The organism is Facklamia sp. P12937 (assembly GCF_050409505.1).
In the GTDB taxonomy this organism is placed as follows: domain Bacteria; phylum Bacillota; class Bacilli; order Lactobacillales; family Aerococcaceae; genus Facklamia.
Genome location: NZ_JBNUPI010000003.1, coordinates 1 through 115,343, shown reverse-complemented (window position 1 = coordinate 115,343; position 115,343 = coordinate 1). Strand labels below are relative to the sequence as shown.

Sequence of the window (115,343 nt, the reverse complement as noted above, 5' to 3'; positions counted from 1 at the left end):
AGATCTTAACCTTTTAAATCGACCTTTAGTTGCGATTGTTGGATCTAGAAAACTATCGGCTTATGGAAAAAAAAGCGCACAAAAAATTAGCAAGGCACTAACTAAAGCGAGCTTTGTGATTGTTTCAGGTTTGGCTAAAGGAGCGGATTTTATTTCGCATAAGGCTTGTATGAGTGAAAAAGAAGGGAAAACCATCGCTATTGTTGCCAATGGCTTTGAGCATTATTATCCCAAAGAACATCATCAGCTCCAAGAACAAATAGCAAGCAGTCATTTGTTATTAAGTGAGTACCTACCCCATCAAGCTATTCGAAAGTATCAATTTATTGCAAGAAATCGTTTGGTGGCTGGACTATGCCCCGTAGTGATTGTCATTCAAGCAGCCAAGAAATCGGGCTCATTAATTACTGCTAATTATGCCTTGGAATATAATAGTCAAATTTATGCTTTACCTGGACCCATCGATGACCCGCAATCTTATGGATGCAATCACTTAATACAAGCAGGGGCAAGACCGATTGTCGATTTGGACCAATTAATAGAAGAGATAGCTCTAGATTATCAACGGCAAAAGATAAAATAAAGAGTATTCATTGACATAATTGAAAGTTTAGCATAAGATTGTTACGATTTTGCATGTGAGCAAAGGAATAAGAAAGGGAGTGATTGTTACTTGGCCTATAAATATCTCGTCATAGTCGAATCACCAACCAAAGCCAAAACCATTGATAAATATTTAGGCAAAAATTATAAAGTCGTTGCTTCAAAAGGTCATCTCAGAGATCTACCGAAATCACGAATGGGCATTGACTTAGAAAATAATTTTGAACCGCATTATATTTCAATTAGGGGCAGAGGCGATACCATTAAGGAGCTTAGAAAATTAGCCAATAAGGCTGAAAAAGTCTATTTAGCAAGTGACCCGGACCGTGAAGGAGAAGCAATTGCTTGGCATCTTTCCTATCTATTAAAATTAGATCCGCAAGCGGCTAACCGTGTAGTATTTAATGAGATTACTAAAGAATCGGTTAAAGAAGCATTTAAGCAACCACGACAAATCGATCAAGACTTAGTGGATTCTCAACAAGCAAGAAGAATTTTAGACCGAATAGTGGGTTATTCTATCTCACCTTTATTATGGAAGAAGATTAAAGGTGGTTTATCAGCAGGGCGTGTTCAATCGACCACTTTAAAACTAATTATTGACCGTGAAAAGGAAATCCGCCAATTTAAACCAGAAGAATATTGGAAAATTCCAGCGAACTTTAAAAAAGGACGGTCGAAATTTGAAGCAGAATTCTATGGACTAGACGGTAAAAAAACTGAGCTCAAGAATAAAGAGCAAGTTGATCAAGTTATGAAACGTCTTAACCTTAAAGGTGAATTTAATATTCAATCAATTACTGAAAAAGAACGTTTTCGTAAGCCCAATGCACCGTTTACTACCTCTACCTTGCAGCAAGATGCTGCCAATCGTTTGAATTTCCGTACCGGCAAAACCATGATGATTGCTCAGCAGCTTTATGAAGGCATATCTATTCGTCGTAACACCATCGGCTTGATTACTTATATGCGTACCGATTCGACTCGAATTTCACCAACAGCCAAAAAGATGGCAGGAGATTTTATTAAAGATACCTATGGTGAGCAGTATTTGGGAGCAGGACATAAGGTCAATAATAAAGCAGGGGCTCAGGATGCTCATGAAGCTATACGTCCCTCAAATGTCAGTTTAACACCCGAATCGATTAAAGATTCATTAACTAAGGACCAATTCCGTCTCTATGCTTTAATATGGGCACGCTTTGTGGCTTCACAAATGTCAAATGCCGTCTATGATACAATTAAAGCGGATATCATTCAAAATGATGTTCTCTTTCGTGCGAATGGTTCACGCATTAAATTTGAAGGCTTCTTGAAAGTTTATCCAAGTAAATCAGATAAAGATAACTATCTGCCAGCTTTGAAAGAAGGAGATGCAGTTACAGCTGAAAAGATTGATCCAAGTCAGCATTTTACTCAACCACCAGCACGCTATAATGAAGCCAGCCTAGTTAAAATGCTTGAAGAGTTGGGGATTGGGCGACCTTCCACTTACGCACCAACCTTAGAAACCTTGCGTAAACGCTACTATGTTAAAATGGAAGCTAAACGTTTTACGCCGACAGAACTAGGAGAAATTGTCAATGACATGATGGAAATTTACTTTCCAGATATTGTTGATTCTGAATTTACAGCTGGGATGGAAAATAAACTTGACCAAATCGAGGAAAATAAAGTAGAATGGCAGAAAGTTCTGAATGACTTTTATCAGATTTTCGCTAAAGATTTAGACAAGGCAGAAGAAGAGATGGAAAAAATTGAGATAAAAAATGAACCAGCTGGTTTTGACTGCCCAGAGTGTGGCAATCCAATGGTCATCAAAATTGGTCGCTATGGTAAGTTTTATGCCTGCTCCAATTTTCCAGAATGCCGTCATACTGAAGCCATCGTCAAAGAAATTGGTGTAAAATGTCCTACATGCAAAGAGGGCGAAATTATCGAAAGAAAATCGAAGAAGAACCGAATATTTTATGGGTGTTCAAGATATCCAGAATGTGAATTCGTTTCTTGGGACAAACCAATCGGTCGTAATTGTCCAAAATGTAATGAGTATCTTATCGAAAAGAAATCTCGTAAAGGCAAGCAAGTTCAATGTTCTTCTTGTGATTATACTGAAGCCATAGAAAGCTAAGCGAATTTTAAAAAAACTTCTTTAAATCAATCAATTTAGCTAAAACCGAATGCTTCACAGTTTTGTGAGTGTTCGGTTTTTTATCTATTTAGCAATATTAACTGAACTATAAAATTTACTTTTAGCCTGCATTTTGAATATGGCGCTTAATTGGCTATGAATTCAAAGAAAAGGTATAATAAAAAAAGAGGAAATTGAGGTGATAAATGATGCAGGATAAGATTATTAATTTTTTGAATTATTTATTGAACGAACGTCGTTATTCTCAACATACAGTCATCGCCTACCAAAGAGATCTGAACCAATTCTGGCTTTTTATTAAAAGTTCAGGAGAAGTTAGCTTAGAGCAAATTTCCTATCAAGATTTAAGGCTTTATTTAGCCTATCTAAACGAACGCTCGCTTAATCCCAAAACGATTGCCAGAAAATTATCCTCTTTACGTTCTTTTTTTAATTATTGTTTGCGTCGGCATTGGATTGACCAAGATCCAATGGAGTTAATTACTTATAAAGCAAAAGAGACTCATTTACCCTCTTTTTTCTATGAAAATGAAATTGAAAGTCTCATTAAAGTAGCTAAAACTAGTCTTTTAGATTATCCCAAGCGAAACCTCGCCATCCTTGAATTGATGTATGCAACGGGTATCCGCGTTTCAGAATGCTGTCAGATAAGACTAGACCAACTTGATTTTTCCTTGCAAATTCTACGTGTGTTCGGCAAGGGGAATAAGGAACGAATTGTCCCTTTTGGAGATCCAGCTATGCGAGCTTTAAAAGATTATATTGAAACGGAGCGTAAAGAGTTATTAAGTAAATGGTCCATGCAGAATCAAAGAAATAATGATATATTATTCTTATCGGAAAAAGGGAAAGCAATTAACCCTGATCAAGTGCGCCATATTTTACAAAAAATAGTAGAAGAAAGTCAGCTTAATTTAAAGATTAATCCCCATAAATTGAGACATTCTTATGCGACCCATCTATTAAATCGTGGGGCAGATTTACGTTCCGTCCAAGAACTCCTAGGCCATGAGAATTTATCTTCTACACAAATATATACCCATATAACCGGCGATAAAATGCGATCAGAATACTTAAAAGCTCATCCGAGAGCTCGTAGAAAGAAGCAGGAGGAAGAATAAATGACAACAATATGTGCAGTTAAAAAAGATAATAAATTAGCAATGGCGGGAGATGGTCAAGTCACAATGGGAGAAACGGTCATTATGAAAGGTGGTGCCCGCAAGCTTCGTAGAATTTTTAACGATCAAGTGGTTATTGGATTTGCCGGAGGAGTTGCTGATGCTATTACCTTGTCAGAAATGTTTGAAACGAAGTTACAAGCCCATCAAGGCCAATTAACTCGAGCAGCTGTAGAAGTAGCCAAACAATGGCGGACAGATCGCTCTTTACAAAAGTTAGAAGCCCTTTTAATCGTTATGAATAAAGAAAGTCTCTTATTAGTATCCGGCACGGGAGAAGTTATCGAACCGGATGACGGTATTTTAACCATCGGTTCGGGGGGCAATTATGCCTTGGCAGCAGCTAGAGCCATGCTTAGAACAAGTGAGCAATTAAGTGCAAAAGAGATCGTTTCTCAAGCCCTAGAAATTGCTGCAGAAATTGATGTTTATACTAATAAACAAATCATGGTCGAAAGTTTTGAATCCTAGATTTAAAGGAGAATGTAAGAATGGAATTAAGTCCCAGACAATTAGTTGCAGAATTAGATAAATATATCATTGGTCAAGCAGAAGCCAAACGTTCAATAGCCGTTGCTATTCGAAATAGACAAAGACGGTTACGCCTTGAAGCCGAAATGCAAGATGAAGTAAAACCTAAAAATTTATTAATGATTGGTCCAACCGGAGTTGGAAAAACAGAAATTGCTAGACGTCTAGCCAAGATTATTAAGGCCCCTTTTTTAAAGGTGGAGGCCACTAAGTATACCGAAGTTGGTTATGTTGGTCGTGATGTAGAATCAATGGTCAGAGACTTGGTAGAGCAAGCAATTCGTATCGTTCGTGATGAAATGCGCCAAGAGGTTGAAGATGAAGCACGTGAAAAAGCAATTGATCGAATTGCTAAAGCACTAGTCCCTGGTAAGAAGAAAAAGAAGGAAGTAAAAAAAGATCCTAACAATGCCGGTGGCTTCGTCTTGCCAGATATGGAAGCTTTTATGCGCCAAATGCGTGGTGAAGTAGAAGCAGAAAAAGAAGAAGTGACGGAAGAAGTGGCTTCCAACCGTCGTCATATTCGCCAGCAAATTCGTGAGGGTGTGTTGGATAAACAAGAAGTGACTATTGAAATGGAAGAAAAGAAACTACAGTTAAACTCACTTAATCCTGCTATGGAGCAAATGATGGATATGCAAGAATCCCTCAACGCTTTAAGACCGAAGAAAATGATTCAGCGTACAGTGACTGTCAAAGAAGCGCTTAAGTTATTAACAGTAGACGAAGCAGACAAATTGGTAAACGAAGAGGATATTCATCAAAAAGGCTTAAAACTAGCTGAGAAAAACGGTATTATTTTTATTGATGAGTTAGATAAAATTGCCTCTTCAAGTAATCAATCGGGAGAAGTTTCAAGACAGGGTGTTCAGCGTGATATTTTACCAATCGTTGAAGGTAGTCAAATTCAAACCAAATACGGTATTATAAAGTCTGATCATATTCTCTTTGTGGGATCAGGTGCTTTCCATGTTGCTAAACCTTCTGATTTAATTCCAGAGTTACAAGGACGCTTTCCCATTCGAGTCAATCTTCAGGACTTAACCGCTGACGATTTTGTTAAAATTCTAACCGAACCTAAAAATGCCTTACTTATCCAATATCAGGCCCTTTTAGCTACTGAAGAGGTGACTGTTAACTTTAGCGATGAAGCAGTTCAGAAAATGGCCTACTATGCGGAAACCTTAAACCGCAATACAGATAATATTGGAGCAAGACGCCTACATACGATTATTGAGACAGTTTTAGAAGATTTATTATTTGAAGCAGCAGACACACCAATGGTAATTGAAATTACTGAAAAATACGTCGATGATAAATTAGCAGATAAGGTTGAGAATCAAGATCTTAGCCACTATATCTTATAAAGAAATGGGTGAAGCCTATGGTAACCATTCAAAATAGTTTTTTAAAAGTGGAGATAACTGAGAATGGGGCAGAAGTCCAGTCAATTACTGATCTAAAGACAGACTATGAATTTCTCTGGCAAGCAGACCCTTTCTATTGGTCTCGCAGTGCCCCCATCCTTTTTCCCATCGTTGGGCGCCTACAGGATGATCAGTATCTTTATGGTGGAAAATTCTACCAAATGAGTCGCCATGGGTTTGCTAGAGATTATACCTTTACTGTTCAAAGTCAAACCGAATCTTCTGCAAGTTTTTACTTAAAAAACAATAAAAACACGCTAGAATCCTATCCCTTTGAATTTTCACTTCAGGTTAATTATGTTTTATATGATCATAAGTTAACAATTACTTTTGAAGTTTATAATCCTTCACTTGAAAAACCTTTATATTATTCAGTGGGTTATCATCCGGCCTTTAATCTCCCACATACAGTAGGAAGAAATTATCCGGAATTCAATCAAGTAAGTTACCAATTAAATCCAGAAGGGTATTATTATCTCTTACAAACTAATAATGATGGCCTAGTCAACTTAGAAAGAGCTAAGTATACAGAAGTGATTAATCAAAAGTTGCGTCACAAACAATTTAGAAATGATGCCTTAATCTATCAAGTGAGTGAAAAAGCTGAACTTATCTTAATGGATGCTATTAATGATGTTGAAATTAAATTTCGTTCTATTGGCTTTGACTATGTTGCTTTATGGTCTCCTTATCCTAAGCGAGCTCCTTTCTTAGCCGTAGAAGCATGGTCTGGCTTACCGGATATTGCCAATGAGCCTGAGCTATTTAAGCATAAACGGGGAATTCATAGTTTAGCCCCCCAATCCATCAGTACTCATGATTTGACGATGGAATTTTTCAAGGGTGAATAAAATTAAAAAGATAAAAATAGCTAAGGAAAATGCCTTAGCTATTTTAATTTATTTTTTTCTAGGATTTAAACCGAAGGTCACTCGACTTTCTTCTCCTTTAAGCAGTCTTTGAATATTCTCTCGATGACGATAGACCATCAAAACAGCCATAAAGGCAAAGCCCCAAGAATATACTAAAGGTTCTCGTAGAATAATCCAAATAGCGACCAGCAAAAAAGAGGTCATGGCAGCAATACTCACAATTGATGTCAATAAGAGAATGGTTATAAAGAGAGCGACCATGGCTAAAGCAATATAAAAGTTAAATGCCAATAGTACACCTACCGATGTTGCAACGATTTTTCCGCCACGGAATTGACTGAAAAGTGGATAGGCATGTCCCAGAACAGCAGCAATAGCCGTTAGCATAATAGCTAAATCACTATCCGAGCCTAAGAGCTGTTGGGCCATTAAAACTGGAAGATAGCCCTTTAAAATATCCACAATAATAACCACAATGGCTGCAATCGGTCCAAAATTTCTGCCGATATTCGTACCACCAGAATTGCCTGAACCGAGGGTCCGAACATCGATATTGTGGATATATTTTGAATACCAGACACCTGAGGGAATCGATCCCGCCAAGTATCCGACAATAATCATTAAGATAGCTAACATTTATTAACCTCCTAGTTTACTATCTTCATTCTAACATGATTGAATAATTTTCACCAAGCGAATTTCTTAATTATAAAAATGCAATATTTTTGACTTTTAGGCATCAAAACAACTTTAAGTAAATCAAAAGTGTCAAAGCAGGATTTATTCTGCTATGATAATAGAGTTGGGAAATAGAGCCTTTATACTGAATAGATACTATCGTTAAAAGATTATTCAAAAAACGCATGACTATTTCTTATTAAATAACATTAAAAGGGTGAGAAAATGGCAAACAAAAATTCTAAAGTGAATTTAAGCAATTATAATGATGATGCCATTCAGATATTAGAAGGTCTAGAAGCCGTAAGAAAAAGACCGGGTATGTATATCGGATCGACTGATCAAAAGGGCCTTCACCATCTTATTTATGAAATTGTTGATAATTCTGTAGATGAAGCTCTATCAGGTTTTGCAAATCGAATTGTTGTGTCTTTAGAAGCAGATGGCTCGATTCGCATTACTGATAATGGCCGGGGCATGCCGATTGGTAGGCATGCTTCAGGGGTTCCTACGGTTCAAGTTATTTTCACTGTATTACATGCTGGTGGGAAGTTTGGCCAAGGTGGATATAAATCCGCTGGAGGGCTTCATGGAGTAGGAGCCTCGGTCGTAAATGCTTTATCTTCATGGTTGGAAGTGACGGTTATTCGAGAGGGATACCAATACCATATGCGGTTTGAAGAGGGCGGACGTCCTGCCAGCTCTTTAAAAAAGACTAAGCACAATAATCAATCAGACACTGGTACAAGTGTTCATTTTATGCCGGATGAAAAAATATTTGGATCTTCTGCCATTAACTATGAAACCATTTCCGAAAGGCTGAGAGAGTCAGCCTTCCTTTTAAAAGGAATTACCATTGAAATTCATGATCAAAGAAAAGACATTTCAGAGACTTTTCATTATGAAGATGGTTTACAAGATTTTATTCAATATCTTAATGAAGATAAAGAAGTCATGGGAAATGTGGTGGCTTTTTCAAGCCAATCAGAAGATTTTGAGATTGATTTTGCCATGCAGTATAATGATGGTTATTCAGAAACCATTCTTTCTTTTGCTAATAATGTTCGTACCAATGGTGGTGGCACGCATGAAACGGCCATGAAGACAGCTATTACCAAGGTATTTAATGACTACGGTCGTAAAATGAGTTTGATTAAAGAAAAGGATAAAAATTTAGAAGGGTCCGATATCCGGGAAGGACTGGCAGCCATTGTATCGGTTCGTATTCCTGAGCAATATCTACAATTTGAAGGACAGACGAAGGACAAATTAGGAAGTCCAAAGGCACGTACCATTGTTGAATCTTTTGTAACAGAGCACTTAGGTTATTATTTAGCAGAAAACGGTAATTGGGCGCAAACTATTTTAAGAAAAGCTTTAAAGGCTAGACAAACACGAGAAGCTGCTCGCAAAGCGCGTGAGGCTTCACGTTCTTCTAACTCTAATAAACAACAAGAACGCTTAATTTCAGGTAAGCTTACTAAGGCCCAGTCAAAAGATGCTTCAAAGAATGAACTTTATATCGTGGAGGGAGATTCGGCCGGTGGCTCAGCTAAATTAGGGCGTGATCGTAAATTTCAAGCCATATTGCCTTTAAGAGGTAAGGTCATCAACACTGAAAAAGCATCTTTAAGCGATATTATGAAAAATGAAGAAATTAATACCCTCATCTACACAATTGGTGCAGGGGTAGGGGCTGATTTTGATATTAAAGCTGCTAACTATGATAAAGTGGTCATTATGACGGATGCGGATACGGATGGTGCTCACATTCAAGTACTGCTTTTAACTTTCTTCTACCGCTATATGAAGCCATTGATTGAAGCAGGCAAGGTCTATTTGGCCATGCCGCCTCTATATAAGGTATCAAAGGGAAAAGGTAAGAATGAAAGAATCGAATACGCTTGGACAGATGAAGAACTACAAGCAAAAATTAAAGCAGTGGGACCAGGCTACATCTTACAACGTTATAAGGGGCTCGGAGAGATGAATGCGGATCAATTATGGCATACGACTATGAATCCTTCCTCACGCTTATTGATAAGAGTAACTCTTGATGATGATTCGTTATCCGAAAAGCGTTTATCGACTTTAATGGGTAGTAAAGTAGATCCTCGCCGTAAATGGATTGAAAAAAATGTTCAATTTACCATGGATGAAGAAGATTCTCTATTAAAAGAAAACACCCAAACCAACCACTCTCTAGCACAAGAAGACAAGGAAGCCTTGTTAGTGGCTAAAAACCCAGCTTCAAAAGCATCTGCGAAAACACAAAATACGCTATCAAAAAAAGAGCCGTCTACTGACCTTAATGAAAATCCAAGTAAGGATTTAGTGGATGAAAATGGACAAATTGATTTATTTGGAGGTGATTTATAATGACTGAACTAGAAAATAAAGGAGTCCAAGAATTAAATTTTTCATCGGTTATCGGTGATCGATTTGGTCGCTATTCCAAGTATATCATTCAAGATAGAGCGTTACCCGATATTCGCGATGGTTTAAAACCCGTTCAAAGACGTATTTTATATGCTATGTTTGCCGAAGGAAATACTGCTGAAAAAGCTTATCGCAAATCAGCCAAAACAGTGGGGAATGTGATCGGTAATTATCATCCACATGGAGATTCATCGGTTTATGAGGCCATGGTTCGTATGTCTCAAAGTTGGAAAAACCGCCAACCTTTGATCGACATGCACGGTAATAATGGTTCCATGGATGGCGACCCAGCTGCGGCAATGCGTTATACAGAAGCTAGGCTTTCAAGTATCGCCATGGAACTCTTAAGAGATATCCATTCTCAAACAGTCGATTGGATTCTGAACTTTGATGATACCATTGAAGAACCTCGTGTTTTACCCGCTCGCTTTCCTAATCTACTAGTGAATGGCGCAACCGGTATTTCAGCAGGTTATGCAACCGATATTCCTCCACACAACTTAGGGGAAGTCATTGACGCTTTAATTTATATGATTAAGCATCCCGATAAAATCAGTGTTGACCAGTTAATGAAGTATTTACCAGGACCAGATTTTCCAACGGGTGGTATTATCCAAGGTAAGGCGGGCATTAAAGAAGCCTATCAAACGGGTCAAGGTAAAGTTGTTATTCGATCTAAATTAGAAGTTGAAAAATTAAAGGGTGGTAAGTCTCAAATTGTTGTGAGTGAAGTACCCTATGACGTTAATAAAGGCAAACTTATTCAAAAATTAGATGAAATACGTCTTTCTAAAAAGCTAGAAGGGATTGCTGATGTTCGCGATGATTCAGATATTAATGGTGTTTCATTAGTCATTGAACTAAAAAGAGATGTAGAGGTCGAACCAATTCTTGCTTACCTCTATAAAAACACCGATTTACAAGTAAATTATCACTTCAATATGATAGCCATTCACGATCGTCGACCAGTCCTTTGTTCCTTAGAAAAAATGTTACAAGCTTACCTTGACCATCAAAAAGACATTATTCGTCGAAGAACTCAATTTCTTCTTAAGAAAGATCAAGACCGTCTTCATATTGTTGATGGCTTAATCCGAGTTATTTCTATTTTAGATGAAGTAATTACCACTATTCGCCAATCTGAAAACAAGGCCAATGCTAAAGATAATTTACACCAACAATATAATTTTTCAATGGCACAGGCTGAAGCAATTGTTTCCTTACAGTTATACCGTTTAACTAATACGGATATTGTTGGCCTACAAAAAGAAAAATTTGAACTTAACGAAAGAATCCATATGTACGAGAATATCCTTTCTAATGCCAGTACTTTAGACAAGGTTTTGGTTAAGGAATTAAAGGAAATTAAGAAAAAGTTTAATAGTTTGAGAATGAGTCAATTAGAAGAGGAAGTGGAAGAAATTACCTTGGAAAAGACTCTTTTAATCCCACAAGAGCAAGTCTATGTGTCTGTGACTAAGGAAGGATACTTGAAACGTACTTCGGTTAGGTCATTTACGGCTTCCGATTCCACTGATTTAGGATCTAGAGATTTAGACTATCCATTATTTGTTCAAGAACTCTCGACTCATGATGCGATTGTGATTATCACATCTAAAGGTAATTATATTCATTTACCTGTTCACGAATTACCAGACATTCGTTGGAAAGATCTGGGTTTACATTGGTCTCAGCAATATCAATTAGATAAAGAGGAGTCCATCATTGCGGTGTTTGCGCAAAAAGCTTCGGATAATCCGAGTGAAGACCGAATTGTCATGATGACACAAGCAGGTCGCATTAAACAAACCCTCTTATCAGAATTCTCAACTTATCGATCCTATAAAACTCGGACAATGACTGCAATTAAATTGCAAGATGACCACGATCAATTAGTAGCAGCTCGATTAGCTAAAGCAGACAAGAACTATCAAATCGCCAGTATGACCCACCGCTCCTACGGTTTACGGTTTGATTTAGAACAAGTTTCAATTCAAGGACTAAAAGCACAAGGGGTCGTAGGTATGAAACTGAAAAAGGATGATTATCTTGTATCGATGCTCTTAATCGATCAAGCAGCTTCAAGACCACAAGTCTTCTTATTAACCAATCGAGGAAATCTTAAACGAATGGATAGTGAAGAACTGGCTAGTGCTAATCGCGCCAGTGTTGGAACGCTCATTCTAAAAGAAATAAAATCAAATCCCCATCGGATTTTAAAAGCTTTAGCCTTACAAAAAGGGAATATACCGATTATTATTCAAGGGGATACCGGTAAATCATTAGAGATGATGGCTTTTGATATCAATATTAGTAAACGCCAGAATAATGGCAGTCAGATTGTTGAGCTTGATCAACTAGGTAAGGTGATAGACATCCATCCTGCACGCTTGAAAATGTTAGATGAAGAATAAGATAAAAAACAAGTATCTGAACCAGATGCTTGTTTTTTATTTACAAAATCAACAACTAAAACTCTGTGTACTAAAAGAAAAAAACAGAAAGCAAACAACTGTTATAATCTTATTGCTACAATGAGCACAGAATACACTCTATTATTTTGTTTTTTCTAACAAAACACTGATATTTAAAGCTTAACGCTAATTATATAATTCACAATAACTGTTTACATTGAACTTTTCTTGTGTTATATTATGGGTGTAGAAATTGTCGGATCATTTTAAAAAAGGAGAATTAAAATGGAAATTGCAAATAAAACCGAATTAAATAAAGCATGGGATGGCTTTCAAGGAAGCAAATGGCAAAAAGAAATCGATGTTCGTGATTTTATTCAAGAAAACTATGCCTTATATGAAGGGGATGAAAGTTTCCTAGCAGATGCTACACAAAATACAAAAGATCTTTGGGACCAAGTGATGGATCTTAATAAAAAAGAACGGGAAGCAGGTGGCGTTCTTGATATGGATACTAAAGTAGTTTCTTCTATCACTTCTCATCAAGCAGGTTATTTAGATAAAGACAAAGAAGCAGTCGTTGGTTTCCAAACAGATGCTCCTTTTAAACGTAGCTTACAACCTTACGGTGGAATTCGTATGTCTAAGAATTCCTTAGAAGCTTATGGCTATGAGTTAGATCCAGAAACAGAACATATCTTTACACAATACCGTAAAACTCATAATCAAGGTGTTTTTGATGTCTATACCCCAGAAATGCGCGCTGCTCGCCGCTCTGGTGTTATTACCGGTCTTCCTGATGCATATGGCCGTGGTCGTATTATTGGTGACTACCGTCGTGTAGCCTTATACGGGGTAGAGCGTTTGATGGAAGAAAAGCAAAAAGATTTTGCTAACATCGGAAATGGTACAATGGATAACGATGTGATTCAATTACGTGAAGAAGTTACTGAACAATACCGTGCTTTACAAGAATTAAAAGAATTAGGCGAAATTTATGGCTTTGATATTTCACGTCCAGCTGAGAATGCAAAAGAAGCTTTCCAATGGTTATACTTAGGCTATTTAGCTGCTGTTAAGCAACAAAATGGAGCGGCTATGTCATTAGGACGTACTTCTACTTTCTTAGATATTTATATCGAACGTGACCTAGCTAAGGGCACATTGACTGAAGTCGAAGCACAAGAGTTAGTTGATCATTTCGTGATGAAATTACGTTTGGTTAAATTTGCACGTACACCAGAATACAATGAATTATTCTCTGGTGACCCAACTTGGGTAACAGAATCAATCGCTGGTATAGGTTTAGATGGACGCCCACTTGTTACTAAGAACTCTTTCCGTTTCTTACATACCTTAACAAACTTAGGTCCGGCTCCGGAACCAAACCTAACAATTCTTTGGTCACCATCATTACCTCAAGCCTTTAAAGAATATGCAGCTAAAATGTCGATTATATCTTCTGCTATTCAGTATGAAAACGATGAGATCATGCGTCCAGAATATGGTGATGATTATGCGATCGCGTGTTGTGTGTCTGCTATGCGTGTAGGTAAACAAATGCAATTCTTTGGAGCGCGTGCTAACCTTGCTAAGACATTACTTTATGCCATTAATGGTGGGGTAGATGAAAAATCTAAAGCGCAAGTTGGCCCTCAATATGCGCCAATTACATCTGAATATTTAGATTACGATGAAGTTTTGGCTAAATATGATGATATGATGGAATGGATTGTTGAGTTATATGTAAATACTTTAAATATCATCCACTATATGCATGATAAGTATTCTTACGAATCATTAGAAATGGCTTTACACGATACAAAAGTTCTTCGTACAATGGCAACTGGTATTGCAGGCTTCTCAGTTGCAGTAGATTCTCTATCTGCAATTAAGTATGCTAAAGTTAAAACAATTCGTGATGAAAATGGTTTAGTGATTGACTACGAAATTGATGGAGATTTTCCTAAATATGGAAATAATGATGATCGTGCGGATCAAATTGCTGTAGAATTATTGAAGAACTTTATGACAAAAGTTCGTAAACATAAAACTTACCGTGATTCATTACAAACAACTTCAATTTTAACTATTACTTCAAACGTTGTTTATGGAAAGAAAACTGGTAATACACCGGACGGACGTCGTGCAGGAGAACCATTTGCACCAGGGGCTAACCCAATGCATGGTCGCGATACCCATGGTGCTTTAGCTTCTTTACTTTCTGTGGCTAAAGTACCTTATGAGTACGCTTTAGATGGTATTTCCAATACCTTCTCAATTATTCCTAAAGCGCTTGGTAAAGAAGAAGCCACTCAAAAAGCTAACCTAGCTAATATGTTAGATGGTTACTCGACAAGTGGTGGACATCACTTAAATGTCAACGTCTTTAACCGTGACACCTTATTAGATGCGATGGAACATCCTGAAGAGTATCCACAATTAACAATCCGTGTATCAGGTTATGCTGTAAACTTTATCAAGCTAACACGCGAACAACAATTAGACGTTATTAACCGTACAATGCACGCTTCAATGTAAACTTTAAACAATTAATTAAAAACTTCAGAAAAAGGGACTGAATTTTATTTCAGTTCCTTTTTCTAAAAGTTAGATGGAGGAATTGAAATGTCAGAAGTAGCACAAGTAATTAAAGGCTATGTTCACTCCACAGAAAGTTTTGGTTCAGTTGATGGACCGGGTATTCGCTTTATATCTTTTATGCAAGGTTGTCGAATGCGATGTGAATTTTGCCATAACCCAGATACTTGGAAGATGACGGGTGGCAAGGAATACAGCCCACAAGACTTATTTAATGAAGCCATTCAGTATCGTGCTTTCTGGGGAAATGAAGGGGGAGTCACTGTATCAGGTGGGGAACCCTTATTACAGATGGATTTTTTAATCGAATATTTCAAAATATGTAAGGCCAATGGAGTACATACAACCATAGATACTTGTGGCCAGCCTTTCACTTATGAAGAGCCTTTTTTTAGTAAATTTCAAGAACTGATGATGTATACGGATCTGCTTTTGTTTGATATAAAACATATCGATCGTCAAGGCCATATTAAACTAACCGGCCATCCAAATGATAATATTCTTGAAATGTCACGCTATTTATCAGATATTAATAAAGCCGTCTGGATCCGTCATGTATTGGTTCCAACAAGAACGGATTTTGATGAATATTTATACCGTTTATCCGATTATGTAGCCAGTTTAAATAACGTCTTAAAGTTTGAAGTTTTACCTTACCATATGATGGGTGTTTATAAATACACTGCATTAGGCTATCGATACAAATTAGAAGGTGTAGAACCTCCAACTAAAGAAAGAGTCGAAAATGCCAACCGTATACTGCGCTGTGCAGAATATACCGGCTACCTAAAATCATAATAAAAAAATCTGTAACCATTCAAATTTAATGGGTGGCTACAGAATTTTTTTAGCAATTTTTTCTAATTAGTAATAAGATCAATTAACCGCCAACTAAGAATTTTGTAAAATAAGCGACAGCAATACCTACATAGTTACCTACAGCTCCTGCTAAAACTCCTAAAATTAAACCACTATCAATAAGAGACTTCCAATTAGCTGCTGCTGCTGTTAGAGAAGCTGTTGGACCACCGACGATACAACCAACAATTGAAAGAATCATGTATCCATATTCTATCTTAAATAGACGACAGATCAACAAGTGTAAAGTCAAACCTCCAACTAACATTCGAAAAACATAAAGTGTCATGGTTAAGGTAGAACCTACAAATTGCTGCCAGTCAACTGCAAAACTAATAGTTGAAAAAACATTAAGGATAAGAAGAGTCCTAAATCTAAATTAGCACATAGTTTATTATTGAGCTAGACCGATAAAACGGTCGTTAACAAGATTAAACGAACAGCCTTCCAAATAGTCTCCGGCATGTAAGCTTTTGAAAATGCTGTAGTCAAAATATTTATACCAAAACCAATGGTTAATAGCTAAGTAATTTCTCTAATGGACCACTCTTTATCTGACATCAATGCTTTCGTGTCACTAGTTGAAGGTTCTTCTTCACTTAAATGATAAGGCCAAAACTTTTCCCAAGCTTTTGAAGCTTTAAGCATAGCTGGCGCGGCGAGCATAAAGTTTGTTAAAGGGGTAGCAATAACGTAATCTGACGCGTTAGCAGCCGCAATGGTTTGATGACTAGCATCTAAAACTGTTGCAATAGTCGTTAAGTTAGGAGTACCACCAGTGTAGGTCGCAACAAACATCCCAGCGATCTTTTATCCTTCATCCATATAAGGGGAAAAATGAAGGCTAAGATAGTTGCAATCACCATAAGTGATAAAATACCTGAACTTAAAGCAATCACCGGATTTTTACTTTTTCAACTCAACTAAATCCATACTTAGCATGCAAATAATAATACTGACGGGAACTAGAAGTGAACTTATAGCACTATACACTTTATGACTGATAGGCACGACTCCTGTATTAGAAAAAATAATTCCAATTACAACAACAGTCAGGACCGGTCCTAACGATTTAAAAACTTTGTATCTTTGCAAGAATAACGCAACTGCGATCATGGATAAAACAATGAAAATAAGACCATTAGTTCTAGTTAAAACGCATCCACACAATCATGCCTTTATTATTTCTTTTATAATTCTACCATAAGTAGAAAAACATAATATTAAATTGTATTATCAATATAGCTAATCTATATTAAAGCAAAAGCCTATAATATAACTAAATAATCCTGTAAAAATTTTTGAAAATATTTATTATTTTTATCTTTTTAAAAACTTACTTTAATTATCCTATGTCAATAAGGATTCAAAAATTTATTAAAAAGTGATAAACTTAGACTGTAATTTAATTTAGGAGGATAAATATGACAAAATACTTAGTTTTTGGGCATAAAAAGCCAGATACAGATACTATTGCTTCAGCCATCGCTTTTGCCTATTTCTTAAAGCAAGAAGGGCACCAAGCAGAAGCAGTCGCACTGGGCGAAATATCAAGTGAGCCAGCTTTTGCTTTAGAAAAATTTGGTATCCAACCACCAAGAATTATTAATACAGCTGCTAATGAAGTGAGCCAAGTTGCTCTAGTGGACCACAATGAGCCACAACAATCAATAGACGATATTGATCAAGTTCAAATTGATTATGTCATTGACCACCACCGCATTTCAGGCTTTAATACAGCTCAGCCTCTTTATTACCGTGCGGAGCCCTTAGGGTCAACAGCCAGTATTCTTTATAAGATGTTTCAAGAATATGGCTATGAAATTCCAGCAGATATTGCCGGCATGATGTTATCTGCTATTATTTCAGATACCTTGTTATTCAAATCTCCAACAACAACCGAAAAAGACAAGGAAATCGCTGAAAAATTGGCTGAAATAGCCCAAGTTGATATTCAATCATATGGTTTAGAATTTTTAAAGGCTGGAGCTGATCTTAGTAAGCAATCGGATGAGGAAATTGTTGATGGGGATGCTAAAAACTTTGTCATGAACGATCAAAATATTCGTATTGGTCAGACAAACATTATCGGCTTTGACGAGATTTTAAGTCGTAAAGAAAATCTTTTAAAAGTAATGGAAGATAAGCGAAAAGAAATGAATCTTAAACTCTATGTGCTAGTGATTACGGATGTCTTAGAATCCGATTCTATTGGTTTGGTGGTAGGGGCGGATATTAGTGTTGTAGAGGCAGCTTTCAATACTAAAGTTGAAGATCATCAATTTGATTTACCAGGAGTAGTTTCACGTAAGAAACAAGTGGTTCCTCCATTAACAGCAGCATTTAACAAATAAAATGAATTCCAGCCCTCAACTTTATATTAAAGTTGGGGGCTGGAATTCATTATTCTTTTAATGAAAGACGTTTAATAACAGATGCCTGAGGTGTCACATAAAGTGTTTTTTGGCCTTCATAAATAACGAAGCCAGGTTTAGAACCGTTAGGTTTCTTTAAATGTTTAACTTGGACGTAATCAACAGGCACATTAGCAGATTGTGAAAATTTAGAATAATAGGCCGCTAATTGAGCAGCTTCTACAAAGGTTTCTTCACTAGGTTTATCACTTTCGATAATAACGTGGGCACCAGGGATATCCTTTGCATGAAGCCACCAATGGTTTTTAGATGCTTTTTTGAGGGATAAGTCGTCATTTTGTTGATTGTTTCTACCGACATAAATCATGACACCATCACTAGATTTAAAGCGACGGGGTTTAGATTGGTTTTTTGCTCGCTTTTTACTTGAAGAAGGCTTCTGTCCCACATAGCCTTCATTAATTAATTCTTGCTTAATCGATTCAACATCTTCAAGATCAGCTTGCTTAAGTTGGACTAAAATACCTTCTAAATAATCAATCTCAGCGCGGGTTAAGCTTTCTTCACGATTAATATATTTGAGAGCATCCCGATATTTTTGATACTTTTTAAAGTAAACTTGAGCATTTTCAACAGCATTTAATCGAGGATTTAATTGGATATCCATTGGCTCGTCATTATTATAAAAATTAGCCAAGGTCACCTGGTATTCCTTATCATTAATTTGATAGGCAAAGGCATTTAAAAGTTCACCTTTAATGCGATAGTCATCAGCACTTGCTGCAACATGTCGGTCAATTGAAAGTTTTTTCAATTTTTTTTGATTTTTATCAATCACTTGCTTTAATTTATGAATAATATTACCCGATAATTGCTTGACCCTATCTAAATGAACCTTTTGGTGAGAATATGCATAAATTAATTCGGAAAGAGAATCGAAGGCCACTTCTGTTCCTGGTAAATTTGCCAATTTAAAAGCATAGAAATAAACATTTTTTTCCGTTTGATAAAGAGTAGGAGAGGGGAATTCAATGGCTGATTTAACTCTTTCTAAACTGGCCAAACTAGATAGATTCCCACCTTCATCAGACATCCAAAAAGCAATCTCTTGTGCAAGAAGTTTTCCCATTCCTTGTACGCATTGGAAGGCTCTCCCTTCTCTTAGAATCGCTTCATTCTGATGACTAAATTCAAACAATTGAGAATCATTCAATTCAAATAAGTTTACTTGTTGTCTGTTGCGGGGAGGTCGCTTGAATTCTGCTCCTGGAGTGAGTGAACGATAAGCGTTTTGACTATCTGGAACATGCTTAATACAATCAATAATGGTTTGTGTATTCTGGTCGACTAGAAGGATATTTGAGTGTCGCCCCATCAATTCAAAGGTTAGCAGGTATTCTTGGTCAACACCTATTTCATCACGACCGGTAAAATAGAAATCAATAATCCGATCGTTCTCATATTGCTTGATATCAATAATGAAGGCAGATTCCAAGTATTTTCTTAATAACATGCAAAACATAGGGGCCTGTTGTGGATTGGCTGATTTCTCTTGAGTTAAGTATAAAGAAAAATAATTCGGGTGAACCGAGGCGGCTAGGCGATGATTGGTTCGGTTAGCACGTATAACTATTTGTAATTCTTGTTCAAAGGGTTGGTAAATTTTATGTACACGTCCTGCTTTTAATTGTGATCGTAACTCTTCTACTAAAGCTCGTGTAAAAAATCCGTCAAATGTCATCGTCTCACTCCTCAAAAATGTCTGTTATTTATTATAAAACAAATAGGCCCTTTAAGCTAGTAAGGGCCTATTGAAGTGATTTCTTTACATAGAAATGAATTATTTCACTATTGATTTGGCATAGTTAGAAGGACTAATACCAAATTCTTTCGAAAAAGCTCTTGAAAAATATTGGATGGAACCATATCCTAATTCATTAGCGATTTCAGAAAGAGTCATTTTAGATTCATGAATTAATAGCTTACTTTGTTTTAAACGTAAGCTGTTAATGTATTGTTTAGGGGTTTGTCCTGTATATTTATTAAATAAGCTTTGGAGGCTGGAGCGAGAAATATTGAAGACTTCTACCAGATCATTTACTTGATGAAGCTGACCGACATTCTCTTGGAGAAAATCAATGATTGATTGGAACAAGTCATTTTCATAATTTTCTCGCATGGAGGTAGACCTTTCAGTTTCTGTTTTATTCTCACCGTTGTGAATTTGCGTAAGTATTAATTGGAGACTTGTGACCATTTCATCATAATAGAAAGGACATTTATCCTCAGAAATAGCCGCTAAATTGACCAAGCGACTTACAAGTTGAATTTGACGATGACCAAGATGAATTGGCCTTTGAGCGATCGATTCGGCTAAGCCTTGACCAGAAAATAAAATGGAAATCAGTGTAGTCATCCCTTCTTCTTTAAAGGCAATTTGATTTTTTTGTCCTGGAAAAATTAACCAGGCGGAATTTTTTGATAAAAGAATCTGCTTATTATAGCTTACTTCTATCGAAGCTTGTCCTTGATCGACGATAATTAACTCATAGTAATTTTGTGGATGGTTGAGTATCCGTTCACCGCTTGAGTAGACTTGGTAATCAAGACCGAAGACATTTTCAATTTTAAGGCGTTTTATTTCTTTTTCTACCTTTATAGCTTCTTTTAAAGTAATAATTTGTGGTTCTTCATTTTGGCTGGGTTCCAAATAAAGTTTACATTCTGCAGTTAGAGAGAGGGTATTAAAGTATACACCCGCATTAAGCTGAACCGCATTTTGTAAGATAAAAAATTGAAAGGATTCTTTTTTATCTGGAGTATCCGTCATCACTAATAGAGCTAATCCTTTATGTTCAGTTAGGATAACTGGCTTATTAAAACGTAGTAGAGCTTGTGATCGATCCCTTTTAATGGTTACTAAACGATTAAAGGGTTTAATTTGTTGGTGGTTAGTCTTGACGGAGGTAAAATATTTCGAAGTGGCGTTCTTGGTCGATTGCTTATACATGGTAAACTCCTTTCTGCTTCTTATGTCTATTATATCTTAATTAGGATAAAAGCACTATTAATCTTTAGAAGTTAAAATTGTTCTAAAAATTATCTAAATTAACTTATATTTAAATAAGTTCTTTTAATTCAATGAAGCTAGAGTAAGAAGGTTTTGTTTGTTATAATATATTTAAAATTTCAGATAAAGTAGGTAATGTGATGAAAAGAATAAATCGAATTTTGAAGTATGTGTTCGCTATTAACTTCTTTGGGATGATTCTCTTTATTTCTAAGCCATTTTTTACGAGAGTTTATGCAGAAGAAGAGGTTAGGGCTGAAGAAACTCAAGCAGTCAAAGAAGATACTAAAGTAAAATATGTAACCATTCGATCAATTGGCGATATTTTATTACATGATAGTGTTTATTGGAGTGCCCAAACTGGTTCAACGAGTTATCAATTTGATCCAATGTTTAAAGAAGTGGCAAAATATGTCGCTAATGCTGATATCACGACAGCCAATATGGAGACCTTGGTGGCCGGAAATCAAATGGGAGTATCTTCTTATCCTTTCTTCAATGTTCCAGATCAAATTGTCGATAGTCTATTAGCGATGGATGTAAATATTGTTTCAACCGCCACTAACCATACCATGGATTTCGGAGCTAAGGGGGCGCATCTTTCATTAGAAATTCTTAAAAATAAGAAAATGGAATATGTCGGATCCTATTCATCTTGGGACGATTACAACCGTCTACGGATCATTGAAAAAAATGGCATTCGAGTAGGATTTTTAAATTATACTTATGGTACGAATGGTAACCCAATTCCTCAAGATGAAAGATACTTAGTGACTCTGATTGATGAAGAACTTATCCCATTAGAAATTCAACATTTAAAAAGACAATGTGATGTAGCTATCGTTATTTATCAATTTGGCGAAGATGCTTTTTTACCAGTTGATTCTCAAATTAGATTAACTCAATTGGCTATTGATGCAGGAGCAAACTTTGTTCTAGGAGGACATTCTCACATTATGCAACCCATGAAACGTTTTAACGATCATCAAGGTGCTTGGTATTCTCATGGTAATTTTTTGTCCGGCCAAGTAAGAGCATATGAAAAAGTCGGTGGAATTGGAGAGTATACCTTTAAGATGGATGTTGATGGAAAAGTTACTTTAGATTCTATGCGATTGATGCCAACTTATAATGTTGGCTATCCAGAATGGTCTTTTTATCAAGTAATTCCATTAGCAAAGGCTCAAGACTTTGGTCTGTGGAACGGTGATCGTTTATATGAAGAAGTAGAGCAACGATTCACTGACTATGAAAAAGACCTTGATTTTGTACCTTATTTAGATTAACTCTATAAAGGATAGCATCTTTTTACTCTCTATTCTGTATTTACAACTAGTTACTTACAAAATAGAGGATTGGGTGAATTATGAAAAGGATAATAGTTGTTTTAATGCTCTTTACTCAAAGTTTTAGTTTACCGAATGTTCATGCTCAAAAAGGTGAAATGACTTATCTCAAAAGCCAAACCGATAAAAATATGGTATCTTTAGAAGCTTGTCAAATACTTTTAAGAGAGACACCACTGACTTCTTCAAATAGTCAAGAAATAATCTCAGATAAAGAGTTACAAAATCAATTTGAAGCCAATCAAGTGCGCATGACAGCCATTAATGAACGCTATCAAATTTTGAACCAAGAAATTATTTCTATTCAAGAAGGGCCTAGCAATTCCTTGAACGAGGCAAATCTTGCATTGGAAGAGGTCATTGAAACTCTTTACCAAAATTTATCAATTGAGCAGCAAGATTTTGTTTCCCTATCTGCTCAAGAGCAATTAGCCTTAATCAGTCAAGATGAAACAGTTATAGAATGGCAAGCTTACATTGAAGAGTTGAATCAAATTTTGGATCAATATATTAGTGAACAAGCCGAATTAGAAGCAGAATACCAACAATTACTCTATGATAACGAAACTTTAGGGGATCAAATTCAAAGTAGTAAGGAAACAATGGCCCAACTTAGTCAATGCCAGCTTTATCCTTATTCAACAACTGCTTACCTTATCAATCAAGAAAATATGCAATTAGACGCTTCTGATCTAGCGACTTTAATCGTCTCAATCGATAATTATTTACAAAAGATTGTCCCCAAAGCCTATGCTAAAGTTACTTTTCAACAAATTTATGATCTTTTTAATAAAAAGATGACTGTTGAAGAACTAAATAATAAGCTTACTGACAAGGAAGTGATTGTATTAGATGATTTTACTTTTACCTCTTACCAATATGCAAAAGAATTGAGCTTATTTGATATCGAAGTGATGGCTTACCAAGCCTTGAATAATTATTATATAAATAATAAGGCTGAAGTTTATCACACTGTTTATAGTAATTTATTAAATCTAAAAGAAAGCCAATTACATTACTTTTATCTAATTAATAGTGAATTATTTGAAAATCTTAAGCATTATCTTGCAAATTATCTTAACCAGCATCAATTAATTAGTGATGAAAACATCCAACAAATTAAAACACTTCATGACCGTTATCAAATGAAATTAGTTTTATATAATGAGAATAATCAGACTTGGTCAGCTAATTTAGGGGCTGATTCGGGCTATTTATTAGAATATCAGGCAAAAGACTTACTTCAAACTCAAACGCCTAATAATGAATCAGCAGATATGGCTAAAGAAGATGTAAAGCATGATCAGCCAGTAGATCAGGTCAAAAAGAACCTAAATGATAGAGGGTTACTCAAACTAGAAGATAAGCAAATAGCAAATGAAACGGATAAACAGGATAATTTAGCCTTCTTAAAAGACAAACTAGCCAATAAGACTAAAGGCAAAAAAGCCAGTAATTTAGCTAAACCCTCTGATAAAGATAAAAATATCAAAGACAAGACGCAATCAAATGATAAAAAATCACAACTTTTACCAACTACTGGTGAGCAAAAGTTCTATCTCAATATCGCATGGTCTCTATTGATAATTGGCTTAATCGCCTTATTAATTAACCGCTACTTTAAACAGCTTCAGCATAAAAAGCGAATACAAGATCATCTTTTCAATGAGGAGGATCTATTTTAGTTTCACTATTTAAAAACTTTCGATATAATAAACCTAATCGAAAGGGGCGTTTTATATGGATATAAATGATTTTAATGAAGCAGTTAAGCACTTTAAGCAAATAGATAGTCATGAAGCTTTTGAATTAATAGAAGCAAAAGAAGGGAATCTTATTTTTGTAGGTCGTGAGACTTGCCCATATTGCCGTTTGTTTGTTAGTAAGTTAGCGGAAGCTGCGATTACAAGTGATTTAAATGTTTATTTCTTACATTCACAAACTCAAAATGACCTAGAAGGAACACAAATGTTCCGTGAAAAATATAACGTTGTCACAGTTCCTGGATTAGTTTATGCTGATTCGAATCGTACAGAAACAGTTTGCGATTCTTCTATGAAAGTAGAAGAGATTATTGATTTTGCTAGAGCATACTAGCTTAGTTAACAGAGGAGAGTAACATTGCAAGACAAACAAAAACAAGTAAAAACTCCTAAAAGTCCAATTGTCTGGTTTTTCATTATGATTATTCTATTCTCAGCTACCATGTTGTTACGGCTAAAAAGTGACTCTATTCAAGAAGCAGGTCAAAGTTTTGGAATACAATCTCAAGTTGCTAAGGAATCATCTGATTCCTTAGCACTTTCAACAACAGAAATAACTGAGTCAAGCACTAAGACCAAGCCTGACCAAACTAGTCAAACAACGGTTGAAGAAAGTTCTACTTCATCTCAAGAATCTGATCAAATCAGAATCTCAACAACTATCGAAACGATAGAAAAAATTGAATCCAGTGAAAGTTTTGAACAAGCCTATACTCAATTACCACCAGCTAAAACTTATTCTATTTTTCAATTTAAAAACAATGAAATTCAAGATCGATTTGTAAAACGTGCTTTTGAAGTGATGATTCAACGTCTCATTGATGAAGATAAATTTTTCTCTGCTGTAGATTATCAATTAACTATCGATCCAACATTGGACGATAATATCTATATTTTGCATCTAGAGGAAAAATACGCTGATCAATTAATAGAACGAGGGTATTACCGCTTTGATTATCGTGGAAAGAAAGTTACTAAATATTAAGTCAAAAAGCTCGGTACGGATTTAAGTGTCCTTATCGAGCTTTTTAAATCATAATTCTTTACTTAGCCAAACCCATTCCCCAATTTGATCGAATTTGCGTTCAAATTTAGGAAAATTTCCTCTGATTATGAAACTTTAGGTTTTTAAAAATCGATCTGGTTTTGTTGATGAATCGGTAGACATGTAAGCAAGTTGATGATTTCTTTGGCTTTTAATCGACTTTCTAGTTTTTGATAGAGTAAATTTTTAAGTGTCCATTCATCATGCTCTGCTAATAAATACATAGCAATATTTGCTGAATATTGATATGCTCTGCGAGGCGGCATAGGCGAAGCCAATTATCTCTTGATCCATAAGAATTAGAAGAACGGCATGACTTTCTTGATAGCGAGTGACTTTTTCTTCAAATTTTTGGTTAGAAGGAACAGGACTTTCCAAAGTTAGCTGACTGTTTTGAATAAAGTCTTATAAATTGTTTGAATATCGTCAATATCACAAGGTCAAGCATCCTTGATGCTTATAAGTGGCATAAGACACCTCCTTTTGATATTCTATAATAAATATTTGAGCTTAAAATCAAAAATCATTGAAAGCGTTTACCTTTATAGTTATAATGAAAGTGTCAATTAAGTTAGAAAGGATGATCAGATGAGTCATAAAGTTTATACCAATTATTGGATGAATCGTCGTGATAATGTTGTGAAAGAACATGGATCTTACGCTACAGAGTCAGAAGCTCTCAGAGGGATAAAAGCTTGGTGGGAATTACAAAAAGATAATTACAAAGATGTTGTGGAAAGACGAACCAATTCAGGAGCTTTAGAAATCACTTACGGGGATAATAATTATTATTATCGTATTGTTGAAAGGGAGATGGATGAGGAACTTCCTTCATTGAAAGTAAAATTAAGGAGTCAAGGAGAAATTGAATCCTTAAGGAAGAAATATTTATTAGAAGATGAGCAAGTTTTATTTGATGAATTAGCCGAGCCTTATCGCGACCGTTTAGTCGAGGCTATGGGAGACGGTAAAAAAGTTCAAGATTACATATACGACCTGCAAGGTCGCATGATACGTCCTCTAAAAGTTGATAAATAATAAAATAAAAGAAGCTGAATATCCAGCTTCTTTTTTGTATGGTTTAGTAATAGTATTCATTACCTGAAGACTCAGGAGCGTAATCTACGCCTTCGTTAAAGATACCAGATGGATTCCAAAGAAGAAATTCAGTAATTCCATTTTCTTCCAAAGCAACAATTTGTTGTTGAACTTGAAGAGGTCCATATTCTTGATAGGTACCAGGTGCCAGATTCCAGTCAGTAAAGTCTTGTAACCATGGACGACTATTTGCCGCATTGGTAATATTTTTTAGGATGAGGTTTTCAGAATACATATATTGATCAACTAAGTTATAAGGTTCTAAGTCAGGAGCCGGTATACCAAAAAATCCTAAACCCCAGTGAGAAGGGTAGATCATAGAAGAAATCGTATCGACTCTTTCAGCAATTTGTTCAAAATTTTGACCGATTCCACGTACATCAGGAGCGTCCCCAGCAATTGCAGTATATCCAAAGATATCAGCTGAAACATCTGCGCCATATGGGGCTAATTTATCATTGGCTTCTTCTAAGAAATCATTAATGGCATAAACCCTTTCTTGTCCAAATTTTTCAGGGTCATCGGTTACATAGGTTTGATAGTTACCAATATTATAATCTAGTTGATCTGAGAAAGTTTGGAAACCTTCAGGGAAACGAACATAGTCAAATTGAATATCTTTAAAACCTAATTTAGCAGCTTCGATAGCAATAGTAATGTTGTAGTCCCAAATTTCTGGAAGGAATGGATTAATAAATTTAGCACCATTACCATCCTGCCAAATTTCTCCTGTTTCACTATCTTTAAAGGAATATTCAGGTTTGGCTTCAGCCACTAGTCGATCTTTGAAAGTTACAATGCGAGCGATTGGATAAATTTGACGTTTTTCTAATTCTTTCAAAAGTTCTTTAATATCTACATTGTTATAAGAATTTTGATTAACTAAAGGATTGTCTGTTTCTAATTTTGTTTGAATAACCCCCTCATCATCCTTAAAATCAATAACCACTGCATTTAAGGCGGTGGTTTCAACATAATCTAATAGGTAGTTTAGTCGTTCAGGATCAGAAAAAACAGAAGGAGCAAGATAAATGCCTTTAACACCTTCTTCAGGATAGGTAATATCGATGCCTGAATCATAAAAGAGGACAGAAGGTAGTTTCTCAGGTGCGGTAAGAATAGGATTATTGTGAGGCGATAAGCCCTCATAAGTATTATTTTCTCCTTGATTAATGCGGTTGTTGAATGCCACTACTTCTTCATCTGAATAGGCTAAGACTACTTCTGGAAGTTGGACTTTTTTGGCTTCTTTTTTATCTTCTACTTTTGGTTTACATGCTACTAGCAAAAGCATTAAAAAGGAAAGTAAAGTCAATTGTAAAATGCGTTTTTTATTCATTTAAATCACCGCTTTCTAATTATTTGCCTGTAAGATTAACAAGGTAGACTTTTAAATTAACTAAGAGTGTATTTAAAGGTTCAAAGTATTCGAGAATTTGATCTAAGTTCATATTATTTTCCGTATATAAAAGATTAACATTATCAAAAACAGCGAAGAAACTCTCATGATCAATTTCTTCACTAGTGATAGATTGATAAGACTGATCTTCTATTTCAATGTTTTCAAGATAATTAGAAATATAGATATCTGTTTTATCACATAGATTGGTCGTATATTCAATAACTTTTGTTATTTGATCTTTGGGAAGTTGATCGTTTTCTGGTATGTCTTTAAGCTCTTGGCATAATTCAAGTAATTGCTGACGGCTTTCTTCCATTTCAGCTAATAAATCTTTGCGCTTTGCGATGTTTTTGTTAAGAGGATTATCACTCTGTCCAAAGCCGGATAAATCTTCACTTAAATTAATGGTCGCTTCAAAATCTTGTTGAAGATCCAATTCACGGTTTTGAATTTCACTAATATTTCCAATAATTAGAGTAACATTGTCTTGGATGAGACCAACAGTTCGTTTAGCTCTTTCTAATGAGTTTCCACAAGCAATAATGAGAATAGATAGGCTTAGGAGGATTAATATTTTTTTTGTTTTCATCGTTTCTCCTTGTCATTCATTTATAGTTTATCTAAATTGAACTTTTTAATACATCTAGTATATAATAATAGGTATTGTAAACACAAATATTATAACAAATTAGAATTAATTTGGACAAGGAGGATTAAATGACGACCACTTTTATCATAACGGCTATAATCGTAATACTGGATCAAGCTTTAAAAATATGGACCCAAAATCATTTAACGCTAAATCAAACGCTAGAAATTATTCCTGATTTTTTTCAGTTAAACTATATTCATAATACAGGAGCGGGTTGGGGCTTATTTGCCGGCCAACGTTTTTTCTTAATAGGGGTAACTTTTTTAGTGATTTTCTATTTAGTTTATTTAATTTGGAAAAATCGCTACCATAGCCCTTGGACTAAACTTGCTTATGCACTTTTATTAGGAGGGGCAGTTGGCAACTTAATTGATCGTTTAGTGAGAGGCTATGTAGTAGATATGTTACAGATTCGTCTGTTTGATTTTCCAATTTTTAATTTGGCAGATGTGGCGCTTACTCTAGGCGTTATTTTATTGATTATAATGGTTATATGGACCGAAGAAGGAAGTGATTTAATTTGACAGAAGCATTAAAGCTCTCTAATAATGAAGCAGATCAAGACCGTTTAGATAAAGTTTTGACTAATTATTATCCAAATTTTAGTAGATCGCAATTACAAAAATTAATTAAAGAAAAAAGAGTAAAAGTTAACAATCAATTTTTAAAAGCTAACGCCATTTTAAAAGGGGATGAGATGATTACGATTGATTTTCCTGAAAAAGAAGCCAGCCCTGAAGAATTCGAGTTGATTGCTGAAGTGATGGAGTTAGAGATTATCTTTGAAGATGACAGTTTTTTGCTTGTTAATAAACCAGCTGGGATGGTTGTCCATCCTGCTAAAGGACACACTAACGGAACTCTAGTGAATGGCCTCTATCATTATTTAGGAAAAGCGCTATCCCAAGGCTTTCAATCTTACCGACCAGGAATTGTTCATCGAATTGATAAAGATACCTCTGGTTTATTAGTAGTAGCAAAAAATGATCAAGCCCATCGTCACTTAAGTCAACAATTGGTGGATCACACCATGGGGAGGACTTATGTCGCTTTAGTTAATGGGCAAGTTGAAAGCGACTCCGGACATATTGAAATGCCTGTTAAACGTGACCCATCCAATCGCTTAAGATGGCATGTGGATCCCTCGGGTAAAGAAGCTATTACTGATTTTCAAGTGCTGGAACGTTTTCAATACGCCACATTAATGCAATTAAAGTTACAGACTGGTCGGACTCACCAAATTCGCATCCATATGGAAGCTATAGGTCATCCAATTATAGCCGATCCACTTTATCGCAGAAATCTTCAAAATTTACCGGGGGAATTAGCTAATCAAAAAGACGGGCAACTATTACATGCAAAGGCCATTGATTTATTACATCCTGTTACAGATGAGCCCTTACATTTTGAATGTCCATTGCCCTTAAAGATGCAAAAAATTATAAATAGTCTAAAATAGTTAGAAAAGGAGGGAAGTAGAGATGTCTGAGACTAATCAAAAGATTTTAGCTAAGATCCGAAATTTATTGACTTTAGCTGAAGATGGCGGAAATGATGAAGAGAGCCAAACTGCTTTGCTGATGGCTCAAAAACTGATGTTAAAACATAAAATCTCTCAGCAAGAAGTTTCTGATAAAAAAAGTCCAGAAATCATTTTACGCTCCTTATCAGTCTATAAACGCTTGTATTGGTGGGAAAAAGTTTTAGTTAGGATTATCGCCGATAATTTTCGTTGCATGTTTTATATCCAAAGTAACCGATTACCTCATCAGCATTCGGTTCAACGCAAAATTGTTTTAATGGGTTTTCCAGAAGATGTGGATCTTGCTTTTCAAATGTTTAATTTAGCAGCGGATACAATGAAGTATTATTCTAAAATTCATCTAGCTGAATTAAGTGAAGAAGATTTAAGCAGCAATCCTCTATCTCAGTTGAGAAAATCCTATTATCAAGGATTTATGGACGGACTTAAGGAAAAGTTTGATATCCAACGTCAAGCCATGATGAATGAAAATGAAAAGTATGCCCTGATTATTCAAACGCCAGAAGCTGTCAAAGAAAAATTTAACCGAGAAATAACGGGTTCACTCACATTTAATCAACCTTCCTTTTCGCGATCTAACCATGCCTATCAAGACGGCTTTCAAAAAGGAAAAAATGTCAATCTCACCCAAGCTCAGATAAATCACCAAGCAGAGTCCAATCATTAAAACAATTTTATAATTGGAGATTTACTATGATTGAAGCCAATCGGCGTCTCTTAGCCAAATGATTAATTGTAGAATGGATCTTTTTATATGAGCAAGTCAAATTCCGACGATTTATTCTGCTTTAAAAATTGGAGATTCGGTTTTAATTGATGATGGGGTAATTACTACAAAAGTGAGTAAAGCAAATGATAAGTATGCTGTATTAGGGATAAAAAAGTAAAGAGAAGATCCAAGCGCCAAAAAGCTGAAAAAGGGACTTCACTTTCCTCAAACAATTTTTGAAACAGATATTTTAAATTAAAAAGACAAGCAAGGTATCGCTTTTGCTTGTCAATGTGCCGATGTAATTGCTTGCTCATGCATTAGAACTGCTCAGGATATTAAAGAAATTCAAAAACAACTTCAAATTGAATTAGGTAAGGCTGCGAGTTATATGCCAATTATGGTTAAAATAGAAACCGTCCAAGCCATTACGAAGCTAGCTGAAATTATCTTACAACTGCGAGCTAGCAGCCTTTCGCTTTAATGATCGCGCGTGGCGATTTAGCTGTTGAAAGAGTTTATATTCGCTTAGCCGAACTTCCACAGCCAATCATGTGGATGGCTGAAGCAGCTGATGCCCCCGTCGTTTGGGGCACAGAAGTCTTCGATAAATTAATTAAAACCGGTGTGCCGAGTCGCTCTGAAGTAACAGATGTCACTGAGGGAGCTCGCTCAGATTGTGTCATGATAAACAAAAGCGATTATGCAGTGGCAACGATTAAAATGCTTGATCCTATCTTTAAAAGAATGCAAGGTCGCCTCGACCAAAAAACACCACAACTTAGCGTTCTAAATCGTGCAAATCTAGGGTCTACTCCTCCTCTTGACAAGTAAAGAGTTGAGGATAGTTATGGCACTCTGGATTGCGCGGATGACAAATTCTCCTACCGAATAGGATTAAAGATTGATGGGCTTGAGTCCATTGGTCTTTATCCAAGACCTCCATTACACGATTTTCAACTTGACGAACACTCGCACCAGGATCAACAATCTGATGATGGAGGCAGATACGATGGATATGCGTATCCACTGCAAAGGCAGGAATTCCAAAGCCGACACTCAAGACCACGTTGGTTGTTTTACGACCAACTCCGGCCAGGGCTTCAAGATCTTTACGATTACCAGGAATTTCACCTTGATGGCGTTCCATTAATTGATTGGCACATTTGTGGAGATATTTTGCCTTGTTGCGATACAAGCCGATTGTTTTTAAATAAGGCATTATCTCTTGCGGGCTCGCTTTTGCAAGTTCTTTAGGACTAGGGTAGGCGGCAAATAAGGCAGGCGTCACTTTATTAACCGCTACATCGGTTGTTTGAGCACTCAATAATACAGCTACTAATAATTGATAGCGGTTTGAGAAATTTAATTCTGCTTTAGCATCTGGAAATAGAGCAATGATTTCTTCTAATACATGACGTGCACAGTGGTTAGTTAGCATAATAAAACCCTTTCTAAAAATTAATCAATTATCAGTCTTTAATGACTATCATAAGTAATCTCTGTCAATTTCTCAAATATTTTTTTACAGATAAAAAGATAGTCATCCACAAGATTTTGTGTTAGTATTAAAAAAACGACACTACATCTTGTGTTATTTTTTAATTTAGGAGGAAACCATGGCTATGATAGTTATTGGAGGAATGATTGGAGCTGGCAAAACAAGCTTAGCGACTTTTTTAGGTAAGGCCTTAAAGAGCCAGGTGTATTACGAAAATGTAGATGATAATCATATTTTACCCTTATACTACACCGCAAGTGAAGAAGAACAAGAAAGAAAAAGGTATCCATTTTTATTACAATTAGACTTTTTGTCCAGTCGTTATCGTGATATCAAGAAAGCTTTTTATCACCCACATAATATAATAGATCGTTCCATTTATGAAGATTGGTATTTTGCCAAGGTCAACCATCAAGCGGGTAAAATTTCGGACGAAGAATTTATTATTTATGAGAAATTATTAGACAATATGATGGAAGAATTAGAAGATTTACCCAAAAAAGCACCCGATCTGATGGTTTATTTACATGGATCTTTTGAAAGCATTTTAAAAAGAATCAATCAAAGAGGTCGCGATTTTGAACAAGACCCTGAATTAATCGAATATTATTATCGTCTATGGCAAGGTTATGATGATTGGGTAGATAACCATTATCATGCTTCCCAAGTTTTAAAGATATCGATTGATGAATTGGATGTCTTAAATAATCCTGCTGATGCAAAAAAAGTGATACAAATGGTTATTGTTAAACTAGAAGAGCTAGGAGTTCCTGCCGATGGATATGGACAAGATTAAAGACTTTAGCAAAACTTATTTAAGACAAGAAAAAAGTGGGCATGATTGGTTACATATCCAACGGGTGGTTGCCAATTGTGAGCAAATAATCAAACATATACAAGAGCCTATTAATGTTGATGTTGTTTTGGCAGCTGCTTATACCCATGATTTATTAGATGAAAAAATAAAAGTTGATTACCTCCTTACGGAAAAAGATGTAAGACATATACTTAAAGAAGCCCAAATGTCTCTGGAAGAAATAGAGCAAGTCTTAAGTATTATAAAAAACCTCTCTTTTGCTGCCAATTTAATAGAAAAACAACACTTAACATTGGAAGGCCAAATTGTTCAAGATGCCGATCGCCTAGATGCAATCGGTGCGATTGGTATTGCTAGAACTTTCTACTACGGAGGTAGCAAGGGGCATAGTCTTTATGATCCGAAAGCTGTTCATACTTCGGCACAAGCTGTATGCTCCAAAGAAACTTATCGTCAAGTAAGAAACGTACGCCAACATTTTGATGATAAGTTATTAAAGCTCAAAAATTTAATGAATACTAAAGCTGGGCAGGAAATGGCTAAAAATCGTCATCAGTTAATGATTGACTTTCTACAAGCTTTTGATCAAGAAACCCTCTCAAATACCAATCAATTGAGTTAAATGGCCTGGGCAGTTGACTATAAAGTTTTCAAGATTGAAATAATTCTTTAAGCTTGTTATACTCAAAGAAGTAAACGAATACAATTAGGAGGCCCTATATGAAATTCTTTTTAGATACTGCAAATGTTGAAGAAATTAAGCGCATCAACGACCTAGGTTTGGTGGATGGCATTACTACCAATCCTACATTAATTTCTAGAGAGGGAAAAGATTTTGAAACAGTTATCAAAGAGATTTGTTCAATTGTTGATGGACCTGTTTCGGCTGAAGTCATTGCCTTAGATTATGAAGGCATGGTTAAAGAAGCTAGACAAGTTGCCCAATGGGCAGATAATATCGTGGTTAAAATTCCGATGACTGAAGCAGGCTTAAAAGCTGTTAATACATTGTCTAAAGAAGGAATTAAGACTAACGTCACACTTATTTTCTCAGTGGCTCAAGGCCTTTTAGCGGCTAAGGCAGGTGCCACATATATATCTCCATTTATTGGACGAATCGATGATATGGGAGAAGATGGTATGGAATTGATTGCTGACTTACGCTTAGTTTTAGATAACTATGCATTAGACGCTGAAATTATTGCTGCTTCCATTCGTCATATTGGACATTTTGAAGCCACAGCTGTTGCAGGAGCAGATATTGCAACGGTACCCGGCAGTCTATTCCCTAAATTATGGTCTCATCCATTAACTGACAAAGGAATTGCTGGCTTCTTAAAAGACTGGGAAGCTTTTCAGCATAAACAATCTAAATAAAAAGAAAAAGGATCTAGCTTTTAGATCCTTTTTAATTAATTATTTTTAAAAATTTAGACCAGTCAGATAACCCACAAAGGCCACAATCATTAAGCAGGATAATCGGGCAGTTGCTAAAAATATCCCTTTACGGCTCTTATGACGGCAAAGATAGATAGCTAGTAGACCACCTAAGCCCCCTAAACAAAAGGTGGCTATTAATAAGCTTTTTTCTGAAATACGCCAAAGCTGATGTTTGGCTTTATATTTATCAACAGCATAGAGTGAAAAAACAACAATATTCCAAAGACCAAGCAGTCCTATGACAAAGTAAATATAAGTCGGCATAAGTCACCTTTCTATTAATAAGTTAATATTATTATAACGCTAAACGGGCTAAATAGAGCGATGGTTCTTGCAAAATAAACTTTAAGCAAAACATTTTTCTAAAGACAAGTAAATGAGTTATAATGGTTATAACAAAATGACAGAGGAGAATGTATATGATAGATACAAGTACTTTATTATTGATACTCGGATTGGTTATTATTTTAGGAGCCATTTACTTCTTATCACGTAAAAGTAAAGATTCAAATAATAAACCTCAGGTTACTGACAAGACTATGAACGATCCTTTAGGTCCGGTTCATATTAATTCTGATATTGATTCTTCAACCAATGCTTTAGGGGAAGATCCGTTCAAAGATAACGTTCCTTTACGTGAAGGTCAAGCAGCTCAAAAAGCTCAGCATTATAATGATGAAATAGGAGTAAATCCTGATGAAGCAAGTGAAGCAGAGGACGGAAAAACTCCCCCCCTAAATAATAGTCAAAACGCATTTACCTCAAGTGAATCATTCGACCATTCTTCTTATCGTTTTGTTCACTATCAAGAACTAATTGATAATAATGGCTTAAAAGATGAATGGGTGCAACTTGAAGGAAAAATCGCATCGTTCTTTACTGAAGATTTAGGAGTAGAAGGCGCTATCGCCTTAGGTTCTTTATCTACTAGCCAAGAAGAACCCGTTAATCTTGTAGCTTTAAAATTCATTAACGAGACGGACCAAACGCTAAATACAGACGATCATGTCAAAGTTTATGGTAAGATGCAAGGTTTAAAAGTTTCTAATAAACAGCTTGTTCCAGCCATGTTAGTCGATCATTTCGAAAAGATTTAAAAACACCTTGACAAAAAATAAATAGACGGTATAATATGTTTATAAACTTTAACAATTAAATATTTCTGATCAAGCGGTGATATAATCATGCAGCCCGGTCCTCATTGCGAGGACAGCAGAGATACCTTAGCGTACCTGTGAGACAGTTTTCATTAACTGTCTTTGGTGCGCTTTTTTTGTTAGAGAATTACGAAAGAAAGAAGGAGATTTTGTGGTGGTTAGTATCTTTAGGAATCGTGAAGGGCAGTTTTTTGCCATAGGAACTATCTTAATGATCGCGGGTTTCTTATTTTCATTTAATCCTCTTTTGAGTCGGTTTGCTTTTTATTTAGCTATTTTCTTTTTAGGCTTTTTTGCCACTAAAGAAGCTGTCAGTGAGACTTTTATTGAAAAAAAATTGAATGTAGACCTCCTCATGGTTTTAGCAGCTTTAGGAGCTGTTATTATTAATTATGAGTCTGAGGGAGCTATGCTTTTATTCATCTTTGCAGGGGCCGAAGTTTTAGAAGAATATGCAACCAATAAATCTACTAAGGCCATCGAAGAACTAATGGGGCATGTGCCTAATGTAGCCTTAAAAATTTTACCAAATGGTGAAACGAAAGAAGTGCCTACAGATAGTTTAGAAATAGGTGATCAAGTATTGGTAGCTAAGGGTGATGCCTTACCAATCGATGGTTTCTCAGATCGATCGGTAATCATAAATGAAGCTGCTTTAACCGGAGAATCTTTACCAGTAGAAAAAAATCAAGGCGAAGAAGTTTTTGCTGGTACAATCAATGAAGGAAATTCTTTTAGACTAGAGGTAAGTAAGCTAAGTAAAGATACAGTCTTTTCTTCCATTATTCGGATGGTTCAAGAGGCCCAGTCCAATCCATCTAAAATAGCGAGTTTTATCGATCGCTTTGAATCGCATTATGCTATGGGTGTTTTAATCGCTGTGCCTTTATTCATTGTTGTCTTATATTTTTTAGTGGATTATTCCTTCCAAGAGGCTTTCTACCGCGGCATGGTCTTGCTAACGGTGGCTAGTCCCTGTGCGTTAGTTGCTACGGCTACTCCAGCCACTTTATCAGCCATTTCTAATGGAGCTAAAAATGGTATTTTGGTCAAGGGTGGAGCAGCCATGGAATCATTAAATACCATGGATATTCTATTTTCAGATAAAACTGGTACTCTAACTCAAGGTGTCTTTGATGTGGTAGATTATGAGCTAGAAGAAGACTACTTAAAAGAAGTAGTTTATATGGAACAAGGTTCCAACCATCCCATTGCTCTAGCAGTTGTTAAGCATTTTAAGGATCTAGACTTGTCGGAAGTAGATACCCATGAAAAGGTGGAAGAATTACCAGGACAAGGGATGAAAAAGGGAGAAATTCAAGTTGGAAAGCCTTCTACTTTTGAACACTTAGCAAATTATGCACAATATATTGATCGAATAGAAGAAGGGCATACAACTATCTTTATCGCTAATCAAGAAAAAGTATTAGGTTATCTCTCATTAGCTGATAAGATTCGTTCCGAATCAATTGAAGCGGTTAAGAAATTCCAGCAAGCCGGAGTAGAAGTTGTCCTGATTACTGGGGATAACCATCAAGTTGCTAAAAAAGTAGGTCAGCAGGTAGGGATTGAAGACGTAGTGGCTGAATGCTTACCCAAAGATAAAATAAAATATGTTAAAGAAAGTCAAGCAAAGGATAAGGTAGTGGGCATGATTGGCGATGGAATTAATGATGCTCCTGCTTTAGCCCATGCTAATATTGGTATTGCCATGGGATCTGGCTCTTCTATCGCGATGGAGTCATCTGAAATTATCGTTGTTAAAAATAATTTATTGAAATTATTTTATTCTTACCAGTTGAGTCATAAATTAAATCGAATCATTAAGCAAAACATTATCTTTGCTATTAGTGTCATCTTTATATTAATTGTCCTTAACTTTCTAGGTACTTTAGACTTACCTTTAGGTGTAGTTTTTCATGAAGGCTCTACTATTTTAGTTATTTTAAACGGTCTTCGTCTTTTAAGACAAAACGAGTCTTTAAATGAATAATTTTTACTTTTAATCTCGGTTCTCTCCCATTTTTGGTATTTTGGGAGAGTTTTATGCATTTAATATGAAATCGAGATTAAAATATACTACAATAAGAGTTACTTGAAAAAAATATAGAGAGGAAGAAAAATAATGTTTGCAATTTTTCGCAAATTAGCATGGTTTTTTAAATTAAGATGGAAGACCTATACCTTGGCAATAGGGGGGTTGATTTCTTGTGCGGTTTTATCTGCAATAATTCCTTTATTAATTGGTCAAGTAGTTGACCAAATGGCAAAAGGTAGTCTAACTTCATCCTCTCTTTTACAGTATATGTTATTGCTTTTATTGGTCGGTCTAATGATGTATGGCTTACGTTATATGTGGCGATCGAATCTATTTACTAATTCCACTATTTTAGAGTCGATTATGCGTAATAAATTATATGACCACTTTACAAAAATGGATCAAACCTTTTACGGAAAATACCGTACCGGTGACTTGATGGCTCACGCTACTAATGACCTACGAGCGTTACGCTTTGTAGCTGGGGGAGGTATTTTAACCTTAACTGATGCCTTATCTATCACAATCGTCACACTTTTTTCCATGGTAATTATTATTGATTGGAAGTTAACACTCTATACAATTGTTCCTTTCCCTTTGCTTATTTTTGTTTCAAGATACTTAGGTAAGTGGATTAATAAATACTTTAGAGAGTCCCTAAGAGCTTTTTCTAAAATGAATGATCATGTGCAAGAAAGTGTAGCTGGAATGACAGTCATTAAAGCCTTTGGCGAAGAAAAAGAAGACCACTTAGACTTTGTAAAAGCAACTGATAATGTAATTGCTCAAAATCGTAAGGTCCACTTAGTCAATTCAGCCTATTCTCCTATCATTAACTTAATTACAGGATTAACTTATGTTTTAACAATTATCTTTGGCTCATACTTTGTCAGTGAGGGGAGAATCTCGATTGGTCAATTGATTGCTTATTTTTCTTATTTAGGTAATATGACATGGCCACTTTTAGCAGTGGGTCGTTTAGTCAATACCATGGAAAGAGGGAATGCATCCTATGACCGGGTAACAGAACTCCTAGCTCAAAAGGCGAGTGTTACTAATCCAAAAGATGGCATTAAGAAACTTCCATTTAAAAACCTAAAGGTTGATATCAAACAATTTACCTATCCTACTAGTGAAGAAATTAATTTACAAGATGTTACTTTTGAACTAAGCGAAGGACAAACATTAGGAATTGTCGGTAAAACTGGTTCAGGCAAAACGACCCTTTTAAACTGTTTAGTTCGTCTCTATGATTTAGATCAAGGTCAGATTTTATTTGACGATCAAGATTTAACTAAGATTGATTTAACTTACTTAAGAGACCATGTAGGCTATATTCCGCAAACAAACCTGCTGTTTTCAACTTCTGTTAGAGAGAATGTTCGTTTTGGCCGGCCAGATATGTCACAAGATCAAGTGGAACATTACACTCAAATAGCTGATATTCACCAAGATATTCTTGATTTTACTGATGGCTATGAGACGGAAGTAGGTGAGAGAGGGGTATCACTTTCTGGCGGTCAAAAACAAAGGATTTCAATTGCAAGAACGCTGGCTATGCAGCCTCGAATTTTATTAATGGATGATGCCCTATCAGCAGTGGATGCTAGAACTGAACAAGCTATTTTAAGTAAGTTAAAAGATGAAAGAGATAATGGCATTTCGATTATTGCGACTCATCGCCTATCTTCTGTTATGCATGCCGATGAGATTATTGTGCTAGACCAAGGGAAAATAACTGAAAGAGGAAACCATCAAGAGCTAGTTGCCTTGAATGGTTGGTATGCCAATATGTTTACCCAACAACAATTAGAAGAGAAATTAGGAGGTGAAGTCGGTGAAGAAGAATAAGAAAACTAGACAAACTAAATTTTCAATTCTTGAACAAATCGATATCTTACGTTATCTCTTCTCTTTCGCTTCCAATCAGTGGTGGCGGTTTCTTATTTCTGTCATTGCAATGATTGCTTCCTCATCTATTGCTGCCTATTTGCCGATTATTATTAAACGTTATTTAGACAGTATTTCAGCTGGTCAAGTGACAAGTTTTAATATCACCATCAAAGTGGCTTTAACTTATTTGGGCCTCTTGATTATAAGAATGATCTTGATTTATGCCAAAGATTTTTACTTCTTTATGGCGAGCGAATACACTGTGGCAAGTATGCGTAACCGTCTGTATTCAAAACTAGGCCGGTTAAGTATGAACTATTTCAACCAAACTCCTAACGGCGAAGTTGTTTCGCGCATTACAAATGACACTGAAACAATTAAAGAGTTCTGGAATGTTTTCTTAACTTTTTTTGATGGCTTCATTAATGCTGTAACCGTTGGAACAGCTATGTTTAGTTTACACGCTGGTATTTCTTGGATGTTTATTGCCTTTCTACCTTTAGTGTTTATTCTAATTTATATTTATCAAAAAATATCGACAGTCGTATACCGCAAGATGCGGTCTGCTCTGGCACGAGTGAATGCTAAATTGGCCGAATCGACTATGGGAATGTGGTTAATTCAGCAGTTTAATCAGACAGAGCGTATGAAAGATGAGTTTGACCAAGTTAACCAAGAATATGTTAAAGCAAGAACGAATATGTTCAAAATGAATGCGATCTTTTTAATGCCAGCGGTTAATTTGATTGAACAAATTGTTCTAGTATTAGTAATTTGGATTTTTGGTAATCAACTATTAAAAGGAAACAACTTAGATATCGGTATAATTTATGCTTTCACCTCTTACTCCAAGTCATTCTTTAATCCAATTGGTAATATGTTGGATAGTCTTTCTGTTTATCAAGATGGCCTGGTATCTGCTTCCAGAGGGCGTAAGCTGTTATCAAACTCAGATATTAACCCCAGCCAAACTAATAAGAAAATTCAAAGACAATTGGATGGCGAAGTTTCAACTAAAGATTTAAGCTTTTCATATGACCAAGAGCAACTGGTGCTTAAAGATATAAATATTCAAGCCCATCAAGGTCAGATGATTGCTTTGGTCGGCCACACTGGATCTGGTAAATCGACCATCATCAATCTCTTAATGCGGTTTTATAACTTTGATCAAGGAGAAATTAATTTTGACGGAGTCTCTATCAAAGACTATGACATAGAGACCCTAAAAGACCAAGTCTCCTTAGTACAACAAGACGCTTTTATGTTCTATGGTAGTATCAAGGATAATATTCGTTTGCATGGAGGCTATTCGGATGAAGAAGTAATTGCAGCTGCAAAATTCACCGGAGCTGATCACTTTATTGAAGCTTTCCCTGATGGTTACGACCATTTAGTAACCGAGGGAGGAGCTTCCCTATCAGCTGGTCAAAAACAATTAATCAATATTTCGCGCTCGGTGATTCGCCAACCTAAAATCTTAATTCTTGACGAGGCAACGGCCTCCATGGATACTGAAAGTGAGCAATATATTCAGACAAGTTTAGATAAAATTAGACAACAAGCTACTTTAATAGTGATTGCCCACCGTTTATCAACCATTAAAAAAGCTGATCAAATCTATGTTTTGAATAAAGGAAATATTATTGAAGTTGGCAAACATGATGAACTAATTGCTCATCAAGGAATCTATTACGATATGTACCGTTTACAGTCCTTAAAAGAAAAATAGTTAAGTTGCTAAAGCCTCAGTCAGCGTTTTAGTAGTTCTTTCTTAATTTTTACATTATCCTTAAATAATAAAACTTTAAAGAGTTGATGATGGGCTTACTTGATGTATTGAATCTATTAGATAGATTATTACAAGGTTCAAAGGCACAAATAAGAAAAATCTTGCTAATAAAGCAGGCTTAAATTTAGGAGTCTTGGGTAAAATTGCTACTATTGGTTTACCAATTATCTTGACAGCAATTAATAAAAAGACTCAAACACTTGAAGGCTTAGAATCCATTAATAATGCTTTAAGCAAGCATGAAGACATTAATGACTATCCATCCGTCGACCAATTAAGCGAAAATGTTGATCCTCAAGATAGAGATAAAATTCTAGCTCATGTCTTTGAAGATAAGCCAACTATTTTTGATTGTATCGCCAACACTTTAGAATTGTCTGTGAATGCTGTTAAGCGAACTTTGATTGTAGTAGCACCCTTGCTATTAAAATAGATGGTCGATCGTAAAATGGCTAAAAAACTAGATAAAGAGGGCCCTCAAAAAGAAGTCAGTCAGACTTATGAAAGAGTTAATTCTTCTTTAAAAGAGCGTGGAGAGGTTCCAACTAGCGCAGGTAATACCCTATAGGTGATCAAGCTGCATCCTGATTATAAAGAACAAACTAATGGCGAGGAAGGTATCCTGGGTGGGATTTTGGATCTATTTAAATAACGATTAAAAAGTTCGCTATTCTTAGCGGACTTTTTTAGCTTCATCCCTTTTTAGGGAAAATATGCGATATAATGATTATCTAGAGAAGCCGTGCTATAATAATTCTATCTATTTAAAGAGGGTGTTAAATTGGATTTTTCAAAATCGCCGGTCGGTATGCGTACTTTTAAAACAGCAGTCGCTGTCTTTCTTTGCATTCTTTTTTCCTTTTACGTCCTTAAAATCAGTCCAACCCTTTCTTGTCTGGCGGCTATTTTTTCACTCAGACAGGACTTGGAAAGTAGTTATACCTTTGGCAAGGCAAGAATTATGGGTGTTCTTTTATCAGGTGTGGTGGCTTTATTATTTATTTTCCTCTTTCCGATTACATCTAGCCAAGATGAAATATTGATTATACTCGCTCCAATAGCCATTATCTTATACATTTCTGTCGCTAATCGTATTCACTTACAAAAAGGAATTATAACCGGCTGTGCCACTATGCTAGTAATTTTTTTTAATATACCTGTAAATAATCAATTAAGCTATACGCTGATTCGTTTGTTTTCAACGGTCATGGGAGTCCTTGTGGCCCTTGCCATTAATTATCTCTTACCCAGTCCGTCAGATAAAAACCATTAACTCAATACTTAAGAAGGAGATTAAAATGAAATTAGGAATTCATGATTTATTACCTTTAAATGAAGGAGAGTCCACTCAAACCAGATATGAAAAGACCATTGAAATGGTTAAAGAATTGGAAGCTATGGGGTATGATCGCTACTGGGCTTCAGAGCATCATGGTAGGTCTAACCTGGCTAGTTCTGCTCCAGAAATTTTATTGGCCTATTTAGCAGCAGTTACCAAACAAATTCGCCTTGGGACAGGTGGAACAATGATTGTAAACTATTCCCCCTTAAAAGTTGCTGAAACTTTTAAGACTCTAACTTTATTAGCACCCGATCGGATTGATTTTGGTATTGGAAGGGCGCCAGGAACGGATTACAATGGTATGATGGCTCTTTCTCAAGGAAATTCGATTGATTTTGACCATTTATATGACAAAGCTCAAGTCATATTAGATTATATGACAGATACTATTCCCAAAGGATTTTACGGCCTGACTCAAGCCATTCCAGTTAAAACCCGGACTATTGCTCAACCTTGGATGTTAGGGTCATCTGGACAATCCGCTATCAAAGCCGGTCAAATGGGATTGGGATATTCTTTTGCAAAATTCTTTGGAGTAGAAACGGAAACTTCTGTATTTAAAGCTTATCGCGATCATTTTCAACCCAGTGAATTTTTCCAAGAACCCAAAGTGATGGTTTCTTATAAAATTATTTTAGCTGATTCAAAAGAAGAAGCAGATTATTGGGCAAGACCTTCCGAAATTACTCATATTCGTAAAAATAATTTAGCGTTAATGTCTTCTGAACGTGCTCAAGCCATCGATTTAAGTTTAGAAGAACAAGCTATGCTAGACGAAAAATATCAAAGAAGATTTATCCTAAAAGGTACACCAGAACAAGTTGGAGAGATTCTACATGAAGAAATTGATCGCTTAGGCATCGATGAATTAATGGCTTATATGCCCATACCTGATCAAAGAGCACGTCTACATTCTTATAAACTACTGGCTGAACTTTTTAAATAAAGTCAGACTCTAGTTGGATTAAAGTATAACAACAATCATTTAGAATGTAATTGTAGAGTCGTAGTCAACCGAAAGAAGTGATTAAATGAAAAAGAAACCGATTAAATTAACTTTAGTCGAAAAGTTTCCACTCTTTATAACATCCTTATTCAAGAGAGAAACACCCATCTTAGCTAGAGTTCTAATTTTTGCAACTTTTTTATATGTCTTACTACCAACCGATTTGCTGCCCGATTTTTTAGGTCCTTTAGGCTTTATGGATGACGCTTTATTACTTCCTTTAATGGTTAACAGTGTGGTCAAACGTTTGCCTGAACATATGCTTCAGCAAGCAATTAAAGCCAATTAATACTATGAATTCGCCAAGTTCACTTCAAATTAAGTGAACTTGGCTTTTTGCTTATAATTTATTTTATATAATATTTGGGGTATACTAAATCAGGTAATGATAACAAATTATGTAAGTAAGGAGAAACTATGTTTAAATTATTTCTATCCGATTTAGATGATACACTTTTGGATCATAATAAGAAGTGGAGTCCCAATTTTGAACAATTTAGAGCCACTTTGGCTGAAAAAGATGTCGCTTTCACATTAGCAACTGGTCGCTCAGCTAAGGCTGTGCAACCCATTATTGATGAATTAGATTTAAAGCTTCCTTATGCGACCTCTAATGGCGCTAATATTATGCTAGAAGGACAAGTAATTCAGTCCTTTAGCTTTCCTATTGGACCTTTACGTCCTTTAATCGAAGTGGCTTTAAGCATGGGACTAACGGTTGTTTATGTTGTGAATGGGGAAGAGTTTGCTTTAGAGGATACTGAGTTTATTCGACATGAATTGAAAAACAACTTTACTGAACAAATCATTCGCCCAATTAAGCCAGAAGATTGGGCTAGCATGGAAGTGGATAAATTCTTAATCGTCGATGACCATCCACAAACAGCTTTGTCTCGACTCCATGCTTTAGTTAATAATCTTAAACCAGAGTATCGCTATCTTACTTATTCAGATTGGGCGATGGATATTGTAGCAGCGAATGTTAGTAAAGGGAGAGCCTTGCATTGGATCGCTGATTATCTAGGAATTACTAGCGATCAGGTTATAGCTGCTGGTGATAACCACAATGATATTGACTTATTAAAAGAAGCAGGGCGTAGTATTGCTGCTTTCAATGCTTTAGACGAAGTTAAACGAACAGCCATGATTACAGCTAAGAAAAAATATGGTGATGGGATTATTGAAGAAGTACTCAAAATATTAGAATAGGAGAGAATAAAGTGAACTATCAACACCTAATTCGTGATTTAGTAAACGCTAAAGGGGCGCCTGGCTTTGAAGATGAAGTCTTAGAGGTCCTTAATAAGTATAAGGGAGCTTATAGTCTACAAATCGACAACCTTAAGAATGCTTATTATAACCTTGATCAACTAGACCCTTTAAAACCCACCTTGATGTTAGACTCCCACACTGATGAAGTAGCCTTTATGGTTAAAGCAATTGATAAGAGCGGTTTAATCCACTTACAGCCTCTAGGTGGTTGGCTAGCAGAACACGTTTCGGCCCAACATTATTTAGTCCGTGATAGTCAAGGCCATTACCACCCAGGTATTTCAACTTCTAAACCAATTCATTTTATGACTGCAGAAGAAAGAGCCAAAAAGATAACCTTATTTGATTTAAAAATTGATGTTGGGGCAAGTAGTCGTCAAGAAGTGATTGAAGATTTTAAAATTACAATCGGGCAACCGATTGTGCCTGCTACAAAATTTGCTTTTAATGAGCGCAATCAAGTAATGTTTGGCAAGGGATTTGATAATCGAATCGGTGTGGCCGTTTCGGTGGCTATAATGAATGAGATGAAAGATCATCTTAAAGATCTACCTTTTAATCTTGTCGCTGCCTTTGCTGCCCAAGAAGAAGTGGGAATGCGTGGAGCAGTCATTACTAGTAAACGTGTGAATCCCCAAATGGCCTTAGTTTTTGAAGGGACCCCTTCGGATGACTTTACTGCCGATGAATACTTGGAACAAGCTCGCTTAGGAATGGGACCTCAATTACGTTACCGGGATAACTCTTATATTGCCAACGAATGGTTACTCAATCGCATTCAGCAACTAGCTACTGAAAAAAATATTCCCTTACAACATGCGGTAAGAGAAGGTGGTTCAACCAATGCTGGGTCTATTCACCTTTCTAACAAAGGAGTTCCTGTAGCTACTTTAGGTACTCCGACGCGTTATGCGCATACTAATTATTGCTTCTGCTCTTATAAAGACTTCGAAAATACTGTGGACCTGAGCCTAGCATTCGTTAAGAACTTAACAGCAGAAGACTTTAACCACTTTGAATTAAAGTAAAAGAATACAATGGATTCAGTAATTAGCAGACTTTTTCATGCAAAACTGAACGTTAAAAAGAAAAAAAGTCTTTATTAACTCATTTAATAAAGAAAATCTTTAGTCCCACCAAAAATTTTGATAAAATAATTCGTATGTGATGAAAGGGGTTGGGAGGATGCAAAAATTAGGTTTCGATAACGATAAATATCTCAAAGAACAATCGAAATATATCTTTGAGCGACTTGAGAATATTGATAAACTCTATTTAGAATTTGGCGGTAAATTAATCGGTGATAAGCATGCTAAGCGGGTACTACCAGGTTATGACGAGGACGTCAAATTAACGCTCTTAACCAAGCTTAAAGATCGTGCTGAGATTATTATCTGTATCTATGCCGAAGATATTGAACATCATAAAATGCGGGGCGATTATGGTATTACTTATGACCAAGAAGTGTTGCGGCTAATTGATGAATACCAAGCGTTAGACATTCAAGTAAACAGTGTTCTATTAACTAGATATAAAGGACAAAAAAATGCCACTGTCTTCAAGAAAAACATTGAAAACAGAGGAGTTAAAGTTTACCTACATGAGAGTATTAATGGCTATCCAACTGATCTGGAAGTTGTCTTTTCGGAAAATGGTTTTGCTAAAAATCCATACATTGAAACTAGTCAACCTTTGATTATTGTAACTGGTCCAGGGGCTGGATCGGGCAAGCTAGCAACTTGCTTGAACCAACTTTATCATGAACATCAAAAGGGAATTAAGGCTTCATATGCTAAGTTTGAAACTTTCCCAGTTTGGAACTTACCACTAAAACATCCAATTAATGTGGCTTATGAGGCCGCAACAGTTGATTTAAATGATATTAATGTTCTTGATTCTTATCATTTAGATGCATATAACGAAATGGCGGTCAATTATAATCGCGACATGCAGATGTTCCCAGTTATTCGTCGGATTTTAGCTAATACGAGTTCACCCAATTTAATCTACCAATCCCCAACGGATATGGGAGTTAATCGGATTAAATCGGGAATTACCGATGAAGAAGTTGTTAAAGAAGCGGCCCAGCAAGAAATTATTCGCCGCTATTTCCAAGTAGAACAAGATTATAAAGTCGGCATTGTGGATGAAGAGGTTCGTTCGAAAATGCACTTGTTAATGGAAGAAAGTGGGTTAACAGCTGAAGATCGTCTTCCAGTGGTTAAGGCTCAAGCTTATGCTCAATCGGTTAAGGAACGTTTTTCGCAGGAAGAGATTCCGGCAGTCATTGCTATTCAATTAAGCGATGGACAAATGATTACTGGCAGACGAACCGAATTAATGGATGCACCGGGGGCAGCGATTATGAATGCTCTAAAGACCTTGGCAGGTATCTCAGACCAAATCGACCTCTTAGCTCCCATGATTTTACAAACCATTCAAAATCTTAAAGCTAACAAGTTGCAAAGTAAGCATCCCATTTTAACTTTAAATGAATTACTAATTGCTCTAGCAATTTCAGCAGTGACAAACCCAACGGCTCAAGCAGCCTATCAAGCCTTATCTAAATTAAGTGGTGCTCAAGCGCATTCTAGCATCATCCTATCACAAGATACTAAAAACCAATTACAAAACTTGGGGATTGATATTACTTGTGATGCCGTTTTTGTTTCGGGTTCATTAAAAGGTAATTAAGCCCAGATGACACTCAATCCAAACTTCTACTTATTGAAGTCTCAGTAGGTAGAAGTTTTTAATTAATAGTTTAAACTAGTTTTAATACTTTATATTTACGATAAATATTTAGAAGGAAAAAGATGAAGAAATTCACAGATTCTATTCGCTTAAGACACGGTGCACAATTAGCTAACCGGATTGTTCAACCCCTATGATGTCTTTTTGGGGGGGTTAAAAAGGGGGGCCAGCCAAGAAACCTTGGAGGATTACCAAAGAAGGGTGCAATTAGCCGCTTTGCTGATGCCTATTTAGCTGGTTTAAAAGAACTAGCTAAAAAGTAAAGTCTAAAGGCAACAAAGTGATTATACAAATCCACCATTCCGGTTACCAAGCTCATCAAAGAGCCAGCGAAGGTTTAACAGTATATGGTCCGTCAGCTGTGGATTTAGATTTCCTAGATCATGAAACTGTGCCCTTAACTATCCAACAAATTGTTTTATTAGGAGGCGTATTGGATGCTAACGCTGCTCAAAGAGCCTTGAATTATACGGATTTAGTGGCTATTGGACGTGCTACGTTCATCGAACCGGACTTCGCCTTAAAAATAAGTCAAGGATTCGTATATTACAAAAGATATTTTGACCGATCTGGCTTGATCGACTGGTCGATACGAGGTTTTTGCTTCACTTCATTCAACACTAACTCCTAGAGCTGGAATGCAAGAAATATTAGAAGAACTCCATTAATTATAAAAGACTGCCGTTTATGAGCGGCAGTCTTTATTTTATGAGATTTGATGAATCCATTTTTTAGATTTTACTCTAAATAGGCCAATCACTAATTTGGTAATTTCTTCCGTGGCCGCTAACATTACAACCCATTGAATAGAAAAGTTAAGCACAGCCGCTCCTAGAAAAGCTAAGGGAACGCCTACTAACCATACAGATCCCATTTCTAAGAAAAGGGAATACTTCGTATCGCCTCCACCTCTTAGAACACCTACAATCAGAATGGAGTTAATAGCTTTTAAAATGAAGATAAAGCCCATATAATTTAGTAAAGTCTTACAAAGTTCATAGACTTCTGGTGTTAAATTGGGAAACAACTGTAAACTAATTGAAGGGGTAACGGATAAGAAAAGGCCTACAAATAAGGCAATGACTCCGCCCATTTTAAGAAAACGGATGGCATGAGGATAAACAACATCCATAACGCCGCGCCCAATCGTATTTCCTAACATAATCGTACAAGCATTGGATAGACCACGTATTAAAACAAAGGCTAAGTTCTGGATGGCAAAAACAACTTGAATGGCAGCTGTTTCTTTAGTACCAACCATGGCGTAAGCCACACTATATAATACTTGACCGAGTCCCCAAAAGGTTTCATTAACAATGACAGGAAAGGTGATGCGCAAAAAGTTTTGAATAAAATCTCCCTTAAAATTAAACATCTCTTTAATCGAACCATTAAGCGGACAATCATAGCGACTGACTGTGTAAAAGATAACCAATAATTCCATTAATCGAGCAATGATTGTTCCCACTGCTGCTCCCACTACCCCTAATTCTGGGAAGCCAAACTTACCAAAAATAAAGGCATAATTGAAAAAAGCATTGAAAACAAAACCAACTATAGCGGCTGTTAATGGCGAACGAGGGTTTCCAGTTGAGCGAAGAGCCACACTGTTCACGAAGCTGACGCCAGTTAAGGCATACGACCAAGCAACAACCCTTAAATATTTAGACCCTTCTGCAATGACAGCAGGATCATCAATCATTAAGCCTAATATTCTTTCTGGTATTAGCCATGCCAACAAAGTGAAAAGACAAGCTACTACAAAGGTAATTAAGCACGAAAAAGCATTAACCTTTTGTAATTTAGCAAGATCACCTCGACCATGGTATTGAGCAATCATTACTGAAGCTCCCGTGGCTGTACCAAAACAAATCATAGTGAAAAAAAAGAAGACTTGATTGGCCAAGCCGACTCCTGCGATTGATTCCGGTCCCAGTGATGAGATCATCATGGTATCTAAAGTATTTAGAAACGAAACGATTAAACTTTGCAAAGAAATCGGAATCGCAATGGCTAACATTTTACGATAAAAATCTTGATTATTCATAGGACACCTCACTTTAAACTGTCCTTTCATTATACCTAATTCTAAGAAAAAAGCTGTAAGAATTTGATGAGAATTTTTTTGTCTTAATTATATATCACCCTATGTGTATGTCTTTACTTTTTAATTAAAGTAGATATGATGGAGTAGAGGAGGCGTTTGCTATGACACTATTAGAGCAATTAATTTCTAAAATCGAAAATAAAGAAGAACGCATAATTGAAATCCGCCGTTATTTACATCAACATCCAGAGTTATCCTTTCAAGAAAAAGAAACTTCTAAATATATTAAAAACTTCTATAAAGACCTTGATATAGATCATATCGAAACGGACTTAGGAGGACAATATGGCCATGTTATTACAATTAAAGGGGGGCAAGAGGGACCTACAATCGCTTTAAGGGCAGATTTTGATGCATTACCTATTACGGAAGAGGTAGATTTGCCATTTAAATCAAAAAATAATGGGGTAATGCACGCTTGTGGTCATGACGGCCATACCGCTTATATGCTGATTTTAGCCGAGTCTCTAATTGAATTAAAAGACCAAATTAAAGGTACAATTAAAATCCTTCATCAACCAGCTGAAGAAGTTCCACCAGGAGGAGCTAAAGCAATGATTAAAGCTGGAGCCTTAGAAAATGTAGACTACATTTTTGGTGCTCATGTGATGAGTCAGTTTAAACTCGGAACCGTTTATACGCATGAAGGAAATACCCAAACTGCCCGAGCTTATTTTAAATTAACCATTAAGGGTAAAAGTGGACATGGTTCGGCTCCACATGATGCAAACGATGCAATTGTAGCTGCTTCGTCTTTCGTCATGAATGCTCAAACGGTAGTTAGTCGTCGAGTAAATCCATTTGATATGGGCGTTTTATCAATTGGTTCATTCGATGGTAAAGGTCAATTTAATATTATTCGAGATAAGGTAGTTCTAGAAGGTGATGTTCGCTCAATGTCGGAAGAAACCGCTAAGACTATTCAAGATATGGTAACACAATTAGCCAAAGGTTTAGAAGAAAGTTTCCAAGTAGAAACAGAATTAGAGTATAAGCCAGACTATCCTGTATTATATAATGATCCTGCAGTTACTAAGAGGGTTACATCAGCACTTGAAAGTCTAAATATCTCTGATATTAAGGCTGTTGAAGATAGTGGACCTATTTCTCCTTCGGAAGATTTCTCTTATTATCTTAAAGAAGTTCCTGGTTGTTTCTTCTATATTGGTGCCAATGAAGATCCAGAAAATAGTTACCCTCATCATCATCCAAAGTTTGAAATCGATGAAAAATCATTAAAAATTTCGGCAATATCAATGGCTGCAGTCGTTGATGAGTTTGTAGGTTAAAAAGGAGTCCCATCTATTACAGTGGATAAAAAATACCTGCTGGAACTTTCCTCCTTCCCTTACTAATTTCTTCTGTATTTTCACACTTTCTGGCCTGATTTGTCCTATATTGTTAGAATGACTGAGGCTATACTAAGTAAAAACTCAATTGCTTTTATTTTGGCTGCCATCACTTTTTGTTTGGGAACGATGATTAATACAAAAAGTTTGATGAAAGTTATTCAACGAGAAGGGGGCCTTTCTCTTGTTAAAGCTAATTATCAATCATTATTGGGGGGGTTGATATTAAAGGTATTTGGAGATGAAGGTTTCTTAGGTATTAGTCTTTTAGCGCTTATTCTTGCAGTATGTTCAGCCAATCTAGCCATCTTCTTATCCTTAGTTACTGATTATGCCCAAGAAGAAAATAAGATTGGCTTTAACTTTATAGTCTTTTTTAGAATACCAACTTTACCATTAATCGTCTATTCGCTTGGAAAAGCTGATAGCTCTGGCTTTAATTAGATGCCTTTGCTATCAACTCTTATTCCCCTAGTAGTAGGAATTATTATTGGAAATATCGATAAAAAGGCAGTAAAACTTTTTTCGCCAGCTATCGGATTATTCCTGCCTTTATTAGGATGAGGAATCGGTCAGGCTATGAACATTGTCGATAGTTTGCATTCTGGATTAATCGGTGTGATGAGTTGTATTCTTCTATTTAGTAAGCTCACCACTATTTTTAGTAGACAAGTATTTACTTAAAAATGATGGTGTAATGGGCATGTCCTTCAATGCTAAGCTAGAAAGTTCTGCTTCATTTCCCACTTTAATCGCTCAAAGCTATCCTAGTGTAGAACCTTACGTAACACAAGCATCTGCACAAATTCTAACAGGGCTTATTCCCACATTTTTAACATCATTCTTAGTAGCAAAATTCACCAAAAAGCTTCTTAATGCTTTCTGTGGTTGAAACCGATACAAGTTCAATCATATAATTAAGCTAACCATAATTTGGGGTTAGCTTTTTATATATAAACTATTCAAATAGGAGCGATTAAGACTATGAACCAACTTTATTTAAAAATGGTCAATTTCATAACCAATCAGCTAAAAGACCAAAAAATATCTATTCATCACCCAGCTATTAAAAATGATCAAAAGGCATTCGATTCAAATAAACCGTTGAATGTACAAGAATCTATTATAAATAAGAAAGAATTAAAAAGTAAAAAAGGTGAAGAAACAAAAGAGATAGTGATTATTAATCAAAATATATTAGATGTAGATATAGAGAGTTTAATTAATATAATCCCTGCAATTAAAAAAGATCTTTCTAATGCAAAAACTTTAAAAGGTATTACTAGCTCACAAAGTATTTTAGATTCTTCAGAAGAAGATTTATTGAAGTTAAGACTTCACGGTTTAGACCAACTTTATCTTTTAATTGAAACAGGATCAGATCAAACATTAAACTTTTACAATAAACATCTAACTATTCATCAAGAAAAAATCGCTTTAAAAAAATTGAAAAAAGTAGGCATTAACTATTCTATAGTGACTGTTATAGGAGCTGGTGGAAATGGTTTATCTGATAGACATGCCATTGAAACTGCCAAACTTATTAACCATGTCGATGCAGAAGAACTTATTTTATTGACAATCGATGCAGAAGACTTATCTAGTTTAAAAGAGGAAGAGAGAGAAGGCTTTGTAATTTTGACGCCTCGTGAAAGTTTAGAGGAAGAATTAATGCTACTGAATCATATTAATACAAATATCAAAATAAATGGAAATCACTCCTCAAATACAATTTCATTAAGTGGGAAGTTCCCTCAAGATAAAGAAGAAATTATCAGTCAACTGGAAGACAAGCTTTACAATTGGGAAGAAGAAAATAAAAAGAGCTTTAGGGACTTTTTGAAAATATTTTAAGCATCTAAAAGTTATAGAGATTAATTAATGTAACTTTTTTGCTAAAAAAGACAAGCGAATTTATATTTAGTAATGTAGGAGAGAGTATATTTATAAAATCATATCGCATCAAGTAGACTTCACCTTGTGCAGTCATTTTCTAAGTAGTAAATATTTTGACTCTTTAGATAAGTATGACCGTATAACAATCTCGCAAGTAGCCCAAATAGATAATACTTTTTATGAAAGTTTAGCTAAGATTGGCTTTAAACAACTTGCCTATTTATTAAATATGGCAGGTGGTGGCATCATTCATTCCAATGACTGGATCAAAGTTTTAGATGAAAACCATTGAGCCGGAGCTGGTCTGGATAGCTCTGAGGGTGAAGGCCCTTATGCAGGCAATGGCTTTAAAAATCCAAAAATTTCAGATGAAACCTTCCTTCAAATATTAAATCACCCTAAAATCATCTCCTCACCACACAGTGCTTTTTATACCGACCAAGCCGCAAAAAACTTAGTAGAAGGTGAGCTTAATACCATTTTAGATGTTTTGAAAACAAGAACAACAGCCTACCTCGTGAATTAATCTAAAAAAACTCTGTTAAACACTCAGGTGCTTAACAGAGTTTTTATTTAAAGGGTAAAATTATTGATCAGAAAACTTATCGAAGTAACCTTTGATATAGATGAAAGGTGTTCCTTTATCACCTGAGCCAGAAGTTAAATCAGATAAAGAACCTAATAGGTCTGTTAGTTGACGCGGGGTAGTTCCGATTCTTTCTGCTTGGTCTTGGCTCGCCTCCGCATGGCCTGCAATATAATCTGAAATAGCCGTTTGTAAATCTTGACCTTCAAGATCTTTAAATTTGCCATCTGCTAAATACTTTAGCTTTACTTCATTAGGTGTTCCTTCTAACCCACTGGTGTATGCAGGGGATACTATCGGATCGGCTAATTCCCAAATTTGACTTTGAGGATCTTTAAAAGCGCCGTCACCGTAAATCATAACTTCGATTGTTTTACCAGTTAAATCTTTAATTAAAGACTGGACCTCACTGACAAAGGCTTCACCATTAATAGGGAAGAGTTTTACGATTTCATCAGAAGATAGGTTTGCACCTAACAATCCAAATTCTGGATTCGAACCACTACCGTCGACTGGCTGATTCATAATCTCATCCAGTCGGAGTACTTTTGAAGCACCAGCTTGTAATAGGCGTTTTTGAGTACGATTGCGTGTATGAAGATCTGCTGTAATTATGGTGTCTGTGTAATCTAGGACAGCTTTTGGTTGGTTAGCTAAAATAATCGTGCAAGCAGCTCCTTCAGCTTCGATGGTTTCTCGGTAAAGACTTAAATAATCAACACCTGTGAAGGGGTGCTTCATATCGGCAAATATTTTTTTTATTTCTGCTTCTGTGAAGACATCTGTCCATGGATTAATACCAGCATCATCCAAATCTTCAATTAACATAAGCGGATTTCCCACTTCATCGGACGGATAACTCAATTGAACGATCACTTCATCGGCTGCACGAGCAATCGCTTTAAGGGTTGATTGAAAACGGTTACGACTTGTAATAGGGAAGACAACTCCTATTTTTTTGGCTTGCAATTTATCCTGAATGTCCTTTGCAATTTGATCAAGGGTCACGTAATTGCCTTGGGCACGCGCTAAAATGGATTCCGTAATCGCAAGAACATCTCGATCCTCTATCTTGTACTGAGCTTCCTTAGAAGATTCTAATAAAGTCTCCACAACAATCTTGACTAAGTCGTCTCCTTCATGGACAACTGGTGCTCTTAACCCTCTTACTACGGTACCTACTGTTCTTTTCATAATCAAATTCCTTTCTCTCATTGAGATAAATTAATCGACCAACAATGTATAAATGAAAAAAACGACGGAAGACCGCCATCACCCATTTACTAAAATAGTCTATCATAGAGTCTTCTTTGGAGAAAGATTTATATGATTTTTTACAAGAAATTTAAGCCGAATGTTCGGATTCATAGTTATTTTTGCTCTTAATGTTTAATTTTTTTATAAATGCTATAGATTTATTTGCAATGGAACTGTTTTTTTAGATATAATATTTGAAGAAAGCTATGCAATTGATTATGATCTTAAAATGCTATTAAGTTATAGAATACACAACGATTAAGAGGTGATAAAATTGAAAAAATATTCACAAACCCTTTGGAATACTATGTTAGTGCTCCTATTGCTTCTATCAACCATTCCCTTTAAAACTTTCACTACGGCCTATGCCCAAGAAGCAATAGACCCGAATATTCTTCAATTAAAAAATAATCCTTCTACTTGGCAAATATTTTTGAATAGCAACAATAATATGGAACCAAGTGATCAGCTTATAATGTTTGAAACAGATGCTGAATTTGAACAAGTCCATTCATTTAAACTTATTACCAATCAAGAAGAAACTATTTCCATGCGATTAGTTAATCAGCAATCAGATTTTAATAGGGCTATTAAGAATTTTATGCAATACCGCGAAGAGATGGAGGCCTATCAGCAGGATAAGGTTCATTACGAAGAAAAATACCAAACTTATCTGGAAGCCAAAAAGCAAAATGATCTTGAGTGGCAAGCCTACCAAGAAGCCCTAGAGACTTATCAGCTAGAATATGCAAATTATGAGCAAGAACTAGAAGCATACTGGACACAATATAACCAACTAATTGAGAGTGGTCTTGAAATTCCTTCCGACCTAGTTGAACCACAAGCCCCAAGTCAAGCTGATTTAGTAGAACCTGAAGTTTTTACAATGGAAGAACCATTAGCACCAGAAAATCCTTATAATGAAGAAAAAGAGAAACTTTGGCAAGTCGGATTCAAAGCGAATGCTAATGAAGAAGTTTATCAATTTTGGATACCAAAAGCTTACTTTAAACATACACTGCAAGCAGAGGTAGATCGTTCAGATTCGATGAGTAAAAGTTTTACCGTTAAAGCCGTTACGCTTTTTTCGAATAGGAAGATTACTGCCCAGCAAACTGTTCCTAAAAACGATGACAATAATAAAGAATTAGCGACAAACGAAGAATCAACAACAGTCACGATAGTTGATGATAATGCAACTACTATAAATCAAGAAAATAAAGAATCAAGTCAAGAAGATCACACAAAAGATAAAAGTACTCAGCTAAATCCTGAGCCGATCTTAAAAGATGAAATTCTTGTTCAAGTCGATCAACCTTTGTTAGCGGAAAATGTAGTCGAAAATTACAGTGATTTATCGAAAGAAGTGCTGTACGAATGGGAGGAAACCATAGATACTTCGCAAACAGGGGTCTTCCAAACCATTTTATCCATCACTTTTCCTGACGGTGAAACCATTAAATTACCTGTAGAATATGAAGTAATAGCAAGATTTTCTAATATCCAAGCGCGATCAGCAACGGATTCTACCACACCTGTCTCAAATAAATTCAATATCTTAGCTTTAGACCAATTTGATAATGAAGTTCCAGGTGTGACCGTTCAACTTTATCAATATCGATACATACCCTGGTCCGTACCGGTTATGTTTGACCTTACACTGGTAGAAGATGGAAATAATCTTGAATCCGTTACAGGGAGTAATGGTTATACATCTTATTACAACGTTCCACGAGAAGTAAGTTTCCCTTACTTTTATGTCAAGCTTTTAAGAACTCCGGATGGGTATGCTCCGCCTATATTTGGGGTATTAGAAGAGAATCCGAGTGGCATTGCAAATAATTTTAATCCAAAAGAAGGCAGTTATTATGGAGCATACAACCTTGCAGCCAATGGAACTTTGTCTTCTGATTATAATAATCTCTACCGTCCATTTGCCAAAAATGGTCGCGAAGTGTTAAATAACTCCGCACTTATCCGACTAGAGTTATTGCTGACGGATTTGACTTTTAAAAAAATTGACCAAGAAACGCAACAACCCTTAGCCAATGCAGTCTATCGCTTAAGTAAAGAGGGGGATCCTTCTTTTAGTCAGACCGTAATTTCTAATCAAGAGGGAAAGTTAAACTTTAGTAATTTAAGCTATGGTAGTTATGAACTTAGAGAAATTAATGCGCCTGATGGGTACCTTGAAAGTGAGAAGACAATTTTATTTGATATTGATCAAAATGAGGACAAATCAGCCGTTTTCGCTAGAAATTTCCGCGAATCCTATAACGGAACCATTACTTCGCTAGGAGATACCCCTCCCATTTTAGAAAACAAACCCAATCGTTTAAGAATCCGCAAAGTTAATAAACAAGGCGATTTACTTGAAGATGCTCAATTTACATTAAAAACACTTAATGGAACAGTAATTCCAAAAGAAACTAGCAATTCGTCAGCAATTTTTGAATACAGTCGCTTATCAGAGGGAAGTTATCTCTTAACTGAAGACAAGGCCCCAATTGGCTACTATTTGCCTCACAATAACAAGTGGACCCTGGTGGTGGATGCAGATGGCAAGATCCGTCTACAAGGCAATACAAGCAATATTAGTGAGATAAATTCTACAGATGATAGCCAAAGCTTTAATCTTATCAATCAAGAACATACACTTGATTTTAAGTTCACAAAAATTGGCTTAAATGAAAGCCGTTTAGCTGGGGCTCAATTTGATTTGAAACAAACACAGCCCTTTGAAGCTGAGATTGCTTCAGTCACAACGGATTCCAGTGGAGAGGTTCAATTTGAGGACTTAGGAGTCGGCTCCTATGAATTAATAGAAACAAAAACACCGCCTGGCTATGTAAAACAACATTTAAAAACCCTTTTTGATTTGGAATTATTAGCAGATAATAGCGGGTTAATAATTAAAAATATTCAAACAATTAACTTAGACACACAAAAAGAAGTGGAACCCCTTTTAAAACGCAATCCAGTTTCTAATCTTTATGAATATAGCAATACTAGAGAATCCTATTCCTTCTTTAAGGTAGATGAAAAAGGCAAGCCTTTATCAGGGGCTCAATTCCGTGTGGTTAATGACGCTAAAACTGAAGAGGTTTTAATAAAGACAAGTGATACAAAAGGGCGAGTAACTCTCAATCGAACAGCCACTCAACCTAATTCAACCTTTACTATTCAAGAGATTCGAGCACCTTTAGGGTATCAAAAGAGTCAAGCAACATGGAAAATTACAACAGATGAATTTGGACAAGTCACTATGGAACCCCCTACTGGATCAGACGAATTTACTGGTTCAAGTGTCGTAGATGGGGCAGAGGATCAGATCAAAATGACTAACAAACTCTTAACCTATACCATTCAATTCACCAAGGTGGGACTTAACGACTTGCCGTTAGAAGGGGCAAAGTTTACTTTAACGCCTGTTATCAAGAATGATCAAGGTGAATATATTGAGGACTCGAATCAGACTGCTCTGATCGCTCAATCAGCTGCAGATGGCACAGTCATTTTTAAAGATCTCCCCCTAGGTTTCTATCGTTTACAAGAAATACAAGCTCCACCAGGTTACGTTGCCCAAAGCGATGCCTATGATATTATTGAGATAAAATTGGATACGCTAGACAATAAATATATTGCGGATATACTGCCAGAATACAATCAATTGCTCACTGGAGATGACAATCAAGGCTATACCGTTTCAAACCTAGTGGACTCGAACTTTAAAATTGTGAAATACGGCTATAGTGAAAAAGGGGAAGAGTTGGATCCTTTTACGCAACCGGTTATTCCTTTAGCTGGTGTGCAATTTGAACTAAAGGGAATAGAAGGAAAAGACTATCTACAAACAGCCACGACCAATGCGACGGGAACAGCAGGTTTTACCGATGTAGAAACAGGTAAATATGAATTAAGGGAATTGAGTAGTCCCAACACTCATTTAAGGTCAAATAATGTCTATCAAATAGAGATTGTTTCGGATGCAGGAGGAATACGCCCTCACATCACCCGTATAGAAGGTACTGATGAGGAGGACTTCTTAACAAAAGACGACTCTGGCAACTATCGCTTAGATTTTGCCATTAATCGTCAAAACCCCATCAATATCCAACTAAAGAAAGTAGCAGATGATAATGAAGGTCTGTCTATCGAGTCAATGCCCCCTTTAGAAGGTGCAAGCTTTCAAATTTATGAGTACGATAGACAAAAACAAGAACGAGTCGGACAAGCTTTGGCTACTAAAGTAACCGGAGCAGATGGCTTGCTTGCATTCAAGAATTTGCCAGTTGGCAAAACTTATGAAGTTGTAGAAACCCAATCACCTGTTAATTATGAGACAATAAATGGAGGAGGTATCAGTGCAAAAGTAGAAGTTTCTGACAAGGGAGAATTAACTTGGCTTTCCCAATCTGATGCCCATTGGAATTTCGAAAGCAGTGATGGCATTCCGAGAGTGATCAACCGTTTCCATCCGATCGAAATTGAATTTTGGAAACGGGATGATATTAATAATCAAAATGGAGACTATGGCAATGCTATAGCTGGTGCCGGCTTTACATTGACCCGTATGGAAGGGGACCCAGCAAGTGGATTAAGTTCGAGTCATGAAAGCTGGACAGTTACCAGTGATACCAATGGAAGAGTTAGTTTTAACCAAGAATTATCTAATTATCGTCCCATCAGAACAGAGGAGAATTATGTTTATTTCCATCTGGATGAAAGCTTTGTACCAGATGGCTATCGAAAAATTGTTAAGCCAGTTATCATTCAAGTAGATAGAAGTAACAACGTCTCTATAATGCCGGATGATTTAATTAAGAACGAAAATGCAATCGTCTTAGATGCTAATAAGGGCTATGTTGTGATTAATGAACTTATCAGGACGGATTTTAGTTTCAATAAAATTGACGGTGAGGACCCTACTACAAGAATAACTGGCAGCATCTTTCGCTTAAAATCTAAAGCTGAGGATAATAAAGATCACCGTCTTATTGATCAAGTCGTTAGCCAGAATAATTATAATTCCATCGTCTTTAAAGATTTACCTCTTGGAAAGTACCTATTATATGAAGAAAAGGCACCTGCAGGCTATAAGCTCCTGGGACAACCATTAACTATTGAAATTATTGAAAGTACCGATTCCCAAGGGAATAAAACAGGCCAAGCGGAATTCATATTGGATGAAAAGCAAGTCGATTTTATTAGCAAACGAGATACAAGCTCTGACGGTAATGACAATGAAATTGTTGTAATGAATTACCAATCGCATGACCTTATACTTACTGGAGGAACGGGGGTGCTGATTTATCTAGTTTCCGGCTTCATATTAATGGCTTTAACAAGTTTTTATTATCTTCAATCAAAAAAAACACATGAAAAGGAGTAAACACATGAAAAAAAGCAACTTATTAACAGCAGTCCTTGTTTTTATTTTGGGACTCTCGAACATTTTAACTCAGGCCCCTTCAGTATTTGCAACAGAACCTTTCGATGCAAAGGTAACCATTCATAAACTGCAAGCAGATTCATATAATTCTGATTTGCCAAAAGCAAACCAGGACGGGACAATAATTACAGACCTTTCTACTCTCGGTACCAATGTAAAACCCTTATCTGGAGTAAGCTTTACAGCTTATGAAATTGATAAAGATAGCTATGATAAAGCAATTGCTGGTACAAAGCCTACCCAGCCAGCATCTGGAGGCCAGCTTCTCGGTGAAACCGATTCAAATGGAACGGTTGAATGGACAGTAAATGTTGATCCTGCTAACCCTAAATACTTTGCTGTTTTTGAAACAAAAAAACCAAATTCCGTAACGGAGTCATTAGCGGTTCCATTTGTAATTGCTTTTCCAATGACTAAATTTGACGGTAGTGAATATCTTAAAGATATTCATATTTATCCTAAAAACGTCACAGGTGCTTTTCCGGTTATCGGTAAGGATATTGCTAAATTAGGTTTTAATGAAGCCTCATTCAATGTTGGCGAAGCTTTTCAATATATTTTAAAAGGAACCATCCCAACAAATATTGAAAAATATTCAAAATATACCTTTACAGACCAGTTAGATCCGGCCTTAACGATTAAGCATGATGACCTTAAACCGACGATTAAGGTGGGAAATGAAACGTTAATTATAGAAGATCATTTCAATTATTCAGTCAGTGGTCAAACTATAAGTATTGCTTTAACACCAAAGGGTATCGAACAAATCGCTTCTCAAGTTCCTTTAGCAAATCGAAATAAAATCGCTGATAATGAAATCGATGGTATTTCGTCCAATACAAATGAAGCACCATTTATTGAAGTTAGTTTTACTGCCTACCTTAACGGCACTCACTCATCTACTGATACACCAATTACAAACAATGCAACAATTACTTACAATAATAGTGTGGTAGAAGAGACTACTAGCGCTTCAAATGATGTTTCGATCAAATACGGAAGTCAAGAATTTCAAAAAGTTGACTCCAATAAGAAAGCTCTTTCAGAAGCTGTTTTTACTGTCTTAGAAGATAATGCTCCGATGAAGTGGAACGAACATCTTATCACCCTTAACAATGCCGAGAGTAATCCAAAATTCCCAGATGCAATGGTTGGTAAGGTTATCCAATTAAAATCTGATGCCGAGGGTAATTTTTCAATTGACGGACTGGCATACTCAGCGCAAGGAAATGAGGGAACTAAACCATCGCAGTATTCAGTTAAAGAAACTAAAGCACCGGAGGGTTATCAGTTGTTAGCCGATGCTGTTAATTTTTCAGTAGAAAAAGATAATCAAAAACTTGAGATTACTAATAATTTACGTCCATCTATCCCAGCAACTGGTGGTATGGGGACTGTCATCTTCATCGTAGCAGGCGCATTACTAATGTTCCTTGCAATTTATGGTCGTCGTAAGGCCAAAGAAGAAGCCTAAACGATTAAGAATTTAAGGTATGGAGATTTTCTCCATCCTTTGTTAAGGGAAATAGGCCTATTTCCCTTAACAAAGGATATTCAAACTAGGAGGTATGATATGAAGTTATTTAAACAACTTACTACATTTCTATTGATGCTTTTTACCTTAATGATCATACCGTTTAATCATATTTCAGCCACATCCAATCGCTTGATCATTCATTCTGTTGATAGTGAAACAATAAGAGAATATAGAGTATGGAAGGTCGATCCCACCTATTCTCAAGCAGATATCGCTTCTTTAAAAGAAAAGAAAGTTAGTGAATTAGATCATCTATTTAAACAATCTTACTCTTCAAAAACGAATGAAAATTCTTTAGCCATTATTGACGGGCTTCCGGATGGTAGCTATTACGGATTAGAAATCAATCAAGCCGGTAAAAAAGAAGAACGTACGGTACCATTTATCATCGATTTGCCTTATCAAAACGCTTTTGAAGTTGATGTTTTCCCTAAGCGCGTTCAAACGGGCTACCTAAAAATCAAAGTGATCGGTGAAGTGACCACTAACCAAATGGATGATTGGAAGAATTTAGCGAATGTTACTTTTTATATTTATGCAGCGAATTCAGACCAGCCAATGTTGTTTAAAGAAGGGCATTTTACAACGGATCCTTCGGGTAAGGCTGAATTGAAGTCGAATTCTCTTGGTGAAATCACTCTCGCTTCATTACCAGAAGGAGACTATGTATTAGTTGAACTAAAAACGGTCGATGGGTATCAGCTTTCAAAAAAAATACATTTCACTATTAAGGCTGGTGAAGTTACTGAAGTTTTAGTTAAAAATTATCTGATTGCTAAAGAGACTTCTCAAGACTCAACCACAGAGCCTACAGATGAAAGCTCATTTGAAGAAGGGCTTGAAAAGGGCGGACAACATTTCCGAAAGGTCAACCATAAAAAGCCGGCGCAAGGCTTGATGGGTGCACGCTTTGAAGTAGTCACTTGGAATAGTAAAAAACGCCTCTTCGAACCAGTCTCTTCGAAAGAAGGGTCTTTCTACATTGTAGAATCTGATTCACGAGGATATTTTGAAGTCAATAATCTGTCCTTAGGAAAATACTATCTTATCGAAATCGAAGCCCCCATTGTACAAGGTCTAAAATACCAACCCTTTGAACAAGCCATTCCCTTTGAAATAACCAGTCAAAGTTATTGGAACTATACTGTAATGGAGATCGTCAACCATCCAGTTGAAGCATCAAAGCAAGAGCAAGATATTCCTATTAACCGACCTTCTAAACCAAGTGATATTGGCTTTTTACCAACGACAGGAGAATGTAAAACTAATTATTTCTACCTTGCTTTTCTTTTTATAACCATCGGTTTATTCATTCTTTTTTATAAGTCGACAACTGGTACAGAAAGGATTTCATGTAAACTTTATGAAGAAGAAAAAAATTAAACTCTTTTTTTATAATCTACTTTTTATAATGGGAGGGATAGCTTTATGCTATCCTTTTATTTCACGTTACCTCTATGACCAAGCCTCACGCGTGGAAGTGAATAGCTATAAGGAGGCTGTGCAACAACTGTCTATACAAGAAGTGGACCGACGTGTTTTTCTTGCCCAAGCCTACAACGACCAATTAAGTCAGAAAAAAGAGGGCGTTTCAAAGCTTTCGGATCCTTTTTCAGAAAAAGATCATCAAGAAGGACGTGCAGCCTATGCGCATATGTTGGAGATTAATGAACAAATTGGTGTCATTGATATTCCTAAAATAAATGAATACTTACCAGTTTTTGCTGGAACCAGTGAAGAAGTGCTGCAAAAAGGAATCGGACATTTAGAAGGGACAAGTCTGCCGGTAGGTGGACTTCACACCCATGCAGTTATTACAGGGCATCGAGGGTTGCCGAATGCACGTTTATTTTCGCATTTAGACAAGTTAAAAATAGATGATGTCTTTTATTTTAACAACTTAAATGAAACTTTAGCCTATCAAGTCGATCGAATCGATGTCATCTTACCTCATGAAATAGGATATCTTGATATTGTTCCAGAGCATGATTATATGACATTAATTACTTGTACCCCCTATATGATCAATAGTCACCGCCTACTGGTTAGAGGACACCGTATTCCTTATGTAGAGGATGAATTTGAAAAAGACCGCAAGACCTCTATGAACTTCTTTATCAAGTACCGCTGGCTTTTATTACTCCTGTTACTTTTACTACTACTTACTATTCTTTTTTGGCTGTATAATCGAAAAAAGACTGACAATGGAAAGTAGGTGGCTACAATCAATAGAAGAAATATCAAAGCTGTTTTAAACATTTTTATTTTCCTTTTGGGTTTGACCTTGGTCGCCTATCCTTTTGTAGCGCGTTATATTCATAACCAAGCGGCAAGAACGCAAGTAGAAGAATTTAGGGACCAATCTATCAAAATATCACAAACTGAATTAGACCGTCGGATTGAATTAGCCCATGCTTATAATTCGACCATCCTTCCTAGTATGAATGGCGTGGTGGATCCTTTTACCAAAAAACAAAAGGAAGGAATTAAAGAATATGCTCGCATGCTCGAAATCAATGAACAGATAGGCTTTATCGATATTCCTAAGATTGATCTCTCATTACCTATCCATGCAGGAGCGACTGAAGAAGTCTTACAAAAAGCAGCCGCTCACCTCCAAGGAACCAGCTTACCTGTTGGTGGTAAAGGAACAAATAGCGTCATTACAGCTCATAGAGGCTTACCTAGCGCCAAATTATTTTCTGATTTAAACAAAATGGAAGTTGGCGACTTATTTTTCCTCCATAACTTGCGCGATGATTTAGCTTATCAAGTGATTGAAATCAAAGTGATTGAACCTAATGATTTTGAATCCCTCAAAATTGAAGAAGCAGAAGATCGAGTAACTTTATTAACCTGCACACCCTATATGATTAATAGTCATCGCTTATTGGTTATTGGTAAACGTATTCCATATCCGAAAGAAAGCGTTCAAGAGACAATAACAAGAAGACAGCCATCTCCATGGAAGTTATGGCTTACGATTGCGTTAAGCTTATTTATTTTCTTGTCTATTATAGTTTTATTCATCAAAAGAAAAAAAGCTAATCGTAGCTTTTCTAGGGTAAAATGAGTCTATTGATAAGTTGCTGGTCAAAATAAACAATGAGTAATTTGTGTTTGAAATTCCTGTTTTTTTTCACTACTATAGGAATAGCAAAATTAAAAAAGCTAAACCACGATATAACTAACTTTTGTGCACAGAAGGGTGGAAAGTTATGCTTGTCTATAACCAGTGGAAAAAAGATCTCATTTCAATCAATCCTGCTGAATTATTCTTCTATAGCTACTTGGGCCTCATCTTAATTGGGAGCCTCTGTTTAAAATTACCTTTTGCAACTAATGAGGGTGTGCAGACCTCATTGATTGATAGTATCTTTACAGCCGCTTCTGCAGTTTGCGTCACGGGTCTAGCGACTTTAACCACCGCAAGTCATTGGTCGCCATTTGGTAAAACGGTCATTTTAATTCTCATACAAATAGGCGGTATTGGAATCATGACCGGTGTGGGAACCATTGGTATGTTAATGGGGAGACGGCTGTCTTTTTCTAATCGTAAGTTCTTAGCAGAAGAAAAAAATACCACTACTTTTAGTGAGGTAGCAGACCTTGTGCGGTATGTCGCTTATTCTACTTTAATTATTGAAGCCATTGGTGCTGTTTTATTAAGCTTTCAATTTATACCTGAATATGGGGTCATTAAAGGCGTCATCAATAGTATCTTTCACTCTGTTTCTGCTTTTTGTAATGCCGGCTTTGATATTATCGGTGACCAAAGTTTTATGGGCTATGTCGATAATAATTGGATAAATATCGTACTAATGTTCTTAATTATAGTAGGGGGACTCGGTTTTTCAGTTAGCAGAAATTTAATCCACCATTACTTAAATGGAAAGCCTCTTCGCTTGCATACAAAACTTGTTATAGTGACAACAAGTCTTTTAATTATCTTACCTGCCTTATTCTTTTTAGTTGTTGAATGGCAAAATCCTAGTACGTTAGGACCCTTAAATCTTGTGGATAAATTGACTGCGGCTTTTTTTCAATCGGTAACGACAAGAACGGCTGGTTTTGCGACGATCGAACAAGGAGGCTTACGCACCCCGAGCTACTTGGTGACGAATCTACTGATGTTTATTGGGGGGGCACCCGGAGGAACAGCCGGTGGCTTAAAAGTTACAACCTTTGCCTTATTAATTCTTTATACTCTGTCGTATTTGCGCGAAAGTCAAGATACCGTTGTCTTTAGACGTCGGATTCCTAGGAAGAATATATTGAAATCACTGGCCATTTTCTTTCTTTCTTTTTCTTGGGTGGGTATCGCTTTAATCTTGCTTACCCTCTTTGAACCTAATAAGTCACTGGTTAATCTTTATTATGAGATTATCTCTGCTTATGGTACAGTGGGATTAAGCCAAGGAATTACAGCCAGTTTAAGTGTGATGAGTAAAATAGTGATAATCTTTACCATGATTTTTGGTAAAATTGGACCCATGGCGATGGTGTTTGTCTTCTTCAAATCCAAAGCCTCGAACAATTATCGCGAAGCACAAGAAAGTATCTTAGTGGGGTGATTATGTGAAGGAATATCTAGTGATTGGCGCCGGAAGATTTGGGCGTAGTTTAGCGGAGAATTTAATGAAATTAGGACATGAAGTGATTATTATTGATCATAATGAAGAAAGCATCAACCGAATCGCTCCTTATGTAACCCATGCAATTTGCGCAGATATCAAAAACATTGAGGTTTTTCATGAGTTAGGGCTAGCGAATATCCAAACAGCCATTATTGCAATTGGATCGGATTTAGAAGCGTCTATATTATCTACCATCACTTTAAAAGAAATCGGTGTAAAAACAATCATCGGTAAAGCTTCTACCGATTATTATGCCAAAGTTCTTAAAAAGGTTGGCATTGATAAAGTTATTATTCCAGAAAAAGAAAGTGGCCGTAAATTAGCTTATAGTTTATCCTCTAAGAATCTTGTTGATTATTTTAATATTATTGATGACTATTCCATCTTCGAAGTAACCACCCCTTCATTATGGGTGGATAAAAGTCTAATCGATTTAGACGTGAGAGCTAAACATGGCTTTAATATAGTTGGAATTATTCGAGATTCGGGTGATTTTCTTGGAAATCCTGAACCTCATTCGGTCATCCATAAAGGGGATATGTTGGTAATACTGGGAACCTCAAAAGACTTTATGACGGTTGAGAAGCTGATTAATGAGCAATAATTGATCCATTGAATAAAGTATCAAATCCTGAAACAATCTACATTTTAGATTGTTTCTTTTTTATTTTAAATGGGAGGGTTTGAGAATGAACATATTACGCATTTTAATATAAGCAATTTGTATCAAACTGTTTCGAGATAAAATATTGATTTTTTTTCTAATCGTGTTATAATTATTTTATCATAATAGATCGAGGTGGTATTTATGAGAAAAATGTCAATCATTTTTTCAAGTGCATTATTGCTAGCTAGTGTTGGAACTCCTCTGATGCAACAATCAATATACGCACAAGAAGAAGCGTCAAATACTTCGCAAGCTTATAGTGCAAATGTACAAGATTTAGCAATAGAAATAGTAAATCAAAAAGACAAATTAGAAGCATTAGAACAAACGGTCTTAGGGACTCCCTATGAAGATCTCCTAAATAAAAGTTTTGATATTTTAGAAACAGTCATCTCAGACGCTACTGCAATAGCAAAAGGCGAGGGTATAAATCCTGAAACAATTTATGCTTTAAATTCAATAGGGCCACGTCTAACTGCTATTACAGAAGTAATTGAGGCAATTGATTATTCCGTTAATCATTTGAATAATAAAATAATCGATGCCCACCATATGATGGGATTAAAAATTACACATCTTACATACACTCTGTTGAATCCGCTTTCTTCGAACAATAGCATTGAGAAATTAATTGCTGAATTGAGAGAAACCAAGAGTGAGGCAGCTGCTCTACCAGATCTCAGTGAAAAAGATACAGCAACTATTTACTCAAAAGCTAAATTAGATAAAGCCATTTGGAATACGCGTTTTATTCGGGATGAAAAAATATTAGGTAAGATGGGTGCCAATGTCTATCATTCTTTAAATCGCGCAATCACAAAAGCAGTAGGAATTCAACTTGATCCAAAATCAACCGTTGGAGAAATCGACCAAGCGGTGGCTGAAATTGAAAGTCAACTTAATCAAGCCTTACAAGGTAAAGTTGTAGAAGTCACTAAACGTGATCGTGTAGCTGATCACAAGGAAGATCTGCTCGTAATTAAAGATAAAGAAGAGCAAATTAAGCATCTGAAAGAAGTTTTAGCGGGTACAAATTATGAAAATATCCTTGAAAGAGCTTCAAAATTGGTTGAAAACATCAAGAAAGAAGCCACTCTCGAAGCAAGCATAGCGGGCAAAGTTCCATTAAAGGTTGATACAATTGGAAGTCGGATTGAAGCATTAGTAACGATCATTGATGGAATTGTATACGCAACGACTGAAGCTACTAATAAAGTCAGCCATGCCCATAAAGACATGGGATATACAATCACTAAAGCTTTAATCACTTTAGCAGACCCATTTTCTTCACAAGCTTCAATCGATCATCAAGTACAACAAATCTTAGATCTAAAAGAGGCCATCAATGATTATCCAGATTTAACTGAAGAGGACATTGCAACAATCTATGTAAAAGCTAAATTAGATAACGCCATTTGGAATACACGTTTTATCAGAGATAAAAACATATTAGGTAAACTTCCTTTTGAACAGTATAATGATCTTAATAAAACAATTACTAAAGCCGTAGGTGTGCAGTTGGATCCAAAATCGACTGTCAAGGATATTAATTTATCCGTTCAACAATTACAAGAAAAACTTCAATCAATTTTAGGTTACGAAGTGGGATCAATCGTATCAAAAGACTTGACACTTCCAGACATTGTAAAAGATCATGAGGTTGCTTCAGATCTAGAAGAATTAAAAATTGAAGAAGATAAACTGGTAAAAATTTCTGAAAGAGTTCTTTCTAAAAAATATGAAAAATCATTAGAACAAGCCTTTAAGTTAATCGATAAACTCGGTGGCGAGTTAAATGGGATAAAACAATCAGATACTATATTTAACCTAAACTCAATTGGTAGCCGGATGAATGCTTTAAAAAACATTATTGAGTCCATTGATTATGCAACAAGTGAACTCAAAAATAAAGATTTATCTATACATAAAGATTATGGTTTTGCAATTACAAGAACACTAGTTACTTTATCAGACCCATTTGCTTCAAAAGAAAAAATTGAAAAAAGAATGGCTGAATTGCAAGCTTTAGAAACAAAAGCAGCCCATACACCCGATCTTCATTTAGATTCTCGTGCTAATATTTATGTTCAATCAATCCTAGATGAAGTGATTTGGAATACAAGATTTAGACGGGATAAAGAAGTTCTCGGTAAACAACCTTATGAAGTATATTCTAAAATCAATCGGACACTTACAAAAGCAGTTGGGGTTCAATTAAATCCAAATTCTACTTTAAGAGATGTCTATTCAATGATTCATGAATTAGAATTATTGTTTGATGATAAGATAACAGAAACCGAAGAAGTGATTGCAACAGAAGTCACTGAAGAAGAAGCTACCATCCAAGCTCTTAATGATGAAGTTGCTGTGGATGAAGCGATTGAAGCTGATGAAGAAAGTGTTAGTGAAGATCAGAGTGAAGAAGCTTCCGTAGAAGAAGTGATTGTCGGCGATACTTTTGAAGAGCTTTCTACAGATGAAGCGATTGAAGAAGAAATAACATCAGTTGAACAAATTGAAGAAACAACGGTTGAGAAATCGGCAGATGACGCTGAAACTGAAGAAACTCAACTTGATGCTGAGCAAACAGTTCTTCAAGACGAAACTATAAGTGACCTCTCAATAGAAGAGTCAGCCGTTGAATCAGATCTTTAATCATAGCTTGGTCCGTCTCGTTAGAAGCCTAATAGAATGATTCTATTAGGCTTTTTAGTTTGAAATACAATTTATTTATATGGGTTTACATAATATACATTATCTTATTTACGGCCAAAATCTAAGTTATATCATTCGGATCTTCCTTTTCAGTAAGAATTATAGCTAATTATAAGGATAATTATTAAACTTTCATTGCATATTAAGCTTGATCTATAAATCTATTTATATGTTCATAAAGCCCATAAGTTTATCTCTCAAGGCTTTACTGAAATAAGACTTTGAGTTAACCATACAAAAAAAATATACCGAGAATTCCTCGGTATATTTTAGGTCGAATCGCATTTAAGTTATTATTTTAAATTGTTTACAATTAAATCAACATTATGACGACACATATCAATAAATGTATCTCCCTCTTGACCTTCAGGTGCTAATGAATCAGAGAAAAGTTCTTGACCTTCTCCACTAACAACTTTCACTTCAAAACCTTTAGAGGCACAAGCTTCTTTTAATTTTTCCATCCGTGCTGGATCGGTTGTTGATTCAGCAAAGATTGCTTTAATTTTATTTTCAACAATAAAATCAACAGTATCATCAATATCTTTATTAGAAACCTCAGAATCGGTTGTTACCCCTTGAGGAGCACGTACTGGAATATTATAAGCTCTTGAGAAATAATTGAAAGCATCATGTGGGGTAATTAAGAAGCGACTTTCTTCTGGAATTGAAGCAATTTTTTCCTCTAATTCTTTATCTAATTCTTTCAATTGCGTAATATACTTATCGGTATGCTCCATAATTTCAGCTTCATTGTCTGGTATTAACTCGATTAGGGCTTCAGAAGCTCTTTGAGTAGCTTGTTGATAGAGATTCAAATCAAACCAGAAATGAGGATCGACAGCCATTCCCCCATCATCGTCCATTACTCCGACCTCATTCGAATCAAAATTTTCTGAAACTGCCACACCAATTGGTTCTAATTGTTCAATCATTTTTCCTTCAAAATGCAAACCATGGTATAAAACAAGATCAGCTTCTTTTAATTTTTGCAAATCTTGAGGTCTTGGCTCATACAAATGCGGATCCTCCCCTGCTGGAATAATCATTTCAATGGTTACCAGATCTCCGGCTAAGTTCTTTACCATATCTCCTAAAAATGAGGTGGTTACAGTAACCATTGGTTTTTCTTCAGCTGCAACACTCGATGCTAAACTAACGGATGACCCCATAAACAATGCCATTGCGAACAGAAACTTAATAAACTTTTTCATACTATATCTCCTTTTTAGGTTACCCTAATTATTTTTGTAAGGTAAGTATATAATAGTAATCATTACATGTCAACAGAATTTTAGACAAATCTAAACTAATTAAAGATTTTTCCTTATTTTTTGATAAAGGATAATTAACTTTGTAAACTTTTACCAAAGATTCCTTATTTTATTCATTTATATCTTCAATATTAAAAGAACCCACGTCCTAGTAATGGACATGGATTCTTATGCGCAAACAGATTGGCGTTAGAGGACTGAATTAAAGATTATACCTTTCTTTAAGAGATTTTACTCTTACTTGACCTTTTGAAGTTAGTTGATAAGTAGCATTCAAATTATCATGAAAAACTTCGTCATTTTTTATTAAACGGTTTGCTACTTTTTCAATTTGCTCTTGGGGCCATTGTAAATGCTCTTTTATTGAATGGAAGCCAACTTCACTCAATTCATTGACTGTATTCCTATGATTTGCCAGATGCATAATAAATAATTCTTCTTTTAAGGTCCTTTTTTGTTGAATCTTACGGACCATTTGAGTAATGAATCCATTTTTATTAAACAAGAAAGTCAATCCAAACGTGATTCCTGCAATGGTGGCTGTCATACCAGAGAGTGAAACATTTAAGCCTAAGCCGATAAAATAACCCAAAACGGAGTTAAAAATTGCATAAAGACTGGCTATCAAAAGCATATGATTTAATTTTTTTACAATGAGATAGGCTGAAGCAGCTGGTGCGATTAAGAAGGAAATAACAAGAATGGCCCCCACCGCATCAAAAGCGACAACCGTTGTGATTGAAGTTAACAACATCAAACCATAAAAGAGCATAATCTGGGTAAACCCAGCCACTTGGGCAAATTGGGCATCAAAGGTTGTGATTTTCAATTCCTTATAGAAGAGTATAATAAACAAAATATTTATGAGTAACATAACACTCATTTGAACAGCTGATTTAGCAATCGAAATACCAAAGACATCCAAACGAGTTAAGGAAGCCATTCCCACATCCCCCATTAACACAGCATCCGTATCAAGATGGACGTTCCTCCCATATTTAGTAATTAAAATAACGGATAAGGCGAAAAAGAGCGGATAGACAACACCAACCGCATCATCATTTTTTATTAAGCCGGTATTGGATAAACTCTCGACGCCCCAGACAGTAAAAACGCCTATCAAAGCGGCGCCAATTATTAATAAGGGGGATGTTAAGTCATGAGCGATAAAATAAGCTAATACGATTCCTAATAATACGGTATGAGAAATGGCATCTCCTAACATCGAAAGATTTCTCAATAAAAGGAAACAGCCAATGATTGCACAAGCGATAGCTGTCAATACCAGAATGATCAGTGATTCATAGGTAATATCAAATAATAGTAAGATATTCTCAATCATTGAATTCTCCTCCTTTTTTTGGCATGAGTGTTTTTTGAACAATTCCCTTTTTACCAAAAAGCATCGAAAGTAATGCGATAATTGATAAGGTCAAAATAATAGTTGGACCCGTACTCATACCGTTATATTTGGTAGAGATATAAGTTCCAATCACGGCAGATATACCACCAAAGATCCCCGAAAGAATTAAAACGCGCTCAAAACGATGGGTCCATTGCATCGCTGCAATGGAAGGTACAATCAAAATTGAAGCAATTAGAATGGTTCCGACAAGTTTTAAGCCTACAGCAATTAAACTCATCGTCATGACCAGAATAATACTGTAAAGAATAACAGGTTTAATACCCACTGTTTTCGCATAAACTTCATCAAAGACAAACAACTTAATTTCTTTTTTAAAGAGAATTAATATAAAAATAGAGATAAGGGCCACAATTAAAATGATTTTTAAATCATTTTCCATAATATAAGAAGCTTGACCGAAAAGGTAATTTTTTAACCCTGCTTGAGAAGCTCCTTTAAAACGCGGATTGCCAGAAATATTACTCTTTAATACCATACCAAAACCAAAGAAAGATGATAAAATGATGGCTAGAATTGCATCTAAATTAAGTTTGGAATGTTGGTCAATGATTTGAATTAAACCGTAAGCCACTCCCCCACTAATAACGGCTCCGATCATCATGGTCATGGTATCTTTGGAGAGCGTCAACATGAAGGCTAAAACAATCCCAGGATAAGTAGCATGCCCAATTGCATCGCCAATCAGAGATTGACTTTTAAATACACTCACAGCTCCCACTGCTCCTGAAGCAGAGGCTAAAAGAAAAGTAGAAAGTGCAATTAAAATAAAGGAATAACTAGTTAAAATATCCACTTTAAATTTCGCCTCCCCAAGTCATATTCGCTTTAACTAAATGTTCATGAACAAAGACTTCTTCAGTTGGTCCCGCCGCAATTAGACGTTTATTTAAAATAATAACATGGTCAAAATATTGTTTAATAGTGTTCAAATCATGATGAACAACAATCGACGTGTGCCCCTTTTGCTGGATTCGCTTGACAAAGTCGATAAAGATTCTTTCGGTCCGCTTGTCCACTCCTGCTAAGGGTTCATCCATAAAGTAGATCTCTGCTTCTTGAGCAATGGCTCGTGCAATAAACACACGCTGTCTTTGACCACCTGACAATTGAGAAATTTGGCGGTCTTTATACTCATAAATACCAATTTCTTTTAAGGCTTGATGAGCCTTTTCATAATCAATTTTACGTGGCCGTTTAATCCATCCTAAATGAACATATCTCCCCATTAAGACTACATCTTCTACAGTGGTTGGAAAATCCCAGTTGACTTCACTGGCTTGGGGAATATAGGCGACTTTATTTTTTATGGCATCAAAATGTGTTCCCAGTATAGATACTCTTCCTGAAAGGGGCTTTTCTAATTCTAGAATCCCTTTAATTAGAGTAGACTTACCAGCACCATTAGGTCCAATAATAGCTGTTCTTGATCCTTTCATAATTTTAACGTCAATATCCCAAAGAACAGGTTGTTCTTGATAGGCCATAGTTAAATCCTCAACTTCGACGATGGCATTTGTCATAATGTTTCCTCCTATTTAATTTAATAAAAATGATACCCAAAGATTTTCAGCAAAATATCTATTTTTTAAAAGATTACTCATTATTGAAAAGTTTTAACGAACCTTTTCCATCTATTTAGTTCTTTTTCTTTTTCTGATATCCCCTCCATTTTTTATCCTTAAACTCCGATGGCCTCTTTTAATTTTATTTTAAAGTGATTAAAATGATATTAGACTATTGACAAAATTTTTTTAGTTTAGTCTAATTCGACTTAATTTAGTATAGGTATATTTATGAAAATGTCAACAATAAGACACATCTAAAAATCACTTAATAAGCATAAAATCCACTCATTTTTGATGTGAACCCCTAAACACGAGCCACAATATTTATTGTAACTATGCGGCCTGTAGCCTATAGTCAATAAGTGAAAATCCGTTTATTCTTTTCTTTTTGCGTGGGTGTATTCCGATAATCATGCGACATTTGAATTCTCCTTTATTGATGATTGGTCACTTCAATATAAAATGAATTCAGTGTCGTTTTTTACTTAGACGAATGAGTGTCCAAGTTCATTATAAAATCCGCCCTATATTATCATCCTTAACACCCTAAATTTTTTAAAAGCCCAAAGAAGTTTTCCCTATTACATCTGGTTCATCTGGATTTAGACAGGGGAAACGCCTTTTCATAACTTTAACCAAACTCTTATTAAAATCAAAGCGGTAGGGATTGTTTACTGAATTTGAAAACGTTATACTTTTCTAAGAACAACCATGAGGAGTGAAAGCATGAAGAAATTATTATTAATTAATACCGGTGGCACGATTGCCATGTCTGAAGACCAAACCAGTGGTAAGGTATCTCCCTCATCTGAAAACCCAATTATTACCCAATCTTCTTTCTTTAACCAATTCGCTGATATCACTGTGGAAGATTTAATGAATATTCCTTCACCGCATATGAACGAAGAATTGATGCTCAATCTTAGCAATTATATTCAATCGATATCGGATCAATATGATGGCATTGTTGTCACCCACGGAACAGATACTCTGGAAGAGACAGCCTATTTCTTAGAACTAACCCTTGATATCCCCATTCCAGTCGTTTTAACGGGAGCCATGCGCTCAAGTAACGAAATTGGATCTGACGGTTTAGCCAATCTCCGCTCTTCCATCTTTGTAGCCCGTGATGAGAAGTCCCGCGGCAAAGGGGTATTAGTGGTGATGAATGAAGAAATCCATACCGCTACTTATGTGACCAAAACCCATACCACTAATGTTGCAACCTTCCAGACACCTACCTTTGGACCGATTGGATTAATTTCTAAAAACCAGGTCATTTATTTCCAAGAATCACTGCACCGTGAATATTATAAAGTTAATTCAATTAGTAAAAAAGTTGTCTTAATTAAAACATACGCCAGCATGGGGCCCGAACTCTTTCAAACAGTCCTAGATAATAATTTTGATGGCTTAGTTATTGAAGGATTAGGCGCTGGTAATATTCCACCCGAGACACTTCCACCCATTCAACAACTGTTAGAAAAAAACATTCCTATTGTGATGGTTTCTCGAGCCTTTAACGGAGTCACTGAAGATGTCTATGACTATGTAGGCGGTGGTAAACAATTGAAACAAATGGGGATCATATTTGCGCAAGGACTTTCTGGCGTAAAAGCACGACTTAAATTATCAGCGATTTTGAACGCGGAGATAGAAGGAGAAATTGCTTCAGCCTTCCATCTATAAGCTTAATACAAAGACGACCTCCCATTGATTAACGAATCAATGGGAGGTCTTAATTTATTGGCTTAAATCCTTAAGAGTCTGCCGTCACATCCTGATATTTTTCAGGATCCTTAGCTAGCTTATGGGTCACATAGGTGCAAGTGGAAGTAATCTTTCTTCCTTCCCTCCGGGCTTTATCGACCATTGCATTGAACAACTCGCCAGCTAGCCCCCTACCCTGGTTGGTAGGGTGAGTAAAAGTATGAGTGACCCAGATTTTATCGCCTTCGGTTAATTCATAAACCATCTGTGCCAGTGTATTTTCTTGTTCATCTACTGCAACCAACCTTCTCGAATCATCCACGATTTTCATCGAAACCCTCTTTTCTAAACCTATTTTTTAACTGAAAGTCACTTAAAACTATTATAAACAAAATGTAAGCGTTTGTAATCTTAAACGACTCAATTTAACCTACTTTTAATATAGGAGAAATATAAGTATTGCTCGCTCTTAAAAGAAGCTCTAGGATGTTGGTCAATAAATAATTAAGCGGTAAAATCAAAGGAAGTTCCCAATCCTTGTGCTAAGGCCCTTTGATAGACTTCGTGAGCGACAGCTACATCCGTGGCACCGATTCCAATTGGAATACAGATGATGCGCTGATTTTCTGGATCAATCTTTTCACTCGGACTCTCAGAAAGTTCAGCCAAAGTAGCTGTGATATCTTCTTCTAAAATTTGACCTGACTGATAGAGAGGTTTCAAGATTCCACGATTAAGAGCTTGACTGACGTGGTCGACCACAATAGCATCTGCTTGATGGATCAATTTGTATTCAATTTCTTGGTAGGATCCCATTGGGAAAACGATAGTTCCTTTTTGTACCCACTCTTCTTTTATTAAAGCAACCTTAGAAGGAGTTAGGGTAAAGACCGCGTCTACTTGACAAGCCTCTTGACCGTCTTCACAGATTTTAATGGCGCCTTGGACATATTTTTGCATATCCTCTTTAAACTCTTCGGCTGTATCGTGGTGGATATTCCAAACCCTTAATTCTACTATCTCAAAAACAGTTGAAATGGCATGAGTAACCTGTCTAGCTTGTTGACCAGCGCCGAAGATACCCATTTTAACCTTAGGCTTATTAAGCATATATTTTAAAGCTACAGCTGCTTGCGCTCCGGTTCGCATATTCGAAATCCGTGTCCCATCTAATACTGAAATAAAATTACCCATTCTAGCATCGACTAGCATGATCATCGCATTAATAAAGGGTAAACCCGCTTTAGCTCGTTCTCCTGCAAAACCTCCCACAAATTTTTGACCTGCTACTTTTAGAGAGCCTAAATAAGCTGGCATGGCGTTAAGAAAGGCTTCATGAAAAGGCCAGCCTCCCGTTTCCCCCATATCCAAAGTTACCTTACCTGGATTAACCACTTGACCAGCCGCAAATTCTTTAAAAACATTGTCAATAATTTCAACGGTATCTTCCATGGTAATTAAATGCTCAATTGTGGAATCATTGATCAGTAAACTTGATTGATCCATTAAATCACCCCTTTATGATTATTGTATCATGACACTTTTCTTTTTTCGATGCTTTGAATAAATGCTTTAACGCTATCTTGAGTTTATTTGGTTTTCGCTTGATAGGCCATAAGTTCGTCCTTTCGTAATTAATTATTTAACAATTATTATACTTTACTCATAGTACTCGACCAATTGATTGACTCTCCTTGCCTTTTAAAGCAATAGGTTCTAAAATATAAAAAAGAAGGAGGGTGGTTGAATGCGTATTTTCTATAAGAAAGTTTTTAAATTAGCACGTTTAGCTGGGAAGATTCTTTTAGAATCCAATGCCGAGGAACACCGTGTTGAAGACACGACTTTGAGAATCCTTCAAACAACTGGCCTTGACTCCCCTTCTAGCTATTCCAACACCACCGGTCTTTTTTTATCGCTAACAGATACAGACTTGGCAGAATATAGTTTTTCTGGTATTGTCCGCATAAATCAGCGACAAAACAATATCCAACACATCGCTAAAGTAAATGATATTTCTAGATCCTATGTTTCTGGCGCAATATCTGTTGATCAAGCCTATGAAGCCATGAAAAATATCAAGGATGATAAGTATGGCTTTTTAATTAAATACATTAACCTAATCCTGATGGTCCTCTTCGTCATTCTCTTTGGCGGAACTAATATCGATATGTTGGTCGCTTTTCTAATTGCTTGTCTCATACTAGCTTTAGAATATTGGCGCAAAACAACTTTTCTCACTGACTTTTTCTTTAATATCTTATCCATCGCTCTAGGATCTTTAGCCGTAAAATGGATTGATGCTAGTTTCCCTTCAACCATTCATCCAGGCATTATTTTAGGAGCTATGATCATGCCAAATTATCCAGTAACTTCAACGACCAATGCCATGCGCGATATTCTTAAAGGGAACAATCTTGCTGGTATAATCAAGGGCATTGATGCAATAATGGTCATCATTTCTCTGACTATTGGGTATACCCTAGGAATTCTTCTTAGTCAAATACTCCTGCCCTTCCTAAGCTAAAAACCGCTAGCCAAAAACTGATTTTTAATTGGATTTAAAAAGCATTAATTTAATTAGATAAAGCAATAAAATATGTCCCGGATAGGCCCAATAGTGAAAGGCTTGTTGAACCCTACCACGCTTACCATTATAAAAAAGAATAAATAGACTGCTTAGAAAGACAGTGGGCATGAAATACTCAAAAGCAAAGGCTGGCAGAACGGCTAGCGCCTCTCTTAATCGTTTACCATAAGCAAAATAAAAAATTAAAGCAGCTAATAAACCAAATAAGTCATAATCTGCCATAGTTAAATATGCTAAGCCAAAGCATAAGCCGACACTCACTAAACGCATCAACCAACGATCTTTAAAATAATCCAGACTTACAAAAAGCATTAAGGCAATCAATAATTCTATGAAAACATTTTGATGGCTCCAATAAAAGACTTGATCAGCAAAGGCTAAATCAAAAGGTATTTCCGATATCACTGCTAAAAACCCCAAACGCATAAAATAACGCTTCAAATTTTTAGTATGATGATAACCTTCTAATAATAGATAAAGATAGATTGGAAAAGCTAAGCGCCCAATATTTCGCATAATTTCATAAACGCTTACCATCTGGCTTAAGAATTCATAGCTGTAATCACTCTGATGTCTAAAGATGCCCATTTCGATCAGAACAACAGCTGTATGGTCAATGATCATAAAAATTAAAGCCAACCACTTTAAATGGCCAGCTGTTAAAAAACCTTTAAAGTTCTTCATTTTATTGTCACCCACTCATCAAATTTATTTTTAAAATTATTCTTATTATATAGAGAAAACGCTTTTAAAACAATAATAAAACAGACAGCTAGGGGCAATGATGCTATGCCTAGCTGTCTATTTTCATTTATTTATCCGATTCTTTTTCTAATTTAAAGCTTTCTTCATTTTCTGAATTATTGGTAAGCTTACCGTCTAACTCGTCCTTAATAATTTGTTGATTCTTAGTAAAGGACTCTTCAGTAATTTGATCATAATAGATGCCGTCTAACATAAAGCCTTCACCTTCAAATTGATTAAAGGTTAGCGTTGGACGCATATCTAAGTGTGAAATTACTAGCTTACCCAAATCAAACATATTGAGATTCATCCCCACATATTTGTTAATAGCCGTCGTCATATCTATTACTTCTTTAATACCTCTGCTTTTATTTAAAGCAGATTGGGTAATACCAACTACCACTTGACGTTGACGCTTTTGACGAGCATAGTCGCCACCAGAATTGTAGCGTTCTCTAACGTAAGCAAGCGCCATCTCACCATCTAAATGTAGTTCTTGACCTTCAGTAAAACTATAACCGCTGATTTCAAAAGAAGTTGGTGGAACAACATCAATTCCTCCTACAGAATCAACTACATCAGCTAAGCCTTTCATATCAACGGTAATATAGTATGGAATTTCAATATCTAACCAGTTTTCGACTGTTTCAACTGACAATTCCGGTCCCCCAAAGGCATAAGCGTGATTAATTTTATCCATTCCTCTATCAGGAATATCAACATAGGAGTCACGAGGAATAGAGGTAATGACAATATTTTCTTCCTTAGGATTTATCGTAGCAACCATCATAACATCTGAACGCCCAACTTCTGTTCGACCTAAATCGCCCGTATCAATCCCTAAAAGTAAGACTGAGAATGGCTTATTAATATCCATAGCATGGGTAGTCACAGTAGTTGTGAATAATGATGTCATGAATAAAGCAAAGACAGTAATATATTTAATTAGTTTTTTGGACATTGTTCCATCTTCCTTTCTATAATAGCATAGTTATTATAAGTTATTTACGAGGCGATTTCTAGAAATTCACAAAAAATACTAACTTATCACTAATCACTTTAAAAACTTTGAGGCTAATTAAGAATTGACATGGCTTGAGAATATCAGATAAAAGCCGTATGATAAAATGGATTACAAACAAAGGAGATTGTCTATGAAAGTTAGAAAAGCCGTCATCCCCGCAGCAGGGCTTGGAACTAGGTTTCTTCCTGCAACAAAGGCCATGCCTAAAGAAATGCTTCCTATCATTAATAAACCGACTATTCAGTTTATTGTGGAAGAAGCCCTTCAATCAGGTATCGAGGATATCTTAATTGTGACCGGACGGTCTAAGCGGCCCATTGAAGACCATTTTGATGCCAATGAGGAGTTAGAAGCCGTCTTAGAAGCTAAAGGTAAAGAAGAATTACTAACCACTGTCAAAGATCTTAATAAGATTAACCTCTTCTTTAAACGTCAATCTTATCCAAAGGGACTGGGCCACGCTGTTTTACAAGCCAAGAATTTTGTAGGAGATGAACCTTTTGTCGTCATGTTAGGCGATGACTTAATGACCGATACGGTTCCTTTGACCAAACAATTAATCGATAATTATAAAGATACCCATGCCTCTACTCTAGCAGTCATGTCAATCCCACCTCAAGATACCTCCAAATACGGTGTCATTGATCCGGAGCGCCAATACAAAAAAGGTATTTATAATGTGAGACGGTTTGTCGAAAAGCCAGCACCCGAAGTCGCACCGTCCAATTTAGCTATCATCGGCCGCTACCTATTAACACCAGAAATCTTTTCACTATTAGAAACACAAACAGCTGGGGCTGGTAACGAGATTCAATTAACTGATGCCATCGATCGCTTGAATAAAATCCAACGCGTCTTCGCCCTGGAGTTTAATGGACATCGTTATGATGTAGGAAATAAATTCGGTTATATGAAGACAGTAATAGAATATGGTCTCAGTCTTCCGGATTTACGCGATGACTTAATTAAATTTATCAAGTCCACTGTTGACGAGCGCTTATAGGAGGTTATTATGACTAAGGTTCAAGTTAAAAAAGCTGTTATTCCAGCCGCTGGTCTAGGCACGCGCTTTTTGCCAGCCACCAAGGCAATTGCTAAAGAAATCTTACCTATTATCGATAAGCCGGCCATTCAATTCATTGTTGAAGAGGCTATTGCGGCTGGGATTGAAGATATTTTAATTATTACTGGTAAAGGAAAACAAGAAATAGAAGATCATTTTGATGCCAACTTTACCCTCGAACAAAATTTAAAAGCCAAAGGGAAGGAGAAACTCCTTAAACTAGCCACTGAAACATCTAACTTAAATATTCATTATACCAGACAACACCATCCAAGAGGACTGGGTGATGCAGTTCGTCACGCCAAGGCCTTTATCGGCAATGATCCCTTCTTACTACTCTTAGGAGATGATATTATAAGGGGAGAAAATCTTTCCAAACAGATTATTGATCTCTATGCGGAAAAAAGACAAACAGTAATTGCCGGCGTTCGTGTCGATCCTGATAAGACCAAAAATTATGGTATCTTAGCTATTGAAAAAACAGCTACCCCTCACGTCTTTCAAGTCCTCGATATGATAGAAAAACCACAAGATCAACCGTCTTCAAATATGGCTGCAGCGGGGCGTTATATCCTAGAACCGACAATCTTTTCCATCCTAGACCAACTTGAAGTTGGAGCAACAGGTGAAGTGGAATTGACTGACGCCTTAATTGAATTACAAAAAACGCATCCCCTATTAGCTTACGAATATCAAGGCGAATGGTTTGAAGTAGGAGATGCTAAAGGGATGCTCAAAGCTTCTATTATATTCGCCATCGATCATCCTGAAGTTAAAGAGGAATTTATCCCTTATCTTAAAAATTTAGCTGAAAAGTTTGCGAATGAATAGTTATAAAAGCAGTGTCAATTTATGACTCTGCTTTTTATTTTAGAAATTATAAAGGCTATGGAGGTCGATAATAAATAAGAAATTTCAGAAAACACAAATAAAAATAAAATTTTTTTCTAATATTCGTATTTTTATATTGTATAATATTGCACCACTTAAATAATAATTTATGCCGTTTTATGTAAGCGAATAAAAAACGATTGTATCCCCTATGCTATCAATAAATAACTCCATAATTATTAAAAAACTTTAACAAGTTAACTTAAAGGTTAAACTGCTATAAAAGCCAAAGCACTACGATTTCTTTTGAAAGTCATAAAAATTATGCTATAGTGGATATAAGTGCTAAAATTTTACTTTTTTTCTTAGAAAAATAGTTTAACTGTTTAATAAGTGTAAAATCAGCATTAAAACTTATGAAAGAAGGAATCTGAATGGAAGATACACCGATTGTTCGTTTTCTCGGCCTATCTTTTAACTTCAACACCTTGATAGCCACCCTGGTCGTGGTAGCCATCATCACGGTGTTGTGCTTATTAGTTAGCCGCAGATTATCAGCCAATCATCCTTCCAAATTCCAAGTTTTGATGGAAATCATCATTGAATTTGTTGAAGGCATCTGTGACTCAACCCTCGGCCAGCACCAAAGTGTTTATGTCAATCTAGGGTTGACCTTTTTCTTGTTCGTTTTTGTGTCAAACTTAATTGGACTCCCCTTTTTAATTGTGACAGAGCATGAATCATTTTGGCGAAGCCCAACGGCTGATCCTATCGTAACCATTTCCCTAGCAATTATTGCTATTTTATCAGGTCACATTTTAGGGATTAAAAAGAATGGTTTAGGAGGTCACTTTAAAAACTTTTACGCTCGCCCAAATATTTTAAAATTACCTTTACAATTGGTTGAGGAAACAATCAATACAACCACCTTGGCCTTACGTTTGTTTGGTAATATTTTTGCCGGGGAAGTTTTAGTCGGACTGATTGCTAAATTCGCTATGGTCTTCATTCCATTTACTTGGGTAATTGCCATTCCCTTACAATTTGTCTGGCAAGGCTTCTCTGTCTTTATTGGTGCTATCCAAGCTTATATTTTTACCACTTTAACTATGGTTTATTTATCACATAAAATTAATCACTAATCCAAATACAAAGGAGATTTAAATATGACTGAATTAGCTGCTGCACTTGCTGTCGGAATCGCTGCCCTAGGTGCGTCAATTGGTAACGGAATGGTTATTTCTAAAACCATCGAATCCATTTCACGTCAACCCGAATTAGACTCACAATTAAGAGCTTTAATGTTCCTAGGTGTTGGTCTGATTGAGGCTGTTCCGATTATCGCTGTTGTTATTTCCTTTATCTTAATCTTTAGCTAACCATCAACTATTTAAGGAGTGTCAATATTGGACTTTACTATTATTCTGGGCGAAGCCCTTTTAACGCTTGCATCCTTTTTGATTTTACTCTTTGTCATCCATAAATTCGCATGGAAACCCTTCAACCAAATGCTAGAAACGCGTCAGAAGAAAATTACTGACGATTGGCAAGCGGCTGAAGAAGCTAAGAATAAGAACAAGGAAGCCCTATCACAAATTGATGCACAACTAAAATCAGCTCACTTAGAAGCTGAAAAAATTATTCGTCAAGCACAAATTGATGCCAATCATCTGCGCGACAAGATGATTGAAGAAACACGTCAAGAACAAAGCAAAATGCTGCAAATGACGCAAGAAGATTTAAAACTACAAAGACAAAACTTTGCCGAAAATATGCAAGAATCATTAGTCCATATGGCAGTTGCCATGGCAGGCAAGGTCATTCGTCGTGAAATTTCAGAAGATGACCACCGTCAAATGATTCAAGAATTTATCACTCGATTGGAGGAGCTCGATGAACAACGGTAGACTTCACAAACAAGAAGACTTAGCAGAGCTCGCCCTAAAATCAGGACGACAGGTCACCTATGAAGATGACCTGCTCTTCGAACTGCTAGACATTGAAATTAATGATGAAGAAGAAGGTCAAGAAATCTTAAAAGAGTTAACTGGAGAGCGACTCTTTTTATCTTCAGCGATCCCCTTAACCAAAGCAGAAAAGCTTAAAATTGCCCGTGAATTCATGCGCATTACTGGCTTTTCTATTCGTTCTTTTACCACTATTATTAACCCAGACTTAATTATTGGTGTCCGCTTACAAAGCGAACGCTTCTACTATGAGCTTTCTGGCGGACAGATCTTGCAAACTATGCAAAATGAAATTAATATTCCGGAAAGTGAAGAGGTGATTTCTTCATGAGCACAAACGAAAAGTTTACAAAAGATGTTTTAAAACAAATCCACGACTTTGAAATTGATAAGAAGTTAGAAGAAATCGGAACCGTTTCTTATGTCGGCGACGGTATCGCCTTTTCTGAAGGATTAGACAACGCCATGTATGGTGAGATGGTTGAGTTCAATGATGGAACCATCGGCATGGTACAAAACCTTGAAAACGACCAAGTCGGAGTAATTATTTTTGGCTCCTACCATCAAATCCATGAAGGCGATATTATTCGTCGAATGAACCACACCATGGAAGTTCCCGTTGGTAAGGCCCTGCTTGGACGAGTGGTAGACGCCTTGGGACGTCCCATAGATGATAAAGGACCTATTTTAACCAACAAAACACGACCCGTCGAACAAGAAGCTCCGGGCATCATGGAAAGACAGTCGGTTAAAAAGCCTTTGGAAACAGGTATTAAGGCCATTGACTCCCTAGTTCCCATCGGAAGAGGTCAAAGGGAATTAATTATTGGAGACCGTAAAACTGGTAAAACTTCACTCGCTATCGATGCCGTCTTAAATCAAAAAGGCAAAGATGTTATTTGTATCTATGTAGCGATTGGACAAAAGGAATCAACGGTAAAAAACATTGTCAATACTCTGACCAACCGTGGTGCAATGGATTACACTATTGTAATGACTGCTTCTGCTTCCAAGCCTGCTCCTCTTTTATACATCGCTCCCTATGCGGCAACTGCTATGGCTGAGGAGTTTATGTACGAAGGAAAGCACGTCTTAATTATATATGACGATTTATCCAAACAAGCAGCAGCTTATCGTGAAATGTCCCTCTTGCTCAAACGACCACCTGGGCGTGAAGCCTATCCTGGGGATATTTTTTATCTACACTCACGTCTTTTAGAACGTTCAGCTAAATTATCGGATGAATTAGGCGGTGGTTCGATCACTTCTTTACCGATTGTTGAAACGCAAGCAGGTGATATCTCAGCTTATATCCCAACCAACGTTATTTCCATTACAGACGGACAGATCTTCTTACAAAGTGATCTCTTCTTCTCTGGCGTTCGACCAGCCATTAATGCCGGACTATCGGTTTCACGGGTTGGAGGATCTGCGCAATTAAAAGCCATGAAACAAGTATCAGGAACCTTACGTTTAGACCTAGCTTCCTATCGCGAATTAGAAGCCTTTACTTCCTTTGGATCAGACATCGATGAAATGACTGCCCGCCAATTAAGACGTGGCGAGCGCATCGTGGAAGTTTTAAAGCAAGGCCTTCACAAACCTATGCGCTCTGGCGTTCAAATCATCGTCTTCTACGCTTTAGGTAATGGTTACTTTGATAAGATATCCGTTAGTTTAATTCACCAATTAGAAGAAGTAATTGCTAATGAATTTACTACCTATCATGCCGGGCTTTTACGACAATTAGAAGATAACCAACCCCTACCAACTGAAATCGAATTAAATGGTATTTTAGACAAAGTTGTTGATAATTTTATCCTTGTTCATTCTGAAGGATCTAAAACAGGAAGTGATAAGTAATGCCGTCTTTAAACGAAATCAAACGACATATTGCTTCTACTGAAAAAACAAAAAAAATAACTAATGCTATGCAGATGGTCTCAAGAAATAAAGTCAACCATTTATTGGATATGACTCAATCTTATCAAGTCTATATTGATCATTTAAGAGAAACCATAGTGCAACTGCACTATACCTTAAAAGTCACCCCTCCTAACTTTTCCAAACCAGAAATTCGCTCTTTAATTACTCCCCGGAAAGTGAACAAAATTGGTATTTTTCTTATCTCAACTGATAAGGGCTTAGCAGGTTCCTATAATGTTAACTTAATTAAGGGGCTGGATGAGTGGATTGAAGAACAAAACTTTGATGAAGAACAAGAATTAGTTTTTTATACCCTAGGACGGACAGGTGAAAGATATTGCCGCGAACGGGGCTACAAAATTGCTCGCTCTTACTATCCGCTGTCTGACCAGCCGGGCTTTCAAGAAGCTCACTACTTCATCAGACAACTACGTTCAGCCTATGTGGAGAAAGAATGTGATGAGCTTTATTTAGCTTACAATCACTATGGAGTAGGTTCCGGTACGAATTCAAAATTTGGAGTCGATAACTTATTACCGGTAGTTTCTTTAAACCGCCGTATGGAACTTGATCCATCTTTTGATAAAAAAGAATTAATTTCGGAAGTCTTTTTAATCGAGCCCTCAATGGAAGCAGTATTAGAAGGCTTAGTTCCTCAATATATCGAATCTTTTGTCTACGGTGCCCTCTTACAGGCCAAAACAGCTGAACATTTCTCACGTATGATTGCCATGCAATCGGCCACTGAAAATGCTAAAGAAATTATTGAAGACTTGCAGTTGCGCTATAATCGCGCCCGACAAGTTAAAGTAACCAATGAAATTATCGAAATTGTTGCAGGTGCTCAAGCCCAACATAAAGAAAGAAGGAAATAAGTATGCGAATCGGACATATCAAACAAGTAATCGGACCGGTCGTGGATGTTTCCTTTCCTTTAGAATACGGAACACCAGAAATCCATCATGCCCTGGTTGTAACCGACCTTGAGGAAGTAAATGAAACATCCGACTTAAAGACGATTCTCCAACACCGAAAAGTGGTACTCGAAGTCGCTATTGATATTGGGCATGACACCGTACGTACCATTGCCATGGAAGCAACCGAAGGTTTATCACGGGGCATGGCTGTAGTCGATTTAGGTGAAGCCATTAAAGTACCCGTAGGTGAAGCTACATTGGGACGCGTATTCAATGTTTTAGGAGATACAGTCGATAATGGACCTGAACTCTTCCCAGATGTAGTCAAACATTCCATTCATGCCGATGCGCCTGAATATAGCGAGCTGGCTTCAAACTTCGAAATCTTAGAAACAGGAATAAAGGTCATTGACTTATTAGCTCCCTACCTCAAGGGTGGAAAAATTGGTCTTTTTGGAGGAGCCGGTGTCGGTAAGACGGTATTAATTCAAGAATTAATTCATAACATTACCCAAGAACACGGTGGCCTTTCGGTCTTCACTGGAGTTGGTGAAAGAACGCGTGAAGGAAACGACCTCGTCCATGAAATGCGCGACTCTGGCGTTTCTAAAAATACAGCCATGGTTTTTGGCCAAATGAATGAACCCCCTGGAGCTAGAATGCGGGTAGCTTTGTCTGGTTTAACCATGGCAGAGTATTTTCGTGATGTAAAGCATCAAGATGTCTTGCTCTTTATTGATAACATCTACCGTTTTACTCAAGCAGGTTCTGAAGTTTCGGCTCTACTTGGAAGGATGCCTTCAGCAGTAGGTTATCAACCTACCTTAGCTTCTGAAATGGGAGCCATGCAAGAGAGAATCACTTCCACCAAGGCAGGATCGATTACATCCATTCAAGCAGTATATGTACCAGCCGATGACTATACAGATCCAGCGCCAGCGACTACCTTCTCTCACTTAGATGCAACCACTAACTTAGAGCGTAAATTAACCGAGCAGGGTATCTACCCAGCGGTTGATCCACTCGCCTCCTCTTCTTCAGCCTTATCTGAAGATGTTGTTGGCGAACGACACTATCGGGTAGCTCGTGGCGTTCAACAAACTTTGCAAGGCTATCAAGACCTCAAAGATATCATCGCCATCTTGGGTGTAGATGAGTTGAGTGAAGTTGAAAAACTAACCGTTAAAAGAGCCCGACGTATTCAGCTCTTCCTATCACAAAACTTCCACGTAGCAGAAGCCTTTACTGGTATTCCAGGTTCATACGTAACCGTACAAGAAACAATTGACGGCTTCGAAGGTATTCTAAATGGTGATTACGATAATCTGCCTGAAGAAGCTTTCCGTAACGTAGGAAATATCGATCAAGCCATTGAAAAAGCTAAGAAAATGGGAGTGGATTTGGATGACGCAAACGCTTAAAAATCTACAAGTTCAGATTATCTCTCCTAATGGCGTAGTCTATACCAAACGTGCCCGCAAATGTCATGTGCAAACCATTGATGGTGGTATCACCATTCTACCCAATCATATTGCCATGATGACCGTCTTAGACATCTCAACTGTTATCGTAGCACCTCTAGTCGAAGGCAAACCGGATGACTATATCGCTATTAACGGTGGACTATTGGAAATTCGGGACAACGAACTTAATATTATTGCCAACATGGCCGTTCGAGCCCTAGATATTGATGATGCTCAGACTAAAATGGAGTTGTCCATGGCTGAAGATAAGCTGAAACAAGCAGAAATCAATCAAGATATTCGCGCTTATCATTCAGCTGAAATTGAATTACGAAAAGCACTCAACCAATTGGATGCTTTCAAACATCAACATAATCAATAAAAAGAAACCTTCCGTTTTCAAATTAACGGAAGGTTTTATAATTATCTTAATTATTGCCAAAAACGTCGCGACTATAGACTTTTTCTTTTACAGCTGCTAATTGATCTGCAAGGCGATTAGCAAGAATAATATCAGCCTTTTGACAAAAGACTTCAAAATCAGCTACAACTTCTTCGCCATCAAATTGCTTTTCTTCAAGTGTCGGTTCATAGATAATTATCTCTTTGCCTTCTGCTCGCAGCTGTTTAATAATATCAAGAATAGCAGATTGACGGAAATTATCCGAATTGGATTTCATGGTCAAGCGGTAAATGCCGATTACTTGCGCTTGATGTTTTAAAACTTGTGAAGCAATGTGTTCTTTACGGGTTGCATTCGAATCCACAATCGCTTGAATTAAGTTGTTTGGAACGTCTTGATAATTAGCCAGCAATTGCTTGGTATCCTTAGGCAGGCAGTAGCCACCATACCCAAATGACGGATTATTGTAGTGATCACCAATTCTAGGGTCAAGCCCTACTCCTTGGATAATGTGCTGACTGTTTAAGCCACGTACTTCAGCATAGGTGTCCAATTCATTAAAATATGAAATCCTTAAAGCCAAATAAGTATTGGAGAAGAGTTTTACTGCTTCTGCTTCAGTTGAAGGCATGGTTAAGATAGCCACTTCTTCATCCAAGCAAGCCTCAGCAAATAATTCAGCTACTGTCTGACTATGAACAGATTCATTGCCGACAATAATACGAGAAGGATGCAAGTTGTCGTAAAGCGCCTTACCTTCTCTCAAAAATTCTGGTGAGAAGATAATATCCATACCATATTGTTGACGGATTTCCTCAGTATAGCCGACAGGAATGGTTGATTTAATCACAACTACTGCCTGAGGGGCATATTCTTTAACTTTATCGAGCGCCTCTTCGACAGCTGAAGTGTCAAAGTGATTATTAGCGTCATCATAATTAGTTGGCGTAGCAATAATCACTAATTCTGCTCCACTATAAGCATAGCTAGGATCATCGGTGGCTTCTAAATTTAAAGAATGATTGGCTAGGTAATCTTCCATTTCAGCGTCCACAATAGGTGCAATTTTTTGATTGATTAAATCGACCCTTTCTTTAACAATTTCCATCGCTTTCACTTCATTATATTGAGCCAAAAGAATCGCATTTGAAAGCCCGACATAACCCATTCCTGCAACTGTTATTTTCATGACGCCACCTTATCTTTCGTTATTTTAATTCTATTATACAAAAGTTCACTCTAAGTTAAAACTAAATATCCCGTGAAGATTCAAGCAAGTGTTTCACACAAGCTTCTGCTTGCTTATAGGTCAGCTTGGTATTATTGTTACCAAATTGAGTAGAGAAAATCCAATGACCTGTTAGATATAAATGCTCCAATCGGCCAAATCTTTGACTAAGAACTTGAGTATGCGGCCAATCAACAAGAATACCACCCAATGGATTTGCTTGGATAATTCCTTCTTGATACATTTGATTAATTAAAGGATCATGTTGAGCGGCTGTCTCTAAGTTTTGGTCAAAGCCGGTTGCATTGATTAAATAGCCGCTTTGATAGCGTAAGCCTTTTTGAGTGACAACGGTAAATCCTTGGGCATTCACTTCCACAGCTTTCATACCAGAAACAATCCGAATACGTCCATCTTTCAAACCTTGTAAAATAAACGCAATACTTTCAGCCGGTGTTTGACTTCTAAAATGTTCGAAAAGTCCCATAAAATCTTTAAAGAAGCGTATGCGATCTTGGGATGATAAGGCCATATTCAAGGCTGGTAGAAAGGCAGTCAACTTGCGACCATATAATTGTAAGATACTTAATCGACGGTTTTGTTGGTGGATAGCCATTAAACCTTCCCCAATGGATCCTTGACTGTATCTTTCGACTAAAGATTTCCAATCTACCCCATTGGCTTCCATATCCTCTTCAAATTGATGAAATATAGCTTCTAAAGGGATTGTTTGACCATCAGATTGGGCCAACTGCTTATCAATCCAATCTGCATTTAAGTTAAAAACCAAGTCTTCGGCATAGCGTTCAAACTTCGGTGTCGAAAAGGGCTGGTCTAAAATATAAAAAGTCACCGGATGATCAATGGTAATTGGATAGTGATCTTGTAAATAACGCATAATATCAATCCCAGTTAATCCGGATCCAATGATTCCAATTCCTTTTTGATAGTCCAAATCACTTAGAAGCTGTTCAACTGGATAAGGATGGTGAATATAGCCTTCTTGTCCCAAAAGATTATAATAATCGGCATAAGGTGGATGACCTACTGTCATTAGGACAGAATCATAGGGTCCATATTGCCTACCTTGCGCGTCATATAGATAATAAGACTTGGGGGATTTAATTTTCAGTTGATGAATACGCTGATTCACCACATGAATGATATCTTCTTCAAAGTATGGACTAAAATAATCCTGGATATACTCACCAAAAATAGGTCTGGGTGAAAAAATATCCCTGCGAGCATATTCGGGATAATGATCTTGTAACCACCTTAGATAGTGGTCAGCGTCTTGCCATTCAAAACCTAAATCACCGACATAGGAGTTCATTAATAATTGGTTAGAATCAGGCTCATAAGGGGAGCCTACTCCCAACTGTTTACGGTCTTCAAAAACATCCACATGATTTATCAGATTCTGGTGATTTTCTTCAAGGATTGTTTTAACAGCGGCCGCTCCGGCAACCCCTGCTCCAATAATTGCTACTTTCATAATGCACCTCCATTATCTTTTTCTCCACTTCCATTATAACGGATTTGTATCCGCTTTACAGTAGGAGAAAAACAAATGAAAAAAGGCCTTATTAAAAGGCCTCGTTCTCTAGCTTGCCGTTTCAATTGTTAATTGAATTTCAGGATCAATTGTTTTCAGCATATCTGTTAGCAATTTTTCAATTTGGCTTTGTGAATAATTCTGTGCTTCCTTTAATAATCCCTTAGATAAAGCTTGCTTCTCCATTTCTTTTTTTAGGTCTGATTGAAGACTCACAACATCATCCACCTTAATTGGATTAAATAGCGAACCTTCTTCATCAATGATTTCGATTGAATCATCTTCGACTTCATGCGCTAAAATTTTCGCTTGTGGGACTTTAACCACTAGGTTTTCTTCATTAGAAATGACGTCAATCTTTCCTAACTCTACCCCTGTATGAATGATACCGGAATAGGTCATCATAAACTCTGATTCAGTAAAGGGAATTTCCCAAGACTTTATCGTTTTATGCTTTTCAAATTTTCCCATATTAGTGTAGTGATATTTCATAGTGGTTAATTCCTGTGAATCTTCTAAACGATTTTTGATTAATACTAATTCTTGATCCGTTACTTGATTAGGTATGGAGTGAACAAAATGATTGAATCCGTACCAACCTATCCAAGCTACAAAAAAAAGGATGCCTACTAGTAGAAAGAAATAATTCAAGAATGTTTTAAGCGCTTGTTTCATCTATTCACCTCTTTTAAAGTTTGCCTATTTACTATCATAGCATAATCCATTCAGATAGTATCCGTCTTAAGGTGGAGAGAGGAAAAAAATGAGACTAATTCCATTAATCCGTTAGCTGGACAATTTGATACCGATAATCCCCCAAGTTGAATATTGCTTTCTTACTTGGATCGACTAAACAACTAAGCGGCAGCGCTAATTGCTGACGAAATTGCTCCATTTCTGCTCGATTATAACCGGGACACAGGGTATTGTTATTAACTTCCCAATGTCCTTTAACAGCAGAAGCGGGTATGTTTAAATCTTTCATGAGTTTACGCGTGAGCCAGTCTCTAGCTTTGATTTGTTGAGGCGAATAGTCTTCTTTGGCATTAGCTTCTACTGATAGATGGACACAGAAATGATTACAATTGGCTACCCCCCAAGTCATGCGTTCTAGGTCATAATTTTGGTAAATTCGTCCTTGACTATCGATATAAAAGTGATAGCCTCCACGATCCCATCCACGTTGCTTATGCCAAAAGACCTCGTGGTCTGAAATTTGACGATTTAAAGACCGTTTCACACCTGTATAGTGCCAGACAATGGTTGTGATAGCATCAAGAGTCCTGTCTTTTGCTTGTCCACCTAGAGCTTCTGACCGCCGGTCAATAATAAGAGGCTCATCCAATTGCTTATTTAATTCCTCCACCCTATTCACTGCTAGATTATAGCTCGTAAGATCATAGCAGTTGATAATTTCAATTAACTTATCACCATAATGGGGGTCACTCGCATAAATGCCTGTTAAAGCCCTGGCCTCTTCAAAGGAATCCTTTGCTTCGATTGCCGCTTTATAGGCCACATGCTGACGGTAAGGAGTAGAAGTGAAGAAAATAGCGTGGTCTTCAACGCCTTCTTCCAGACTCTTATAGGCGCGAAACTGTGAAACGACCATCTGGCCATTTGCTTCTAGTGAAGGATGGTCGACTACCTTACCCTGCCAAGGGAAAGACGCCTTTATACCAAAACCATTATTAGACTTTAGATAAAGTGGAGATCTCCCGCCATTTGACTCTAAGACAAATTGTGCCATCCGGGTCGCAACCGATATCGGACTTTGATATTTCTTAAAAAGTGGTGCTAAGCTAGCCATTCTTTGACTCATCCAAGCCTCTTTTATCATATTAAGGCCCCCCAACCCTTAGGCGAGTTATCATTATGATGATAGTGATAAGAGGATATTTGTAAGATAGATCCTAAAAAGATAGTTAACAAATTAATCAGCCCCACCCATTGACCTCCTTGATTCAAGTGGTACAAGTCGGCCATTCCTTGTACAAAAACAGCCAAGGCTGGTAGAAAAATTAATACGAGCCATTTGCCTAAATCATAAAAACGATTAGATAACATTCTATCACCCTTTCTATTATTTTTATATCCATTGACGACTTTCTGCCGGCCACATAAAATAATCGTTTTGATCGACCTTTTGTTTAATCGTTTGTAGCTCTTGGTTAAACGCTTCTAGTTTGGCCTGCATCCAATCAATGCGTTCAATTAGATCGTGCAAGGCAGTAATCAGGCCAATTAACTTAGAAATCAAGGTAATCACTGCAATAATCGCTCCAGCATAAGAACCCAAATCAATCAAATGCATGCACAACCTCCTTTTAGTAATAAGGAGCTGAGCAAACACTCAGCCCCTCTAAAATCATGCTTAACTAAGCTTCTTCATAGGCATAAACATCGGTAACGTTACGCTCAACATAGCGAGCGGCAACCGGAGTCACATACATATCTAAGCCCTGATCATCTTTGAATAAATCACAGTCAACTAGAGCCTGCATCACAGCTTCGGCAGTTTCTTTAGTAACTGAATCAGCTGGTTGATTAATCGTAATCTTACGCGTTTTACCCGCCGCATCTAAGAAAATCAATTCTAATACCATACTATCTTTCATCTTGCTTTCCCCTTTCCATCATTAAATAAAATTATAAGCATAAACAGCTTGAGCGGTATCGGTTGGATTAATGGTTAATTGATCGATTTGATCTTTAACCAACTGCACTTGATTGGGAGTAACCCCCTCAATCAAGCCTTGAATAGAGACATTAAAAGTCTTCTCCGTTGTCGGATTCATACCTTTAAGCGCTAAACGCCCTGATTTGTATTCTTTACTTTCCATTTTTCATTCCTCCTAGGTATTTATGTAAGCCGTACGATCTTACACCTTATACACACAATCAGATCATCAAAAACGGCAAGAAAAAGACAAGTTTTTAGATTTTTCTTTAAAGAGATGACCGAGCTTAGCTGCAATACGCTTTTTATCATTGCGGAGGGTGCGCTCAGAGATGTTGCAGAGCTGGCAGATTTCACGATTGCGCCATTTTCCTTGTAAAATTAAATTGAAAATCTTACGCTCTCGTTCTTTTAGATGGTCTTTAACAGTTTGTTCCAATAAAAAGATTGATTCTTTTGAGCATTCTTCTCTCAGCTCTTCGATAAGATCTGATAAAATAACAGGATCTGTCGGGGTCACTTGATAAGTGGATTGGCGCAAACGATTGAGTAGAAACCATTTTAAACCCTTACCCGCATAAGCGATAAATTGATAGCGATGATCGATACAATTTAAGGGATCGCCTTCAAACTTTTGATAAAGCCTTATCAACTCTAACCGCATCTCCTGAAGATGGTCTTGATAATCGTTATGGTGGGTAGACAATTGGTAATGATGGAGCCAGTGATGGATGAGGGGGTCAAACATAATAATGACATTAGTTAATTCTTCAGATGATTTTTTCATTAGTCTTCCTCCTTGAATTTTGACATGAAAAAAACGGGCCGAAAGCTAAGGAATATCCTTACAATCTAGCCCGTCTAGCGGTTCTGCTTAATTCTTATTTTTATTTTTATTTTTATTTTTCTGAGTTACCTGCGCTTCTTGAATGGTTACACTATCGGATGGAAGAAATTGAATCTTGGTTTCAATTCCTTTGCTAACAATAACAACCGTTTTCTGTTTCAAATCGAGCTCACAGACTTTCTTGTTCCTCGAATTCCTTATTTCGAGCATCCGAATCCTCCTACTATATTCAATTGAGTCCATGTGATGACTCATAGTTTCTCATCACTTTATTCAAAACACAACTTATATGATAAATGGCTTATAACAAAACAAAATAGCAAATTAAAAGACAACTAAGCGATTCTTTTTCTTATAGCTATAGGTAGCAGGCTCCCCCTTCCTCAGATTTATTGTTAAATGTTGATCAACAATTTGAATTATACATATTTTTAAAGCCTTTGCAATACTCTTAAGTTTAAAATTTTTAATAATTGAAATTTTTATTTAAAAAAGGGCCTCTTTTCCTCACTCTAAGCCGATATCATACTCTTATTAAAATAAAAACATATATTTAAGATGATATAAGCAGAAGTGTGAAGAAAAGATAGTAGCTTTGACAATCGGTTGAAAGTTGACAAAATTTTAAAAAATTATAAAAAGTTGCTGACTAGAAAATAAAAGAGCCAATAGCTCGGATCGCTATCAGCTCTGAGGGGCAAGAGTCAAGATTTAGCGTTCAGCTTTACTCGCAACCAATACCATCATTATCTCGATCTAAGTGTGGACCATATCCAGGTTGTCCACGATAGACGGGAGCGGCTCCTGCTTGACGGGCAATGGTACAGTTCGCATAATAAACATTTTGCTCTGGGGCTGGTTCTGGTTCTGTATTAGTGTCAACAGGTTCTTTTGACACTACTGGCGCTGAAACTTCTTCCGTTTGATTAATGTATGAATTATTAGATTCTTGCGTTGGATGGGATGGGTTATTTTTGCTCGGTAATTCAAATAAAGCATTTGCTTTTTGAGTATTATCGGCTTGAGAAACAACGACTTGACCCGTTTGTGTATTTTTAATCACTTCAGGGAATTCGGCATTGGCTAGAAACTGATTGGAGTTATCTTCCCAAACATAATAACGATTTTTGGCAGCATAGTCTTGGGATTGAACAAGAACATCTAAGTATTCATTAGCCATTTCTGCTTCTTTTGTTTGGTCGAGTTGGATCACTGAGTAGCCTTCCGTTAAGAGAATTTCTTGCACTAATATGCCATCTAACCATAAGTTCGCCACATAATCTTCTTTTTTAACCGATTCATCTTGGAAGTCTTCTTTTTCAACTTCAAATAATTCTAATTCGACCTTGTCAGCATCTTTCATCAATTCTTCTAAGCGCTCTTTAGCTTCTTGGGCATAGGCTTCATCTTTTTCTTCTTCTGGTGAGAGGATATGCAGTAAGTTAAACGTCATAAGCTTATCCTTATCACTCTTTAAGCTGGCTTTCATAGTATTGGCCGAAAGAACCTTATATTTGTCCACTTCTTCAAAGTTTGATTGGTCTTCTCTTTCAGCAAAGACCACATAGCCTAACTCTTCCTCATTGACTTCTGCACTTACCCACGTATTAAAGAAAAGGCCTGAAGTCAATAAACCGACAGTGGCTGCTAGTAACCATTTTTTCATTGTATGCTCTCCCTTATAATTGATAGTTAATATTAATAATTATAACATAAAAAAAGAGCTATTTTCTATATCAAAAGCGAATAATCATGGTGTAAAACATCTTGTGTAAACTTAAAAATGCTCCTTGTATAGAAAAAGAGGCCCATGTCTTGTAAGATTAAGTTACGACAACTAAATCCCAAGAACATTGGAGGTCCTCTTTTAATCAATCTATTGTAAATAATCAAGGGTTGCTAAAATAAAGGCCTTAAAGGCTAAGATGAGCTTGCTTTCATCGATATCGAATTTAGAAGAATGGTGACCATGGAACTGGCCTTCAATCTCTCTTGGGTTGGCTAAAAATAAGAAAGTTGCTGGAAGCTCTTTACCATAATAGGCAAAATCCTCAGCCCCCATTAAGGCCTCTGCTGATGGAATAAGGTAATCATCGCCTAGTCCTGCTTGTAAAGCTTTAACAGTATCTAAAGTAGAGGCTTGATCGTTTACTAAGACGGGGTATTTATACTCATAAGACAGGTCAATTTTTACATCATAAGCGACTTCCAAACCTTTGGTAATCTTATTCATTCGCTGATGAACAAATGCTCTCAAATCATCATTTAAAGTCCTTACGGTGCCTTCAATGAAGACTTGATCAGGGATAATATTTTGATTAAAGCCCCCTTCAATATGGGTCACAGAAACGACTACTGGATCACTGGCTTTAATATTCCGACTCTTAATGGTTTGAAAGGCCATTATCAATTCGGCAGCCACTGTAATCGGATCTTTGGAAGATTCTGGATAACCGGCATGAAAGCCAAAGCCTTTGATTATAATCTGAAAACGATCCATCGAGGCCATCATAGGACCAACACGATAAGAAATATGACCCGGAGCAATCGCTTTATCTAAATGACCGATATGAAAACCTAATACCCGTGTTACATCCGGATTTTTAAGGACACCTTCTTGAATCATTGGCTCTGCCCCTCCGGGGTATTCTTCACCGGGTTGGAAGATTAGTTTAACCTTACCTCCAAATAAATGACGGTGATGGGATAAAAAGTCAGCGACGGCTAGAAGCGTAGCCGTATGTCCATCATGGCCACAAGCATGCATATTACCGTTTCTCGAAGCAAAAGACAAGCCCGTTTCCTCTTGGATGGGTAACCCATCCATATCGGCTCGAAGTCCCATTACTCGATCATTTGGACTCCCTTCTTTGCTTCCTTCTATGACGACAGCCAAGCCATTTCCGTTGACATAATGGTCTTCAACCGAAAGACCCATTCCTATGAGTTGACTGCGAACATAATCCACTGTCTTAGGTAAATCTAAGCCTAACTCAGGAATCTGATGTAAATCACGTCTCCATTGAATGATTTTTTTTTCGTATTGATCATTTCTTTCAAATAGTTCTTTGCTTGGCATTAAACCACCTACTTAATCTTTACTTAAATAATTGATCAACGCTTTAGTCGTTAGGATCATTTCATCCGTATCTAGGTATTCTTCCGTCGTATGAACCAGCTCCATCCCCACACCGACAATGGCTGAGTTAAAACCTTCTTCGGCAAAAAAGTTGGCATCCGATCCTCCACCGATAATTTGAGGCTCTGCTTTGACACCGACTGTTTCGTAGGCTGCGACAATTTCTTTGACGAATTTGAGGTCATCTTGACTGGCAAGGGCTGGGTAGTCACGACGCGTTTCGATGGTATAGTCGTTTGTATACTGCTGGATAATGCCTTCGTAGGCTTGTAATAATTGGTCGACCTTTTCTTCTTGATGCGAGCGAATTTCACCGGTAAAGATACAAGAATCTGGCACCACATTATTAGGGAAATCAGAAGTAATTTGCGATACATTGGCGGTTGTTTCGTCATCAATCCTTAAGAGCGGCATTTGGCTAATGACTTTGCTCGCTACTTGGATGGCATTAATGCCCTTTTCTGGTTCGATCCCCGCATGGGCCTTACGCCCTCCAATGGTGATCTCAAAGCGGTAACAAGTCGGTGCTTGGTAGGCGACCTTATTGGCCTTGCCGGCATTGTCAGCTACAATTAAGTTTTTAGCAGGATTGATATGCTGGTAGACACTTTCCCAATTAATATTCCGCGCACCTAACATCCCCTGCTCTTCACCGGGAGTGACGATTACATAAATATCTTGGTGACTAATCTGATGCTTAACAATGTATTCCACAGCGGTTAAAATAGCGGCCAGACCGGCCTTATCGTCCCCACCTAAGGTCGTCGTCCCATCTGAGGACCAAATATTGTCCTTTTTAACGATTTTTAAGTTTTTATTGGGCTGAATCACATCGGTATGAGCATTTAGTGACACGCCCTCGCCTTCTATGTCTCCTTTAATTTTCGCAAAGATAACTGGCGAATTGCCACCGTAGGTATGCTGGCTTTCGTCAAGATGAATCTCGGCTCCAAGATTTTCAAGAAATTTAATGACATAATCTGCCATTTCTTTTTCCTCTTTAGAGGGCGAATGAATCATCAACATTTCTTCAAAAATTTCTAAATTACGTTGGCTAATCATAGTATACCTCCTATTAGTTTAATAGACCTTTTTCTAATTGTTTACGCGCAAATAAAATAGTAGTAAAGATAGATGTTAAAGTAATAACAAAAGATGGATTTCCTGGAATGAACTGAACAATGTAGATCATAACGGTTGAAATCAACAGTGCAAAAAGACCGGTCTTGTATGACTTGACCATAAATTGGCCAAAGATTGCCCCATAAATGCCTGGAATGATTAGCTCAAAATACTTCGCTAAGTCGGCAGGTAAGGTAGTAATCACCGTTTGTCCTAAAATGGTCGCAAAAATCACAAAGAAAACAGCCACATAGATGGATACAGCTAAACCGATTGTCCCCATCAAAGCCCCTTCATCTGTCCCTTGCTTGTAGCCTGAGGCTTCCGATGAAATGGCTGCGGCAGGAATCTTCATATTGACCCCATTACCTGATAACATGGTTAAATATAAGCCTGATGTACCAACAATTGGGAAGTAAGTTAAAGGTTCACTCAGATAGAAAGCTCCAGAAACAGACATTTGTGAAATAGCTCCGGCGATGATGGCGGCAAAACCTGGATTATAACCAAAGACAAAGGTCATGGTTAGAGGGGGTAGTAATACGGCAATCACTCCCAAGACCATGGTTAAGCGGCCAAAATTAGTTATACTTTTGGTGAATTTTTCATAGGCTCCCATTCTTTTTCCTCCTTATAGATCTAAACAAAGAACATGCCACATAAAGCACCGGCAAACATGGCAATCGTTAGTGACCAAGACTTTAACCATTCGTATTGGTCGCTTAATTTTTGGCAGATAATCATAATCACTAAAGCCGATAAAGAAGCGACAGCGTAGGATGGATTGACATTAATTTTTACGACATTATTCATGACAAAGTAGGCAAAAGACCCTAACATGGCACCGACACTGACTGCTGGTAATAAGGCCTTTCGTCCACCTGTCATAAAATCATTAATAACATTCATGCGATGGCCAAAGAAGAAGGTCACAATTAGCCAAGGGATAACCCCTAAAGCCGGCGTCCATAAGGCATTGGCATACACCGTTGGATCCATCATTGGAGAGAGTTCTCCGCCTGCTGCTTGCGCACCAAAGGTGGCGGCCATGGTTTCATAGTTGGTACCTCCAATAATTGACATCCGCAAGGCTGAAACTGGCGCACCTAATGAGACAATCAAGGATAAAATACTCCCTACAATCCCTAAAGCCGGTCCAATACTGGCCATGGCTGCGACTCGTAGGCCTTTTTTAACGCGCTGTTGATCCATATTTAATTCTTTGGTTGCCTTCATCGCTTTCTTTAGGATGTAGGTCCCTTGAATCAACACTAAAGCAATACCAATTCCACTAACCAGATACATCAAAGGATGGTTGGCAAATTTTAGATGGTCTGACATACAGATTCCTCCCTATTAAATTTTAAAAAAAGACTTCAACTATGATAAACTAATTGAGAACCGTTCTCTTTTAAAGATAGCGCTTACATCTTTAATTAAATTTTACCATCATCCTCTAGCAATTAAAAATAGATGATAACAATACCACCTATCCTCATTTACTTATAATCAAACTATTAGGAGCTTAGACCATGGACATTCATCATATTCAATACATTTTGGAAATCGCTAAGACGGGTTCAATCAGCAAAGCTTCTCAAAATCTTTTCGTTTCACAACCCTATTTGAGTTCAATATTAAAAAGGTTTGAAGAATCGATTGGTTTTACTATTTTCGATCGTACTCACAAAGGGGTTCAACTAACGAATGATGGCCAGCAAGTTCTTAATGATTTGGAAAAACTCGATGCCCTTTATCAGTCAATTGAAACCAAATATCTAACACCGACTAATTACTTCTCTTCGCTTTCTATTTCTGCCAGGAGGTCTTCTTATATTGCTTTTGCAATCGCCAAAATGATCAACCGCCTGCAAGAGGAACATCATAACTTATCGATCAAATTTTCTGAAACAACCAACTTACAAGTCATCGAGGATGTTAATAGTGGCAATGCAGATATTGGTATTATTCGTTTTTATACGGAGAACAAGGAGCATTTTGAAAATCAATTAAAAGCGCGTTATATTGAGTGGAAGCAGCTTTCCTCCTTTCCTCGAGTCGTTCTGATTTCCCAGCAGCACCCACTGGCTAAAAAAGAGCATTTAGCACTTAAAGACTTAGAACCCTTTACAGAAATTATCCACGGTGATTTTGAATGGGATGATTATACTGAGGCCTATTTATGGCAGAAAAAAATTAATTCCTCAAAGAAATTAATCCAAGTTTATGAGCGGGGTTCACTGCTTGACTTTATCGCTACCATTAAAGGCAGTTACACTTGGACCACAGCTACCTATCCAACGATTCTAGAAAAATACAACTTAATTGAAAAAAGCGTCTTACCGAGTCATTCGGAATGTTTAGATTATATTATTTATAAGGCGAAGCTTGAAAAATCAGTCATCCTTAAACTAGTCGAAGAGAAAATCGATGAAACGATCCAATTATTTAATTAATAAGTAGGGCGAAAATAAAAATCCCTAGAGCTAACTTCAACTCTAGGGGGTTAATCTATTCATCTTATTCTTCCAACTTCTCTCGCATATACTGACGGATTTCCTCAGCGAATTCGCGGTGGAGGGCGAAGTCAATGGTGGTCTTAATAAAGCCGATTTTCTCCCCGACGTCATAACGAATGCCGGTAAAATCATAAGCATAAACAGGTTCGACTTGGTTCAGAATTTGAATAGCATCGGTTAATTGGATCTCTCCACCCGCTCCGACTTGTTTCTTAGCTAAAAAATCAAAAATCTTAGGCGTTAAAACGTAGCGCCCCATAATGGCTTGGTTGGGTATAGAGAAAGCTGTTCCCTATTAAGACTTTTGAAAAAATTTGCTAAATATAAACAACGTTTTTGAACAATTTGATTATTTATGAGGAACGAATTAGAATAATCTTTTGGAATAAGCTAGATTACACTTGTAATAATTACTCATAAATCTATAGAAGATGGAAGTTTGAGACTTCTATTAACTTACGATAATATCATCTAAAATGAAACGAAAAATATTATCGAATGGAATATCAAAACTATAATTAAACCACATATATATTCGAGAAAGACATAAGTTAATTTTAAATATAAAAAATAATTCAAAGATTATCAATAATGGATGTAAAGGGTAGTGTCAAATAAATTGTGTAACCTACATTTTAAGATTGTAATTACCAGATTAATACTTCCATTATTTTTGATCCTAACCTCGCATTTTAGATGATCTTTCGAACGCCGTGTGGATTTGATTGCATCTGTAAGATCGATAGGTCATCTAAAATGCGAGGGAAGCAACCAACAGTCGCTAGTTTAGTCCATTAAGATACTTGCGGCTATGTGATGCCTTCTCTTAATTTCGTCTCGTTAACTGGTCGTTTTTATCTAAAAGATATTGAAGTTCAAAGGTTACTTTACCAAAGCCTTTATGTATCCGATGTCCAAACTTTGCGTTATACTCGCTAACGTAACAATAGACTGTTTTTTCCAGAGAGGCTTCTACGATACTACTGGCTTTAGGAACTTTTTTAGTGACGCTAACACTTCTTGACGGTTCTTCAAACGGACTTTCATGGAGACCTGTCTCAGTAGGTCTGTCCAACAAGATGGATGAAGAGCCATCGGAAACTCATTAGTCAGGGCCTCCGCTAACCCGGTTAATTCATCTAAAACAAAGAGCAAAACATTTTCTAGCCCCCTCTGTTTTAAATCTTAGAGAATTTCACGGTAATGAAGAGCTGACTCTGTAGGATAGACTTGAAAATCGAGTATTTCCTTATAGCCTTGAGCATCGATACCGATAATAGTATGGACGGCTTCCTTAGAGACATTTCCACGCCTTACAGGGACAAAAGTAGCCTCACAGTATAAACATACATCGTCTTGTTTAATCAGACGTTGTCGGTAAGCGGCTAATTCTTCTCCAAATGTTTTTGATAGATTGGAAATGGTCGTTGGAGAATAATGAGGACCCTACATCTTTTCGATGAGCTTTGAATCGTCACGTGTCGTCACAGCCTTTTGAACCATCCAAACAATCATCTCCTCTAGATGAGAGAGCACTTCTTGAAGACATTGGAGTGTTTTAACGTCTCATTCACCTAAACGATCACGGGGAATTTTAAGATTCAACCTGCCATATTCTGTTATTAAAGTTCTCGAATAATAGCCATTTCTAGAATTGCCTGCATGGTAGCCTTTTACTTCCCATTTCTCATCATCAAGAAAGACGATTCTTTCACTTTCAAGCAGTAGATTAATCGCTTCTTCTAAAGCCGGACGAAACAGTTCATGAACAGATTCACCTTGGGCTAGTGTTATGAATCATTTTGTGTTAAAGTCTTCCATAAGGGACCTCCTATGTGTGATTGTTTTGTGGTTATCACAATCTTACATAAGTGAGGTCTCTTTTTCTAGGGAGTCTCGGAGCTTACACAAGAAATTTTACACTATGATGTAAAGTTAAACATTTAAGAAATTTTGAATTAAATAGAGTTTCTTACTTACTATTGTAGATGGTTCTCACTTGGACTAAATAAATACTAAATATATCATATAATTTAATAAGACATTTTTAGTATGTTTTGATATAGGAATATAACTATAAAATTGTTCTTACATATCTAGATCTATCTCAAGATAGCTGTTTAAAAATTAATATTTAGCGAACACTCATAATTTTGTTAGCTTTAATAAAAAGAAAAATGATAGTAGAATTTCCTGACAAACTTCTGTATTTAACCAAAGAAAAGTTAAATTTTGTATATTTTTTACATATTCGATAATTTTAATTGTGATTTAGAAAAGAATGACTAATAAAAATAAAGTTTTTAGCTTTAATTAATAACTGATTATAAATCATAGAAATTTTTAATATTATTTTTATGTTGTTTTAAAATTTCTATGGTCTGTTTTATATATTCATTTAATGTATTTTCTTTAAAATAAGGATTTAAAATTTTTTCATCACTTTTAGTTTTAATGAGTCCTATTTTAATGGAATTAATAATATCCTCTTTTATACATTTTGAATCGATTATTGAATTAGATTTTATTCTTCCTCTTTGCCTATCACCAATATTAATTGAATAAGTACCTAAACTTGGTGCTTCAATAATTCCAGATGAAGAGTTTCCAATAAATAATTCAGCTTTGTTGATAATATTCTGGAATTCGTAATTCTCTAAATTAGTAATATAAGTTGAATTCGTTTTTTTAGCATATTTTATTACTAAATTAAATATTTCGTTAGAATGAGTATCAGCATTAGAACCTATAAAGACAAAATGATATTTATCTTTAAAATAATCTAAAGCATCAATTAATTCTGTTATTTGTGATTTTGTAGAAACCGAAGTAAGTGTCTCAGGGTGGAATAGTATAACAAAATAAGGTTCTGACCAAGGTACTGTGAAATTCTTATCAACGTTATTTAATGCATTAAATGCTCCCAAAGCTCCCATATAATAGACATTTTTAGGATGTTCACCTAACTGAATGACTCTTTGTTTGTATTGAGGTGTTGAAGTAAAATGATAGTGACTCATTTTGGTGATAGAATGCCTTATAAATTCATCATAATTACCCAAAGTAATTTCCCCACCATGTAAATGTAAGATAGTTTGCTTATTCATCGCAGCTGCTATCGATACTGCCATCATCTCATATCTATCTCCTAAAATTATTAATAGATCATATTTATTTTTACTAAAAAATTTACCGAATTTATCTAAAGCGATAGACATACTATGAATAATATTTGAATTGTCAGTGGTTTCAATAGATAATGGAGCTTCAAATTTAATTTTAAATCCATCTTTAACTATTTCTTCTTTAGTATAGCCAAATTTTCTTTCTAAGTGTGAACCCGTAACTAAAATATCTAAATCTATAGTTTCTATATTTGAAAGAGCTTTTAAATAATTTTTTACTATTCCATATTCTGCTCTTGATCCAGTAGCATAAGCAACTTTATACATCATAATTTCCTTCCTGAAATATAATTGTCTTTATTTTAGAATTTAAGAGCTCATATCCTTCTTTACTAAGATGAACTCCGTCTTCAGAGTATTTATACAAAACTTTTCCATAAGAATTATAAAAGTTTACCCAATCTATAATATGAATATTATTTAATTTAGAAATTTCATATATTGCTTTATTGTATTCTTCAATTTGAGTATTGTTAACATTGATATTTACATTGTTATGCATAATTTTAAAAATATAGATTTTACTATTCGAAAAATATTTTTTAACAAATTCTATAATATTATTAAGGGAAAATTTAAATTCTTCCTTTAAATATCCTTGTTTAATATCATTGATGCCTAACATTATAAATATATAGTTATATGAGTTACAAGTTTTCATTTTATTAATTAAGTATGTAGATATATCTTTTGCACAAGCTCCACTGATCCCAAAATTAGATATGATTTTATCAGAAACTTTTTCATAAGGATAACAATCCATCACAGAATGGCCTAAAAATAAGACCTCTCCGCCTCTATCGTAATATTTAAGTTTTTCTTTAATTCTTTTTCTTACTTTGATGGATATTTCTTCTCGAGAATTCTTTCTTGAAATAATATTAATAGCTTGATAAAAGTCCTCAGGTGTATCAAGATCGATTGATTCATTAAGAGGCATTATGTAAGCTATTGATTTGTCTCCAAAAAAATCACCTTTAAGTATATATTTTTCTGGTTTCCCTATAAAAATTGCCCCATTTGGATAGTATTCCTCATACTTTTGACGAGAATAGTTCTTATAATTAAGATTAAAATTCGACATAGTTTGGTTATTTAAAGATTTAATTAATTTACTGCTTTTATCACTTTTTGTAACAGAAACACAAAAATCAAATGGTTCTTTAAATATTTTATATGCCTCTACTATGTTGCTTTCGGTCCTAAGAGGAGAAGTAGGTTGTAGTAACGCGAAACTATCAAATGCTATACCTTCGGATTGAATTTTTTTTATTGCATGTTCTATAACCATATAAGAAGAAGCTTTGTCATCAGAAAGATTTTTATCTCTCAAAATTATTTTTGCACCATATTGCTTTGAAATTTCTGCGTATTCTATTGAATCGGTTGTAACATAAACGTTTTCACCAAAACATTTTGATTTTAATGCAGCTTCTATCGTATAAGCAATTACTGGCTTACCTTTAAGATTCATTATGTTTTTATCAGGTAAACCTTTTGATCCTGATCTAGCTGGAATTATAGCTATACTACTCATCACTTTCCTCCCACTTAAAATTAGGGTCTACAATCAAATCATCTTCTGAAAAGTTAAACATAGCTTCTTTTCCTAGAATATCATACCATTTCATTGGAGATATTCCATTTCCCGGTCTTTTAACAGTTAGGTTTTCTTCGGTGAATATTTCTCCCTTTTTTATGTTTTTATTTGCTATTATTGATTTTCGAGCTATAATCTTGTTATTTTTTTCAGATTCAGTAATAATTTTTTTATTATAACCAAACATTTTTTCAGCTCTTCTTATTTCTATTACCAAATTATTTAGTTCTTCAGGTGTTGCAGATGCATGATGATCTGGACCAGGTAAATCTTTATTTAAAGTAAAATGCTTTTCAATAATTTTAGCACCTAAAGAGACGGCCATTATCGCTGCTGTTGAGCCTACTGAGTGATCTGAAAAACCAATTTTATGATTCGGAAATATATTTTTTATTTCATTTAATGCAGTAATATTAATATCATTATCTGGAGTTGGATACTCTGTATTGCAATGTAGTATAGCTATATCATTCTTCTTAGTATTTAAAACCTTAACTGCAGTTTTTATTTCCTGTATCGTCGACATTCCAGTGGATAAAATTATTTTTTTATGTTCACATTTAATTTCAGAGATTTTTTTAAGATAGGGAAGATTTGTAATTTCTCCAGAAGGAATTTTCCAAATGTTTTGGTTTATACTTTCTAAAAACTCTATAGATTCCATATCAAAAGGAGTTGAAAAAACTATTAACCCTAAATCTTCAGCATACTTTTTTAAATTCATGTAATCTTTAAAAGATAATTCCAATTTTTTTGTCATGGCTAATTGTGACTCTTCATTGCCTGTAGTCTTAATTTGATATTTTGCTTTTGGAGCGTGCTTAGAAATTAGTCTTTTAGAATTAAAAGTTTGAAACTTTACAGCATCAACACCAGCATTTTTTGCTTTATTAACTAAAACTTTTGCAAGATTTATATCACCATTATGATTACATCCGATTTCAGCAATTACAAATACTCTGTTTTCCATTTTAATCCTCCTCTGAAATATTTAAGGGTTTAGCCGGTATCCCAACAACAGTTGAATTTTTCATAACATCTCTAATAACAACTGCACCAGAACCTACAATTGAATTTTCTTCAATCATCAATTGACCGTTTACTATAGAGCCACTACCTATAAATGCTCCATCTTTAATGATCACATCACCATTTACAGTTGAATTGGTCGAAATATTAACGTGATTTTCAACTTTTACTCCATGCTCTAATAAAGCTTTTGTATTAATTACACAATTATTTCCAATATTAACCATAGAATTTATTATAGCTAATTTTCCTATAAAGCATCCTTCACCAAGTTTTGCATTTGGAGAGACAATAGAGGTTTTATCAATAATATTAATAAGCCCGCAGTTTAATCTTTTTAATTCTTCATACCATTTTTTTCTCTTTATATTATCACCTATAGCTATAAAATATAAATAATTATTAAAGTTTTTTATTGATAATATCTCACTGCTGAGAATTGGTAATCCTAGATGGGTTCCTTTCTTCCTGTCATCAATAAAACCAACTATCTTATAATTTTCTTTATTAATTGAATCTATTACAGATTTTGCATATCCACCTGCTCCTATAATAATAATCTCAATCATTTTACTCTCCTTCTCTAAATATTACCTGGGCAGGAATTCCAACTGCAGTGGAGTTAGATGGTATATCATTAATTACTACTGCATTTGCACCTATTCGAACATTATCCCCTATCTTAACATCACCTAATATTTTTGCTCCACAGCCGATAAAACAGTTATTTCCTATAACAGGTGATTTATCAGACTTAAATGAATTTGTTCCAATAGTTACCTGATGAAAAATTATTGCGTTATCTCCTATTACAGAATTTATACTAATTATAACTCCATTGCCGCCATGTGGAATTTGAAGATTTTTGCCTATATTAGCTTGAGCTGGAAATTCACAATTTAGAAAAGTACGAACAACGATCATATCTATAAGCCTATATAAATACCATAATAGATACTTGAGGATTTTACATTCCATCTTATAATAGATATAATTTCCAGCTTTATAAATAGGCCATATAACAAAGCCTCTAAGTCCATGTAATCTAGTCCATGTATCTTTAAATTTTTGCATTTAGAGATTTCCTTTCTAAAGAATTTAAATTATTGACGTAAATACAAGCTAGAATTAAAAATGGTGTAATTAACATTGTAGCAGTTGATAGCCCAAATAAACCGCCAAATACACTAATTATTATTGAAATATATATTGGCATCATCTTAGGTTTTACACTATTAATTCTTTTCAAAAAGAAAGGTAGGCTAATAAAAAAAGAAAGTCCCAATGTAGTAATTAATATAGTTAATAATGAGTTTTTATAAAAAACACGTCCTACTCCATGCTTTAACATTGATAAAATACCTTTAAAGCCTCCACCAAAAAAATTGATGTTCTTCATTATCATTATAACTACATGATCATAATAAATTAAATAAAGGATTGTTAAGAATACAAGCAAAGAAAATAAATGTTTGATTTTTAAGTAACCTTTATTTACAAATATAACTAAAAGTATGGCTAAAATTTGAGTAGCAGCTACAACTACAGTACCACTGCTGACAGTAGTAAATAATAATCCAACAAAAGTCATTAATATTTCAGGAAATAAGTAAAAACGTTTATATTTCAAAACTTTTATTTGCTGAAGTAAAATGATAGAAAACCCAAAATACGCAAAAATTAGTCGGCCGTTCATAAATTCTAACATAATTAAAGAAGCGATAATAACTATAAAAGAATATATATAAGACTTATGATTAAATTCATGAGCTATCTTTTGAAAAGTGATAATATATAAACTCATTATTATTAAACTATAAATTGTAAAAGCTTTATCGATATCAATAAAAAAGCTGTCACTTAAAATAACTGATGGATAAGTAACAAAGTACCTTGGCCCCCATATATGACCCGCTAAAATCAATTTTATAGGATCTTCACCTAATAATGTTTCCGCTTGAGGTAAATAATTAAGTTGAATAAATTCAGAAAAACATAAATATTGATAGAATATAAGAAGAAATATGTTTAAAATTATTTCAGTCCGTGTATTTGATAATAATAATAAAATTAAAATCATTGAGGAACCTAGAATAAAAATGAAATTACTTGTTGTTAAAAAAAGCATTAATGAAATTATTATAAAGAAGAAAAAGAAAATTAATTTATAAACTTTAAATTTCAAATTATCGTCCCCTTATCTTGTGCTGAATTAATGAAACAATTTCTTTAATATAAAAATAGTCTAAAATATATAAGGAAAATACATAAATAAAAATCATAATGAAAGAATCAAATATAAAATTAAGTGAAATAAAATCAGCAATAAAATAGTTAAAAAGTTCGTAGAATATTATCATCAAAACTGTTGAAAATATAATCTTAAATATATTTTTTATAAAATTAAATGAGATAAATGTTTTGACATTTAAATTTAACTGATAAAATAAAAGAATTGAAAATAATATATTAGAAATACTCGTTGCCAATGTTATACCTCCAATACCATATTTCTTGGATAGAAGTATACTCAACATAGTATTCAATAAGACTGATATAATGGAGTTTTTCATTGGAGTAGATGTATTTTTTAAAGCATAAAAGCCTCTATTTAAAATTTCTCTTAAGCCAAAACCTATTACACCAAATGAATAGAAAAATAATGCTTGAGAAGTCATCTCTATACTATTCTTATTAAATGCTCCTCTTCCGAACATTAATGAAACTATTTCAGTAGAGAAAAAAGCCAATAGTACTGATGTAGGAACTAAAATAGCTAGGATTATTTCAATTGAATCTGAAATTATTTTTTTAAAGTTATCTAAGTCACTACTGATGAACTTTATTAAACGCGGATATATAACAATACTAATAGGTGTTACTACAATTGCTTGAATAAATTCTAAAATTCTATCTGCAAATGTAATTGAAGATATACCACCTATTACTATATATGACACAATATTTTTATCAATAATTTTACTTACTTGATCTGTCGCAGTTGTAACTATAGATGGTAAGGATATTCTTAGCATTTTTTTTATATACTTATTATTAAGATTTAATTCTAAATTATATCTAAAATTAAACCCTTTTAAAAAAGGTATTATAAAAATCAATTGAAATATTGATGCAAATAAAATTCCATAAGGAAGCAATTTTGCAGATAATATCCCGGCAAAAAACACTAAGATAGTCCAAATAAAAGTATACAGTAAATTCACAATTGATGGGACCAAAATTTTACCTTTCATTTGCAAATAACCTTTTATGACGAATGTTGAACTTACAAAAAGCACTGAAAAAATACTAACTTTGAGTAAGTCTACAGCTAGTTTTGTTGATTCTTTATTGAAACCTGGTGCAAAAATAAATATTGCTTTTTCGGGAAAAATTAATACTATAAAAAGTATAAAAGATACAATGACACTTAAAATAGTGATTAAGTTATTTGTAAATCTTTGCGCCTCACTTTCTCCTTGAGTATCGCTAACCTCTTGAAATATAGGCATATACGTTGTTTGTATAGCAGCACCTACAAATGTTAAGAAAAAACTGGGGATTCCAATTGCAATTAAATAAGCATCTGTGGTTAAGCTTGTCCCAAAGTAGAATGATAATATTAGCTGTCTAATAAAACCAAATAATTTTGAAATAATAGTTAATATAAATATAATCAATGATTCTTGTCTCATGAAAACTACCTCACTATAAATAAGAAGTTATGATATTTGAAATATTAATTTCAGGATTTAAAACATTGTCTATTTTTTTCCTTTTATTTTTTATATCTTCAAATAAGGTAGGGTCATATAAAGAATTTAAAACAACTTCTTCCATTTTTTTCAAATTGGTTAACATTATTGCACATCCCATTTCATGATATTTAACCGGATAGTCTTCATTCAAATGATTAATAACTAATAAATTTTTATCATTAGTAATTGCTTGCATACCAATTGTTGAAAAGAACGTTATTATTAGGTCTGATTTTTCTATTAGCAAACTTGAATTAATATCCTTTAAAACAAAAAGGTTTTCTATTTTACTTTTAAAAACAAAAGATTCTTCATTAGGATGAAGTTTCCATATGAAGAGAATTTTGGGGTTATTTAAAGCTATGCTTTTATATTCTTTTCTAATCTTTTCAATATCTTTTAAATTCGGTTGTGAAAAAAGCGTAACAATTTTAGAAAAAATTTGTGGTTGATAATTTTCATAAAAGTTACTTTCTTCTAATTTTTCATATCTATTAATTAAATTTGGTTGACCAGTAACTCTTATATCTTTTTCTGGGACTTTCGGAGCTATTTCTAAAAGCTTTCTTTTTGATAAGTTATTTTGAACACAAAATATTGATTTATAATCATATTTAAAATTTTTACTTATCAAATCAATAATTCTTACCACTTGTATCCCAAGATCGTTACCTTGAATTGCTGCAGCTTTTTCCGATCTTTGTCCGCTACTAACCACTATAACTTTTGGACTAACATTAGATAACAGCCTTTTAAATAAATTTAAAGGACAGAACACCTTTTTACCAAATTTTTCATAATAATCTTCAGCTCTTTGTTTTGAATTAAATTGTTTTGAAAGATCCCAAATATTTATGCCTATATACCAATAAATTACTTTGCTTGGTATTCCGGAATTTATGTCATAATTTTTTTCAAAATATTTTTCTGAAAAATATTTTATTTCTCCTAATTCTGATTCTGTAAAGAAACATTTTAGATCTTCATAGGTTTTAAATGGTATATTATTATCTTTTAAAATTTTATAACTTGAGGTTAAACTTAGAACTTGACATTTAACCCCTCTTTTTGCTAACTCATTATAAACCGGAATAATACTTTTAACATGTCCACCGCCATAAGTTACAAACAATACATCTATCATTCTATAATTCTCCCATCATTTCAAGACTAGTGTCTATCATTATAGCTGAGATGTCTATATTTTGATTTTTAAAGAAATTATAGCTTGAGCCATTATATCCAGTGACTATTATAGAGTTCAATTCAAGTACATAAGGCTTTAATTCTTTTTCATCTAATATTATATCTACTCTTGATAATCCAGGAATATTCAATGATTTGACAACTTTCAAAGCCATATCTTGAATTCTTTGCTCAATTTCAGGAGACATTTTTTCTGATTTCGCTTCTGAAAAACCATTCAATTTATATTCTTTAGCTTTGCTATAATATACAACACCTAATGACTTTGGTGAATCTTTGAGATTATAATATATTGGCACAGTGCAATCATTTCCCTCAATATATTCTTCTACAATTATTTTGTTATTAGATTGCAGACATAATTTAGCCGAATCATACATATTCTCAATATTATTAACTTTTACTGGTAAAACTATATCCTTATTAGGTTTTACTACTAAAGGAAATTTTAATTCATAAAGCACATCTTCTGTTTTATTTATGAGACTTTGGATATTGTCAAAACTAAAAAATTTTGGCGTATAAATATTATGAGCCAATATTTCTTTTTTGAATTTCAACTTATCTTTAGCTAACATACTTCTATTAAGGTTAATGTTAGTTATAAAGTTAAAATCTCTATTTCCAACTAGTTCCAAAGCTTTTATATGACCGGTTCCTATCAAAACTTTTTTCACATTTAATCTATTAAAAAAATTAATTATTTTATTAGAATTTGATAGGTCAGTTTCTAACAAATAATCAGCTTTATCAGATCCTGGCTCACCTTTTTTACCAGCAATTAATGCGACCTTGTATCCTTTGAAATGTAATCTATCAATTAATGAATCTCCACTTGAACCTGCAATTAATCCTATAATATTTTCCAATATAATCCCTCAATTCGATTCTGTATAATTTACAACTATTTTTAAAGTTTTTAATAAAATATTAATATCTTGTTTAAAAGATATTGTTTTTGAATATAGAATTTCATACTTTCTTTTCTGTTCAGTTGAAATTGAGCTTCTTCCATTGACTTGAGCTAAACCTGTAATACCTGGTTTAACAGAGAAAAGAGTACTGTTTAAATCATCATTATTATAATTTTTTAAAGTTCCAGGACGAAAACCGACTAGACTCATATCTCCTTTTAAAACATTAAATAGTTGGGGTAATTCATCTAAACTTGTTTTTCTTAGAAATTTGCCAGCCTTAGTTATACGTGTATCATTACTTTTTGTATACTCAGGTCCTAATTTACCTGCATCGATAACCATTGTTCTAAACTTATATATCTTGAATTGCTTCTTATTTTTTCCTAATCTTGTTTGTATATAGAATATGGGTCCTTTTGAATCAATTTTAATTAATATAGATATTAATAAAAAAATAGGTAGAAGCACTATTATTAAGAAAAAAGATATAATAAAATCAAATATTGGTTTAACAGTATTTTTATAAAAGGTATTAGTCATATTTATCCTCCACTATATTGTTTACAATTTCATTAACGACTTTCTGATTTTTTTGAAAATCTGAGTTGCTATAATTAATAACTTCCTTCTCTAATGTACGAATTTTAGATACTTCGTTTTTAAAATACTCTCTTATTTCATTTAAATTATTTATTGTCGAATTTTGACTGTAGAAAGTTCTGGATAAAATAGCCATTTCTGATTTTAGTCTATAATGTTCAATTAAGATATTCTCAGCAGGTAGTAATCCTGCACCAATTTTTCCAAATCCTCCAAAACCAAATTTTATATTACTTTGATTAACTTTTTTAGAGATACTCTCAACTGTCCCATCAGTAAGTAATTCAAACATGAATTTTCTTTTTAAATCTAAGTGAAGATCATTTAAACCTACATGAATGTAATCAATTCCTGGAATTTTCAAAATTTCGTCCAACTTTTTAACCGCTTCGCTTGTTTCTAATAATAGTACAGTTTTCACTCTTTTATTAACCGAAGAGATAAAAAACTTTACCTCTTCGACCTTTTTAAAATAAGGTAACATTATTAAATCAGTTCCTGAATTTATAACATTGTCTATTTCATTTAAAGATTCGTTATTAATAGGATTAATTCTAGTTAAAATTTTTGAATTAATTAAATGACTTTTAATTTTTGATATATCATTTAAGGAATGGTTGGATATGACAGTGTCTAGATGTCCCTGCCTTTCAATTTTACCTTTGATTTCTAAATCAATAAATATCCAATCAATTCCACATTCATCTGCTATTTTTGCTAATTTTTCATTATTTGTTATATACATTAATTTCAAAAACAAATTAAGTCTTCCTTTCATTTTTAAAGAGAACCTAAACACCAATTGTTAATAATTTTAAAATTATTATTCATGAAACTATTTATAAATTGCAAATAGAACTTAGCCTCCTAGAATAAAGTAGGCCTCGCTCATGAGAAGTGTGAGTTCAATGATCCGTGTAGCTGTTTAATCTTTCTGTGAGGGTTTGAAAAGAAGCTGAGCCATGGTAGCCTGATGGGCTGAGCGGTTTATCTGGCGTTTATGCTAGGAAACCATGGCTCAGCTCCTTATCAAGCCCTCACGTCAAGCTGTTTTCTGTTCATTCTTCCACGCCTTAACAAACAC

Annotated in this window: 106 protein-coding genes and 4 pseudogenes (1 of these 110 running past the window's edge); 62 read left to right on the top strand and 48 right to left on the bottom strand. The window is 35.6% G+C overall.

Annotated elements, in window-relative coordinates; translation table 11 throughout:
• The 6 genes from dprA to ACQV2R_RS02025 all read left to right on the top strand — a co-directional run.
• On the top strand, positions 1 to 583 hold the 3' portion of the coding sequence (gene dprA / locus ACQV2R_RS02050) for a DNA-processing protein DprA (RefSeq protein ID WP_428891758.1). 284 nt of this gene lie to the left of the window's left edge; only the last 583 of its 867 coding nucleotides appear in the window; the start codon falls outside the window, past its left edge; it ends in the stop codon at positions 581 to 583.
• Positions 584 to 673: 90 nt separating this feature from the next.
• A complete protein-coding gene (gene topA / locus ACQV2R_RS02045) occupies positions 674 to 2,734 on the top strand; it encodes a type I DNA topoisomerase (protein ID WP_428891757.1) in 2,061 nt (686 codons plus the stop codon).
• A gap of 209 nt (positions 2,735 to 2,943) precedes the next feature.
• On the top strand, positions 2,944 to 3,876 hold the full coding sequence (xerC, locus tag ACQV2R_RS02040) for a tyrosine recombinase XerC (protein WP_428873414.1): 933 nt from the start codon (positions 2,944 to 2,946) through the stop codon (positions 3,874 to 3,876).
• Entirely contained in the window at positions 3,877 to 4,407 is a 531-nt protein-coding gene (hslV, locus tag ACQV2R_RS02035; RefSeq protein WP_428873413.1) for an ATP-dependent protease subunit HslV, read from the top strand.
• A 20-nt stretch (positions 4,408 to 4,427) separates the two neighbouring features.
• A complete protein-coding gene (gene hslU, locus ACQV2R_RS02030) occupies positions 4,428 to 5,834 on the top strand; it encodes an ATP-dependent protease ATPase subunit HslU (protein ID WP_428876253.1) in 1,407 nt (468 codons plus the stop codon).
• A 17-nt stretch (positions 5,835 to 5,851) separates the two neighbouring features.
• Entirely contained in the window at positions 5,852 to 6,745 is an 894-nt protein-coding gene (locus ACQV2R_RS02025) for an aldose 1-epimerase family protein (RefSeq protein ID WP_428873411.1), read from the top strand.
• Between the two features lie 48 nt (positions 6,746 to 6,793).
• On the opposite strand, the gene plsY is transcribed toward ACQV2R_RS02025, so the two are convergent.
• Complete coding sequence (gene plsY, locus ACQV2R_RS02020; RefSeq protein ID WP_428891756.1) at positions 6,794 to 7,402, bottom strand: glycerol-3-phosphate 1-O-acyltransferase PlsY; 609 nt, start codon at positions 7,400 to 7,402, stop codon at positions 6,794 to 6,796.
• A 267-nt stretch (positions 7,403 to 7,669) separates the two neighbouring features.
• Between plsY and parE the strand changes: the two genes are divergently transcribed.
• The 4 genes from parE to pflA all read left to right on the top strand — a co-directional run bounded on the left by parE (position 7,670) and on the right by pflA (position 15,696).
• Positions 7,670 to 9,823, top strand: a complete 2,154-nt coding sequence (gene parE / locus ACQV2R_RS02015) for a DNA topoisomerase IV subunit B (protein WP_428873409.1) — start codon at positions 7,670 to 7,672, stop codon at positions 9,821 to 9,823.
• The gene (parC, locus tag ACQV2R_RS02010; protein WP_428875201.1) at positions 9,823 to 12,297 is read left to right on the top strand and encodes a DNA topoisomerase IV subunit A; all 2,475 of its coding nucleotides are present in this window, start codon (positions 9,823 to 9,825) and stop codon (positions 12,295 to 12,297) included. Before parE ends, parC begins: the two co-directional genes overlap by 1 nt.
• A 285-nt stretch (positions 12,298 to 12,582) precedes the next feature.
• The gene (gene pflB, locus ACQV2R_RS02005) at positions 12,583 to 14,838 is read left to right on the top strand and encodes a formate C-acetyltransferase (protein ID WP_428873407.1); all 2,256 of its coding nucleotides are present in this window, start codon (positions 12,583 to 12,585) and stop codon (positions 14,836 to 14,838) included.
• Positions 14,839 to 14,925: 87 nt separating this feature from the next.
• Entirely contained in the window at positions 14,926 to 15,696 is a 771-nt protein-coding gene (gene pflA / locus ACQV2R_RS02000; protein WP_428891755.1) for a pyruvate formate-lyase-activating protein, read from the top strand.
• A gap of 82 nt (positions 15,697 to 15,778) precedes the next feature.
• Here pflA and ACQV2R_RS01995 read toward each other — a convergent pair whose 3' ends face one another.
• Together ACQV2R_RS01995 and ACQV2R_RS01990 are read right to left on the bottom strand one after the other, a co-directional pair.
• Complete coding sequence (locus ACQV2R_RS01995) at positions 15,779 to 16,114, bottom strand: DUF819 family protein (RefSeq protein WP_428875222.1); 336 nt, start codon at positions 16,112 to 16,114, stop codon at positions 15,779 to 15,781.
• A gap of 164 nt (positions 16,115 to 16,278) precedes the next feature.
• A complete protein-coding gene (locus ACQV2R_RS01990) occupies positions 16,279 to 16,554 on the bottom strand; it encodes a hypothetical protein (protein WP_428891754.1) in 276 nt (91 codons plus the stop codon).
• Between the two features lie 626 nt (positions 16,555 to 17,180).
• Between ACQV2R_RS01990 and ACQV2R_RS01985 the strand changes: the two genes are divergently transcribed.
• Positions 17,181 to 18,110, top strand: coding sequence for a manganese-dependent inorganic pyrophosphatase (locus ACQV2R_RS01985; protein ID WP_428873403.1), 930 nt, complete (start codon positions 17,181 to 17,183; stop codon positions 18,108 to 18,110).
• Between the two features lie 49 nt (positions 18,111 to 18,159).
• Here ACQV2R_RS01985 and ACQV2R_RS01980 read toward each other — a convergent pair whose 3' ends face one another.
• Together ACQV2R_RS01980 and ACQV2R_RS01975 are read right to left on the bottom strand one after the other, a co-directional pair.
• Complete coding sequence (locus ACQV2R_RS01980) at positions 18,160 to 19,872, bottom strand: Rqc2 family fibronectin-binding protein (RefSeq protein ID WP_428891753.1); 1,713 nt, start codon at positions 19,870 to 19,872, stop codon at positions 18,160 to 18,162.
• A 99-nt stretch (positions 19,873 to 19,971) separates the two neighbouring features.
• Positions 19,972 to 21,141, bottom strand: coding sequence for a helix-turn-helix domain-containing protein (locus tag ACQV2R_RS01975; protein WP_428873400.1), 1,170 nt, complete (start codon positions 21,139 to 21,141; stop codon positions 19,972 to 19,974).
• A gap of 200 nt (positions 21,142 to 21,341) precedes the next feature.
• Between ACQV2R_RS01975 and ACQV2R_RS01970 the strand changes: the two genes are divergently transcribed.
• From ACQV2R_RS01970 to ACQV2R_RS01955, 4 genes are all read left to right on the top strand, one after another.
• The gene (locus ACQV2R_RS01970; RefSeq protein WP_428891752.1) at positions 21,342 to 22,487 is read left to right on the top strand and encodes a CapA family protein; all 1,146 of its coding nucleotides are present in this window, start codon (positions 21,342 to 21,344) and stop codon (positions 22,485 to 22,487) included.
• Between the two features lie 80 nt (positions 22,488 to 22,567).
• Complete coding sequence (locus ACQV2R_RS01965) at positions 22,568 to 24,232, top strand: LPXTG cell wall anchor domain-containing protein (protein WP_428891751.1); 1,665 nt, start codon at positions 22,568 to 22,570, stop codon at positions 24,230 to 24,232.
• Between the two features lie 55 nt (positions 24,233 to 24,287).
• Positions 24,288 to 24,644 (top strand): thiol reductase thioredoxin, encoded by a 357-nt coding sequence (locus ACQV2R_RS01960; protein ID WP_428873397.1) that lies wholly within the window; start codon positions 24,288 to 24,290, stop codon positions 24,642 to 24,644.
• 24 nt (positions 24,645 to 24,668) lie between these two features.
• A complete protein-coding gene (locus tag ACQV2R_RS01955; protein WP_428881777.1) occupies positions 24,669 to 25,295 on the top strand; it encodes a hypothetical protein in 627 nt (208 codons plus the stop codon).
• Positions 25,296 to 25,438: 143 nt separating this feature from the next.
• Here the strand turns inward: ACQV2R_RS01955 and ACQV2R_RS01950 are convergent, their stop codons facing one another.
• Complete coding sequence (locus tag ACQV2R_RS01950; protein WP_428891750.1) at positions 25,439 to 25,579, bottom strand: hypothetical protein; 141 nt, start codon at positions 25,577 to 25,579, stop codon at positions 25,439 to 25,441.
• Between the two features lie 364 nt (positions 25,580 to 25,943).
• Between ACQV2R_RS01950 and ACQV2R_RS01945 the strand changes: the two genes are divergently transcribed.
• Positions 25,944 to 26,393 carry a hypothetical protein gene (locus ACQV2R_RS01945; RefSeq protein WP_428873394.1) on the top strand — a complete coding sequence of 150 codons (450 nt, stop codon included), beginning with the start codon at positions 25,944 to 25,946 and terminating at the stop codon, positions 26,391 to 26,393.
• A gap of 43 nt (positions 26,394 to 26,436) precedes the next feature.
• Here the strand turns inward: ACQV2R_RS01945 and ACQV2R_RS01940 are convergent, their stop codons facing one another.
• Together ACQV2R_RS01940 and ACQV2R_RS01935 are read right to left on the bottom strand one after the other, a co-directional pair.
• Positions 26,437 to 27,792, bottom strand: a complete 1,356-nt coding sequence (locus ACQV2R_RS01940) for a putative glycoside hydrolase (RefSeq protein WP_428873393.1) — start codon at positions 27,790 to 27,792, stop codon at positions 26,437 to 26,439.
• A gap of 19 nt (positions 27,793 to 27,811) precedes the next feature.
• Entirely contained in the window at positions 27,812 to 28,444 is a 633-nt protein-coding gene (locus ACQV2R_RS01935) for a YkyA family protein (RefSeq protein WP_428873392.1), read from the bottom strand.
• Between the two features lie 128 nt (positions 28,445 to 28,572).
• Here ACQV2R_RS01935 and lspA point away from each other — a divergent pair, with 128 nt between their 5' ends.
• The 5 genes and pseudogenes from lspA (at position 28,573) to ACQV2R_RS01910 (ending at position 31,593) form a co-directional block, all read left to right on the top strand.
• A complete protein-coding gene (gene lspA / locus ACQV2R_RS01930; RefSeq protein WP_428875190.1) occupies positions 28,573 to 29,031 on the top strand; it encodes a signal peptidase II in 459 nt (152 codons plus the stop codon).
• Positions 29,028 to 29,966 (top strand): RluA family pseudouridine synthase, encoded by a 939-nt coding sequence (locus ACQV2R_RS01925; RefSeq protein WP_428875189.1) that lies wholly within the window; start codon positions 29,028 to 29,030, stop codon positions 29,964 to 29,966. The genes lspA and ACQV2R_RS01925 overlap by 4 nt, the downstream gene beginning before the upstream one ends.
• Positions 29,967 to 29,988: 22 nt before the next feature.
• Positions 29,989 to 30,717 (top strand): DUF2786 domain-containing protein, encoded by a 729-nt coding sequence (locus tag ACQV2R_RS01920; RefSeq protein ID WP_428873387.1) that lies wholly within the window; start codon positions 29,989 to 29,991, stop codon positions 30,715 to 30,717.
• A 313-nt stretch (positions 30,718 to 31,030) separates the two neighbouring features.
• A pseudogene (locus ACQV2R_RS01915) lies at positions 31,031 to 31,243 on the top strand (hypothetical protein); the annotation flags it as partial.
• On the top strand, positions 31,243 to 31,593 hold the full coding sequence (locus ACQV2R_RS01910) for a pyruvate kinase (protein ID WP_428891749.1): 351 nt from the start codon (positions 31,243 to 31,245) through the stop codon (positions 31,591 to 31,593). The pseudogene ACQV2R_RS01915 and the gene ACQV2R_RS01910, both read left to right, overlap by 1 nt.
• Here the strand turns inward: ACQV2R_RS01910 and nth are convergent.
• Complete coding sequence (nth, locus tag ACQV2R_RS01905; RefSeq protein ID WP_428875221.1) at positions 31,571 to 32,203, bottom strand: endonuclease III; 633 nt, start codon at positions 32,201 to 32,203, stop codon at positions 31,571 to 31,573. The genes ACQV2R_RS01910 and nth overlap by 23 nt on opposite strands.
• A gap of 175 nt (positions 32,204 to 32,378) precedes the next feature.
• Between nth and ACQV2R_RS01900 the strand changes: the two genes are divergently transcribed.
• The 3 genes from ACQV2R_RS01900 to fsa all read left to right on the top strand — a co-directional run bounded on the left by ACQV2R_RS01900 (position 32,379) and on the right by fsa (position 34,454).
• Entirely contained in the window at positions 32,379 to 33,056 is a 678-nt protein-coding gene (locus ACQV2R_RS01900) for a deoxynucleoside kinase (RefSeq protein WP_428873385.1), read from the top strand.
• On the top strand, positions 33,037 to 33,699 hold the full coding sequence (locus tag ACQV2R_RS01895) for an HD domain-containing protein (RefSeq protein ID WP_428891748.1): 663 nt from the start codon (positions 33,037 to 33,039) through the stop codon (positions 33,697 to 33,699). Before ACQV2R_RS01900 ends, ACQV2R_RS01895 begins: the two co-directional genes overlap by 20 nt.
• Positions 33,700 to 33,797: 98 nt before the next feature.
• Positions 33,798 to 34,454, top strand: coding sequence for a fructose-6-phosphate aldolase (fsa, locus tag ACQV2R_RS01890; protein WP_428875247.1), 657 nt, complete (start codon positions 33,798 to 33,800; stop codon positions 34,452 to 34,454).
• A gap of 45 nt (positions 34,455 to 34,499) precedes the next feature.
• On the opposite strand, the gene ACQV2R_RS01885 is transcribed toward fsa, so the two are convergent.
• A complete protein-coding gene (locus ACQV2R_RS01885) occupies positions 34,500 to 34,781 on the bottom strand; it encodes a DUF1294 domain-containing protein (protein ID WP_428891747.1) in 282 nt (93 codons plus the stop codon).
• Positions 34,782 to 34,936: 155 nt separating this feature from the next.
• On the opposite strand from ACQV2R_RS01885, the gene ACQV2R_RS01880 reads away from it, so the two are divergent.
• From ACQV2R_RS01880 to ACQV2R_RS01825, 12 genes are all read left to right on the top strand, one after another.
• The gene (locus ACQV2R_RS01880; protein WP_428873379.1) at positions 34,937 to 35,614 is read left to right on the top strand and encodes an LPXTG cell wall anchor domain-containing protein; all 678 of its coding nucleotides are present in this window, start codon (positions 34,937 to 34,939) and stop codon (positions 35,612 to 35,614) included.
• A gap of 211 nt (positions 35,615 to 35,825) precedes the next feature.
• Positions 35,826 to 37,667: a heavy metal translocating P-type ATPase gene (locus ACQV2R_RS01875; protein ID WP_428891746.1), complete on the top strand. Its 1,842-nt coding sequence runs from the start codon at positions 35,826 to 35,828 to the stop codon at positions 37,665 to 37,667.
• A 132-nt stretch (positions 37,668 to 37,799) separates the two neighbouring features.
• A complete protein-coding gene (locus tag ACQV2R_RS01870; protein WP_428891745.1) occupies positions 37,800 to 39,563 on the top strand; it encodes an ABC transporter ATP-binding protein in 1,764 nt (587 codons plus the stop codon).
• On the top strand, positions 39,550 to 41,334 hold the full coding sequence (locus ACQV2R_RS01865) for an ABC transporter ATP-binding protein (RefSeq protein WP_428891744.1): 1,785 nt from the start codon (positions 39,550 to 39,552) through the stop codon (positions 41,332 to 41,334). The genes ACQV2R_RS01870 and ACQV2R_RS01865 overlap by 14 nt, the downstream gene beginning before the upstream one ends.
• A 124-nt stretch (positions 41,335 to 41,458) precedes the next feature.
• Complete coding sequence (locus ACQV2R_RS01860) at positions 41,459 to 41,827, top strand: DUF937 domain-containing protein (protein ID WP_428891769.1); 369 nt, start codon at positions 41,459 to 41,461, stop codon at positions 41,825 to 41,827.
• Positions 41,828 to 42,175: 348 nt separating this feature from the next.
• On the top strand, positions 42,176 to 42,667 hold the full coding sequence (locus tag ACQV2R_RS01855) for an FUSC family protein (protein ID WP_428873373.1): 492 nt from the start codon (positions 42,176 to 42,178) through the stop codon (positions 42,665 to 42,667).
• A gap of 25 nt (positions 42,668 to 42,692) precedes the next feature.
• Positions 42,693 to 43,682, top strand: coding sequence for an MsnO8 family LLM class oxidoreductase (locus ACQV2R_RS01850; protein ID WP_428873371.1), 990 nt, complete (start codon positions 42,693 to 42,695; stop codon positions 43,680 to 43,682).
• Positions 43,683 to 43,767: 85 nt separating this feature from the next.
• Positions 43,768 to 44,031: a YkvA family protein gene (locus ACQV2R_RS01845; RefSeq protein WP_428873370.1), complete on the top strand. Its 264-nt coding sequence runs from the start codon at positions 43,768 to 43,770 to the stop codon at positions 44,029 to 44,031.
• A gap of 128 nt (positions 44,032 to 44,159) precedes the next feature.
• Positions 44,160 to 44,951, top strand: a complete 792-nt coding sequence (locus ACQV2R_RS01840; protein WP_428885050.1) for a Cof-type HAD-IIB family hydrolase — start codon at positions 44,160 to 44,162, stop codon at positions 44,949 to 44,951.
• 11 nt (positions 44,952 to 44,962) lie between these two features.
• Positions 44,963 to 46,042 (top strand): M42 family metallopeptidase, encoded by a 1,080-nt coding sequence (locus ACQV2R_RS01835; protein ID WP_428873368.1) that lies wholly within the window; start codon positions 44,963 to 44,965, stop codon positions 46,040 to 46,042.
• Positions 46,043 to 46,199: 157 nt separating this feature from the next.
• Entirely contained in the window at positions 46,200 to 47,708 is a 1,509-nt protein-coding gene (locus ACQV2R_RS01830) for a DUF1846 domain-containing protein (RefSeq protein ID WP_428873366.1), read from the top strand.
• 340 nt (positions 47,709 to 48,048) lie between these two features.
• Positions 48,049 to 48,399: a hypothetical protein gene (locus ACQV2R_RS01825; RefSeq protein WP_428891743.1), complete on the top strand. Its 351-nt coding sequence runs from the start codon at positions 48,049 to 48,051 to the stop codon at positions 48,397 to 48,399.
• Positions 48,400 to 48,474: 75 nt separating this feature from the next.
• Here the strand turns inward: ACQV2R_RS01825 and ACQV2R_RS01820 are convergent, their stop codons facing one another.
• Entirely contained in the window at positions 48,475 to 49,815 is a 1,341-nt protein-coding gene (locus ACQV2R_RS01820) for an MATE family efflux transporter (RefSeq protein ID WP_428873364.1), read from the bottom strand.
• Between the two features lie 161 nt (positions 49,816 to 49,976).
• On the opposite strand from ACQV2R_RS01820, the gene ACQV2R_RS01815 reads away from it, so the two are divergent.
• The 5 genes and pseudogenes from ACQV2R_RS01815 to ACQV2R_RS01795 all read left to right on the top strand — a co-directional run bounded on the left by ACQV2R_RS01815 (position 49,977) and on the right by ACQV2R_RS01795 (position 53,412).
• A complete protein-coding gene (locus ACQV2R_RS01815) occupies positions 49,977 to 51,164 on the top strand; it encodes a M20 family metallopeptidase (RefSeq protein ID WP_428873363.1) in 1,188 nt (395 codons plus the stop codon).
• Between the two features lie 72 nt (positions 51,165 to 51,236).
• Positions 51,237 to 51,788 (top strand): annotated as a pseudogene (locus ACQV2R_RS01810) (2-keto-3-deoxygluconate permease).
• 79 nt (positions 51,789 to 51,867) lie between these two features.
• Positions 51,868 to 52,116 (top strand): annotated as a pseudogene (locus ACQV2R_RS01805) (2-keto-3-deoxygluconate permease); the annotation flags it as partial.
• 92 nt (positions 52,117 to 52,208) lie between these two features.
• Positions 52,209 to 53,078, top strand: coding sequence for a radical SAM protein (locus ACQV2R_RS01800; RefSeq protein WP_428881790.1), 870 nt, complete (start codon positions 52,209 to 52,211; stop codon positions 53,076 to 53,078).
• A gap of 124 nt (positions 53,079 to 53,202) precedes the next feature.
• Entirely contained in the window at positions 53,203 to 53,412 is a 210-nt protein-coding gene (locus ACQV2R_RS01795; protein ID WP_428891742.1) for a hypothetical protein, read from the top strand.
• Positions 53,413 to 53,706: 294 nt separating this feature from the next.
• On the opposite strand, the gene ACQV2R_RS01790 is transcribed toward ACQV2R_RS01795, so the two are convergent.
• Entirely contained in the window at positions 53,707 to 54,900 is a 1,194-nt protein-coding gene (locus tag ACQV2R_RS01790) for a coenzyme F420-0:L-glutamate ligase (protein ID WP_428876432.1), read from the bottom strand.
• 337 nt (positions 54,901 to 55,237) lie between these two features.
• On the opposite strand from ACQV2R_RS01790, the gene ACQV2R_RS01785 reads away from it, so the two are divergent.
• The 8 genes from ACQV2R_RS01785 (at position 55,238) to ACQV2R_RS01750 (ending at position 69,911) form a co-directional block, all read left to right on the top strand.
• A complete protein-coding gene (locus tag ACQV2R_RS01785) occupies positions 55,238 to 60,355 on the top strand; it encodes a SpaA isopeptide-forming pilin-related protein (RefSeq protein WP_428891741.1) in 5,118 nt (1,705 codons plus the stop codon).
• 4 nt (positions 60,356 to 60,359) lie between these two features.
• Positions 60,360 to 61,889 (top strand): SpaH/EbpB family LPXTG-anchored major pilin, encoded by a 1,530-nt coding sequence (locus ACQV2R_RS01780; RefSeq protein WP_428873358.1) that lies wholly within the window; start codon positions 60,360 to 60,362, stop codon positions 61,887 to 61,889.
• Between the two features lie 99 nt (positions 61,890 to 61,988).
• Positions 61,989 to 63,335: an MSCRAMM family protein gene (locus ACQV2R_RS01775; RefSeq protein ID WP_428891740.1), complete on the top strand. Its 1,347-nt coding sequence runs from the start codon at positions 61,989 to 61,991 to the stop codon at positions 63,333 to 63,335.
• Positions 63,316 to 64,167 carry a class C sortase gene (locus ACQV2R_RS01770; RefSeq protein ID WP_428875257.1) on the top strand — a complete coding sequence of 284 codons (852 nt, stop codon included), beginning with the start codon at positions 63,316 to 63,318 and terminating at the stop codon, positions 64,165 to 64,167. Before ACQV2R_RS01775 ends, ACQV2R_RS01770 begins: the two co-directional genes overlap by 20 nt.
• On the top strand, positions 64,168 to 65,025 hold the full coding sequence (locus tag ACQV2R_RS01765) for a class C sortase (protein ID WP_428875258.1): 858 nt from the start codon (positions 64,168 to 64,170) through the stop codon (positions 65,023 to 65,025). It abuts the gene before it with no gap.
• A 145-nt stretch (positions 65,026 to 65,170) separates the two neighbouring features.
• On the top strand, positions 65,171 to 66,526 hold the full coding sequence (locus tag ACQV2R_RS01760) for a TrkH family potassium uptake protein (protein WP_428873354.1): 1,356 nt from the start codon (positions 65,171 to 65,173) through the stop codon (positions 66,524 to 66,526).
• A 4-nt stretch (positions 66,527 to 66,530) separates the two neighbouring features.
• Positions 66,531 to 67,193, top strand: a complete 663-nt coding sequence (locus tag ACQV2R_RS01755; RefSeq protein ID WP_428873353.1) for a potassium channel family protein — start codon at positions 66,531 to 66,533, stop codon at positions 67,191 to 67,193.
• 204 nt (positions 67,194 to 67,397) lie between these two features.
• A complete protein-coding gene (locus ACQV2R_RS01750) occupies positions 67,398 to 69,911 on the top strand; it encodes a CAMP factor family pore-forming toxin (RefSeq protein WP_428891739.1) in 2,514 nt (837 codons plus the stop codon).
• Positions 69,912 to 70,264: 353 nt separating this feature from the next.
• Here the strand turns inward: ACQV2R_RS01750 and ACQV2R_RS01745 are convergent, their stop codons facing one another.
• The 4 genes from ACQV2R_RS01745 to ACQV2R_RS01730 all read right to left on the bottom strand — a co-directional run bounded on the left by ACQV2R_RS01745 (position 70,265) and on the right by ACQV2R_RS01730 (position 74,191).
• Positions 70,265 to 71,185: a metal ABC transporter solute-binding protein, Zn/Mn family gene (locus ACQV2R_RS01745; protein ID WP_428874741.1), complete on the bottom strand. Its 921-nt coding sequence runs from the start codon at positions 71,183 to 71,185 to the stop codon at positions 70,265 to 70,267.
• 262 nt (positions 71,186 to 71,447) lie between these two features.
• Positions 71,448 to 72,587 (bottom strand): metal ABC transporter permease, encoded by a 1,140-nt coding sequence (locus ACQV2R_RS01740; RefSeq protein ID WP_428891738.1) that lies wholly within the window; start codon positions 72,585 to 72,587, stop codon positions 71,448 to 71,450.
• The gene (locus tag ACQV2R_RS01735; RefSeq protein WP_428881810.1) at positions 72,580 to 73,464 is read right to left on the bottom strand and encodes a metal ABC transporter permease; all 885 of its coding nucleotides are present in this window, start codon (positions 73,462 to 73,464) and stop codon (positions 72,580 to 72,582) included. The genes ACQV2R_RS01740 and ACQV2R_RS01735 overlap by 8 nt, the downstream gene beginning before the upstream one ends.
• Before the next feature lies 1 nt (position 73,465).
• Positions 73,466 to 74,191, bottom strand: coding sequence for a metal ABC transporter ATP-binding protein (locus ACQV2R_RS01730; RefSeq protein ID WP_428873693.1), 726 nt, complete (start codon positions 74,189 to 74,191; stop codon positions 73,466 to 73,468).
• Positions 74,192 to 74,962: 771 nt separating this feature from the next.
• Here ACQV2R_RS01730 and ACQV2R_RS01725 point away from each other — a divergent pair.
• Positions 74,963 to 75,925: an asparaginase gene (locus ACQV2R_RS01725; RefSeq protein ID WP_428873692.1), complete on the top strand. Its 963-nt coding sequence runs from the start codon at positions 74,963 to 74,965 to the stop codon at positions 75,923 to 75,925.
• A gap of 70 nt (positions 75,926 to 75,995) precedes the next feature.
• On the opposite strand, the gene ACQV2R_RS01720 is transcribed toward ACQV2R_RS01725, so the two are convergent.
• Positions 75,996 to 76,277: a GNAT family N-acetyltransferase gene (locus ACQV2R_RS01720; RefSeq protein WP_428873691.1), complete on the bottom strand. Its 282-nt coding sequence runs from the start codon at positions 76,275 to 76,277 to the stop codon at positions 75,996 to 75,998.
• A gap of 173 nt (positions 76,278 to 76,450) precedes the next feature.
• The gene (locus tag ACQV2R_RS01715; protein ID WP_428891737.1) at positions 76,451 to 77,452 is read right to left on the bottom strand and encodes an ornithine cyclodeaminase family protein; all 1,002 of its coding nucleotides are present in this window, start codon (positions 77,450 to 77,452) and stop codon (positions 76,451 to 76,453) included.
• Positions 77,453 to 77,693: 241 nt separating this feature from the next.
• Between ACQV2R_RS01715 and ACQV2R_RS01710 the strand changes: the two genes are divergently transcribed.
• Positions 77,694 to 78,473 carry a threonine/serine ThrE exporter family protein gene (locus ACQV2R_RS01710; RefSeq protein WP_428873689.1) on the top strand — a complete coding sequence of 260 codons (780 nt, stop codon included), beginning with the start codon at positions 77,694 to 77,696 and terminating at the stop codon, positions 78,471 to 78,473.
• A 24-nt stretch (positions 78,474 to 78,497) separates the two neighbouring features.
• On the opposite strand, the gene ACQV2R_RS01705 is transcribed toward ACQV2R_RS01710, so the two are convergent.
• The gene (locus ACQV2R_RS01705; RefSeq protein ID WP_428874745.1) at positions 78,498 to 79,220 is read right to left on the bottom strand and encodes a TraX family protein; all 723 of its coding nucleotides are present in this window, start codon (positions 79,218 to 79,220) and stop codon (positions 78,498 to 78,500) included.
• Positions 79,221 to 79,347: 127 nt separating this feature from the next.
• Entirely contained in the window at positions 79,348 to 80,241 is an 894-nt protein-coding gene (locus ACQV2R_RS01700; protein ID WP_428891736.1) for an LCP family protein, read from the bottom strand.
• 193 nt (positions 80,242 to 80,434) lie between these two features.
• Between ACQV2R_RS01700 and galU the strand changes: the two genes are divergently transcribed.
• From galU to atpC, 10 genes are all read left to right on the top strand, one after another.
• Positions 80,435 to 81,307: a UTP--glucose-1-phosphate uridylyltransferase GalU gene (gene galU / locus ACQV2R_RS01695; protein ID WP_428873686.1), complete on the top strand. Its 873-nt coding sequence runs from the start codon at positions 80,435 to 80,437 to the stop codon at positions 81,305 to 81,307.
• Positions 81,308 to 81,316: 9 nt separating this feature from the next.
• Positions 81,317 to 82,198, top strand: a complete 882-nt coding sequence (locus ACQV2R_RS01690) for a UTP--glucose-1-phosphate uridylyltransferase (RefSeq protein ID WP_428873685.1) — start codon at positions 81,317 to 81,319, stop codon at positions 82,196 to 82,198.
• A gap of 434 nt (positions 82,199 to 82,632) precedes the next feature.
• Positions 82,633 to 83,340 carry a F0F1 ATP synthase subunit A gene (gene atpB, locus ACQV2R_RS01685; protein ID WP_428873684.1) on the top strand — a complete coding sequence of 236 codons (708 nt, stop codon included), beginning with the start codon at positions 82,633 to 82,635 and terminating at the stop codon, positions 83,338 to 83,340.
• 24 nt (positions 83,341 to 83,364) lie between these two features.
• Positions 83,365 to 83,577 carry a F0F1 ATP synthase subunit C gene (gene atpE, locus ACQV2R_RS01680; protein ID WP_258435918.1) on the top strand — a complete coding sequence of 71 codons (213 nt, stop codon included), beginning with the start codon at positions 83,365 to 83,367 and terminating at the stop codon, positions 83,575 to 83,577.
• Between the two features lie 27 nt (positions 83,578 to 83,604).
• Entirely contained in the window at positions 83,605 to 84,105 is a 501-nt protein-coding gene (atpF, locus tag ACQV2R_RS01675; RefSeq protein WP_428874747.1) for a F0F1 ATP synthase subunit B, read from the top strand.
• Entirely contained in the window at positions 84,092 to 84,496 is a 405-nt protein-coding gene (locus ACQV2R_RS01670) for a hypothetical protein (protein ID WP_258435920.1), read from the top strand. The genes atpF and ACQV2R_RS01670 overlap by 14 nt, the downstream gene beginning before the upstream one ends.
• The gene (gene atpA / locus ACQV2R_RS01665) at positions 84,493 to 86,028 is read left to right on the top strand and encodes a F0F1 ATP synthase subunit alpha (RefSeq protein ID WP_428891735.1); all 1,536 of its coding nucleotides are present in this window, start codon (positions 84,493 to 84,495) and stop codon (positions 86,026 to 86,028) included. The genes ACQV2R_RS01670 and atpA overlap by 4 nt, the downstream gene beginning before the upstream one ends.
• Complete coding sequence (gene atpG / locus ACQV2R_RS01660; RefSeq protein WP_428873681.1) at positions 86,028 to 86,966, top strand: ATP synthase F1 subunit gamma; 939 nt, start codon at positions 86,028 to 86,030, stop codon at positions 86,964 to 86,966. The genes atpA and atpG overlap by 1 nt, the downstream gene beginning before the upstream one ends.
• 2 nt (positions 86,967 to 86,968) lie before the next feature.
• Positions 86,969 to 88,429, top strand: a complete 1,461-nt coding sequence (atpD, locus tag ACQV2R_RS01655; protein ID WP_428873680.1) for a F0F1 ATP synthase subunit beta — start codon at positions 86,969 to 86,971, stop codon at positions 88,427 to 88,429.
• Positions 88,413 to 88,853, top strand: a complete 441-nt coding sequence (atpC, locus tag ACQV2R_RS01650; RefSeq protein ID WP_428873679.1) for an ATP synthase F1 subunit epsilon — start codon at positions 88,413 to 88,415, stop codon at positions 88,851 to 88,853. The genes atpD and atpC overlap by 17 nt, the downstream gene beginning before the upstream one ends.
• A 46-nt stretch (positions 88,854 to 88,899) precedes the next feature.
• On the opposite strand, the gene ACQV2R_RS01645 is transcribed toward atpC, so the two are convergent.
• From ACQV2R_RS01645 to ACQV2R_RS01575, 15 genes are all read right to left on the bottom strand, one after another.
• Positions 88,900 to 90,063, bottom strand: coding sequence for a nucleotide sugar dehydrogenase (locus ACQV2R_RS01645; protein ID WP_428874748.1), 1,164 nt, complete (start codon positions 90,061 to 90,063; stop codon positions 88,900 to 88,902).
• Positions 90,064 to 90,124: 61 nt separating this feature from the next.
• Positions 90,125 to 91,597: an FAD/NAD(P)-binding protein gene (locus ACQV2R_RS01640; RefSeq protein ID WP_428891734.1), complete on the bottom strand. Its 1,473-nt coding sequence runs from the start codon at positions 91,595 to 91,597 to the stop codon at positions 90,125 to 90,127.
• A 108-nt stretch (positions 91,598 to 91,705) separates the two neighbouring features.
• Entirely contained in the window at positions 91,706 to 92,332 is a 627-nt protein-coding gene (locus tag ACQV2R_RS01635) for a DUF4230 domain-containing protein (protein ID WP_428873676.1), read from the bottom strand.
• Between the two features lie 103 nt (positions 92,333 to 92,435).
• Entirely contained in the window at positions 92,436 to 93,497 is a 1,062-nt protein-coding gene (locus tag ACQV2R_RS01630; RefSeq protein ID WP_428891733.1) for a glucosaminidase domain-containing protein, read from the bottom strand.
• The gene (locus ACQV2R_RS01625; protein ID WP_428873674.1) at positions 93,494 to 93,724 is read right to left on the bottom strand and encodes a phage holin; all 231 of its coding nucleotides are present in this window, start codon (positions 93,722 to 93,724) and stop codon (positions 93,494 to 93,496) included. Before ACQV2R_RS01625 ends, ACQV2R_RS01630 begins: the two co-directional genes overlap by 4 nt.
• Before the next feature lie 22 nt (positions 93,725 to 93,746).
• A complete protein-coding gene (locus ACQV2R_RS01620) occupies positions 93,747 to 93,971 on the bottom strand; it encodes a hypothetical protein (RefSeq protein WP_428873673.1) in 225 nt (74 codons plus the stop codon).
• Between the two features lie 64 nt (positions 93,972 to 94,035).
• Positions 94,036 to 94,275, bottom strand: coding sequence for a DUF2922 domain-containing protein (locus tag ACQV2R_RS01615; RefSeq protein ID WP_428873672.1), 240 nt, complete (start codon positions 94,273 to 94,275; stop codon positions 94,036 to 94,038).
• A 21-nt stretch (positions 94,276 to 94,296) separates the two neighbouring features.
• Complete coding sequence (locus ACQV2R_RS01610) at positions 94,297 to 94,500, bottom strand: hypothetical protein (RefSeq protein ID WP_428873671.1); 204 nt, start codon at positions 94,498 to 94,500, stop codon at positions 94,297 to 94,299.
• 66 nt (positions 94,501 to 94,566) lie between these two features.
• Positions 94,567 to 95,124 carry a sigma-70 family RNA polymerase sigma factor gene (locus ACQV2R_RS01605; protein WP_428875853.1) on the bottom strand — a complete coding sequence of 186 codons (558 nt, stop codon included), beginning with the start codon at positions 95,122 to 95,124 and terminating at the stop codon, positions 94,567 to 94,569.
• An 87-nt stretch (positions 95,125 to 95,211) separates the two neighbouring features.
• Positions 95,212 to 95,394, bottom strand: coding sequence for a hypothetical protein (locus ACQV2R_RS01600; RefSeq protein ID WP_428875854.1), 183 nt, complete (start codon positions 95,392 to 95,394; stop codon positions 95,212 to 95,214).
• Positions 95,395 to 95,908: 514 nt separating this feature from the next.
• Positions 95,909 to 96,850, bottom strand: a complete 942-nt coding sequence (locus tag ACQV2R_RS01595) for an excalibur calcium-binding domain-containing protein (protein ID WP_428891732.1) — start codon at positions 96,848 to 96,850, stop codon at positions 95,909 to 95,911.
• A gap of 210 nt (positions 96,851 to 97,060) precedes the next feature.
• Positions 97,061 to 98,263 (bottom strand): M20 metallopeptidase family protein, encoded by a 1,203-nt coding sequence (locus tag ACQV2R_RS01590; protein ID WP_428881826.1) that lies wholly within the window; start codon positions 98,261 to 98,263, stop codon positions 97,061 to 97,063.
• Between the two features lie 12 nt (positions 98,264 to 98,275).
• The gene (locus ACQV2R_RS01585) at positions 98,276 to 99,385 is read right to left on the bottom strand and encodes a M20/M25/M40 family metallo-hydrolase (RefSeq protein WP_428881828.1); all 1,110 of its coding nucleotides are present in this window, start codon (positions 99,383 to 99,385) and stop codon (positions 98,276 to 98,278) included.
• 13 nt (positions 99,386 to 99,398) lie between these two features.
• Positions 99,399 to 100,064, bottom strand: coding sequence for a hypothetical protein (locus tag ACQV2R_RS01580; RefSeq protein ID WP_428873660.1), 666 nt, complete (start codon positions 100,062 to 100,064; stop codon positions 99,399 to 99,401).
• A gap of 20 nt (positions 100,065 to 100,084) precedes the next feature.
• Positions 100,085 to 100,786: a DUF5058 family protein gene (locus tag ACQV2R_RS01575; protein ID WP_428874755.1), complete on the bottom strand. Its 702-nt coding sequence runs from the start codon at positions 100,784 to 100,786 to the stop codon at positions 100,085 to 100,087.
• A gap of 191 nt (positions 100,787 to 100,977) precedes the next feature.
• Between ACQV2R_RS01575 and ACQV2R_RS01570 the strand changes: the two genes are divergently transcribed.
• Positions 100,978 to 101,901, top strand: a complete 924-nt coding sequence (locus tag ACQV2R_RS01570) for a LysR family transcriptional regulator (RefSeq protein WP_428874756.1) — start codon at positions 100,978 to 100,980, stop codon at positions 101,899 to 101,901.
• Positions 101,902 to 101,965: 64 nt separating this feature from the next.
• Here the strand turns inward: ACQV2R_RS01570 and ACQV2R_RS01565 are convergent, their stop codons facing one another.
• The 13 genes and pseudogenes from ACQV2R_RS01565 to ACQV2R_RS01505 form a co-directional block, all read right to left on the bottom strand.
• Positions 101,966 to 102,223 (bottom strand): hypothetical protein, encoded by a 258-nt coding sequence (locus tag ACQV2R_RS01565; RefSeq protein WP_428891731.1) that lies wholly within the window; start codon positions 102,221 to 102,223, stop codon positions 101,966 to 101,968.
• Between the two features lie 713 nt (positions 102,224 to 102,936).
• Positions 102,937 to 103,689, bottom strand: a pseudogene (locus ACQV2R_RS01560) (IS256 family transposase).
• 599 nt (positions 103,690 to 104,288) lie between these two features.
• A complete protein-coding gene (neuC, locus tag ACQV2R_RS01555; protein WP_428891730.1) occupies positions 104,289 to 105,419 on the bottom strand; it encodes a UDP-N-acetylglucosamine 2-epimerase in 1,131 nt (376 codons plus the stop codon).
• Entirely contained in the window at positions 105,409 to 106,686 is a 1,278-nt protein-coding gene (locus tag ACQV2R_RS01550) for a cytidylyltransferase domain-containing protein (protein ID WP_428891729.1), read from the bottom strand. The genes neuC and ACQV2R_RS01550 overlap by 11 nt, the downstream gene beginning before the upstream one ends.
• Positions 106,679 to 107,719 (bottom strand): N-acetylneuraminate synthase, encoded by a 1,041-nt coding sequence (neuB, locus tag ACQV2R_RS01545; protein WP_428891728.1) that lies wholly within the window; start codon positions 107,717 to 107,719, stop codon positions 106,679 to 106,681. The genes ACQV2R_RS01550 and neuB overlap by 8 nt, the downstream gene beginning before the upstream one ends.
• Before the next feature lies 1 nt (position 107,720).
• Positions 107,721 to 108,347: an acetyltransferase gene (locus ACQV2R_RS01540; RefSeq protein WP_428891727.1), complete on the bottom strand. Its 627-nt coding sequence runs from the start codon at positions 108,345 to 108,347 to the stop codon at positions 107,721 to 107,723.
• A gap of 1 nt (position 108,348) precedes the next feature.
• Positions 108,349 to 108,852 carry a serine O-acetyltransferase gene (locus ACQV2R_RS01535; protein ID WP_428891726.1) on the bottom strand — a complete coding sequence of 168 codons (504 nt, stop codon included), beginning with the start codon at positions 108,850 to 108,852 and terminating at the stop codon, positions 108,349 to 108,351.
• Positions 108,839 to 109,963, bottom strand: coding sequence for a hypothetical protein (locus tag ACQV2R_RS01530; protein ID WP_428891725.1), 1,125 nt, complete (start codon positions 109,961 to 109,963; stop codon positions 108,839 to 108,841). Before ACQV2R_RS01530 ends, ACQV2R_RS01535 begins: the two co-directional genes overlap by 14 nt.
• A gap of 1 nt (position 109,964) precedes the next feature.
• A complete protein-coding gene (gene murJ / locus ACQV2R_RS01525) occupies positions 109,965 to 111,473 on the bottom strand; it encodes a murein biosynthesis integral membrane protein MurJ (protein ID WP_428891724.1) in 1,509 nt (502 codons plus the stop codon).
• 13 nt (positions 111,474 to 111,486) lie between these two features.
• Entirely contained in the window at positions 111,487 to 112,680 is a 1,194-nt protein-coding gene (locus tag ACQV2R_RS01520) for a hypothetical protein (RefSeq protein ID WP_428891723.1), read from the bottom strand.
• A 1-nt stretch (position 112,681) separates the two neighbouring features.
• Entirely contained in the window at positions 112,682 to 113,611 is a 930-nt protein-coding gene (locus ACQV2R_RS01515) for an ATP-grasp domain-containing protein (protein WP_428891722.1), read from the bottom strand.
• Positions 113,612 to 113,620: 9 nt separating this feature from the next.
• Positions 113,621 to 114,199 carry a sugar transferase gene (locus tag ACQV2R_RS01510; RefSeq protein WP_428891721.1) on the bottom strand — a complete coding sequence of 193 codons (579 nt, stop codon included), beginning with the start codon at positions 114,197 to 114,199 and terminating at the stop codon, positions 113,621 to 113,623.
• Positions 114,192 to 115,019, bottom strand: a complete 828-nt coding sequence (locus ACQV2R_RS01505) for an aldolase/citrate lyase family protein (RefSeq protein ID WP_428891720.1) — start codon at positions 115,017 to 115,019, stop codon at positions 114,192 to 114,194. The genes ACQV2R_RS01510 and ACQV2R_RS01505 overlap by 8 nt, the downstream gene beginning before the upstream one ends.
• Positions 115,020 to 115,343 lie beyond the last annotated feature (324 nt).

Coding starts and splice junctions, on each gene's coding strand:
- xerC (WP_428873414.1), top strand. CDS start 2,944: ATGCAGGATAAGATTATTAATTTTTTGAATTATTTATTGAACGAACGT.
- hslV (WP_428873413.1), top strand. CDS start 3,877: ATGACAACAATATGTGCAGTTAAAAAAGATAATAAATTAGCAATGGCG.
- hslU (WP_428876253.1), top strand. CDS start 4,428: ATGGAATTAAGTCCCAGACAATTAGTTGCAGAATTAGATAAATATATC.
- ACQV2R_RS02025 (WP_428873411.1), top strand. CDS start 5,852: ATGGTAACCATTCAAAATAGTTTTTTAAAAGTGGAGATAACTGAGAAT.
- plsY (WP_428891756.1), bottom strand. CDS start 7,402: ATGTTAGCTATCTTAATGATTATTGTCGGATACTTGGCGGGATCGATT.
- parE (WP_428873409.1), top strand. CDS start 7,670: ATGGCAAACAAAAATTCTAAAGTGAATTTAAGCAATTATAATGATGAT.
- parC (WP_428875201.1), top strand. CDS start 9,823: ATGACTGAACTAGAAAATAAAGGAGTCCAAGAATTAAATTTTTCATCG.
- pflB (WP_428873407.1), top strand. CDS start 12,583: ATGGAAATTGCAAATAAAACCGAATTAAATAAAGCATGGGATGGCTTT.
- pflA (WP_428891755.1), top strand. CDS start 14,926: ATGTCAGAAGTAGCACAAGTAATTAAAGGCTATGTTCACTCCACAGAA.
- ACQV2R_RS01990 (WP_428891754.1), bottom strand. CDS start 16,554: ATGTTTGTTGCGACCTACACTGGTGGTACTCCTAACTTAACGACTATT.
- ACQV2R_RS01985 (WP_428873403.1), top strand. CDS start 17,181: ATGACAAAATACTTAGTTTTTGGGCATAAAAAGCCAGATACAGATACT.
- ACQV2R_RS01980 (WP_428891753.1), bottom strand. CDS start 19,872: ATGACATTTGACGGATTTTTTACACGAGCTTTAGTAGAAGAGTTACGA.
- ACQV2R_RS01975 (WP_428873400.1), bottom strand. CDS start 21,141: ATGTATAAGCAATCGACCAAGAACGCCACTTCGAAATATTTTACCTCC.
- ACQV2R_RS01970 (WP_428891752.1), top strand. CDS start 21,342: ATGAAAAGAATAAATCGAATTTTGAAGTATGTGTTCGCTATTAACTTC.
- ACQV2R_RS01965 (WP_428891751.1), top strand. CDS start 22,568: ATGAAAAGGATAATAGTTGTTTTAATGCTCTTTACTCAAAGTTTTAGT.
- ACQV2R_RS01960 (WP_428873397.1), top strand. CDS start 24,288: ATGGATATAAATGATTTTAATGAAGCAGTTAAGCACTTTAAGCAAATA.
- ACQV2R_RS01950 (WP_428891750.1), bottom strand. CDS start 25,579: ATGTATTTATTAGCAGAGCATGATGAATGGACACTTAAAAATTTACTC.
- ACQV2R_RS01945 (WP_428873394.1), top strand. CDS start 25,944: ATGAGTCATAAAGTTTATACCAATTATTGGATGAATCGTCGTGATAAT.
- ACQV2R_RS01940 (WP_428873393.1), bottom strand. CDS start 27,792: ATGAATAAAAAACGCATTTTACAATTGACTTTACTTTCCTTTTTAATG.
- ACQV2R_RS01935 (WP_428873392.1), bottom strand. CDS start 28,444: ATGAAAACAAAAAAAATATTAATCCTCCTAAGCCTATCTATTCTCATT.
- lspA (WP_428875190.1), top strand. CDS start 28,573: ATGACGACCACTTTTATCATAACGGCTATAATCGTAATACTGGATCAA.
- ACQV2R_RS01920 (WP_428873387.1), top strand. CDS start 29,989: ATGTCTGAGACTAATCAAAAGATTTTAGCTAAGATCCGAAATTTATTG.
- ACQV2R_RS01910 (WP_428891749.1), top strand. CDS start 31,243: ATGATCGCGCGTGGCGATTTAGCTGTTGAAAGAGTTTATATTCGCTTA.
- ACQV2R_RS01900 (WP_428873385.1), top strand. CDS start 32,379: ATGGCTATGATAGTTATTGGAGGAATGATTGGAGCTGGCAAAACAAGC.
- ACQV2R_RS01895 (WP_428891748.1), top strand. CDS start 33,037: ATGGATATGGACAAGATTAAAGACTTTAGCAAAACTTATTTAAGACAA.
- fsa (WP_428875247.1), top strand. CDS start 33,798: ATGAAATTCTTTTTAGATACTGCAAATGTTGAAGAAATTAAGCGCATC.
- ACQV2R_RS01885 (WP_428891747.1), bottom strand. CDS start 34,781: ATGCCGACTTATATTTACTTTGTCATAGGACTGCTTGGTCTTTGGAAT.
- ACQV2R_RS01880 (WP_428873379.1), top strand. CDS start 34,937: ATGATAGATACAAGTACTTTATTATTGATACTCGGATTGGTTATTATT.
- ACQV2R_RS01870 (WP_428891745.1), top strand. CDS start 37,800: ATGTTTGCAATTTTTCGCAAATTAGCATGGTTTTTTAAATTAAGATGG.
- ACQV2R_RS01850 (WP_428873371.1), top strand. CDS start 42,693: ATGAAATTAGGAATTCATGATTTATTACCTTTAAATGAAGGAGAGTCC.
- ACQV2R_RS01845 (WP_428873370.1), top strand. CDS start 43,768: ATGAAAAAGAAACCGATTAAATTAACTTTAGTCGAAAAGTTTCCACTC.
- ACQV2R_RS01840 (WP_428885050.1), top strand. CDS start 44,160: ATGTTTAAATTATTTCTATCCGATTTAGATGATACACTTTTGGATCAT.
- ACQV2R_RS01830 (WP_428873366.1), top strand. CDS start 46,200: ATGCAAAAATTAGGTTTCGATAACGATAAATATCTCAAAGAACAATCG.
- ACQV2R_RS01820 (WP_428873364.1), bottom strand. CDS start 49,815: ATGAATAATCAAGATTTTTATCGTAAAATGTTAGCCATTGCGATTCCG.
- ACQV2R_RS01815 (WP_428873363.1), top strand. CDS start 49,977: ATGACACTATTAGAGCAATTAATTTCTAAAATCGAAAATAAAGAAGAA.
- ACQV2R_RS01800 (WP_428881790.1), top strand. CDS start 52,209: ATGAACCAACTTTATTTAAAAATGGTCAATTTCATAACCAATCAGCTA.
- ACQV2R_RS01790 (WP_428876432.1), bottom strand. CDS start 54,900: ATGAAAAGAACAGTAGGTACCGTAGTAAGAGGGTTAAGAGCACCAGTT.
- ACQV2R_RS01780 (WP_428873358.1), top strand. CDS start 60,360: ATGAAAAAAAGCAACTTATTAACAGCAGTCCTTGTTTTTATTTTGGGA.
- ACQV2R_RS01775 (WP_428891740.1), top strand. CDS start 61,989: ATGAAGTTATTTAAACAACTTACTACATTTCTATTGATGCTTTTTACC.
- ACQV2R_RS01770 (WP_428875257.1), top strand. CDS start 63,316: ATGAAGAAGAAAAAAATTAAACTCTTTTTTTATAATCTACTTTTTATA.
- ACQV2R_RS01760 (WP_428873354.1), top strand. CDS start 65,171: ATGCTTGTCTATAACCAGTGGAAAAAAGATCTCATTTCAATCAATCCT.
- ACQV2R_RS01750 (WP_428891739.1), top strand. CDS start 67,398: ATGAGAAAAATGTCAATCATTTTTTCAAGTGCATTATTGCTAGCTAGT.
- ACQV2R_RS01745 (WP_428874741.1), bottom strand. CDS start 71,185: ATGAAAAAGTTTATTAAGTTTCTGTTCGCAATGGCATTGTTTATGGGG.
- ACQV2R_RS01740 (WP_428891738.1), bottom strand. CDS start 72,587: ATGATTGAGAATATCTTACTATTATTTGATATTACCTATGAATCACTG.
- ACQV2R_RS01730 (WP_428873693.1), bottom strand. CDS start 74,191: ATGACAAATGCCATCGTCGAAGTTGAGGATTTAACTATGGCCTATCAA.
- ACQV2R_RS01725 (WP_428873692.1), top strand. CDS start 74,963: ATGAAGAAATTATTATTAATTAATACCGGTGGCACGATTGCCATGTCT.
- ACQV2R_RS01720 (WP_428873691.1), bottom strand. CDS start 76,277: ATGAAAATCGTGGATGATTCGAGAAGGTTGGTTGCAGTAGATGAACAA.
- ACQV2R_RS01715 (WP_428891737.1), bottom strand. CDS start 77,452: ATGGATCAATCAAGTTTACTGATCAATGATTCCACAATTGAGCATTTA.
- ACQV2R_RS01710 (WP_428873689.1), top strand. CDS start 77,694: ATGCGTATTTTCTATAAGAAAGTTTTTAAATTAGCACGTTTAGCTGGG.
- ACQV2R_RS01705 (WP_428874745.1), bottom strand. CDS start 79,220: ATGAAGAACTTTAAAGGTTTTTTAACAGCTGGCCATTTAAAGTGGTTG.
- ACQV2R_RS01700 (WP_428891736.1), bottom strand. CDS start 80,241: ATGTCCAAAAAACTAATTAAATATATTACTGTCTTTGCTTTATTCATG.
- galU (WP_428873686.1), top strand. CDS start 80,435: ATGAAAGTTAGAAAAGCCGTCATCCCCGCAGCAGGGCTTGGAACTAGG.
- ACQV2R_RS01690 (WP_428873685.1), top strand. CDS start 81,317: ATGACTAAGGTTCAAGTTAAAAAAGCTGTTATTCCAGCCGCTGGTCTA.
- atpB (WP_428873684.1), top strand. CDS start 82,633: ATGGAAGATACACCGATTGTTCGTTTTCTCGGCCTATCTTTTAACTTC.
- atpE (WP_258435918.1), top strand. CDS start 83,365: ATGACTGAATTAGCTGCTGCACTTGCTGTCGGAATCGCTGCCCTAGGT.
- ACQV2R_RS01670 (WP_258435920.1), top strand. CDS start 84,092: ATGAACAACGGTAGACTTCACAAACAAGAAGACTTAGCAGAGCTCGCC.
- atpA (WP_428891735.1), top strand. CDS start 84,493: ATGAGCACAAACGAAAAGTTTACAAAAGATGTTTTAAAACAAATCCAC.
- atpG (WP_428873681.1), top strand. CDS start 86,028: ATGCCGTCTTTAAACGAAATCAAACGACATATTGCTTCTACTGAAAAA.
- atpD (WP_428873680.1), top strand. CDS start 86,969: ATGCGAATCGGACATATCAAACAAGTAATCGGACCGGTCGTGGATGTT.
- atpC (WP_428873679.1), top strand. CDS start 88,413: ATGACGCAAACGCTTAAAAATCTACAAGTTCAGATTATCTCTCCTAAT.
- ACQV2R_RS01645 (WP_428874748.1), bottom strand. CDS start 90,063: ATGAAAATAACAGTTGCAGGAATGGGTTATGTCGGGCTTTCAAATGCG.
- ACQV2R_RS01640 (WP_428891734.1), bottom strand. CDS start 91,597: ATGAAAGTAGCAATTATTGGAGCAGGGGTTGCCGGAGCGGCCGCTGTT.
- ACQV2R_RS01635 (WP_428873676.1), bottom strand. CDS start 92,332: ATGAAACAAGCGCTTAAAACATTCTTGAATTATTTCTTTCTACTAGTA.
- ACQV2R_RS01630 (WP_428891733.1), bottom strand. CDS start 93,497: ATGATAAAAGAGGCTTGGATGAGTCAAAGAATGGCTAGCTTAGCACCA.
- ACQV2R_RS01625 (WP_428873674.1), bottom strand. CDS start 93,724: ATGTTATCTAATCGTTTTTATGATTTAGGCAAATGGCTCGTATTAATT.
- ACQV2R_RS01620 (WP_428873673.1), bottom strand. CDS start 93,971: ATGCATTTGATTGATTTGGGTTCTTATGCTGGAGCGATTATTGCAGTG.
- ACQV2R_RS01615 (WP_428873672.1), bottom strand. CDS start 94,275: ATGAAAGATAGTATGGTATTAGAATTGATTTTCTTAGATGCGGCGGGT.
- ACQV2R_RS01610 (WP_428873671.1), bottom strand. CDS start 94,500: ATGGAAAGTAAAGAATACAAATCAGGGCGTTTAGCGCTTAAAGGTATG.
- ACQV2R_RS01605 (WP_428875853.1), bottom strand. CDS start 95,124: ATGAAAAAATCATCTGAAGAATTAACTAATGTCATTATTATGTTTGAC.
- ACQV2R_RS01600 (WP_428875854.1), bottom strand. CDS start 95,394: ATGCTCGAAATAAGGAATTCGAGGAACAAGAAAGTCTGTGAGCTCGAT.
- ACQV2R_RS01595 (WP_428891732.1), bottom strand. CDS start 96,850: ATGAAAAAATGGTTACTAGCAGCCACTGTCGGTTTATTGACTTCAGGC.
- ACQV2R_RS01590 (WP_428881826.1), bottom strand. CDS start 98,263: ATGCCAAGCAAAGAACTATTTGAAAGAAATGATCAATACGAAAAAAAA.
- ACQV2R_RS01585 (WP_428881828.1), bottom strand. CDS start 99,385: ATGATTAGCCAACGTAATTTAGAAATTTTTGAAGAAATGTTGATGATT.
- ACQV2R_RS01580 (WP_428873660.1), bottom strand. CDS start 100,064: ATGGGAGCCTATGAAAAATTCACCAAAAGTATAACTAATTTTGGCCGC.
- ACQV2R_RS01575 (WP_428874755.1), bottom strand. CDS start 100,786: ATGTCAGACCATCTAAAATTTGCCAACCATCCTTTGATGTATCTGGTT.
- ACQV2R_RS01570 (WP_428874756.1), top strand. CDS start 100,978: ATGGACATTCATCATATTCAATACATTTTGGAAATCGCTAAGACGGGT.
- ACQV2R_RS01565 (WP_428891731.1), bottom strand. CDS start 102,223: ATGGGGCGCTACGTTTTAACGCCTAAGATTTTTGATTTTTTAGCTAAG.
- neuC (WP_428891730.1), bottom strand. CDS start 105,419: ATGATGTATAAAGTTGCTTATGCTACTGGATCAAGAGCAGAATATGGA.
- ACQV2R_RS01550 (WP_428891729.1), bottom strand. CDS start 106,686: ATGAGTAGTATAGCTATAATTCCAGCTAGATCAGGATCAAAAGGTTTA.
- neuB (WP_428891728.1), bottom strand. CDS start 107,719: ATGGAAAACAGAGTATTTGTAATTGCTGAAATCGGATGTAATCATAAT.
- ACQV2R_RS01540 (WP_428891727.1), bottom strand. CDS start 108,347: ATGATTGAGATTATTATTATAGGAGCAGGTGGATATGCAAAATCTGTA.
- ACQV2R_RS01535 (WP_428891726.1), bottom strand. CDS start 108,852: ATGCAAAAATTTAAAGATACATGGACTAGATTACATGGACTTAGAGGC.
- murJ (WP_428891724.1), bottom strand. CDS start 111,473: ATGAGACAAGAATCATTGATTATATTTATATTAACTATTATTTCAAAA.
- ACQV2R_RS01520 (WP_428891723.1), bottom strand. CDS start 112,680: ATGATAGATGTATTGTTTGTAACTTATGGCGGTGGACATGTTAAAAGT.
- ACQV2R_RS01510 (WP_428891721.1), bottom strand. CDS start 114,199: ATGACTAATACCTTTTATAAAAATACTGTTAAACCAATATTTGATTTT.